The following is a 115,343-nucleotide window of genomic DNA, read 5'->3' on the forward strand; positions in this document are numbered from 1 at the left end:
GTGCGGGCCCAGGCCGTGGGTCTGGCGCAGCAGCCGTCTGCTCACCAGGGCCGCGCCCAGGAGGAGGGGCAGCTGGTCCTCCGCCGCCCCGCCGGTGCGCTCGGTGGTGATGCCGGCCGACACCAGGCCCACCACCTCGCCGTCGGCGTCCCTCACCGGCACCACCGCCTGCACCAGCCGCCCGATGGTGCCCTCGATCTCCTCCACCACCGGCTCGCCGGCCAGCGCGGGCCCGATGGTGCCGACGAACCGCTTGCCGATGCGGTCCGGTCCGGGACGGGTGTAGCGGATGCCGTCGGTGTCCATGACGACGAAGTCGACCCGCGCCCGCTCGCGCGCCGCCTCGGCACGTGGCTGGAGCACGGCCGTGGGGTCGGGGGACTCCAGCGCCTCGACGGTGCCCGGCGCGTTCGCGAAGGTCTGCGCGACGGCGAGCGAGCGGTTGCGGGCCTCCCGCGTGCTGTCCCGCTGCACCTGGAGCACCAGCGCCACGAGGGCCGCCCCGACCAGCAGCAGCACGATCACCAGATGCAGCACGAACACCTGTCCGGCGACGCTGCGCCCGCTCAGCACCGACCGCAGTCCCGCCGCCGGATGCCACCGGGAGCGGCCGTCCGCGTCCCGCCGACGCCGTACGGACGCCGCGGCACCGGGCGGCAGGGACGACCGGGGCCGGGAGCGACCCATGAGCCGGACCATGTGCCATGTCTACACTGCCGCGCCATGTGAGGCGAGGGGCGGCATCCGCCCGACGAGTGGGTCGTCACCGCTGCGGTACCGGTCCCCCCGGGTCGCGCGCGGCCGCCCCCCGGCGATCGCGCGCGACCCTCCCCCGGCGCGCGACCGTCCCCCGAAGGCCGCGCGCGTTTCTCGGCCGGGCCACCCCGGCACGCCGTGCTCCGCGCCCTCAGTCGGCCAGGGCGCGGGCCAGTTCCCTGGTGGCGCGGGCGATCTCGGTGTCCGGCTCGGCCAGCAGCCGGTTCAGGTCGCCGCGCCGGGCGCGCACCGCCTGCCGGGCGGCCCGCTCCCACACCACCGGGTTCTCCCGTCGGTTGAGCAGCTTGGGATACGCGGCGGCGGTGCTCTCCCACTGCCGGGCGTCGGCGATGGCCCTGAGCAGCTGGATGATGCCGACCCGGCAGGTGACGTGCGGCAGCTGGGCCAGCTCCCACAGGAAGGGGACCGTGGCTGCGGTCGCCTGTTCCGTGACGAAGCCGTACTGGCAGATCCGTTTCCGTAGATCCTCCAGAGCGGCGCGGGCGGTTCCGGAGTCCCCCCAGGCGATGCCGTTCAGCAGCAGGGGGATGGCCGCCGCCGAGCCGGTGGAGTCCTGCATGTCGGCCCACGGCACGCGGGACAGTGCCGTGAGGGGTGCGGTCCGTGCCACTCCGGCGGGGGGCGTGTGGCGCACAGGGCGCTCGCTGCTCGGCTGTTCCGTGGAAGCGCTGCGCATGGCGTGGGTGCCTTTCCGCGGCAGTCGTGTCGGACGGGGGGACGGGTCGACGACCGGGCCCGCACCGTCCTGCCCGCCGGAGGGGCGGGGGGCAGGACCCGCCCCCTCGGACCGGGCGTCGACGGTGTGCGGCCCCCAGCCGTGCGCCTCCGGGCCGGAGCCGGCACCGGGGGCGTGGACGGGCGGGTGGCCGTCGGGGCCGCAGACGGCGGGCGGCGGGTGCGCGGGCCCCTGGCGGGAACCGGGCCGGATGTCCCGCGCATCCGCGCACCGCGGTGCCGCGTGTGTCACGGTGTCGGCGGTGAGTTCGGTGATCACGAGGGCGACGTCGTCGTGGTCGTGATCGTGGTCGGGCAGACGGTCGCGCAGGGTGTCCCGGGTGAAGGACCGCGCCCGCGCGAGCCCCTCCCGGCCGGGTGCGAGGCGGGGCGTGACCGGGACGGACGCGGGAGGGGCCGTCTGCGGCACCGGGGGCCGCCGGCGCGGATCCGCCGTCGCCGTGTCACGGCCGTTCGTCCGTGTGACGGCGGCGGCCGTTGGCCGGAACAACGGATGCGCAGGTAACAGATGCACAGGTAACGGATGCGCAGGTGATGACACGGCATCTCCCCGATGCGACGTCAGGACGGGTCGCCAACACAGGGGTTGACGCCCCAGTTATTATCCACGCTGACAGCGCTCGCGTGCAATTGCACGAGAAATTGCGCGAGATTTTTCCCGGCGCGCGGCCGGACACCCGGCCCGTGCGCGCCGGGGGACACGGGAACAGCGAGGAGACAGCGGTGCCAGGAGTGCGGAACGGAGTGCGGGCCAGCCAGTTGGACGCCCGCTGGATCAAGAGCCGGCACAGCAACGCCGAGGGCAACTGTGTCGAGCTGGCCCCGCTGACCGACGGGGGGATCGCGGTGCGCAACTCCCGTGACCCCGAGGGTCCCGCCCTCGTCTACACGGCCGCGGAGCTGGCGGCGTTCCTGGCCGGCGCGAAGGACGGGGACTTCGACCACCTGGTCTGAACACCCGTGACGAACCGGCGCCGGCCCTTTGAACCGGCGCCGGTGAAGCGGAGCTCGACGCGCCACTTCCTTGCGGCTTTCGCACGCGGATGCGGTGAGGGGCAATCAGGTGCGATAGTGTTAATCGCCCTTGTGCCGGTTTGCTGGGAGTCAAGGATGACCGCCGCGTCGCATCGAATCTCCCGTCTGGAACCCTATCTGGACAGGCCCGAGCCCGCCCCGACCCTGCTGAAGATGCTGGTCGGCGTGCAGCTGGCGGGCTTCCGCGACGATGCCGGACTGTCCCAGGACCAAGCGGCGCGCTCCGTCGGCTTCAGCCCGGCGAAGCTGTCCCGCATCGAGTCCGGCAAGGGCCGCCGCCCGCCGGCCGAGGGCGACGTCAGGGCCCTGCTGAAGCTGTACGGCACCGACGAGTACGAGGCCTCGGTGCTGCTCAAGCTGCTCCGGCGGGCCGGAGAGCCGGGCTGGTGGCAGCGGTACGACAAGCGGCTGATGCCCGAGTGGTTCGACCGCCTGGTCGGGCTCCAGGAGGCCGCCGCCACCATCCGTACCTTCGAGATCCAGTACGTCCCCGGACTGCTGCAGACCGCCGCCTACACTCGCGCGGTGGTCGAGCGGGGACTGCCGAACGCCCCGGCCGGCGAGGTGCAGCGCCGGGTCGAACTGCGCATGCGCCGCGCCGGGCTGCTGCTGCGAGAGGCCGCGCCGCAGCTCTGGGCCGTCATCGACGAGTCGGTCCTGCTGCGCGTCCTGGGCAGTCCCGCGGTGATGCGCGAGCAGCTCGAGCACCTGGTGACGATGGCCGAGCGGACCAATGTGACGGTGCAGATCGTGCCGCTGGACGTGACGAACGCGTCGGCTCCCGCCATCCCCGTGACCTATCTGCGCTTCGGCGGACTCGACCTGCCCGACGTGGTCTATCTGGAGCACATCAGAAGCGCCAACTTCCTCGAGGACCGCGACGAGACGGAGGAGTACCGGATCGCACTGGACCGCCTCGCCGACGAGGCGCTCAAGCCGCGCGACTCGGTGGAGCTGCTCCGCAGGACGATCGAGGAGCGCTACGCCACGGCGTAGCGAAAGGCGCGAACCCGCCGGCGCTCCCGTGGAACCCGAGAGGTCCGGCGGGGGCGCCGCGGCGTCAGGGATTACAGCGGGATCCGGCCCACACCGCCGAACTCGATCCACTCGTCGGTGAGCTGGCGGGGCACGACCTCGGTGTCCGGGCGCCAGGTGGACACCTCCACCAGACCGGGCTCCAGGATCTCCAGGCCCTCGAAGTACGACTCGACGTCCTTCTGCTCGCGCACCCGGCCCCAGTTCCCGTGGGTCGTCCGGTCCATGAAGTCGGTGACGAACGTGCGGACCTCGGCGTCGTCACTGACGAGCTGGCACATCACCATGAAGCTGCCGGGCGCCAGCCGTTCGCGCACCCGGCGGGCCAGGGCGAGCGGACCGTCGGTGTCGTCGTCCGGGATGCAGTGGAAGACCGAGTTGAACAGCACGCACACCGGTTCCGAGAAGTCGATCAGCCGCCGGGTCTCCGGGTGGCCGAATATCCCGTCGGTGTCACGCATGTCGGCCTGGATGACCGCGGTGCGCCCGTCCTGCTCCAGCAGGGCACGGCCGTGCACCAGCACCATCGGGTCGTTGTCGGCGTACACCACGTGGGCGGTCGGGTCGATGCGCTGTGCGACCTGGTGGATGTTGTCCTGGGTGGGCAGGCCGGAACCGTGGTCGACGTACTGCCGTATCCCGTACTCCTGCGTGAGGGTACGGACCACCCGCTGGAGGAAGCGCCGGTTGTTCAGCGCCAGGCGGCGGGTGCTGGGCACCACCTTGTCGAGTTCCTCGGTCGCGGCGCGGTCCGCAGCGTAGTTGTCCTTGCCGCCCAAGTAGTAGTCGTACATGCGCGCTGCCGTCGGCACGGTCGCGTCGATCTCGGTGGACAACTGCTTACCGGCGTGCATCGTTCCCCCTGCGGGCCGCGCCAACTGGACTGGCTGGACAGGGAGTACATCCTAGGGACTCCCGGAGGGGCGGTGCCAGTCGGTCGGTGGAGGCCCCCGAAGGAAAGGCGTGCCGGTCGTCCGCGATGACCGCCGGTGCCCGACCGGACGCACAGGGCGAACACGGCCGCGCCGTCGACGGGACCACCGTCACCGACTGGGGCCCGCTCTCCGAACAGCCCTGTCCAGGACGTCCGCGGCCCGCGTGACGCTGGTCGCCCGGCGCGCCGCACGGCAGGGCACGGGTGCCGAAGACGCCGAGGAAGCGGGGAGCCGCTCATGAACGGCACCGGCGTCGCGCTTTGCGCCCTGCACGACGACGGACGGGATCTGGAACAGGGTCTGTCTGCCTGCCGGCCGCCACCGCGCCGAGCGCGAGGTCCGCCACGCCGCCACCGACGTCGCCCGCTGGTCCCCGGAACGCGGCACGGTTCGCCGCCCCCGGCCGCGACGCGTCCGGTTCCCCGGCCCCCGCGCCCACCCCTCGCCCGGTCCGCTCGCCCCCTGCGGGAAAAGACCTCGCAGGCTCTCGGACGCCGCCCGGAGGCGGGGCTGCTCCTCCTGCGCGACCTGTACCTGGCCGCCTCGCGGAACCCGCTCCACCGGGAGATGCCCGTCCGGGCGGCACGGGCCACCAGGGGCCGGGAGCTGCCGGGGCCGGTCCCCTCCTGTCGCCCGCAGACCCTCCGCCGGATGTACGGGGCCGACACGATGACCAAGGTGCTGTCGCCGCACCTCCTCGTCGGCGTGCGACCGGTCCGGGCGGTGGATCCCCGCCGACGTCTGCGTCAGCGCTTGTGCCCCGCTATCGTCGGTTTCGTCCCTACGGGACGTCCGTCGCCGGCGCCGCCGGCGGCCGGTCATCCGCTGCCCCGGGAGGCACGCATGGACGACTACTACGACCTCGGCGACCACCGCAGGCCCGTGACGACCTCCTCCGCCGACGCCCAACTCTGGTTCGACCGCGGACTGATGTGGACGTACGCGTTCAACCACGAGGAGGCGGTCGCCTGTTTCGAGAAGGCGGCCGGGGCCGACCCGGACTGCGCCATGGCCCACTGGGGCATCGCCTACGCCCTCGGCCCCAACTACAACAAACCCTGGGAGGCCTTCGACGGCGACGAACTCGTCGGCGCCGTCGCACGCACCCACCGGGCGGTGGAGCGGGCGCACGAGAAGGCCGCGCACGCCACCCCCGTCGAGCGGGGCCTCATCGAGGCCCTGCGCGCCCGCTACCCGCAGGCGGAGGCCGTGCAGGACTGCTCGGTGTGGAACGAGCCCTACGCGGACCGGATGCTCGCCGTGTACGGGAACGCCCCCGGCGACCCGGACGTGGCCACCCTCTGCGCCGACGCCCTGATGAACCTCACCCCCTGGCAGCTGTGGGACCTGCGGACCGGCCGTCCGGCCGACGGCGCCCGCACCCTGGAGGCCAAGGCCGTCCTCGACGCGGCGCTCGCCACCGACGCGGGCGCCCGGCACCCCGGCATCCTCCACCTGTACATCCACCTGATGGAGATGTCCCCCACGCCGGAAGCCGCCCTCACCGTCGCGGACCGGCTGCGCGGCGCCGTGCCCGACGCCGGGCACCTGAACCACATGCCCTCGCACCTGGAAGTGCTGTGCGGCGACTACCGCCGGGTCGTCTCCGACAACACCGCCGCCGTCGCCGCCGACGAGAAGTACCTCGAGCGGGCCGGCGCCATGAACTTCTACACGCTCTACCGTGCCCACAACCACCACTTCAGGATCTACGGCGCCATGTTCGCCGGTCAGTCGGAGGTCGCCCTGGACGCCGCCGCGCGGCTCGAGGCCGCCGTCCCCGAGGAACTCCTCCGGGTGCAGAGCCCGCCCATGGCCGACTGGCTCGAGGGGTTCCCGGCGATGCGCGTCCACGTCCTGATCCGCTTCGGCCGCTGGGACGACATCCTGGCGCTGCCGTTCCCCGCCGACCCGGAGCTGTACTGCGTGACCACCGCCATGCTCCACTACGCCCGGGGTGTCGCCCTCTCCGCGACCGGCGCCACCGACGGGGCCGAGGCCGAACGGGACGGCTTCCGTGCGGCCGTGCGCCGCGTCCCCGGGACCCGGATGCTGTTCAACAACACCTGCCGCGACGTCCTCGCCATCGCGTCGGCGATGCTGGACGGCGAACTCGCCTACCGCAAGGGCGAGTACGACACCGCCTTCGCCGCGCTGGAGCGGTCGGTCGAACTGGACGACAACCTGCCCTACGACGAGCCCTGGGGCTGGATGCAGCCCGCCCGGCACGCCTACGGGGCGCTGCTGCTGGAACAGGGCCGTGTCGAAGAGGCCGAAGCCGTGTACCGGGCCGACCTCGGCCTCGACGGCACGCTGCCCCGGCCCCTGCAGCATCCGGGCAACGTCTGGGCGCTGCACGGGTTCCACGAGTGCCTGCTGCGCACCGGGAGGACCGGGGAGGCGGCGATCATCGCCCAGCAGCTCAGACAGGCGACCGCGCTGGCGGACGTACCCGTCGAGTCGTCCTGCTTCTGCCGGCTGGAGACCCACCGCCCGGTGACCTCCGGCGCGGACCGCCCCTGCCACTGAACCGGCCCGGGAGGGCCGGCCCAGCGGGCCGGGGCCCGGCCTCAGCTCGCCTCGACGACGTCCTGGAACGTCCTCATGCAGGAGAAGCAGTGCCGGTCCGTCACATGCCGACGAGTCGACTCGTCCTGCTTCTCCACTCCGCAGAGCGTGGATGACTTGTCCGACGTGAGGACATGCCACACCAGCTCCCCCGAAGTGTCTGCACCGCACCACATCTCGTGCATTTCCAGCTCCCTCCGGGTAGGCATGGAGGCCGCTTCCATACCAGCACGGCCCGGGTCCGGACGGCTCGTCCGGCGAGCCAGTCGGGTGATGTGCGGGTCCGGGAGGCATACCGGCGGGCCGGATCCCGGAAGGAGGACGGGCGACCGGGCGCGGTGGGACCACCGGACTCGCGCACTCCGGCCGGGACGCGGAGGATCTCCCGCGGCACGCGGGGGCTCCCGGGGGGCGGGCGGCTGTTGGACGGCCCCGCCCCGGTCGAGCGGGCCGGCGGCCGGACCCACGCCCACGACGCGGCGCAAGGGGCTTTGCGTAACCGCTGCGGGGACGGCCTCCGCGCACCGCGGTCACCGTCGGCGCCGACTCCGACGGTGACCGCGCACGCCCGTGTACCCCCGTTCCACCTCGGCACGCCGTGCGGACGGGCACGGTCGTCCCGGGGTGTCCGAGCTTGGCACCTGGCCGCACGAACCGGCCCCGGCACGCACGACACGGCGCACAAGACCGGTGAGATTGCCGGTCCGCGCCGGCCCCCTCCTCCCCGACAGTGGCACCCCCAGTCAATCGGCGGCGCCCCCGGCCGGTGTGCGACCCCCACCCTTCAGTGACCCCCGTGCACCGGCCGGGCGGGCCGCCCGCCGCGACAGAGAGGACCACTCGTCGTGCAGCAGCACCCCCACACCAGCGGGCGCAGGACCGGCAGGCTCGCCACGCTGGCCACGGCCGTCGCCGCCGTCGTCGGTCTCACCACCCTCGGCAGCCCCGGGGCCCAGGCGGCCGACAACCCCTACGAGCGCGGTCCGGCGCCGACCGAATCGAGCATCGAGGCGTTGCGCGGCCCGTACGCGGTGTCGGACATCTCCGTCTCCTCGCTGGCCGTCACCGGCTTCGGCGGAGGCACCATCTACTACCCGACCAGCACCGCCGACGGCACCTTCGGGGCGATCGCCGTCTCGCCCGGCTTCACCGCCTACCAGTCCTCCATCGCCTGGCTGGGCCCGCGCCTGGCCTCCCAGGGCTTCGTGGTGTTCACCATCGACACCAACACCACCCTCGACCAGCCCGCCTCCCGCGGTGACCAACTGCTGGCCGCACTGGACTACCTCACCCAGCGCAGCGCGGTACGCGGCCGGATCGACAGCAGCCGGCTCGGCGTCATGGGCCACTCGATGGGCGGCGGCGGAACCCTCGAAGCCGCCAAGGACCGGCCCTCGCTCCAGGCGGCGGTCCCGCTGACGCCCTGGAACCTCGACAAGACCTGGCCCGAGGTCCGGACCCCCACCCTTCTCTTCGGCGCCGACGGTGACACCGTCGCTCCCGTCTCCAGCCACGCCGAGCCCCTCTACACCGGTCTGCCGTCCTCCCTGGACCGGGCCTACATCGAGCTGAACCGCGCCACCCACTTCACGCCCAACTCGTCGAACACGACGATCGCGAAGTACAGCATCTCCTGGCTGAAGCGGTTCATCGACAACGACATCCGCTACGAGCGGTTCCTGTGCCCGCTGCCCCGGCCGAGCCTGACCGTCGAGGAGTCCCGGGGCAACTGCCCGCACACCTCCTGAGTTCCCGCCGAACGACCACCCGGTGGCGGTCCGCGCACGGCGCGGGCCGCCACCGGCGTCTGTGTGCGCGCACCGCCGGACGCCGGACGCCCTGTGCCCCGGCACATTCGTGGACGCGCCCCCTCCACTTCACCTTACGCGTGAGTAAGGTGAAGTGGGTGACCGGACAGACGACCCCGCGGCAGGCGGTACACCGGCTGTTGGACGGGCTGAGCACCGACGGCGGCGCCCGCGTCGTGACCGGTGAACCCGGTTGCGGCCGTACGGCGTTCCTCGAGTACGCCGCCGGCTCCTTCCGCGCCGGACCGGTGTGGCACGTACGCGGCGGCCCCGGCCGTGCCGCGCCGCCGCTGAGCGGTCTGCGGACCTTGCTGCGCGCCGCCGGCCGCGCTGCGCCGGTCGCGGGGGACGGTACGGCGGGGGAGGCGTTGTTCGGCCTCCTGCGCGCGGCGGCCGGCGCGTCGCCGGTCCTGGTGTGCGTGGACGACGCGCACCTGTGGGACGCCGCGTCGCGCGCCGCGCTGGGACACGCCGCCGCGCGGGTGCGTGCGGCCGGGGTCCGGGCGGGGCTGCTCCTCACGGTTCCCGGACACCGGCCCGTCGACCGGGAGTTGGCGGCACTGCCCGTGCTGCGGCTGGGTCCGCTGGCGCCCGGGGACGCGGCCCGTGTGGTCGACGACGTGACCGGCGGCGCCGTCGACCCCGGCGTGCGCGAGGAACTGCTGACGGCGGCCGAGGGCAACCCCGCGCTGCTGCTCGCGCTGGTCCACCGGCTGTCGCCCGCCCAGCTCGCCGGGCGCCGGCCGCTGCCCCGGCCGCTGGCCGACGGGGAGGCCCTCGCCGGGGTGGCCGGCGGGTGCCTGACCGGTGTACCACCGGACCGGGCCGACCTGCTGCTGACGGTGGCGGCCGCCGTGCACGCGACGGGGGAACCGGACGCCGACGCGGACCTCGTACGGCGGGCGGCCGGGGCCGGCGCGGCACGTCCGCTGCCCGAGGTGCTGGTCCTGGCGGAGGGCCGCCTGCGGTTCCGCAGCACGCTGCTGGGGAGAGCGGTGTACGCCGGCGCGCCGCCCGAACGGCGCCGTGCCGCGCACCGCGCACTGGCCGCGTGCCTGACAGGCACGGGTACGGGCGGTGTCCTCGCGCTGCTGCACCGCTCCTGGACCACCACGGGTCCCGCTCCCGCCCTCGCCGCCGAGCTCGCGGTGGCAGCGGCCTGCGCGCCGCCGGTCCTGCGCTGCCGGGCGCTCACCCGTGCCGCCGAGCTGACGGCGGACGAGGCGGAGCGGGCGCACCGCTGCACCGCCGCCGCGGAACAGGCCCTGCTCGCCGGGCGTCCTTCCGAGGCCCTGCGCCTGCTCGACGCCGCCCGGAGCCGTCTGGCCCCCGCCTCCGTACGCGGCGGTGCGCAACTCCTGCGGGGCGCGGTGCTCCTCGCCGACGGGCCGGTGGACGACGCCTGCGAGTCCTTCCTGCTGGCCGCGGGGCTGCTCGCCGGGACCGACCGCGAGGCCGCCGACGCGGCGACCCTGGGAGCGGCGGACGCCGCCTGGGCGGCAGGCGACCCGACCTCCTGCCTCCACGCCCTCGCGGCCTCCGGGACGTACACACCGGCCGCCGGGGCCCCGGCAGGCGGCCCCGGGGCGGAGGTCCCGGCCGACGGGGACGGCGTCGTGGTCGGTGCCGGGCGGGTGGTCGCCGGCGGGGCGGTGACGGCCGGCCGGGGTGTCCTCGGCGGGGGGACGCCGGGTGCGGGACCCGCGGGCGGTGAGGGAGCCGCCGTCGGGAGTGACGCGGATGACGCCGCCCCGCCCTCCGGGCTGCTCCGGGACCACCGGGACGGGATGCGGGCCGTCCTCCTGGGGCGGTTCGACCGAGCCGCCGGCCCGTTGCGGCGGGTGGTCGAGCGGGGGCTGTCCGGCGACGGGCCCGAGCCGCTCCTGCGGTCCGCCTCCGCCGGGCTCATGCTCGGTGACCTGACTGCAGCCCGCCGGGCCGGCGCACGGGCACTCGCCGCGGCCCGTACCCTCGGCTGCGCCGCCCTCGAACCGAGGGCGCTGGAGTACCTGGCCTACGCCGAACTGCGGGCCGGCCGCCACCAGCTCGCCCGGACCCACGCCGAGGAAGGGCTGCGCACCGCGTCGCGGACCGGACAGCGGAACATGGCCGCCCACCACCACGCGGTGCTGGCGCTCGCCGCGTCCATCGAGGGGGAGCGGGAGATCGTCGCCGAGCACGTCGCCGCGGCCCTGCGCACCGCCCGCCGGCACGGACTCGCGCAGGCCGCGACGCTCGCCCAGTGGGCCGCGGCCCGCGCCGACCTCGGTGCCGGCCGTCCCCGCGAGGCCGCGGACCGGCTGGGCCCCCTGGTTCGCCCCGGCGTCCGCCGCGGCCACTTCGCGGTGTGGATGCTCGCCGTCCCCTGTTTCGTGGAGGCCACCGCGCTCGCCGGGCGTCCCGAGGACGCGGCCGCGGTCGTCGAGGACTTCGCCCTGTGGGCCGCCTGCGGAGCCGACCCGCAGGCCCCCGCCCAACTCCTGCGCTGCCGAGCCCTCCTGGCGGCCCCGGACGCGGCCGGCCCCCTGTACCTGCGCGCCCTGGAGCGCCACGAGGAGACGGCCGGGGACTTCGAGCGGGCACGCACGGAGCTGCTCTACGGCAAGTGGCTGCGGCGCAGACGACGGCTGCGCGAGGCGCGGAACCGTCTCGGTGAGGCGCTGATGGGCTTCGAGCGCTGCGGCGCGCACCTGTGGGCGCAGCAGGCCGCCGCCGAGTCGCGGGCGGGCGGTGCGGCCCCCGGCCGACCGGGGGCCGGGGAGCTGTCCCGGCTGACCCCGCAGCAGTTGCGCATCGCACGGCGCGTCGCCGAGGGCGCCACCAACCGGGAGGTGGCCCTGAGCCTGTCCGTCAGCACCCGCACCGTCGACTACCACCTGCGGAACATCTTCGCCACGCTGGGGGTACGGTCCCGGGTCGAGCTGGTCCGCCTCGTCGAACAGCCGGAAAAGACCGGTGCACGCCCCTAGGGACCGACCGGACGGTATGCCATCCTTCGGGCAGGACGAGTCCGACGGCGGCCGGCCCGCGGCCTCCCCGTACCGGCCGGGCGCCGGTACGGGGACCGCCGCCGCACGGGCACCGCCGGGAAGCCGACCCTGGGGGAGATGCGCGATGCAACACGCCGTACGGCCACGTACCCTGCTGCGTCCTGGACCCGCGCCCGCCCCACGGCCCCGGACACCGCGCGTGCGGTCGCTGATCGACGCCGACGCGCTGCGCGTGCTGCACCGGGCCGCCCGCGTCCTGCTGGACGACCTGCCCCAGCTCACCGACGGGCTGGTCGCCGCGCTGCAGGAGCAGGAGCCCGCCTACCGGGCCGCAGTGGAGGACGACGCCACCGGGACCTGGCAGGAGGCGCACCGCTCACTGCGGCACAGCATCTCCTCCCTGCTCGATCCGCGCGGCGCCCGTGACGCGGCGCGACGCTGCTCCTGGAAGATCGGCGCCACGCGCGCCGAGCAGGGGCTGCCGCTGGACGCCCTGCTGCACGCCTTCCGGCTGGGCGGCTCGCTGGTGTGGCAGGGCCTGGTCGACGAGACGTCCCGGGCGGCGCCCGAGGACGTACGGCTGCTGGTGCACGTGGCGTCCGACGTGTGGGACTTCGTCGACGAGCACTGCACACTCGTCGCGGACGCCTACCGGCAGACCGAGCGGCAGCTGGCGTGGCGGAGGGAGAACAGGGTGCGTCTGCTGGCCGCGGCCCTGCTGGACGGCACGAGCAGGATCGCCGACCTGCCCGAGGCCGCGCAGGCACTCGGCCTGCCCGAGCACGGCCGGTACGTGGTCGTCGCGGTCGCCGGCGGCCGGCCCACCGGTTGTCCCGGTGCCCAAGTGGATCTCGCTCCGGGTGTGCGCGTGCACTGGCACACGGGCGTGGACGTCGATCACGGCATCGTCCTGACCGGGGACGGTACGGAGTCCGTCGTGCCGAAGGAGCGGGCAGCCGGTGCGCGGGTGGGCGTCAGCAGCGAGGTCGACGGGCTGTCCGCCGTGGGGGAGGCGCGGCGGCTGGCGGACACCGCGTTGAGCCTGTGCCCCGAGGAGGGCGGCACGGTCCACCTGACCGAGCACCTGCCGGCGGCGCTGGTGGCGTCGAGTCCCGAACTCGGCGCCGCGCTGGCCGAGCGGCTGCTCGGCCCGCTGGCCCGTCTCGAACCCGCCGACGCGGAGGTCCTGCTGGACACCCTGGCCACCTGGCTGGCCTGCGACGGTTCGGCCCAACGGGCCGGCCGGCGCCTGTACTGCCACCGCAACACAGTCCTCAACCGCCTCCGCCGCTACGAACAGCTCACCGGCCGCTCCCTCTCCCGCCCCACCGACCTGATCGAAGTCAGCCTGGCCCTGACCGCCCGCGCCCTCCTCCGTCCCTGACCCCACCCGGCCGCGCCGACCGCCCCGCTGAGCTGCGAGCAGTCGTGCCTCCCAGTGCCTGAAGGCCCGGGGAGGTACCCCCATCGCCCGGGGGTGCCTCCCCGGGCGATGGGGGTACCTCCCGCCCGGGCGAAGCCGGGAGCGGGGGAGGGCGGGCGCGGCGGCACCTCCGCCGGAGCCGGCGAGCGGCGCCCCACCCGGTGCGGCGCCCCCGACGCCCCCGGCGCCGCCGTGACAGCCCCGCATGGGCACCCGCACAACCCCCACCCACCCCCATTGGTACGCCGCAGCGTGCGGGCGCCGAAACCTGTACCGGCCGCTCGCCGCCGTGCTGTCGTGAGGCACCCCTTCCCCCGAAGCCGTGACCGCCCCGCGCGGCGCGGCCCCGAGGAGTCGTGATGCCCGAAGCACCACCGGACGATCTGCCCGCGCTGCACGTCGAGAACGTCGACGTGACGTACGGGCGCGCGCTGTCCGCTCTCCGCTCCGTGTCCCTGACCGTGCCGCACGGCGCCGTCGTCGCCCTGCTCGGCGCCAACGGCGCGGGCAAGACGACCCTGCTGCGGGCCGTGTCCGGCACGCTGCGCCTGCACCGTGGCGCGATCACGGCCGGCCGTGTCCGCTACGGCGAGACGGTGCTCGACGGCAAGGACCCCGTCGCGGCGGTACGCGCCGGAGTCGTCCAGGTCCCCGAGGGGCGACGGGTGTTCGCCGGACTCTCGGTCGACGAGAACCTGCGCTCCGGCGGCCTCGGCCGTCGCGGGCACGCCCGGGCCCAGGAGGCCCGTGACCGGGTCTTCACGCTCTTCCCCCGCCTCGCCGAACGCACGCACCAGGCCGCCGGCCTGCTCTCCGGCGGCGAGCAGCAGATGCTCGCCATCGGCCGCGCCCTGATGGCAGCCCCGCGCCTGCTGCTCCTCGACGAGCCCTCCCTCGGTCTCGCCCCGCAGATGGTGTACCGCATCGCCGAGGTGATCCGCGAGATCAACGCCCAGGGCACCGCCGTGCTCCTCGTCGAGCAGAACGCCGGCATGGCGCTCTCCCTCGCCGACCACGCGCACGTCCTGGAGGTCGGCGAGACCCGCCTGTCCGGTCCCGCCGACGAACTCGCCCGCACCGACGCCGTACGCCGCCTCTACCTGGGCGAGTCGGCCGGGGACCAGGGGGCGGCGTGACCGACCGCACCACCACCGCACCGCCCGTGCTCGACGTACGGGACGTCACCGTGCGCTTCGCCGGACTCACCGCCCTCGACGGCGTCTCCTTCACCGTCGCCCCGGGCTCGGTGCACGCGCTCATCGGACCCAACGGCGCCGGCAAGTCGACCTGCTTCAACGTGCTGTCCGGCCTGTGCCGCCCGGCCGCCGGCTCGGTGACGCTCGGCGGCACCGAGCTGACCCGCCTCGCCCCGCACCGCATCGCCGCACTCGGCGTGGCCCGCACCTTCCAGAACATCGTCACCACCCACGGCACCGTCGCCGACAACCTGATGCTCGGCCGCCACGCCCTGTCCCGCGCCGGGTTCGCCGCGAGCGCGCTGCGCCTGCCGAGCGCCGTGCGGGAACAGCGCGAGCACCTCGGCAGAGCGCGTCGGATCGCCGAACTCACCGGCCTGGCTCATCACTTCGACAGTCCCGTCGCGTTGCTGTCGTACGGCGACCGCAAGCGCGTCGAACTCGCCCGCGCACTCTGCCTGGAGCCCCGCGTGCTGCTCCTCGACGAACCCGTGGCCGGCATGAACGCCGCCGAACGTGCCCGCACCGCCGAGGTGGTGGGCGAACTCCGCGCCGAACTCGGCCTGTCCATCGTCCTCGTCGAACACGACATGGGCCTCGTCATGCGCCTCGCCGACGACGTCACCGTGCTCGACTTCGGCAAGCCCATCGCCCACGGCACCCCCGACGAGGTCCGCCAGGACCCCGAAGTGCTGCGCGCCTACCTCGGCACCGACGCGACCGGGGAGGACGCGGCATGACGACACTCCTCGACAACGTCCTCGGCGGACTGGCGCTCGGCGCGGTCTACGCGCTGGTCGCCCTCGGCTTCGTCGTCATCTTCAAGGCCTCCGGCGTGCTCAACTTCGCCCACGGCTCCCTGCTCCTGCTCGGCGGTTACCTCACCGCCGTCCTCCACGACGACCTCGGCTTCGCAGGGGCGCTGGCCCTGGCGGTCCTCGTCACCGCCGCCCTCGCGGGCGCACTCGACCGGTTCCTGCTGCAACGCGGCGGCCAGGACGCCCACTCCGCCCACGTGCAGACCATCGTCACCATCGGCATCGACATCGTTCTGCTCACCGACCTGGCCCGGCGCATCGGCGGCGACCTGCTGTCCCTGGGGGACCCGTGGGGCGACGCGGTGACCGAGCTGGGCCCGGTGACCGTCGCCGACAGCAGGCTCGCCGCGATCGTGGTGTCGGCCGTGGTCATCGGCGGAGTGTTCGCGCTCTTCCGGTTCACCTCCTGGGGGCTGTCCCTGCGGGCGGCGGCCGAGGACCTGGAGGCCGCGGCGCTCATGGGCGTACGGCTCAGCCGGGTCCGCGCGGGCGCCTGGTGCCTGGCGGGCGCGCTCGCCGCGCTGGCCGCCGTGTTCCTCGCCGCGTTCCCCGCGCCCGGACTGGAGCGCACCACCGGGCAGATCGCCCTCAACGCCTTCCCGGCCGCGATCCTCGGCGGCCTCGCCTCCCCGGCCGGCGCCCTCGCGGGCAGCCTGATCATCGGCCTGACCGAGGCACTCGTCGTCGGCTACCAGTCCGAACTGCACGTTCTCGGTGAGGGTTTCGGCGACGTCGCCCCGTACGCCGTGATGCTGCTCGTCCTCCTCGTACGGCCCACCGGGCTGTTCGGAGCGAAGGGAACGGCCCGTGTCTGACCGACTCCCCGTCGCCCTCGCACGTCGCCGGGCCTCGCTCCTGCTGCTCGCCGTGGTGCTGTGCCTGCCGCCGTTCTACCTGGACGCCTTCTGGCTGCGCATCGGCCTGTTCTCCATGGCCGCGGCCATCGGCGCCGTCGGCCTCGCCCTGCTCAGCGGTACCGCCGGACAGCTCTCCCTCGGCCACGCCTTCTTCCTCGCCGTCGGCGCCTACGGTTACGCCTGGCTGGCCGGCGAGCCCGGACCGGGACTGCCGCCGGCCCTCGCCGCGCTCCTCGCGGTACTGCTCGCGGGAGCGGCCGGCGGCCTGTTCAGTCCCGTGGCCGCCCGGGTGAAGGGCATCTACCTGGGCATCGCCACCCTCGCGCTGGTCTTCCTCGGCCACCATGTCCTGTTGACCGCGGACTCCGTCACCGGCGGCTTCAACGGCCGCTCCGTCCCCCCGCTGACCCTCGGCGGGTTCACGTTCGCTCAGAGCGACCCCGGACCGACCGTCCTCGGCGTGCCGTTCGGCGCGGAGGAACGGCTGTGGTACCTGGGCCTGGCCCTGTTCGCGTTCACCTGGTTCACCGCCCGCGGTCTGCTGCGCTCACGCCCCGGCCGGGCGCTGGCCGCCCTGCGCGACAGCGAGACCGCGGCCTCCGTGATGGGCGTCGACGTCGCCCGGCACCGCTCGGCGGCCTTCGTGGTGTCGTCGATGTACGCGGGCCTCGCGGGGGTGCTCCTGGCGCTCGCCTTCCGCCGCGTCGTCCCGGACTACTTCTCCCTCGCGCTCTCCGTCGACTACCTCGCCATGATCGTCATCGGCGGCCTGGGTTCCGTCGCCGGAGCCACCGCCGGCGCCGTCTTCGTCACCGCGCTGCCGCTGCTGATGACCCGTTACGCCGACCAGCTCCCGCTGGTGACCGCCCCAGGCTCCGCCGAGGGCGCCATGGGCCCCACCGAGGCGGCCCGCTACCTCTACGGCGCGGCGATCGTCCTGGTCCTGCTGTACGCCCCCGACGGCCTGCACGGCCTGGCCCGCCGGGCGCGGGACCGCGTACGGCGCCGCCGGTCCCGTGCCCCCGCCCCGGACGCCGTCGTCCCTCCGCCTCCGCAACCGACCGCCGCGCGACCCAAGGAGCACACCCCGTGAACACCACGCACCGCACCCGCCGCAACCGGCGCCGCACCGCCGGGACCGCCCTCGCCGGCGCCCTCGCCCTGCTGCTCGCGGCCACCGGATGCAGCTCCAAGGCGGACGACGGCGACAAGGGCGGCGAGGCCGCCGACGGCGTCCGCACCGGACCCGGCGTCGACGCCGGCACCATCAGGCTGGGTGCCCTCACCGACCTGACCGGGCCCTACGCCACCCTCGGCAAGAGCATCGTGCAGGCCCAGCAGATGTGGGCCGACGAGACCAACGCCAAGGGCGGCATCTGCGACCGCAAAGTGGAGATCGTCGTCAAGGACCACGGCTACGACGTGCAGAAGGCGGTCACCGCCTACGCCGACATCGCCCCGGACGTCGTGGCGCTGCCCCAGGTCATCGGCTCCCCGGTGGTCGCCGCGCTGCTCGACGACATCGAGCGGGACAAGGTGCTCACCTTCCCGCAGGCCTGGGCGGCCTCCCTGCTCGGCAGGGACGCCATCCAGGTGCTCGGCACCACCTACGACGTCGACATGATCGCCGCCGTCGAGTTCCTCACCCGCGCCAAGGGTCTGAAGAAGGGCGACACCATCGGTCACGTCTACTTCGAGGGCGACTACGGCGCCAACGCGCTGGAAGGGTCCACCTGGGCGGCCGGGAAAGCCGGGCTGAAGGTGGCCGGGCAGAAGATCAAGGCCACGGACACCGACCTGTCCGCCCAGGTCTCGGCCCTGCGCAAGGAGGGCGTGAAGGCCGTCCTGATCAGTGCCGGGCCCGCGCAGACCGCCTCCCTCGTCGGCGTCGCCGCCTCCCGGGGGCTGAAGGTCCCCGTCGTCAGCAGCGCCCCCGGCTTCGCGCCCCAGCTGATGAAGACCCCCGCCGCGCCGGCCCTGGCGGCCATGCTCAACGTGGTCAGCGCGGCACCCGCGGTCAGCTCCGACCTGCCGGGCGTGAAGAGCATGGTGGAGTCGTACCGGAAGAAGTACCCGGACTCGCCGGTCGACTCCGGGGTGCTCTCCGGGTACAACGCCGCCCAGCTCATGGGCGGCGGCCTGAAGAAGGCCTGCGAGGCGGGCGGTCTCACCCGCGAGGACGTCGTCAGGGCGCACCGCGCGCAGACGAACGCCGACACCGGCCTCGGCACCCCGCAGAACTTCTCCGACGTCGACCGCCCCGCGAGCGTCGAGACGTACGTGCTCAAGCCCGACGCCGAGGCGGTCGGCGGCGTGGTGAACGCGGAGGACGCGCACGCGGCGCCGGGAGTGGAGGACTACCTGTCCGCGCGGTGACGGACGGCCGGGCACCTCGGCGGGCCCCGGGAGGGGACGCCGGGGTCAGCCGCCGGCCGCCTCCGGATCGCGGTCGGACGACGGCCAGACGTACGGCAGGTCGTCCGGCTCCCCGGGGAAGAGCTCCGTGTAGACGTCCGGTTCCTTGCGGAGCAGCGCCGAGCGGTGACTGCGGTGCACGGCGTCGTTCCCCAGCCACGGCGGCAGCTCCCCGGCCTCGGCCAGCTCCCGCTGGCCGCGCACCGGCGCTCCGGGCCGCACCCGGGCGAGGTCGGCGACGAGGGTGGCGGCGCAGCTGTCCTGATGGCCCCGGTCCCGCCAGACCCGGCAGACCTCCAGGCCGTACCGCACCAGCGCCTCCTCGTAGCCGGTCCACATGCGGACTGCGGGATGGCGGCGCCACCCGTAGCCCGGCACGATCAGACCGCGCAGCACCTGGATCGTCTCCACCCGCTGTTTGCCCAGTCGGCGCCGGTCGAGCACCAGCGCCGTCTCGCAGAAGTCGGGGTACGGCAGGAAGGTCTGCATACGGCCGTCCGAACTGTGTGGGGGCCAAGCGGCTCACCGCACCGCAGTTCCCCCTTACGCGGCGGCGCACACCTCGCACCGCCCCCGAAAGCTCAGCCCGGCGTGCCCGGCGTGCCCGGCGTGCCCGGCGTGCCCGGCGTGCCCGGCGTGCCCGAGCGGCCGGTGCGCCGGTAGCGCATGGTGCCGTCGTAACGCCCGGGGCGGGCGGTGTGGTTCACCGGCGGTTCTCCGGTGATGCGAGTGGGGGTGTCCCGTGGGGTGGTGTTGGTCCTTGTCACAGTTCCCCCGCCCGACCGGGAACTCCAACCGGCCCCCTTCCCGGCGTGCGGTGGTACCGCTTCCTGCCGGGGCCGGCCGGAACGAGGGATTGACGGCCCCGCGGGCGGGGCAGGAACGCCAGGTGTGTCATGCGCACGACTGCCTTTCCCTCACGTGGAGGTCGACCATGCACGTTCGCAGGATGACCGGCGGCCTGGCCGCGGTCGTCACGATGTCCCTCGCCCTGCTGGGCGGCCAGGCCGCGGCCGTACCGTCCGGGGAGGCCGGGCGATCGGCCGCCGCCCGGGTGCTCACCTATGACGCGAGCGGTTCCGCGGAGTTCCGGTCCGCGGTCGACCGGTCCGCGGCGATCTGGAACGAGAGCGTCGACGCCGTGGAACTGCGCCCGGTGGCGTCCGGGCGGCGCGCCAACATCCGGGTCCTGGCGGACAACGGCTGGCCGCGCGCCCTGCCGGGTTCCCTGGGCAACGGCACCGTCTACATCGGCCGCCAGGCCGTGAACCAGGGGTACAGCACGATCCGCATCTCGTCCCACGAGCTCGGTCACATCCTGGGCCTGCCCGACCGCAAGCCCGGTCCCTGCTCCAGCCTGATGTCCGGTTCCACCGCGGGCGTGGCGTGCACGAACCCGTACCCGAACGCGGCGGAGAAGGCGGAGGTCGAGGACAACTTCGCCCAGGTGGCCGCGGGGCAGCCGGTACCGGCGCCGCGAGCCGTCCCGGCCGGGGACTGACGGACCGCCCGACGCCCGCTCGGGATGCCGCCTGCCCAGCGCTCATGTGACGGATGTGACTACTGAGGCGGATGCCGCTATGGTTGAGGCACGTCACGGTGGCAGGGGAACCTGTGGCCCGACCGTGCGTTGGTGGTCCAAGGAAAGACGTCCCGCTTCCTGCGGGGAGATGCAGGTGCAAGGCCTGCCCGGCGCTCCGTCACGAGCCCCGTCCCGGAATTCCGGGACGGGGCTCGTCGCATGGCCGACGGCTCAGGGCTGGACCGGCATGGTCCAGCAGTTGGAAGCCGCCGGCCTGCCCTCGAGCCGGTCGGTCAGCCACTTCACCGCGGCACCCTGGTCGGTGAGCAGCGGCGCCAGGTGGTTGGTGAGGATCTTGTCGCCGAGGTCGGGCAGCGCGACGGCCTCGTAGGTGACGTCGGCGCCCTTGCGGTACCAGTCCAGGGCCAGTCGACGGGACTGCGCGTGCGGCACGATGTCGTCCTGGACGCCACTGGCCAGACGGACCGGGCCGGTGGGCTCCAGCCTGCCGATGCGCTGCTCGTCGAGGACGGTCCGGGCGTCCGGCTCGTCGGCGATGATGTCGGCGAGCGAACTGCCGTCCTTCGTCCACCGGGTGCTCCTGGTGAAGCCGTGGCTGAGGATCGCGTCCCCGGCGCAGCGGGTGCCGATGCTGTCGAGGGCAGCCCGGCCGGTGGTGTTGATGTGCTGGTCGACGACCTTCCTCGACGCGGGCTCCGTCTGGGCGAAGCCGTTGACCGACCAGCCCAGGGCAGCCGCCAGGGCGCTGCCGTCGATGCCCTTCATGACCGCCGTCAGGCCGGCGGGCGGCGCGCCGGTGTAGGTGCGACGAGCTTCACCTCCGGCGCGTAGGCGGAGTGCAGTTCGGCGGCGGACGCGCTCGCCCCGCCGCCCTGGCCGTAGCCGTACATGCCCACGCGCGAGTCGGCGGTGACCGACGCGCCCGGCACGGACCGGGCCGCGCGGGCCGCGTCCAGCATGGCGTGCCCCTGGTCGAGCCGGTCGACGTAGGTGTGCAGCCGGTCGGTCGTCCCGAGCCCGACGTGGTCGGTCACCACGACGGCGGCGCCGGTGGCGAGGAGCCGGTAGACGGCCAGGTTGTCGTATCCGACGGACAACGTCTCCCCGGTCAGGGTCAGCGGGTGCTGCAGGGTGAGCGAGGGCGCGCACCGGTCGCCCTGCCCCATGGTTCCCGAACCGACGACCACCAGTGGGCGGGGTCCGTCGCCCCTCCAGCCGGCGGACGGCTCGATGTAGGCGCCGGTGAGGGCGACCCGCTGCCCGCCCGAGTCGGTGGAGGTGTACATCAGGCGGGTCGCCGTGCCGGGCAGGGGGCGGCCGCCCAGGCCCGGCAGGCTCAGTCCGAGGCGCAGCGGCTCGTGGCGGACCAGTACGCCGTCGCCCGCGGGCAGCTCGGCGGGCGGGGTGTAGGAGGCGGGGACCGGTGACGCCCCGTGTCACCACGGGGTCGCTCGCGGCGCCGGGGGCGCGGACACGCAGACGCAGACGGTCGTGGCGACCAAGGCGGTCAGCACGCTGCTGGTACGGCTCACGGCTCGCTCCTCGCCCTGCTCCAGGAAGACGAACCGGAAACCAGCAGCGCTCACTTACCATCGGTAACGCGCGAGCGGGTCACGGCACGGCAACTTTTGTGGGAGCGGACTTCCGGTCGTGCGTGGGAGCGGGACCCGCCGGCCGTCCGGCGGGGCCCGCTCCCGGTCGTGGCCGCTCAGGCCGTGTGCAGCGTCAGCCCGTAGCGGTTGAGGATCTCGTTGACCGGCTGGAACCAGGTCTCGCCCCCGCCGGAGCAGTTGCCCCAGCCGCCGGAGGTGACGCCCTGCGCCTGGTCGCCGCTGATGAACGAGCCGCCCGAGTCGCCGGGTTCGGCGCAGACGCTGGTCTTCGTCATCTGGTGGACCGCGCCCTGGCTGTAGTTGACCGTCTCGTTCTTGGCCAGCACGTTGCCGCAGTGCCAGCGGGTCGTGGAGCCGGAGCGGCAGATCGAGGCGCCGACCGGCGCCTCCGCCGAGCCGCGCACCAGCTGGTCCGGCACGGTGCCCCAGCCGAGTACCACCGGCACCGTCCACCAGCCGCTGCCCACGTTCACCCAGGCGTAGTCGTTGCCCGGGAACGAGGAGCCCTGGAAGTTGCCGATGTACGAGCCGTCCCAGCCCCTGACCTGGCCGCCGACGCCGCCGCAGTGCCCGGCGGTGACGAAGCCGCCGTGCACCGAGAAGCCTATGGAGCAGCGGACGTTGCCGGTGTAGTAAGGGTCACCGCCCACCGTTCCGGCGGCGAAGGTCTCCGCCGGCGCCCGCACGGTCCGCACGGTGACCGGGCCGGCCTCGCGGGCCTCGTCCACGAAAGAACGGATATCGTTGTCGGAACGTTTGCCGGCGACGACGTTCACGACGACCGTGTTGGCGGCCGGGTCGACGGCCCAGCTGCTGACGCCCGAGGGCGCGTCGAGGCGGTCGATGCGGGACTTGGCGGCGTCGAGCTGCCGTGCGCTGTGCTCGACGGTGCGCACGGCCGCGCCGGACGCGCGCAGGGACCGTACCGTCGAGGCGTCGGCGTCCGAGGTGACGGCCACGGTCAGCTTCTCGCTCCCGGCGTCGAACCAGGCGCCGCCGTAGGCGGATCCGGCGGTCTCGCGGGCCTCGGGCGCGAGGTCGGTGGCCTTCCGCTCCGCGGCCAGCCGGTTCTCCGCCTCGGCGCGGGTCAGTCCGAAGTCCCGCTGCATCGCCTCCAGCAGGCCGGTGGAGGCGGGCGCGGAGCCGGCGGCGCGGGCGGTGGGGGAGTCGGGGGCGTGCTGCGCCGCGGCCGGCAGGGTGCCGGCCGCGGTCCAGCTGCCGATCACGAGCAGGGCGGCCACGCCGGCGCGTGTGAGTCCGGTGCGTCTCATGGGAGGTGTCCTTCGTCGTTCCAGCAAGGTGGGGGTGGAACAACCGCAGTGTGAGAGCGCTCTCAGTCCGAGTCGACCAGAGCTTAGCGAGCCGACTGATGTCAGGTCTATGCCAATGCAGGAACCAATTTTCGTGTGCCTCGGGCGTCCTGGCCGGATCCGGCCGTCCCGAGGCGCGGGGCCTCCCGGAGGGCCCTTTGGGAGGTCCTGCGCAGGGACCTCACTCCGCCGGGGGCGGAGGGGTCAGAGCCGTTCGCCCGCCACCTCGGTGTCGTCCGGCTCCGGTCCGGCACCGCTCGCCCGGGCCCGGTGGATCCGCAGCCGGTCGAGGCGCGAGATGACGGGGGTGGCGCTCATCCCGTGCAGCACGACGGACGCGAGCACCGTGAAGGTCACCACCGCCCACAACTGCTCGGCCGGGACACCGAAACCGGCGAAGCCGAGCGCGTGGGCCAGGTAGAACAGCGAGCCGATGCCGCGGATCCCGAAGAAGGCGGTCACCACACGTTCGCGGGGGCCGGCGGACGTACCGAACTGGGCGGCCCACGCGGTCAGCGGCCGGACCGCCAACAGCAGCAGCAGACCCACGACCGCTCCCTGCCAGGTCAGCGACGCCAGTCCGCCCTGGGCGACGAACGCACCGAGCAGGAACAGCAGCGCGGAGGTCAGCAGCCGCTCCACCTGCTCCACGAAGTCGTGCAGCACCATGTGGTAGCCATGGGCGTGCTCCGCCCGGCGGATCCGGCAGGCGGTGACGAACACGGCCAGGAAGCCGTAGCCGTGCAGCAGTTCCGTCACCCCGTAGGCGAGGAACGTGGCGCCGAGGGCGACGAACCCCTCCCGGTGCTCGGACAGCCGCATCGCCCGCCGGCTCGCCCGGAAGAACAGCCATCCGAGCAGCGCGCCGACGACGAGCCCCGCGGACAGGCCCACCGCGCACTTGTACAGCACGTCGACCAGCACCCAGTGGGCGATCCCACCGCCGGTGGGACGTCCGCCCGCGGCGGCGAGCGCGACGGCCGCCATGACGAAGGGGAAGGCGAGACCGTCGTTCAGCCCGGCCTCACTGGTCAGCGTGAAGCGCACCTCGTCCTCGTCGTGCTCGGAGGCGGTGGGCGCGCCCACCTGGACCTCCGAGGCGAGCACCGGATCGGTCGGCGCCAGCACGGCCGCCAGCAGCAGCGCGGCGGCCGGCGGCCAGTCGAGCAGGCCCCAGGCCAGGAGGCCCACGGCTGCGATGGTCAACGGCATGGTGACGCCCAGCTGCCGCCAGGTGCCCTGCCAGCGCCGACGGCCGAACGGCCGGTTCAGGGCGAGGCCGGCGCCCATGAGGGAGAGGATCACACAGATCTCGGTGACGTGCTCCACCCACGTCCGGTCCGACACCGGGTCGATGCCGGGCATGGGCAGGGGCGACAGTTGGAGGGCGATCCCGCAGACGAGGAACACCAGAGGCAGCGACAGCGGCCTGCGGGCCACCAGCTGGGGCAGTACGGCCGCGCCGAGGGCGCCGGCTCCGAGCAGGGTGAAGAGATAATCAGGTGAGCTCACCGGTCACAGGTGCCCGGAGTCGGCCGGGGGCACGCCGCCGCCCCGGCCGAAACATCACCCCGATGGCGGGAGCCCGCCCGGACGGACGGGCGCGGTCCTCGCCGCCCGCCGGGAAGCGCGCTCCGGCGTGAGGGGCGGGCCGGCGGAAAGCGCCGCGGCCGACGCGCACCAAGTCCTCCGCCTCGCGACGCGGAGGACTTGACGGAGCGGAGGCGTCCGGCGCTACTGGAAGACGTGCCGGGCGCACATGCGTGGGGGCCCGCCCGGCGCCGACCCGGTGCACCCACCCCCCGCCGGACGCATGCCGAAGGGGTGACCGGTGCGGTCTCGATGGGCGGCGGCAGTCGTACGGCCGGCCTCGGCGCTGCTCCTGACCTTGTGCCTCCGGCGCCGACAGCGGTCCGGCCCGCCCCGGTGCTCCCCGTGGCACAGCGGCACCAGCCGGCGGAGGACCGGCACGACGAGCCGGCCAGGGCGGTGCCAAAGGCCGCCGGAACGCGCGGGACCACCGCGGTGCCAAAGGCCGCCGGAACGCGCGAGGCCGTCGGCGGGCCCTTCCCCGGTGAGCGCGGCGCCTCGCTCCACCGGCCGGTCGCCCGCCTGTCGAGGGCCTCGGGCACGACCGGCGTCGTCCACCCGGCGGCCGGCACCGCGTCGACGGTCACCGCGCGGCGACGCCCCGCTTCCCGGCCGTATCCGGCGGAACCACCGCCGGACCGGAGTCCGGCCGCCGGCGCCGCCGGTCTGCGGACATTCCGCTGCTGCGCGACCGCGGTACCACCCGAGGCCTGCGCCGTGCGGCCGGGCGGCGCCCGCTGCGCGCTCCCCGATCCTGCCCACGGTGACGAGCAGGCCTTCTCGTGTCCCGCCGGAGACCGTGACGACACAGGAGGCACACATGCAGGGAAAACACGTTCTCGTGGTGCGGCCCGGCGAACTCGGGCCGAGCGAGCACAAGACGTGGAGACAGCTGCGCGCGGAGTCCGGCGCGCCGGAGAACCCGTTCCTCGATCCGGCGTTCACCACCGCCGTCGGACGGGTCAGGCCCGGCGCCAGGGTGGCCGTCCTGCAGGACGACGGGGCCCCGGTCGGCTTCCTCCCGTACGAGAGGGGACCGATGGGCCAGGGCCGGGCCATCGGCCTCGGGGTGTCGGACAGCCAGGGCGCCGTCCTGCGCCCGGGCCTTGGGCTCGACCCGCGCGGCCTGCTCGCGGCCTGCGCGCTCTCCTCGTGGGAGTTCGACAGCCTGGAGGCCGGCCAGCACCTCTTCACGCCGTACGCCGCCGAGGAGCTGGCGAGCCCGGTCGTCGACCTCGACCGGGGGTACGAGCACTACGCCGACGGGCTGCGCGCCCGTTCCCCCGGCTTCCTCAAGCAGACCCTGGCCAAGGAGCGCAGGCTCGCCCGGCAGGTCGGCGAGGTGCGGTTCGTGTACGACGCCCACGACCCGGAGGCGTTACGGGCGCTGATGCGCTGGAAATCCGCCCAGTACCGGCGGACGGGCCGCCGGGACCGGTTCGCCCAGCCGTGGATCGCCCGACTGGTGGACCTGCTGGCGCACGGCGACGATCCCGAGTGCCGCGGAGTGTTCTCCGTGCTGTACGCGGGTGGCCGCCCCGTGGCCGCCCACTTCGGTCTGCGCTCGGCCACGGTGCTGTCCTGGTGGTTCCCTGCGTACGACCGCGACCACGGCCGGTACTCGCCCGGACTGGTGCTGCACCTGCGGATGCTCCGGGCGGCCGCCGCCGACGGCATCCGCATGGTCGACCTGGGCAGCGGCCCCGCCCGCTACAAGGACTCCCTCAAGACCCGCGAACTGACGGTCTACGAGGGCGCCGTGGTGCGTCCGGGGCCGGGCGGGACCGTGTACCGGCTGGGCCGGGAGCCGGCCAGGGCCGCCCGCCGCTTCGTGCGCGGCCACCCCCGGCTGGCCGAGGCGGCCCGGCGCGCCCTGACGGGGGCGGGCCGGCTGCGCGAACGCTGACCGCGTCCGGCGTACGCCGACGTCCGTACGCGCGGTCGCTCCCGCCGTCGGATGTCCGCGCCGCCCGGGGCCCGGCACCGTGCGAGACGCAGCCGGCCCGCACGCCGGCCCACCTCGTCGTCCACGTCCTCGCCTCCGCGGGCCGGCCCGCTCGCGCTCGGCTTCACCGCGAACACCAGCGGGTCCGCGGCCGCGGTGGAGGCGTCCGCCCGGGCCGTGAGGCTCTTCGCGGACCGGGCTCCGCAGCCCCTCGCGCTCCCGACCGCTCCTCAGCGGTCCCGTCCTGTCCCTGGGCACGCCCCGGGGAACGGCGAGGCACCGCTGGGTCTGGACCGGGTTCCGGCTCGCCCCGGCCACGGCCTTCGCGCTGCGGCCGGGCGTGAACGCGGCGGCCGTGGCCGCCGGGCATCCGCTGCCCGACGGCGGCGACGTCCCGATGGGACAGGTCGTCCCCCTGACCGCCTATGTCCTCATGCCGGTGATCCCGCTCCTCGACCCGTGGGGCCCTGCCTGCCGCGACCGCCCGGAGGCCGGGGCCGGCCGAACCGGCACGCCTGCGATCACGGGCGCGTCACAGGGTGCGCTCCAGCCGGTCCGTCATCAGCCGCACGAAGCGCGCCGGGTCCTTCGGCCGGCCGCCCTCCGCCAGCACGGCCAAGGAGTACAGGAGTTCGGCGGTGTCGGTGAGGTCCGAGCGGTCCTCGCGCTCCCCGTACGCCTCGTTCAGGCCCTTCACCAGTGCGTGATCCGGGTTGAGTTCGAGGATGCGCTTGGCACGCGGCACCTCCTGGCCCATGGCCCGGTACATGTTCTCCAGCGCCGGCGTGAGATCGTCCGCGTCGGCGACGAGGCAGGCCGGGGACACCGTCAGACGCGTCGACAGCCGCACCTCCTTGACGTCCTCGTCCAGCCGCTCCCGCATCCAGCCGAGCAGACCCGCGTATTCTTCTGCCTGCTGCTCCCGCTCGCCCTCGCTCCTGTCGTCCTCCCGCGCGCCGAGGTCCACCTCGCCCTTGGCGATCGACCGCAGCCGCTTGCCCTCGTACTCGCCCACGGCGTCGACCCAGACCTCGTCGACGGGGTCGGTGAGCAGCAGCACCTCGATGCCACGCTCCCGGAACGCCTCCATGTGCGGGGAGCTGTCGATGCTCTCCCGGGACTCGCCGGTGATGAACCAGATGTCGTCCTGCCCGTCCGGCATCCGCTCCACGTACTGCTTGAGCGTGGTCGTGCCGTCGTCCTCGTGCGTGGTCTCGAACGAGGCCACCGCGAGGAGGGCGTCACGGTTGTCGGAGTCGGTGACCAGGCCCTCCTTCAGCACCGCGCCGAACTCCCGCCAGAACGTGGCGTACCGCTCGGCGTCACCGGTCATCATGCTCTTGACCGTCGCCAGCACCTTCTTCGTGAGCCGGCGCTGCATCATCCGGATGTGCCGGTCCTGCTGGAGGATCTCGCGGGACACGTTCAGCGAGAGGTCCTGGGCGTCGACCACGCCCTTGACGAACCGCAGGTACGGCGGCAGCAGCGCCTCGCAGTCGTCCATGATGAAGACGCGCTTCACGTACAGCTGCAGCCCGTGCCTGAAGTTCTGGGTGAACAGGTCGTGCGGGGCGTGCGACGGGACGAACAGCAGGGCCTGGTACTCGAAGGTGCCCTCGGCCTGCAGCTGGATGGTCTCCAGCGGTTCGCGCCAGTCGTGGCCGATGTGCTTGTACAGCTCGTGGTACTCCTCCTCGGACACCTCCTCGCGCGAACGCGCCCACAGCGCCTTCATCGAGTTCAGCGTCTCGGGCCCGGCCGTCCCGCCGTCCTCGTCCGTCTTCCCGACGAGCCGGATCGGCCAGGTGATGAAGTCCGAGTAGCGCTTGACGATCTCCTTGATCTTCCACACCGAGGTGTAGTCGTGCAGCTGGTTGTCGGGGTCGGCCGGCTTGAGGTGCAGGGTGACCGAGGTGCCCTGCGGCGCGTCGTCGACCCGCTCCAGGGTGTACGTGCCCTCGCCGCGCGACGTCCACCGGGTGCCCTGCTCCTCCCCTGCGCGCCGGGTGAGCAGGGTGACCTCGTCCGCGACCATGAAGCCCGAGTAGAAGCCGACGCCGAACTGGCCGATCAGCCCCTCCGTCCCGGCCCCGTCCTGCGCCTCCCGCAGCTCCCGCAGGAACTGGGCGGTGCCCGAGTTGGCGATCGTGCCGATGAGCTGCCCGACCTCGTCGTACGACATGCCGATGCCGTTGTCCCGCACGATGAGGGTGCGGGCGTCCTTGTCGGTCTCGAGCTCGATGTGCAGGTCGGAGACGTCGGCGTCGAGCGAGTCGTCCCGCAGCTTGGCCAGACGCAGCTTGTCGAGCGCGTCGGAGGCGTTGGAGACGAGTTCACGGAGGAAGACGTCCTTGTTCGAGTAGACCGAGTGGATCATCAGCTGGAGCAGCTGACGGGCCTCTACCTGGAACTCAAACGTTTCGGTCGGCATGATGCGCGATTACCTCACTGGTCCACGGATCTCCGGATACTGGTGCGATCACTTTAGTAAAAGACGCGTCAGCCGGTCGCGTCGACCGCCGAGTCCAGGAGCGGGCCCAGTTCACGGGAGACCGTGGTCAGGGGGCGGACGTCCCGCTCGGCGCGGGCCATGAGGATCGCCCCCTCCAGTGAGCTGATCATCAGGGTGGCGAGGGGCCGGGCGCGTTCGGCGGGGACGCCCATGTCCGACAGGGCCAGGGCCACCGCGCCGGTCCACCCGGCGAAGGCGGCCGACACGGCCTCGCGGATCGATGCGGTGGACTCGGCGCAGTCCACCGTGGCGGCGGCGACAGGGCAGCCGCCCCCGAAGCCGGCGCTCGTGTACTCGTCGGTCCACTGCCGGACCATCTGCGAGAACAGCCCGCCGGGCGTCGGCTCGGACAGCGCGGTGAGGAACCGGGCGACGCGCCCGGCCGCGTACCGGCCCGCCCATCCCACCGCCTCGTTGACGAGCTGCTCCTTGCCGCCCGGGAAGTGGTGCTGGAGCGATCCGCGCGGCGCCCGCGCGTGCGCGGCCACCTCGCGCATCCCCGTCGAGGCGACCCCGTCGCGCCGGATGAGCTGGGCCGCGCTGAAGACCATCCGCTCCCGCGGTCCCCGTCCGGCCACCGCCATTGCGACCTCCCGCCGCGTCGCGATTCTCCCGCGTCCACCCTATGACCGCCGTCATGGCGGCGGCTACTGTGACAGCGGTCATAGGGCGAGGCGCCGCCCCGGCGCGGCCCGGGAACGGCGGTGCGTCATGCGCGTGGGTTTCATCGGACTCGGAGTCATGGGCCGGCCCATGGCGCTCAACCTCGTCCGTGCCGGAACACCCCTCGTCGTCTGGAACCGCACCCGCGGCCGGTGCGACCCCCTGCGCGAGGTCGGGGCCGAGGTGTCCGGGAGCGCCGGCGAGGTCTTCGAGAAGGCCGGCACCGTGATCCTGATGCTGGCCGACGAGGCGGCCCTCGACACGGTACTGGGGCGCGGCACCCCGGACTTCGCCGCCCGCGTCGCCGGACGCACCGTCGTCCACATGGGCACGACCTCGCCGGAGTACTCGGCCGCCCTGGAGGACGCCGTCCGCGCGGCGGGCGGCTCCTACGCCGAGGCCCCTGTCTCCGGCTCCCGGGTCCCGGCGGAACAGGGGAGGCTGGTCGCGATGCTGGCGGGCGACGCCTCCACCGCGGCGGCCGTGCGGCCCCTGCTCGCCCCGATGTGCCGCGAGACGTTCGACTGCGGTGCGGTGCCGGGGGCACTGCTGATGAAGCTCTCGGTGAACCTGTTCCTGATCACCCAGGTCACCGGACTGACCGAGGCGTTCCACTTCGCCGACCGGCACGGGCTCGACCGCCGCCGCTTCCTCGACGTCCTGGACGCGGGTCCGATGGCCAGTGCCGTCTCCCGGATGAAGGCGCCCAAGCTGCTCGCCCGTGACTTCGCGGTCCAGGCGGCCGCTGCGGACGTGCTGAAGAACAACCGCCTGATCGCACAGGCCGCCCGCAGGGCGGGCCTGGCCTCCCCGCTCCTCGACGTCTGCCACGCCCTCTTCGAGGAGACCGTGGCCGGCGGACACGGGGACGAGGACATGGTGGCCGTGCTGCGCGCGCTGGAGGCGAGGACCGGTGCCGCGCCCCCGGGCGCTCCGGCGGACGACGACCGCCCCTGAGGCTCGCCGACGGTTTTCCCGCCCGACGTGCGAGCATGGGCGGATGAGCATCCACCGCAGGAACAACATCCGTGTGACCGGGCGCGCCTCCGGCCGCACGGTGGTCTTGGTGCACGGGTTCGGCTGCGACCAGAACATGTGGCGCCTCGTCGAGCCCGCACTGGCCCAGGACTTCCGGGTGGTGCTCTTCGACTACGTGGGCGCGGGCCGCTCCGACCTGTCGGCCTGGCAGGAGGAGCGCTACTCCTCCCTCGACGGCTACGCCCGTGACGTGGTGGAGGTCTGCGAGGAGCTCGACCTCCAGGACGCGGTCGTGGTCGGCCACTCCGTGAGCGCGATGACCGCAGTGCTGGCCGGGGCCGCGGCCCCGGACCGGATCGGCTCCCTGGTCATGGTGTGTCCGTCGCCGTGCTACATCGACGAGGACGGTTACCGCGGCGGCTTCAGCGCGGAGGACATCGACGAGCTCCTGGAGTCGCTGGAGTCCAACTACCTGGGCTGGTCGGCGGTCATGGCTCCGGTGATCATGGGCAACCCGGACCGGCCCGAGCTGGGCGAGGAGCTCACCAACAGCTTCTGCGCCACCGACCCGGACATCGCCCGGGTCTTCGCGCGCACGACGTTCCTGTCCGACAGCCGCAAGGACCTCGCGGGCGTGACCGTGCCCACGCTGATCCTGGAGTGCGAGCAGGACGTCATCGCGCCCCCGGAGGTCGGCGCGTACGTCCACGCCGCGATCCCCGGCAGCGAACTGGTCACTCTGAACGCCACCGGTCACTGCCCCCAGCTGAGCGCCCCGGAGGCCACTGCCGAGGCGATCCGCGCGTTCGTGTCGGCCCTCGGCCGATGAGCCGGGGGGCAGGTGGTCCCGAGGAGCCGGGCACAGGCGTGCCCGGCTCCCGTGCGGCGTTCAGCGCGCTGCTGGAGGACTCGGCCGAGGAACTGTACGAGTCGGCGCCGTGCGGCTACCTGTCCACCCTGATGGACGGCACCATCGCCAAGATCAACGCGACCCTGCTGGGCTGGCTCGGCCTGTCCCGCGACGAGGTGGTGGGACGGATGCGCTTCAGCGACCTGCTCACCGTCGGAGGCAGGCTCTACCACGAGACGCACTTCGCCCCCCTGCTGCGCATGCAGGGGCACCTCGGAGGCATCGCCCTGGAGATGAGGGGAGCGTCCGGTTCCCGGCTGCCGGTGCTGATCACCTCGACCGTCAAGAAGAGCGACGACGGCGAGCCGCTGCTGATCCGGACCACCGTCTTCGACGCCACGGACCGGCGCGCCTACGAGAAGGAACTGCTGCGCGCCCGCCGCGCGGCCGAGGAGGCCCGCAGGCAGGCCGAGGCCGACCGCGAGGCACTGCGCGAGGCGCTGGCCGTGCTCCAGCGCAGTCTGCTGCCCGCGGCCCTGCCCGACATACCCGGTGTGGAGGCCGCCTGCCACTACCACACGGCCTCCCCGATGGAGGTGGGCGGCGACTTCTACGACCTGTTCGCGCTCGACGGCGACCGGTCGGCGTTCTTCCTCGGCGACGTGTGCGGCAAGGGGCCGCAGGCCGCCGCGCTGACCTCGCTGATCCGCTACACCCTGCGCGCCGCCGCGCTCCACGACTCCGACCCCGTCGCCAACCTGCGCGTACTCGACACGGTCCTGCGGGACCGGTACACCGGTGACGATCCGCGGTACTGCACCGTGGTGTCCGGTGTCCTGGAACGCACGGGGGACGCGGTGGAGGTCCGCCTGGCCTCCGGCGGTCATCCCCCCGCGCTGGTCCTGCGCGCGGACGGCCGGGTGGAGTACCTCTCGACCCGGGGCGGCATGCTCGTCGGAGCCCTTCCCGGGGCGGAGTTCGTCCCGGTCGGCACCACCCTGCACCCGGGCGACACGCTGCTGCTGTACACCGACGGCCTCACCGAGGCGCGTATCGGCCCCGACCGCGAGCTGTACGGTTACGAGGCCCTGGAGTCCTTCGCCGCCGGCCTCGCCCCCTCGGGTCCCCACCGCGTGGTCCATGCCCTGACGGACCTGCTGAAAGGTTTCGGCGAAGGTCTGGACGACGACACCGCCCTGCTCGCCATCGGCCCGTCCGCCCGTACCGACACCGGATCCAGAACCTCGGAATGACACTTCTGACGATCACCACGTCTCCCACGCCCACCGCTCTCGTCCTCGAGGTCGCCGGCGACCTCGACCACACCAACGCGCAGCAACTGCGCCGCGCCGCACGGGAGGCCGCCCTGCCGGCCGGGCGGCTTCTGGCGGTGGACCTGGGGAAGCTGTCGTTCTGCGACTCGAGCGGCATCACCGCGTTGCTCGCCGTCCGCAACCACGTCGTCTCGGTCGGCGCCAGGGTCGTCCTCGTGGCCGTGCCGGTCAACACGCGGCGCCTGCTGAACATGACCGGCCTTGATCAAGTGTTCGACATGCGCGACGCCGCCTAGCCGGGCCGGGGGCTCCCCGCTCCCACGGGAATCCGGCCGCTCGTTCGAGCGCGGGGGCCGCGAGCCGATTGTGCTCCTCGCATCCGGGGCACCCGGGACGTGCCGAATTCGCCGCCGGTGACCTCAGGAGTTGTGCGGCGACGGCACGGAACGAGGGCAAGGGGACCAGCGGTGACGGTGCGCATCGGAGCAGAGGAAGAGTTTCACGTCCTGGACGTGGAGAGCGGCCGGCTCGTGCCACGCGCCGACGAGCTGCTCGGCAGGCTCGGCGGGCCCGGGGCCGGGTTCGGCAGTGAGCTGCAGCGGTCGGCCGTGGAGAGCAACAGTCAGGTACACGACACGCTGGACGCCCTCTTCACGGACCTGTCCGACAGCCGGCGCCGACTGGACGCGGCGGCCTCCTCCTCGGGCCTGGCCGTCGTGGCCGCGGGCACCGTTCCGCTGGCCGACCCCGCCTTCCACGGCGTCACCGCGGACCCCCGCTACCGGCGCATGGCCGACGACTACCGCCGGGTCGCCGACGAGCAGCTCATCTGCAGCGCCCAGGTCCACGTCGACGTGCCGGACCGGGACACCGCGGTGCGCGTCATGTGCCGGGTGTCGCCCTGGCTGCCGCCACTGCTGGCCCTGTCGGCCAGTTCACCGTTCTGGTTGGGTTCCGACACCGGATACGCCAGCTGGCGCACCATGCTGTGGCAGCGGTGGCCGACCGCGGGCCCCGCGGGGTGCTACGGGAGCGCCGCCGACTACGACGCCGCGATGGCGGAGCTCATCGGCTCGGGTGTCATCAGCGACCCGGGGATGCTCTACCACGACGTACGGCCGTCGGCCCACCAGCGCACGCTGGAGCTGAGGGTCTGCGACGCCTGCCCGCGTGCCGAGACCGTGGTGCTGGTCGCCGGACTGTTCCGCGCGCTGGTGCGCGACGCCTGCGACCGCCTGGAGCGCGGGACGGACCACGGGTGCGACGGACACCACGAGTGGCTGCGCGCCGCCACCTGGCGCGCCGCGCGCTCGGGACTGGAGGGCCGGCTCGTCGATCCGGAGACCCGCCGTGCCACTCCGGCGCCCATGGTGTTGCGCGGGATGCTGCACCGGCTGCGTCCGGCGCTGGAGGCGTCCGGCGACTTCGCCACCGTGCGCACGCTGCTCGAGGAGGCCCTCGCGGCGGGCGGCGCGGCGCACCGGCTGCGGCGGGCGGCCCAGGACGAGGACCTGCTCGCCGGCGTCGACATGCTGGTCGCCGAGACCCGCGGCGACCGTCCCGTGCCCAGCGCCTTTGTCCGCCGTCACCGGCGCCCGGACGCCCCGCGCGGCACCGGCCAGGCCCCGGGCCGCGTCCACTCGGCGACGACACCGGGCACACCCGGCTGATCCGGACGGACCGCCGGTCCCTCGGCCACCCCCGTACGCGTCCACGATCCCTGACCGAGGAGAGTGTCACACCACCATGTCCAGCAGTACGCACGTTCCTTCACACCCGTCCCAGGACCGGCACCCGAGGGAAAGGAGGGACCACTGATGTGCGGCCTCTGCGGGGAGATCCGGTTCGACGGCGGGCGGCCGGACATCGCGGCGCTGGAACGCATGACCGACCGCCTGGCGCCGCGCGGTCCCGACGGACGCGGCCTGTGGTCCCAGGGTCCCGTGGCCCTCGGACACCGTCGATTGAAGATCATCGACCTGTCGGACAGCGGCGCCCAGCCCATGGCCGACCCGCGCGCCGGTCTCGCCGGAGTCTTCAACGGTTGCGTGTACAACTACCGCGAGCTGCGGGACGAACTGCACGCGCTCGGCCACCGCTTCTTCTCGCAGTCCGACACCGAGGTGGTGCTCAAGGCCTACCAGGAGTGGGGCACCGACTGCGTGGAGCGCTTCCACGGCATGTTCGCCTTCGTGATCGTCGAGCAGGACACCGGGCGCGTCGTCCTGGCCCGTGACCGGCTGGGCGTCAAGCCGCTCTACCTGTCCGGCACGACCGAACGCCTGAGGTTCGCCTCCTCCCTGCCCGCGCTGCTCGCGGCCGGTGGCGTCGACACCTCGCTGGACCCCGTCGCACTGCACCAGTACCTCAGCTGGCACGCCACCGTCGCCGCGCCCCACACCGTCCTCAAGGGCGTGCGCAAGCTGCCCCCGGCCACGGTGCGCGTCGTCGAGCCCGACGGCACCCACCGCGATCACCGCTACTGGCACCCCGTCCACACCCGCCGCCCCGAGTACGCCGGCCTCGGCGCCGACGACTGGACCGACGCCGTACTGGGCGCCCTGCGCACCGCCGTACGCCGTCGCATGGTCGCCGACGTGCCGGTCGGAGTGCTGCTCTCGGGCGGTCTGGACTCCAGCCTGATCGTGGCCCTGCTGGCCGGCGAGGGCCAGCGGGACCTCGCGACCTTCAGCGTCGGCTTCGAGTCCGAGGGTGACGAGGAGGGCGACGAGTTCCACTACTCCGACCTCGTGGCCCGGCACTTCGACACCCGCCACCACCAGCTGATGGTTCCCTCCGACCGGGTCGCCGGCGCCCTGGACGGGGCGGTCCGCGCCATGAGCGAGCCCATGATGAGCCACGACGTGGTGGCCTTCCACCTGCTGTCCGAGCAGGTGGCCAAGGAGGTCAGGGTCGTGCAGAGCGGCCAGGGCGCCGACGAGGTGTTCGCCGGGTACGACTGGTACGCGCGGATGGCGGACGTGCCGCGCCCGCGCGCCGCCGAGGCGTACATCGACACCTACTTCGACCGCTCGCACGCCGATCTCGCGGCCATGGTCCACCCCGACCTGCTGCCCGGCCGCGACATCTCCGCCGAGTTCGTGCGCGCGCACATGGCGACCGAGGGCGCCGAGACGGCGCTCGACGCCGATCTCCGCCTCGACACGCTCGTGATGATGGTCGACGACCCGGTCAAGCGGGTCGACAACATGACGATGGACTGGGGCCTGGAGGCCAGGGTGCCGTTCCTCGACCACGAACTGGTCGAGCTGGCCGCGGCCTGCCCGCCCGAGCTGAAGCTCGCGGACGGCGGCAAGGGCGTCCTGAAGGCCGCCGGCCGCAAGGTCCTGCCGCGCCAGGTCGTCGACCGGCCCAAGGGCTACTTCCCCGTCCCGGCGATCAAGCACATGGCCGGGCCGGTCCTCCAGCGGGTCCGCGAGACCCTCACCGCTCCCGAGGCCAGGGCCCGCGGCGTCTTCCGCGAGGAGTACGTCGCCGAGCTGCTCGCCGCACCCAACGCGCACCGGACCAGGCGAGGGGCCAACACGCTGTGGCAGATCGCGCTGCTGGAGACATGGCTGCAGACGCACGGGATCCGATGACGCCCATGGAGACGCGCACCGACGCCACCACGCGGGCGCTTCCCGCACCCGAGCCCGCCCCGCTCGCCGACACCTCGACGCCGTACGACGCACCGCCCCCGGCCGTCCACGGCTGCTGGTACCCCTCGGTCGACCCAGGCGGCCGGCACGTCGCCTTCGTCTGCGACCGGGCCGGGGTACCGCAGCTGTGGACCGCCCCCGTGGACGGCGAGCAGGCGCACCGGCTCGACACCGACCCGAATCCGGTCACGGAGGTGTCCTGGTCCCCGGACGGGCGCTGGATCGCCTACACCGTGGCGCCGGACGGCGGTGAGCTCACCAGCGTCCTGTGCGTACGCCCCGACGGCACCGGGCGGCGCCTGCTGGCCGGCGGCGAACCGGGCACCTCCGCACGCCTGGGCTGCTGGCAGCACGACGGCTCGGCGGTCGCGGTGACCGTCACCGATTCCGCCCCGCCGGGGCGGCCCTTCGCCGCCCACCCCGGGGCGGACGGCGCCCCCCGCCCCGCCCGGGCGGGGCGCGACGGCCGTGCCGTGCTGCTGGAACCCGGCCCACCACGGCCCGGGCCCACCACCTGGGCCGGCGACGGCGACCGGACGAAGGCCGCCGAGGAACCGGAACCGAGGGCGCTCTCCGCCTATCTCGTCGACCCCGAGGGCGTGAGCGCCCCCGTGCTGCTGGCGAGCGAACGTGGCGCGGCCAACCAGCGCGTGTGCGACCTCAGCCGGGACGGCAGGTTCGCCCTGGTGTACCGGGGCCCCCGCGGACGCCGCGAGGCCCTCGTGGTCCGCACCGGCGACCGCGTGGTGACCTGCGCGCTGCCGGTCGCCGACGGCGACCCGTGGATCGGCGGCTTCTCACCGGACGCCGGAACCGTGTGGCTGCGCAGCGACGGCGACCGCGAACACGCGGCCCTCGTCGCCGCTCACCTCGATCCGCAGGGACATCTGATCGGCACCGCGGTGGCCGCCCAGCGCCCCGACTGCGGCCTGGAGCTGCTCGCCCTGGGCCGCGACGGGCGCAGCGCGGTGCTGGCGTGGAACGTGCGCGGAGTCAGCGAACTGGAGGTGACCGAGCTGACCGCCGCCCGGTCGCCCGACCTCCCGTCGTCCCGGTCCGCCTCCGCCGGTGCCGCACGGGCCGTCGGCCTGCCCCACGAGGTGGTCACGCGCATCGCGCCCACCGCCGATCCCGACGCCCCCGTCGTCGCGCTGTCCGGTTCCCGGCGCCATCCCGGAGTGTGGTGGCTGCCGCACGGACTGCCCCTGCGCACCCCGTGGTCCTCGCGCGACGAGGACGCGTTCCCCGAAGGCCGCACGCCGGTGCGCCCGGTGCCCATGAGCCCCGTGGCCCGCGACGGCCTCGTGCTGGGCGGCTGGTACTACCGTGCCCCGGGCCGCTCGCCCGGCGAACCGGCGCCGTGCGTCCTGCACCTGCACGGCGGGCCGGAGGAGCAGGAACGCCCGGTGCTCGAACCGCTCTACCTCGAACTGCTCGGCAGGGGACTGGACGTCTTCGCGCCCGACGTCCGCGGCTCCTCCGGCCACGGCCGCTCCTTCGTCGACGCCGACCTGGGCGCGGGGCGCTTCGACGCGATCAACGACGTCGCGGACTGCGCGGCGCACGTGATGGTGCGGGGCCTCGCGGACCCCCGGCGGATGGCCGTGATGGGCCGGTCGTACGGCGGCTATCTGGTGATGGCGTCCCTGGTGTGGCACCCGGACCTGTTCCGCACCGGCGTGGCGGTCTGCGGGATGTCGGACCTCACCACCTTCTTCGCCGGGACCGAGCCCTGGATCGCGCAGTCCGCCGCCCACAAGTACGGACACCCGGAGCACGACCGGGAACTGCTGCGCGCGCTGTCGCCGATGAACCGGATCGACGCCCTGCGGGTCCCGGTCCTCGCCGTGCACGGCGAGCACGACACCAACGTGCCCCCGGGGGAGTCCGAGCAGTTCGTCCGGGCCGCCAGGGAGCGCGGACTGGAAGCGGAACGCCTCCTGCTGCGCCATGAGGGACACGACTTCCGCCGTGCCGACAACCGGCGCCTGTTCCGCCGGACCGCCGCCGACTGGCTGGAAGGGCACCTGGCCGACTGAGATGCCGGAGGCACCTGTCACACTTCGGTGGCGTGCGGGGGAGCGATGCGGGTAGTCGCGCGATGTGATCGGTGAGTGAAGGCGGACCGGATGGAACCAGTTCCAGTCGACGAGGGGGACACGGTGCCCGGGGCGCCACGGCTGCAGGCTTCGTACGCCCTGGACGGGGACGGCGCCTGGATAGCCCAGGCGCGCCACCTCGCCGCCGCGTTCCTGACCCGGGCACGGGCGGAGGACGGCCTGCCGGTGTCGGCCCGCGCGGTGGAGATCACCCAGCTCGTGGTCAGCGAGCTGGTCACCAACGCCCGCAAGTACGCTCCGGGCCCCGTCGGTCTCGACCTGCGGGTGGCCGGCGACGTCGTCGAGGTGGCCGTCCGGGACGGCAACCCCGCGCCGCCGGTGGCCCGGAACGCGGACCCCGGCCGGGTGGGCCAGCACGGACTGGAGATCGTGATGGCCGTCGTCCAGGCCCTGGACGTACGGCAGGAGCCCGCCGGCAAGAGCATCACGGCCCGCATCTCGCTGCTCGCCTGAGCCCCGCCGGGCCCGCGGCCCGCTCGCCGTTCCCGGCCGGCAGCGACTGTCGCGACCGGAGGACCTCGCCGTGCACCGTGCGCCCCGGCGTCCGGCGGACCGCGCGACGGGAGCGGTCCGCGTCCGCCCGCGTGCGCGGTGGTCGTCCGGCGCGGGCGCGGGCAGACGCTGCTGCCGTCAGGCGCCTCGCGGACGGGCCGTACCCGGACGGGCGCGGACGCGCCGGTACGCCGCTGCCCGGCCCGCTGTCCCGGGGAGGCGGCGCAGCCGGAACAATGGGGCCGCCGGTGCGGTTCTCACTGACGAACGCCGCAGGACACCTGGGAGAAGGGCGAGACGAAGATGACGACGAACGAGGAGAGGGCGCTGCTCGCGGGCGGCTGCTTCTGGGGCATGCAGGAGCTGATCCGCACGTTCCCGGGCGTGCTGACCACCCGGGTGGGCTACAGCGGCGGTGACGTGCCGAACGCGACCTACCGCGACCACGGCACCCACGCCGAGTCGATCGAGATCACCTACGACCCCGCCGTCACCGACTACCGCGCGATCCTGGAGTACTTCTTCCAGATCCACGACCCGAGCACGAGGAACCGGCAGGGCAACGACATCGGGACCAGCTACCGCTCCGCCATCTTCTACGTCGACGACGAGCAGAAGCGCATCGCCGAGGAGACGATCGCCGATGTGAACGCCTCGGGACTGTGGCCGGGCCCCGTGGTGACCGAGGTCGTGCCGGCCGGCCCGTTCTGGGAGGCCGAGCCGGAGCACCAGGACTACCTCCAGCGCTACCCGGACGGCTACACCTGCCACTTCCCGCGGCCCGGCTGGCGCCTGCCGAAGCGCGCGGAGGCCTGACCGAAGGCCCGTCCCGACCCGCCGGGCCGGGGCGGGCGCGCCCGGTCAGCCGAACTGGCCGGGCCGGTAACCGCCGGCGGGCTGCCGGTTGATGACGTTGACGCGGTTGTAGGCGTTGATCAGCGAGATCAGCGAGATCAGCGCGACGAGCTGGTCCTCGTCATAGTGCTTGGCCGCGTTGGCCCAGACCTCTTCGCTGACGCCACCGGCCGTGTCGGCGAGCCGGGTGCCCTCCTCCGCCAGCTCCAGCGCGGCCCGCTCCGCCTCGGTGAAGACGGTGGCCTCCCGCCAGGCGGCGACCAGATGGAGCCGGACCGACGTCTCCCCGGCCGCGGCGGCGTCCTTGGTGTGCATGTCGGTGCAGAAGCCGCAGCCGTTGATCTGACTGGCGCGGATCTTCACCAGTTCCTGGGTGGCGTGCGGCAGCCCGGAGTCCGTCACCGCCCTGCCCGCCGAGTTGATGTGCTTCAGCACCTTGGCCGCGAGGGGGTTGGCGAAGAAGTCGATGCGCGCTTCCATGATGATCTCCTGGTCGGTTCTTGCGGTTACGCAGAACTGACGGACGGGCTCCGCTTCGTGTGACCGGAACGGGGGTGTGACCTACGTCTCTCTGTTGGGCGGCACCGCGCAGCGTACCGTTCCCGGGGCACCGGACGACCGATAACCTGGCCGGATGGACGGGGAGCGGAGCGTCGGTGAGTGAGCGTCGGGAACGCGACTGGACGGACATGACGCCCGGGGACTTCGATCTCGACGCCCCGTTGTGCCTCAACGTGGGGACCGGCCCCGTCGTGGTCCCCGCCGAGCCGGACGAGTGCGGCACGGCCCCGCTGTTCGGGGAGGAGACCCCGGCGCGGGGCCCCGGACCGCGCCGTACCCCGCGCCGGACCGCCCCCGCCGAGCAGGGGCAGCTGTTCTGAATCCGGCGTGGGGAGCCGTCACGCTCAGGGGGACCGCGTGACCTCGGACAGGACGGTGTCCGTGCCCGAGGCGGGCCAGCCCGGTCGTCGACGACGTGGCGGTGCCGTCGCTCGCCGCCGAGCGGGACCACCTGCGGGCGCCGCATCGTGGTGCCGGGCTTCACCGGCACCCGGAATCCGCGGCGGCCGGGGCCTGGGCGGCGGGCGGGGCGACGAGCGCCGCCGTGGCGGCGAACGCCGCATCCGGGGCTCTGCGTCTCGGACGGTCCGCGTGCTCCGTCTCATGCGTCGGCCTTCCGCTGGTGCGGTGGGGATGCGGGCGAGCCCGCGTGTGCGTGGGCCGGGGCGGCCGGACGGCTGTCGGCGGGGGTCCGGCGGTCGGTCCGGACCAGGTCGTGGCGGGGTACGTGCCACCCGCCGGCCGCGCGGGACCGGTGAGCCGAGGTCCGGTCGGCCGAGGTGTGCCGTCCCGTCGCCGTACAGTGGAGGGACGGCCGGATTCCGACGGAACCGGTCGGCGGGCACCCGTACCGCCTCCCCGCCCGAGAAGCCGGTCAGGACATGCGTCACCACCCCTCCCCGTTCCACGGCCCGCAGGAACCGCTCTTCGGCCTCGACGCGTTGCCGGTGGAGCCGGCGGCCGAGCCGACGCCGTCCGCTCCCGCCTTCCGGGACTCCGCGCAGGCGCGGCGGCTTCTCGCGATCCGGGAGATCCACGCCGAACCGGCCGCCGCCGCCTCGCCCCGCGGGCGGCAGATCCTCGCCAGGTTCCCCGGCGCCCGGCTGATCGAGACGGACTCCCACTGGCGCGTCCCCGAGCTGCACGGCAACGAGGGCAGCGCCGACCGCTGGATGCGGATCAAGCGCGAGATCCTCGTACTGGGCGTGAAGAAGACGCTCACCACACGCCCCAACGGCCGCTCCGCCGACTGGATCGCCCCCGGCCCGTCCAACGGCTGCGCCCTGTCCTGCGTGTACTGCTACGTGCCCCGCCGCAAGGGCTTCGCCAACCCGATCACCCTCTTCACCAACATCGACCGGATCATCGCCCACCTCGGCCGCCACGTCGCCGCCCAGGGCCCCAAGACGGAGCCCAACCAGTGCGACCCCGGGGCCTGGGTGTACGACATCGGGGAGAACGGCGACTGCTCCGTCGACGCCCTCGTCTGTGACAACACCGCCGACCTGGTGCGCGCCTTCCGCGGCTGGCCCACCGCGAAGGCGTCCTTCGCGACCAAGTTCGTCAACCCCGACCTGCTGGGGCTCGACCCGCGCGGCCGCACCCGCATCCGGTTCTCGGTGATGCCGGCCGACGACTCCCGCCTGCTGGACCTGCGCACCAGCCCGGTCGACCGGCGGATCGCCGCCGCCGCGGACTTCCTCGACGCCGGGTACGAGGTGCACTTCAACCTCTCGCCCGTCGTCGTCCGCCCCGGCTGGCAGGACGCCTGGGCCGAGCTGCTGCGGCACATGGACGACGTACTGCCGCAGCGGGTGAAGCGGCAGGCCCGCGCCGAGGTCATCATGCTCACCCACAACGCGGACCTGCACGAGGTCAACCTCCGCTGGCATCCGCGTGGCGAGGACGTGCTGTGGCAGCCCTCCGCGCAGGAGGCCAAACGCTCCCAGAACGGCGCCCTCAACCTCCGCTACCGCGCCGACATCAAGCGCCGGGCCCTCGTGGACCTGCGTGAACTGGTCGCCCGGCACGCACCCTGGCTCGATATCCGCTACGCCTTCTGACGGGACGCGTGAATGCGTTCCGGCTTCCTCACAGGTCACCCCTCGGTAACGGTGACTTAGGTTAGGCTAACCTTGCCTTGTGATTCCTGCTGAAGAGGCGGCCCCGGGCCCGCGCGGCCATCGACTGTCGGCCACCGATGTGACCGTGGCGTACGACGGCACCGACGTCGTGCACGACGCGGCGCTGACCCTGCGACCCGGCGAAGTGACCGCCCTGGTGGGTCCGAACGGCAGCGGCAAGTCGACCCTGCTGCGCACCGTCGCCCGGCTGCAACGGCCGCGGAGCGCCACACTCACGCTCGACGCCGGAACGGACGCACTGGCCCTCGGCCCCCGGGAGTTCTCCCGCCGCGTCGCCCTGCTGCTCCAGGGACGTCCCACCCCCAGCGGCCTCAGCGTGCGGGACGTCGTCGAGTTCGGCCGCTACCCGCACCGCGGCCGGTGGGGCGGCACGGACCCCGGTGGCCGCGCCGCCGTGGACCGCGCCCTCGCCCTCACCGGCGTCGCCGGACTCGCCGAGCGCGGGGCCGAACACCTCTCCGGAGGGCAGCTCCAGCGCGTGTGGCTGGCCGGCTGTCTCGCCCAGGAGACCGGCGTCCTCCTCCTCGACGAACCGACCACCTACCTCGACCTGCGCTACCAGGTCGAACTCCTCGACCTGATGCGCGACCTGGCCGACGAGCACGGCATCGCCGTCGGCGTCGTCCTGCACGACCTCGACCAGGCGGCGGCCGTCGCCGACCGGATCGTGCTCCTCGCGGCCGGACGCGTCGTCGCCGAGGGCCTGCCCGAGGACGTCCTCACCCCGCAGCGGCTGACCGAGGTCTACGGCATCCGGATCGAGGTCGACACCGACCCCCTCACCGGCCGGCTGCGCACCCGCGCCATCGGCCGTCACCACACCCGAAGCGAAAGGCTCGGCACCACCTCATGAGACGACTCCCGCTCACCGCCCCCCTGGCCGCCGCCGCTCTGCTGCTGGCGGCCTGCGGCACCACCGAACCCGCCGCCGACGCCGGCGCCGAGCAGTCCGCGCAGGCCATCACCCTCACCGACGCCACCGGCGCGAAGGTGGAGCTGGACGGCCCCGCCGAGAAGGTCGTCGGCACCGAGTGGAACGTCGTCGAGCACCTGGTCTCCCTCGGTGTCGACCCGGTGGGCGTCGCCGACGTCAAGGGCTACAACACCTGGGACGCCGCCGTCCCGCTCAAGAACGAGCCCAAGGACATCGGCACCCGCGGCGAGCCCAGCATGGACACCATCGCCTCGCTCAAGCCCGACCTCATCGTCGCCACCACCGACCTGCAGCCGGACGCCGTCAGACAGCTGCGCAAGGTCGCCCCGGTCCTGGAGGTGAAGCCCGCCGACGCCGCCGACCCGATCGGGCAGATGCTGAGGAACGTCGACCTCATCGCCGAGGCCACCGGCACCACCGAGCGCGCGGCCACGCTGAGGAAGGACTTCGAGGCCGAGCTCGCCGAGGGGCACAGGACCCTCGCCGCCGCCGGTCTGGACGGCGCGGAGATCGCCTTCGCCGACGGCTACGTCACCTCCAACCAGGTCTCCGTGCGCCCCTACACCTCCGGTTCGCTGATCGGCGCCGTCAACGAGCGGCTCGGACTGGAGAACGCCTGGAAGCAGAAGGGCGACGAGGCCTACGGCCTGGCCGCCACCGACGTCGAGGGACTGACCGGCCTGGGCGAGGTCCGGTTCGCCTACATCGGCAACGACGGCGACGCCGCCAGCGACCCCTTCGGCAAGGAGCTTGCCGACAACGCCGTGTGGAAGTCGCTGCCCTTCGTGAAGTCCGGTGACGTCCACCGGCTGGACGACGGCATCTGGATGTTCGGCGGCACCGGCTCGATGGAGGCGTACGCCGACGCCCTCGTCGCCTCGCTGACGAAGTAGCGCGATGGCCGTCACCGCCACCACTCCCACCGTCCGTCCGGCGACGGTGTCGTCCCGGGCGGGCGCGGCCGCGGTGACGACCGCGCTGGTGCTCCTGGTCGCCGCCCTCGCCGTCGTCGACATCGCCCAGGGCACCGCCGCGGTCGGCCCGGCCGAGGTCCTCAAGGCCCTCACCGGCCGGGCCGACCCGGCCGACGCGTCCGTCGTCATCGCCTCACGGCTGCCCCGCATGACCGCCGGGCTCCTCGTGGGCGCGGCCCTCGGCACGGCCGGCGTCGCCCTGCAGGCCGTCAGCCGCAACGTCCTGGCCTCCCCGGACACCCTCGCCGTCAACGCGGGCTCCTACTTCGCCCTCGGCATCACCGCCGTCACCGGCGTGTCCCTGCCGCTGCTCGCCTCCTCGGGCATCGCCTTCGCCGGCGGGCTCGCGGCGGCGGCCGTCGTCCTCGGACTGTCGGGGCTCGGCACCGGCACCGTACGGCTGGTGCTCGCCGGCACCGCGCTCGCCCTCGGGCTCACCGCCGTCACCGAGGGGCTGCTCCTGCTGTTCCCGCAGCAGACCGAGGGCCTCTACCGGTGGAACCAGGGCAGCATCGGCCAGAACGGCTTCGACGGTGTCCTCCAGACGCTGCCCGTCGCCGTCCTCGCACTCGTCGGGCTGCTGCTCATCGCCCGCCGGATCGACGCCCTCGCCCTCGGCGACGACGCGGCCCGCGGACTCGGCGTCCCGGTGCGGTCCACCCGCGTCACGGCCGTCGTCCTGGCGACCCTGCTCTCCGCGGCGGCCGTCACCCTGGCCGGCCCGATCGGCTTCGTCGGCCTGTGCGCCCCGGCCCTCGCCCGCCCGCTCGCCCGCCGGGCCCGTGGGCTGCGGCGGCTGCGGGCGGGCGTGCCGGTCGCGGGCCTCGTCGGCGCCGCGCTGGTGCTCGGGGCGGACGTGCTGCTGCGCGCGTTCGCCGGCGCGGACACCGCCGTCGCGGTCCCCACCGGCGTGGTCACCAGCCTCGTCGGCGCGACGTTCCTGGTGGTGATGGCGGCCCGGCTCCGCGACACCGCCGGCGCCGCCGCACCGGACAAGCTGCGCATCCGCAGCCGCGCCGTCCTCCTCACCACGCTCACCGTGCTGTCGGTCGTCCTGGTCGGCGTCACCGTCGCCGCCGTCCTGCTGGGGGACAGCAAGCTGCTGCTGGGCGACGTGGTCAACTGGGCACAGGGCAGAGCGGGCAGGACCGTCTCCTTCGTGCTGGACACCCGTGTGCCCCGGGTGTTCGCCGCGCTCCTGGCCGGAGCGGCGCTCGCGCTGGCCGGCACCCTGGTGCAGGCCGTCACCCGCAACCCGCTCGCGGAGCCCGCCGTCCTCGGGGTCTCCGGCGGCGGCGCGCTCGGTGCGGTGATCCTCGTGACCACGGTCCCCGCCGCCGGGGGCTGGGGCGTCGCCGGGGCGGCCTTCGCCGGATCCGCGGTCACCGCGGTCGTCGTGTTCGGCCTCGCCGCACGCGGTGGCTACCAGCAGAACCGGCTGGTGCTCGTCGGCATCGGCGCCGCGACCGCGACGACGGCCCTGATCAGCCTGCTGATCGTGCTCACCGACCCGTTCAACGCGACCAAGGCGCTCACCTGGCTGTCGGGCTCCACCTACGGCCGGACCCTGCCCGACGTCCTCCCTCTCGCCGTCGTCCTCGCGGCCGGTGTCGCGGCGGCCGGAGCACGGCACCGGGAACTCGACCTGGTCTCCCTCGACGAGGACACCCCCCGGCTCCTCGGACTCGACCTGGCGCGCGGGAGACTGGGCCTCCTCGTCCTGAGCGTGCTGCTCAGCGCCACCGCCGTCGCCGCCGCGGGCACCGTCGGCTTCGTCGGCCTGGTCGCCCCGCACGCGGCGCGCGCCCTCGTCGGACGGCGGCACAGCCGCGTCCTGCCGGTCGCGCTGCTCCTCGGTGCCGTCCTGGTGTGCACGGCCGACCTGGTGGGCCGCACCGCGATCGCCCCCGCCCAACTGGGCGCCGGCCTGATGACGGCCGTGATCGGAACGCCGTACTTCCTGTACGTGCTGGTGCGCAGCCGCCGGTAGTCCGCGCGGGCCGGCGGCGCACCGCCGCCGGCCCGTCGGGCGGCCGGCGGCGGTGGGACCGGGCCTGGTGGAACGGTGGACTCAGCCAAAGGCCCTGACGGCCTGGTAGTACGTCCACGCGGTGCTGTTGCAGGCGGTCTTCGTGGCGCCGCCGTAGCCGTTGCAGACACGCTTGAGGTCCTCGTAGAAGGCGCTGTCGAGCCGTGTCTTGTTGGCGCTGAACGTGCCCGCGGCCTTGTAGTTGCGGTAGCCGAAGTCGTGGCGGGCGCAGGCGGTCGAGAACGGGAAGCCGAAGGGGTTGTCCGGGGAGGAGGAGCAGTAGTCGGTGGACCAGTCGAACTGGTAGGCCGACCAGGCGGATCGGTTGGCACGGGCCGCGGTCCAAAGGCTGTAGCTCGACGAGCTGGTCTGCGTCCAGCTCGCGAGGACCTGGGGCTTGTCTGCGGGTACGGCGTCGGCGGCGGTGGCGGTGCCGAGGACACCGGCCAGGGCCAGGGTCGGGGCGGCGAGTGCGGTGGCGAGCCTTCGGTGCATCCCACACCTCCATGAGACTGCGACCCGGCCATCGGGCCGCAGGTTCATGCCAAAACATTGCCGGAGGTGTCTGTCCTCCCCTCCACGCGCCGCCCAAGGAATCATGAACTCCCGGATGCGGGACCCCGGCCCATGGCCGTGGATTCAAGGGACGAAATCCTTTTCAACGGCGGCGCACCTCGTGCTCGGCGTCGTCGTGTGCCGCTGGTGTTCCCCACGAGTGTCGGGGGAAGCGGCCCGGCCGCACCGCCGTGCGGGCGGTGCGGCCGAGCGGGACGGGATCGGTCAGTCCGTGACGTCCGTGACCGTCCAGCGCTGGTTGGAACCGGAGTTGGGCTGCCACGTCGTGACCGCGGCACCCTCGTGCGTGGCCTGTCCGCCGACCTCCAGGAGGCGGCCGGTGGCAGCGTTCACCAGGGTCCAGGTGCCGTCACCCGTGGTCGACATGATCCATTCGGCGGCCGGGTCCCGCTCACCGGTGTGCGGTTCGGCCACCGGGACGTCGTCGCGCACGGCCAGCCGCTCACCGTCCACCGGGCTGGTGAACTCGTAGCGCTTACGCACGCCGTCGTCGGGGCGCACCGCGCTCAGCCGCCACTGCTGGGACGCGGAGCCGTCGCCGGTGCCGATGACGAGCTTCGTGCCGTCGTCCGCCACGGTGACCGCCTTGCCGCTCTGCACGCCGGTGAGGGTGTAGGTGTGACCCTTGCGCAGCAGCGGGGCGTCCTTCGCGACGCCGGAGACGCCCTGGACGACGAAGGACGTCACCGACCGGGCGGGCACGGTGAAGGTGGCCGCGCGGTCGGTGACCTTGACGGCCCGGTGCCGCTCCAGCTTTCCGTCGGCGCTGGTCACCACGGGGGTGACGGTCGCGTTGCGGCTGACAGTGCGGAACTTGGACAAATCGACGGTGACGTTGCGGGCCTCGGCGGTGCTGTTGACGTGGACGAGCGAGGCGCCCCTGCCGTTCTTCGTCACCGCCGCCGCGCTGGAGGTGTCGTCCACCTTGATCAGCCGGTCGCCCGGCCTGATGAAGTGGGTGAAGTTGCGGGCGGTGTCGAACTTGGTGTTCGTGCGGATGGGGCAGGTCTCGAGGGTGTCCTCGGAGGTGCAGCTGAAGGGGAGCTGGATCTCGCCCCAGTTGCCGCCCCTGGCGGACTCGCCGCCGGGCTTCATGTTGTCGTAGTCCTCGACGGGCTGCCAGAACACCCAGGCGCGCGGCTCCAGTTCACGCAGGTCGTCGACGATGCGCTGGGCGAGGCCGAGACCGGGACGCATGTCCGTGAAGCTCTGTCCGTCGCCCCAGTCGCCCTCGACCTCGCTCATCCACAGCCGCTTGTCCTCGGCCTTGGCGATGTCGCGCACGGTGGTGCGCTGGCCGGTTCCGTAGGTGTGGACGTTCATCTGGCCGACGAGGTCACGCGTCCCGGGTGAGTAGGCGTTCCAGTTCTGTGCGAAGACCGACGGGTTGGTCTCGTCCATGGCGGATATCTCCGCCTTGGTCCTCGCCTTCCTCAGCGCCGGGGCGAGCGCGTGGAGCACCTTCTCCTGGAGCGCGGGGCCGATGTGGGCGCCCTCCTGACGTCCGCCGACGGGTTCGCCGTCCGTGCCGAGGCGGGTGCTCCAGTAGGTGGTGTTCGGCTCGTTGAAGGGGTCGACGGTGTCGACCTCGATGCCGTGCGCCTTCTCCAGCCGCTGGGTGGCGCCCGCCAGGTAGGCGGCGAAGTCGTCGACCGACTCGGTCTTCAGCTGGTCGGCGGTGGCGTCGAACCCACCGGACACGTAGCCGCTGACCGTCATGAACCAGGGCGGGGAGTTGCTGAAGGTCTCCCAGTGGGTGATGTCCTTCTTGATGCGGTCCACCCACCAGCGCTGGGTGGCGTCGGCGTTCTCGTTCCAGTCGGCGGGGTCCTCGGCGTCCCACCAGCCGGTGTCCTCCCGGGTGGTGCCGGCGGGCGCCCTCCACCAGCCCTCGACCGCGCCGCCGGCCCGCAGGTAGTCCCGCACGTCGGGCGCGTTGCCGCCGCCGATGTTGTACCGGGCGATGTTCAGGGCGAGCCCGTCGTCGCCGAACAGCAGCCGCGCGAGCTCCTCGCGGACCTCCGGCGGGTAGTCGCCGGTGGCGTTGGCGAACCAGACGAGGCTGGTGCCCCAGCCCTCGAACTCCTCCTGCTGATAGGAGGGGTCGGGCCGGACGGTGACGGAGGGGAGGTCCGCGGCCTGGGCGGCGGACGTCGGCCCGGGGATCAGGGCGGCCCCGGTGGCCAGGGCTACGGTGAGCCCGGCGGCCGTGAGGAGCCGTCTGTTGCGGTTGCGGCGTGCCATCGGTGTGCTCCCAACAGTGAGGTGTGGTCGCGCTCGGGTGGCCCCCCGCCGCGCCGGCGGCCGACGGGAGGGGGCGGCCCCCGGAACAGGTGCGTGCCGTTCCGGGGGCCGTGGGTGTCAGGCGGCGGGCTGCCGCAGTACGGCGACCGCGCGGGGCCCGAGTGCGAGGGTGCCGTCGGCGCCGGTGGTGCCGACGAGCACCTCCCCGTCGAGGCCGTGCACCGGGACGGTGCCGTCGGTCCGGTTCACCAGGAACAGGAACCGGTTCTCGGCGTCCCGGCGTACGACCGGCTCGATGGATCCCCGTACTCCGGCCGGGAGTTCGCTCTCCACACCGGCCGGCCCCAGCAGCCGCGGCAGCAGTGAGGTGAGCCCCTCGGCACCGAGCCGGGTGGAGACGTACGCGGCGGAACCCCTGCCCGTCGGACGCCGGGTGACGGCGGGCCTGCCCGCCTGCTCGCCGGTGCGGTAGCGGGCCAGGACCTCGGTCCCGGCCCCGGTCACGGTGATCCGGTCGGTCCACAGGACGCCGGTCGTGCCGTCGTCGAGCTCCACGCTGTCACCGGCGAGCAGCGGCCCGAACTCCTCGATGCGGATGCCGAGCAGGTCCCGCAGGGCGCCCGGATAGCCGCCGAGCCAGACGTGGTCGTGCTCGTCGACGACACCGGAGAAGTACGTGGTGATCAGATGGCCGCCCTGCTCGGCGTACCGGGTGAGGGTCTTCGCCAGGTCGGCGGTGACCAGGTGCAGCACGGGGGCGATCAGCACCTGGTGGCGGTGCAGGTCGGCCCGGGTGGTGACGAGGTCGGCGCGGATGCCGAGGGCGAGGAGCGCCGAGTACCAGTCGAGCGCCTCCTGCCGGTAGTCGAGCAGGGAGGTGGGATGGGAGTCCTGTTCGCTCGCCCACCACGACTCCCAGTCGTAGAGGATGCCGACCCGGGCGGGCTCCCGCTCGGTCCCGGCGACCGGCGCGAGGGCCTTGAGGGTGGCGCCGAGCGCGGTCACCGCGCGGAACAGTTCGCTGTCCGCGCCGGCGTGCGGGACCATCGCCGAGTGGTACTTCTCGGCGCCCGCCGCCGACTGCCGCCACTGGAAGAAGCACACGGCGTCGGCACCGTGGGCGACGTGCAGCAGCGAGTCGCGGGCCAGGTCGCCCGGGCGCTTGGCCACGTTGACGGGCTGCCAGTTGACGGCGCTGGTGGAGTGCTCCATCAGGAACCAGGGCCGCCCGCCGGAGATGCCGCTGGTGAGGTTGGCGGAGAAGGACAGCTCGTCGCGGTCCTGCGGGCCGGGGTGGACATAGTGGTCGTTGGAGACGAAGTCGATCTCGCCGGCCCAGTCGGGGTAGTTCATCCCCTTGGTGCCGCCCATCACCATGAAGTTGGTGGTGACGGGGACGTCCGGCGTGAGCTCCCGCAGGATCTCCCGCTCGGCGCGCAGATGCTCCTTCAGCGCGTCCGAGGAGAACCGCTTGAAGTCCAGCTGCTGGGTGGGGTTGGGGTGGGAGGCGGCCAGCCGCGGCGGCAGGATCTGCTCCCAGTCGGTGTACCGCTGCGACCAGAACGCCGTGCCCCAGGCGGTGTTGAGCGCCTCCACCGTGGAGTAGCGGGCGCGCAGCCAGACCCGGAAGGCGCGGGCCGCGTCGTCGGAGTAGTCGTAGACGTTGTGGCAGCCCAGCTCGTTGTTGACGTGCCAGGCGACGAGCGCGGGGTGACCGGCGTAGCGGGTCGCCAGCTCCCGGACCAGACGCAGCGCGTACCGGCGGAAAACGGGCGAGGTGGGCCGCCAGTGCTGGCGTGCACCCGGCCACAGCGTCTCACCGGTGGCGGTGACCGGCAGGATCTCCGGGTGGGCCGTGGTGAGCCAGGGCGGCGGGGAGGCGGTGGCGGTGGCGAGGTCGACGCCGACGCCGCCCTCGTGCAGCAGGTCCATCACTTCGTCCAGCCAGGCGAAGTCCCAGGTGTCCTCGGCCGGTTGCAGACGGGCCCAGGAGAAGATCCCCACGGACACGAGGTTCACGCCGGCCTCCCGCATCAGCCGGACGTCCTCCTCCCACACGGTGCGGGGCCACTGCTCGGGGTTGTAGTCGGCGCCGTAGACGAGGCGAGGGGCGGGGTCACCGTCCGCACCGCCCGTGCGGGACAGGAGGGTGGAGATCATGGCGGTCCTTCCGAGGTGTGGTGCACGGGGGCGGCGCGGAGTCCGCCCGCGCCGCCCTGCGTCTGGTGCCGTCCTACTTCTCGACGGTGAAGCCCTGCTCCTCGGCGTACTTCACCGAGGCGTCCTGCCAGGCCTTCAGACCGTCCGCGAGCGTGGTGTCCGAGACGTAGGCCTTGCCGACCGTGTCGTTGAAGACCGAGTTGGCGTACTGCTGGAACGGCAGGTACGACCAGTCGCTGGCGACGTTCGCGGCGGACTCGGCGAAGATCTTGTTCGCCTCCTGGCCGCCGAGGTAGTCGAACTTGGTGCTCCGGAAGTCGGCGGACTGCAGTTCCGCCTTGGTGGCCGGGAAGGCGCCCTGCTCCACGCGGGTCCGGACGCCGTCACCGGAGTTCGCGTACTCCACGAAGGCGTAGGCGAGTTCCTTGTTCTTGCCGAGCGAGGGCAGGGTCAGCGAGCTGCCGCCGTTCTCCGCGCTGGCCTTGTCGCCCTCGGTCCAGGCCGGCATCGGGGCCGCGCGCCAGTCGCCGGCCGCGTTCGGCACGCCGCTGACGAAGTTGGCGGGCATCCAGGCACCGGTGGTCAGGGTGGCGATGGTGCCGTCGCCCAGGCCCTTGTACCACTCGTCGGTCCAGCTGTTGACCGGGGCGAGGAGCTTCTCGTCGATGAGCTTCTGCCAGGTGTCCGTGTACTTCTTGGTCTTCGCGTCACCGAAGTCGACCTTCACTTCGGTGCCGTCGACCTTGTACGGACGCGCGCCGGCCTGCCACAGCATGCTGGTGGTGAAGCCGGCGTCGCCGGCGTCGTTGGCGATGTAGACCTTGGGGTCGGCCCTGTGCAGCTTGCGCGCGGCGTCGACGTACTCGTCCCAGGTGGTCGGGACGGCGATCTCGTGCTTGTCGAAGACCCTCTTGTTGTAGAACATCGCCATCGGGCCGGAGTCCATCGGCAGGCCGTGGACCGCCTTGTCCTCGCTCACGGCGTTCCACGGACCGGGCGTGTACTTGGAGGCCAGCTTGTCGGCGCCGAAGAGGGACAGGTCGGTGAGGCCCTTGCCGAGGGCGTACTGGTTCACCGCGAAGTACTCGATCTGCGCGACGTCCGGGACGCCCTTCTCGGCCGATATCGCGTTCGACAGCGCGGTGTAGTGCTTGTCGCCCGACCGCTCGCTGACGAGGTTGATCTTTACCTTCGGGTACTTCTTCTCGAAGTCGGCGGCGACCGTCTTCAACGTGGGCTCCCAGGACCACACCGTCACCGTGCCGCCCTTCTTCAGGGCCGCCTGGATGTCGGAGGCGGAGACCGCCTCGTCGGTGGAGCCGTCGTCGGAGCCGCCGCAGGCGGTGGCGCCCAGGGCCACGGCGGACAGAAGGGCGATGCCGCGCAGCAGGCGGCCGGTGTTTCTGCGCATGAGGGTGCTTCCACTTCTTCGTGGGCGGGACGGGGCGAGGGTGGGGATGCGGATCGAGAGGGCTGTGGGCCGCGCGGTCACTCCTTGACGCTGCCCGCGGCGAGACCCGACTGCCAGTACTTCTGGAGCAGCAGGAACGCGGCGATGAGCGGCAGGATGGTGAGCAGCGAACCGGTGATCACCAGGTTGAAGATGACCTCGCCGCCGACGGTCTCGGCCTGGGAGTTCCACGCGCTCAGACCGAGCGTCAGCGGGTACCAGTCCGGGTCCTTGAGCATGATCAGCGGCAGGAAGTAGTTGTTCCAGGTGGCGACCGTGGTGAACAGCAGCACGGTCACGATGCCGGGGGCGAGCAGCGGGAGGGCGACGGTGAAGAAGGTGCGCGCCTCGCCGGCCCCGTCGATGCGGGCGGCCTCGAGGAGTTCGGTGGGGATGGCCTCGGTGGCGAACACCCACATCAGGTACAGGCCGAACGGCGAGACCAGCGAGGGGATGATCACCGCCCAGGGGGTGTCGGTCAGGCCCATCTTGCTGAACATCAGGAAGGTGGGCACCGCGAGGGCCGTGCCGGGCACCGCCACCGCGCCGATGACCGTGGCGAAGACGCCGCGCTTGCCGGGGAAGTCGAACTTCGCCAGCGCGTAACCGCCGAGGACCGCGAGGAGGGTGGCCCCGCCGGCGCCCAGCACCACGTACAGCAGGGTGTTCAGCAGCCAGCGCGTGAACACGCCGTCGTGGTAGGTGAACGTGTCGCGGATGTTGTCCCACAGCGCGAAGTCGTCGGCGAACCACATCCCGGACGAGTCGGCCAGACCCGCCTGGGTCTTGGTGGCGTTGACGACCAGCCAGATCAGCGGCACGACGGTGTAGACGACGACCAGGGAGGTCAGCACGGTCAGCAGCACGCTGCGCCCGGGCTTGTCGGCGGAGCGCCTGCGCGTTCCGCGCAGCCGTGGTGCGCCGCGGCCGGGGACCTTGGCGGGTGCGGCCGGGGAGGCGGTGGTGAGAGGGCTGCTCATCGGGTCACGCTCCCTTGCGCATGCCGCGCAGCTGCACGACGTAGGCGATCACCATCGTGATCAGGCCCATGATGATGGCCACCGTCGCGGAGTAGTTGTGCTGCTGGCCGTTGAAGGACAGCGAGTACGTGTAGAAGTTCGGCGTGTAGTCGGTGGTGAGGGCGTTGCGGGCGAGCGGACGCAGGATGTTCGGCTCGTTGAACAGCTGGAAGCTGCCGATGATGGAGAAGATCGTCGCGATGACCAGGGCGCCCCGGATCGCGGGCAGCTTGATCGCGGTGATCACACGGATCTGTCCGGCGCCGTCGATCTCCGCCGCCTCGTACAGGGAGTTCGGGATGACGCGCAGCGCCGAGTAGAAGATCAGCATGTTGTAGCCGACGAACTCCCAGGTGACGATGTTGCCGATGGAGGCCAGCACCAGGTCGGGGGAGAGCGGGTCGGGCAGCGAGACGTCGAACGCCCCATTGATGTCGCCGACCAGGCCGTACTTCGTGCCGTACATGAAGCCCCACATGAGGGTGGCGACCACGGCGGGCACCGCGTACGGCAGGAAGATCGTGATGCGGAAGAAGCTCTTGCCGTAGAGCCGGCCGCTGTCCAGGGCCAGCGCCACCAGCAGCGCGATGCCGAGCATGATCGGCACCTGGACGCACAGGAAGAGCGAGACCCGGCCGAGGGCCGCCCAGAACCGGTCGTCCCGGAGCGCCTGCTCGTAGTTGTCGAGGCCGACGAAGGCGGTCCCGCCGATGAGCTGGTCGCGGAAGAGGCTCAAGTAGATCGAGTACACGATCGGCGCCAGGAAGACCAGGGCGAACACGGCCACGAAGGGACCGATGAAGCCCCACCCCGTCCAGGAGCGGCGGTCCCGTCTCGCCGGGGGAGGCGCCGGCCTCGGCTCGGCGTCCACCGGCGGTTGCAGCGTCGTCATGTCGTTCCTCGCTCGTCACCGTTCCGGACCGGCGGCCGCCCGGCGCGTGAGCCGGACGGCATGCCCCCTGTACATGATGTTTGCGTAAACATCAGCCACCGCGAAGCGCCGCCGGGCTGTTATGTTTACGTAAACATCGGATGGCGGCATGTTTACACTGCCCTCCTGAGGACGGTCAAGGGTCCCCTGGGGAAACCCTGACGCAGGCAGCGACAGGAAGGCGGCTGACGGCGAGTGGACACGGCCGAGAGAACGCCGGCGAACGCGCCCGGCCCCGCTGCCGGGGCCGCGGCCGACAACGCGCGGCGTACCCGGGGCGGCGCCCGGACCACGGCCTCCATGGCCGACGTGGCTCGCCTGGCGGGGGTCTCGTCCCAGACCGTCTCCCGCGTCTCCAACGGTTACGCGGGGGTGACCGAGGAGACCCGCCGTCAGGTGCTGGCCGCGATGAAGGAACTCGGCTACCGGCCCAACAGCGCGGCCCGCGCCCTCAAGCGCGGCGAGTTCCGCACCATCGGCGTCATCACCTTCACCCTGTCCACCACCGGCAACGTCCGCACCCTCGAGGCGATCGCCACCTCCGCCGCGCACGAGGGCTACGCCGTGACCCTGCTGCCGGTCGCCCTGCCCACCCAGGACGAGGTGCGCGGGGCGTTCTCCCGGCTGGAGGAACTGGCCGTCGACGCCGTCATCGTCATCATGGAGGTCCACCTGCTGGACGCGGCGATGGTCCGGCTCCCCCCGCACGTCCAGGTCGTGGTCGTCGACTCGGACGCCGGCGACCACTACACGGTCGTCGACACCGACCAGGCCGGGGGCAGCCGAGCCGCCGTGCGGCACCTGCTCGACCTCGGCCACCGCACGGTGTGGCACCTGGGCGGCCCCGAGGACTCGTTCGCCGCGCAGCGCCGTACGGACGCCTGGCGCGCCGCCCTCACCGAGGCCGGACGGGTGCCGCCGCCCCTCGTCCGGGGCGACTGGTCGGCGGACTCGGGCTACCGGGCCGGCCTCGAACTCGCGGTCCGCGGCGAGTGCACGGCCGTCTTCGCCGCCAACGACCAGATGGCGCTGGGTCTGTTGCGCGCCCTGCACGAACACGGCCGGCGCGTCCCCGAGGACGTCAGCGTCATCGGCTTCGACGACATCCCCGAGGCGTCCTCCTTCCTCCCCCCGCTGACCACCGTCCACCAGGACTTCGCCGAGGTGGGGCGGCTCTGCGTGCAGGCGGTGCTGAGCAAGGTGCGCCAGGGCGGCCCGGAACGGGGCACCACGCTCGTCCCGACCCGGCTGGTGCCGCGGGCCAGCACGGCACCGCCGCAGGGGTCCGCCTGACGAGCGGACCCCTGCCCCTCGCACACCAGTCGCCGTGCGGGACTCGTCGCCCGTCAGGCCCCCTTGGTCCACTCCTGGGACGGACTCCGCCGTGCCGACCGGCACGCCCACCGGCCCTTTGCGCCTCGGCACCGGCAGTGCCCACCCGGCGCGGGCCCACGACCGGTTGCTCGACGGCCAGGACAGCCACCCGGCCGACGAGACCGCCGAGAGGAACGGCCGTCCGAGGCGCGGGACGCCGCCCGGCGGAACCGTCGCTTCACGCACCGGGCGGCCGCCCGGCTCGTGGAGCAGGGCGTCGGCCAGCTCCCCGGCATCGGCACGGGCATCCCCACCGAGCCGGACCCGCACCGGATGGTGCAGGACGTCCTCCCGCCGCGAAGGTCGTCCACACCGACAACGGCCCGGTCGTGCCGTGGCGCCTTGAGGTCCCGCCGACCGGCGGGACCTCAAGGCGCCACGGACTGCACGCGCACCGATGTGCGCGGCCCCGGTGGCATCCGTCCGGCACGCCCGCGGCGTGCTCGGCAACGGTCCCGGACGGACCCGGCGCCCTCTTCCGGGGAGGGCGTCCACGCGGGTGTGGCCAGGGTCTCCTGACCGTTCGGTGATCGCCGAAGGGCGCAGAGGCTAGCGTCCTCACATGAACGTTTCCTCGGGCCCCGGCCCGCGACAGGCACCCCCGGGCGGCGACGAGGCGACCGGAGGCACGGCGTGACGCCGTTGGAGATGCTCGGCGTCTTCGCGGCGGGCGTCGGCGCCGGCGCCATGAACGCGGTCGTCGGCTCGGGGACGCTGGTCACCTTTCCCGTGCTGCTCGCCACCGGGCTGCCCCCCGTCACCGCCACGGTCTCCAACGCGCTCGGACTGATCTCCGGCTCCGTCAGCGGCGCCATCGGCTACCGCAGGGAACTCGCCGGCCAGGGCCGGCGCGTCCGCAGGCTCGGAGCCGGCGCCGCGCTGGGCGGGCTCTGCGGTGCGACGCTCCTGCTGGCCCTGCCCGCCGAGGCGTTCGAGACCATCGTGCCGACCCTGGTGGGGCTCGCCCTCCTCCTCGTCGCGTTCCAGCCCCTGATCGGCAGGAAGGTGCGCAGCCGCCGTGCGAAGGGACACTCCTCCCACCGTGACGGCGGATGGCCGCTGTCCGCCGGCCTGACCCTGGCCAGTGTCTACGGCGGCTACTTCGCCGCCGCCCAGGGCATCATCTACATCTCCCTGATGGGCCTGCTCATCGACGAGCCGCTGCAGCGCCTCAACGCCGTCAAGAACGTGCTCGCCGCGATCGTCAACACGGTCGCCGCGGCCTTCTTCCTCTTCGTCGCCGACTTCGACTGGACGGCCGTCGCGCTCATCGCGGCCGGATCCGCCCTGGGCGGCCAGCTCGGAGCGAGGACCGGCCGCAGACTCAGCCCCGCGGTGCTGCGCGCCCTCATCGTCACGATCGGCACCGCCGCCCTCGTCCAGCTGCTCCGCTGATCACCGCCGGCTCCCGGAACACGCCCTCGGGGCAGGATCGAATCGACGTAGCCGCCGTCGACGCGCAGCGCCCCGCCCGTCGTCGCGGAGGCATGCTCCGAGCTGAGGTGGACGACCGTGCGGGCGATCTCCTCCGGCTCGATCAGCCGTTGCGGCAGCGACTGCGGCCGGTGCTCGCGCATGAAGGCGCGCCGTGCCTCGTCCCACGGGAGGTCGCGGCCGACCAGTTCGCGGACGAAGTCCTCCACACCGCCGGTGCGGGCGGGCCCGGCGATGACCGAGCTCACCGTGACGCCCGCGCCCGCCGCCTGTTCGGCGAACCCCCGGCCCACTGCGAGCGGCGCCGTCTTGGCCATTCCGTAGTGGACCACCGCGGCGGGTGTGACGATCGCCGAGTCGCCGGCGAGGTGCTGGACGCGTCCCCGGCCGTGCCCGGTCATGCCCGGCAGGAAGAGCCGGATCAGCCGCACCGCGGCCAGGACGTTCACCTCGAAGCAGCGCCGCCACCCGTCGTCGGTGATCTCCCGCGTAACCGAAGACACCGAGGTCGTCGACGAGGACGTCCACCCGCGACGGGGCCTCGGCGACCTGCCCGGCGCCCGCCTCGGCGGTCACGTCCGCCGCGACCGGCACCACGTCGGTGCCGGGCACCTCCCGCTGGAGGGCGGCACTGTCCCGCACGCGCTCGGTGGAGCGTCCGTCGACCGCGACCCGGGCACCCGGCCGGTGACGATCGCCGCACCGGTGCCCTGGGGGAGCCGGTGACCAGTGCCGTACGGCCCTTGGGATCGATCTGCGCGTCGTGCATCCCCTTCGCCTGGGTACCAGTGCCTGCATGCGATGCCCGGACACGGGCGGAAGGCGGCCGGCCGCTCACGCGCTCCGCCCGGTCCTGCTCCTTCCTCGGAGCCGGGGCCGAACCACTGCATATCGCCCGGTGGGCATACGCTTTTCGTAACGCACTCGTAAGGAGGCGGGAGACGACGTGACGGTCGAACACACGGACGCGCCTGACAACCGGACGGGGGCCGGGACCGGCGGGAACGGCGACGACCTGCTCGACGGGCTGGCGGTGGACGACCGGCGCCCGGAGCGGCCCGTGCTGCTCGACGCCGACGGCACCCCGATCGAGACCTGGCGGGAGAACCACCCCTACGACCGCAGGATCGGGCGGGCGGAGTACGAGAGGACCAAGCGCATCCTGCAGATCGAGCTGCTGAAGATGCAGCGGTGGATCAAGGACACCGGCCAGCGCGTCGTGGTGCTCTGCGAGGGGCGGGACGCGGCCGGCAAGGGCGGCACCATCCAGCGGTTCATCGAACGCCTGAACCCCCGTGGCGCCCGCGTGGTCGCCCTGGAGAAGCCGACCGAACGGGAGGCGGGACAGTGGTACTTCCAGCGTTATGTGGCCCACCTGCCGGCCCGTGGTGAGATCGTCTTCTTCGACCGCTCCTGGTACAACCGCGCGGGCGTCGAGCGGGTCATGGGGTTCTGCACGGACGACGAGTACCGCCAGTTCCTCGAGCAGGCGCCCCTGTTCGAGCGGCTGCTCACCGACGACGGCATCATGCTGGTGAAGTTCTGGTTCTCCGTGTCCCGGGCCGAGCAGCGGACCCGGTTCGCGATCCGCCAGGTCGATCCGGTGCGCCGCTGGAAGCTGTCGCCGATGGACCTCGCCTCGCTCGACCGCTGGGACGACTACACCGAGGCCAAGATCGAGATGTTCCGGGCGACGGACACGCCCCACGCGCCGTGGACGGTCGTGAAGAACAACGACAAGCGCCGGGGCCGGCTGGAAGCCATGCGCAGCCTCCTCGACCGCTGCGACTACCCGGCGAAGGACCACGGGGCCCTGGGCAGGCCGGACCCGCTGATCGTGGGTGCGGCGGACACCCTGCTGGAGGCCGGTGAGGAACCCACGGTCCTCTCACCGACCCCCCTCGCGGGGCCCGGGGACGGCCCGGGCGTCCACCCGGGTGCGTGACCCGCTCATCCCAGCGGCAGCGTCACCTCGCCCGCACCCCGTGCCTGAGCCCCGCCGGCCACGCGCACCGTGAACGGGCGGTCGGTCCCGGACGCGGTGACCCGCAGGACGTCGCCGTCCCGCCGGGCCCGGAACGTCGCCGCCGCGAGCCCCGCCGCGTCCGGCACGGTGACCTCGGCCGTGTAGCCGGCCGCGGCCGAGGGGTGCACGAGCAGGACCGGGGCGTCCAGCCAGTCGCCGTCGGGCCGGGAGTCGTCGCCGGCCAGCGGCAGCACGGCGCCCTCACGGACGTAGAGCGGAAGGCTGTCGTAGCCGTGCCGTTCGGTGCGCCAGCACGGGCCGGTGACCCGCTCGCCGCTCAGCAGGTGCGTCCAGGCGCCCTCGGGCAGGTAGACCTCCACCTCGCCGTCCTCGCTGAACACCGGCGCGACCAGCAGGTCGGGGCCGAGCATGTACTGGCGGTCGAGGGGGCGGCACGCCGGGTCGTGCGGGAACTCCAGCACCATGGGCCGCATCATCGGGACGCCCGTGCGGTGGGCCTCGACGGCGGCGCCGTACAGGTACGGCATCAGACGGTGCTTGAGCAGGGTGAACCGCCGGGCGACGTCGACCGCCTCGTCGCCGAACTCCCACGGCACCCGGTACGACGTGGAGCCGTGCAGCCGGCTGTGCGAGGAGAGCAGGCCGAAGGCGAGCCAGCGCTTGAACACCTCGGGGGCGGGTGTGCCCTCGAAGCCGCCGATGTCGTGGCTCCAGAAACCGAACCCGCTCAGCGACAGGGACAGCCCGCCGCGCAGCGACTCGGCCATCGCCTCGAAGGACGACCAGCAGTCACCGCCCCAGTGCACCGGGTACTGCTGGCCGCCGGCGGTCGCGGAGCGGGCGAAGAGCACCGCCTCGCCCTGCCCGCGCTCCTTTTCCAGGAGTTCGAACACGGTCCGGTTGTACAGGTGCGTGTAGTAGTTGTGCATCCGCTCGGGGTCGGAGCCGTCGTGCCAGACGACATCGGTGGGGATGCGCTCGCCGAAGTCCGTCTTGAAGCTGTCCACCCCCTGGTCGAGCAGCGGCTTGAGCTTCGACTGGAACCAGGCGCGGGCGTCGGGGCTGGTGAAGTCGACCAGTCCCATGCCGGCCTGCCACAGGTCCCACTGCCACACGTCGCCGTTCGGGCGGCGCACCAGGTGTCCGAGGGCCGCGGCCTCGTCGAAGAGCGGGGACTTCTGGGCGATGTACGGGTTGATCCAGGCGCTGATCCGCAGGCCCTTCTCCTTGAGCCGGGCCAGCATGCCCTCCGGGTCGGGGAAGACGTCCGGGTCCCACTGGAAGTCGCACCACTGGTACTCGCGCATCCAGAAGCAGTCGAAGTGGAACACCGACAGCGGTATGCCGCGCTCGGCCATGCCGTCGACGAACGACGTCACCGTCGCCTCGTCGTACGAGGTGGTGAAGGAGGTGCTGAGCCACAGGCCGAACGACCAGGCCGGGGGCAGGGCCGGGCGTCCGGTGAGGGCCGTGTAGCGGCCGAGGACGTCCTTCGGGGTGGGACCGGCGACGACGTAGTACTCCAGCGCCTGGTCCTCGACGCTGAACTGGACCTGCCCGACGGACTCGGAGCCGATCTCGAAGGAGACGGCGCCGGGGTGGTTGACGAAGACGCCGTAGCCGCGGGAGGAGAGGTAGAACGGGACGTTCTTGTAGGCCTGCTCGCTGCTGGTGCCGCCGTCGGCCTGCCAGACGTCGACGGTCTGGCCGTTCTTGACGAACGGGGTGAAGCGCTCGCCCAGGCCGTAGACCTGCTCGCCGACGCCGAGCGACAGCCGGCTCAGCACGTGGTGGGCACCCTCGCCGGTGGTGGCGAAGGCGGTGCTCTTGGCGCCGGCGCGGGTCAGTTCGCGTCCGTCCGCGTCGTGGAAGGTGAGCGCGAAGGGACCGCTCCCGTCCAGGCGCAGGGACAGGGGACCGCTGGTCAGTTCGGTGACGGTGCCGTCCTGGCGTACCGCCCCCGCTCCGTCCGCGTTCCCGGTGAGGGCGAAGTCGGGGCCCGGCCGGTACTTGCCCGCGTGATGGGTGACCCGTACGCCGATCACGCCCTCCGCGGGGGAGAAGCACTCGACCGTGATCAGCGGCGCGTTCAGGGTGTCGCCCCTGCGTGTCACTTTCTTCACGGCGGCGTAGCCGGTGAAGCGCTTCGATTCGGGGCGCACATCGCGCACTTCGGTGGCGTACGAGATCTGGACACCATCACGGATGCGCCAGAAGCCGTCGGTGAATTTCATGGTCTTCCTCGGAGGGGGTGGGCGGTAGAGGCCCGGAAGTAAGCCTCTGACCAGGAACTATGACAGGAGACGCAGAACCTGTCACGCCCTGGCGCAAGCAGATCTTATCGCTGGGGGTCTAGCGCGACCGGCTTCCGCTGACGTATTAGTAATCAGGCAAAACAAATTACACCCGGTGCAGCGCCAGGCAACACCCTGGCGAGAGCCGCCATCAGTCGAAGCGCTTCACCAGCCTCCCGAAAGAGCCACCGGCTCAGCACACGCTGAGCCGGTCCCACGCAAGGGCACCCACCGTGACAGCACATCCTCCGGTTGCCGCACACCGCGCGCGCGGGCGTTCGCGCGGAGCCGTCACGTCGTTGGCCGCCGTCTCCGTCCTCATCGCCGGAGCGGCGCTGACCGGCTGCGCACAGCAGCGCGACAGCGACGTCTACACCGTGATGAACTCCTCGACCGACGAGACCTACCACCGCTGGGACGCCGAGGCGATGGCCCGCTGCGGTGAGCAGCTGGGCGTGCGCGTCGAGCAGCAGAGCGTCCCCGCCTCGCAGGTGATGACGAAGGCCCTGCGCATGGCCTCGTCGAAGTCGCTGCCGGACATCGTGCAGTTCGACGCCTCCGAGATGCCGACCTTCGCCGACGCCGGCGGGCTCGTCGACCTGCGCACCCTGGGCCTCACCACCGACGACGTCCCGAAGGGCATCGTCGACTTCGGCTCCTACAAGGGCACGTACTACGGAGCGGCCCGCTCCGTGAACACCCTCGCCCTCTTCTACAACAAGGACATCCTGGACGAGGCGGGTGTCTCGGTGCCCACCACCTGGGACGAGCTGCGGCAGGCGGCGAAGAAGCTCACCGAGGGCAACCGGTACGGTGTGGCGCTCAGCGCGGGCGGCGCCGAGGACGGCGTCTTCCAGTTCATGCCCTTCATGTGGTCCAACGGCGGTGACGAGACGGATCTCGACAGCCCTCAGGTCGTCGAGGCGCTCGACTACTGGAAGGCGCTGCTCCAGGACGGGTCGCTGTCCAGATCCACGGTCAACTGGACGCAGGCCGACGTGAACGACCAGTTCATGGCCGGGAACGCCGCGATGATGATCAACGGCCCGTGGCAGGTCGAGACCCTCAACACCAAGAAGTCGCTGCACTGGGAGATCGCGCAGATCCCCGTTCCCGAGGCGGGCGCCGACTCGGTGGGACCGCTCGGCGGCGCCGTGCTCACCGTACCCAACACCGGCGACACCGAGCGCGAGAAGACGGCCGGCCGGATCGTCGCCTGTCTGGCGAGCGAGAAGGAACAGCTCACCTACGCCCTGAACAGCTGGATGGTCCCGGCCAACGAGAAGGCCGCCGCGAAGTGGCGCGAGGAGGTGCCCGAGCTGGACGCGCTGGCCGACCAGGTCGCCGCCGCCCGGTCCCGCACCGCCAAGCTCGGCGCCGGCTGGTCCGGCGTGTCGCTCGCCCTGCAGAGCGCCTTCCAGTCCGCCCTGACCGGCCAGTCCAGCGAGACCGCCCTGCAGCGCGCCCAGCAGCGTGCCACGAGCGGGAACTGAGGTACGCGTCCATGACCACGTCCACCGTCACCGCCCCGGTGCCCGCGAAGACCTCCGGGAAGGGCACCGCGCCGGACCCGGCCCGGCAGCGCCTGCGCCGCAGACTCGCCCAGTGGGGCTTCGTCGCCCCCGCCGTCGTCTTCATGCTGCTGTTCTTCGGCTACCCGCTCGTCCGCAACGTCGTGATGAGCTTCCAGCACTACACGCCGAAGACGTTCTTCACCGGCGAGGCCCCCTTCAACGGCGCCGACAACTGGGCGTCCGTCTTCCAGGACGTCCTGTTCGGCAAGGCCCTGTGGCACACCCTCGTCTTCACCGCCGGCTCCCTGCTCGGCCAGTTCTGCATCGGCCTCGCCCTCGCCGTCTTCTTCAACCGCAGGTTCCCCCTCGGGGGCGTCCTGCGGTCGCTGATCCTGCTGCCCTGGCTGGTGCCCATGGTGGTGTCCGGCATCGTGTGGCGCCGCATCCTCGACCAGGACACCGGCGTGCTCAACACGTTCCTGGACACCCTGGGCCTGGGCGGCCAGACCCCGTGGCTGACCAGCCCCGACATGGCGCTGCTCTCGGTGATCCTGGTCAACATCTGGATCGGCATCCCGTTCAACATGGTCATCCTCTACGGCGGCCTCCAGGAGATCCCCAAGGAGCTGTACGAGGCGGCCTCCCTGGACGGCGCCTCGGGCTGGCGTACCTTCCGCTCCGTCACCCTGCCGATGCTCAAGCCGGTGGTCACGGTCGTCCTGGTGCTCGGCTTCATGTCGACGGTCAAGATCCTCGATCTGATCCTCGCCCTCACCGACGGCGGACCCGCCGACGCCACCCAGACCCTGGGCACGCTCACCTACCAGAACTCCTTCGTGGAGCTGGACTTCGGCGCCGGTGCGGTCGTCGGCAACGTGCTCATCCTCATCTCCGCGGTGTTCGCGGTGTTCTACCTGCGGGCCAACCGCACCGAGGGGAAGTGACCGACATGGCCGCTCACACTCCCGCCGCGTCCCGGCGCCGCTGGGGCTCCACCGTCGCCGGTGTGCTCGTCCTGGGCGTGATGCTGTTCCCGCTGTACTGGATGCTCAACACGGCGCTCCAGCCCGAGTCGGGCCTGCTCCAGGTCGACCCGGTGCCCGGGAGCCTGGACCTCTCCGGATTCTCCAAGGCCCTCAGCGACCAGGGCGGACACCTGCTCACCTCGCTGCTGGTCTCGTTCGGCGCCGTCGCCATCTGCCTGGCGATCTCCGCCCCGGCGGCCTACGGGCTGGCCCGGTTCGGCCTGCGCGGTTCGCGCACGATCGTGTTCGGCACCCTGATCACCCAGATGGTGCCGGGCATCGTCATCGCCAACGCCCTCTACAGCTCGTACGTCGACCTGGGCCTGGTGAACTCCTACTTCGGCCTGATGCTCGCGGACGCCTCGCTCGGCATCCCGTTCTCCATCGTCCTGATGCGCTCCTTCATGGTGTCCATCCCGGGCGAGGTCATCGAGGCCGCCGAGATCGACGGCGCCGGTCCGGTGCGGGTCTTCCTGCGGGTGGTGCTCCCGATGAGCCGCAACTCGCTGATCACCTCCGGCCTGTTCGCGTTCCTGTTCTCGTGGAGCGACTTCATGTTCGCGCTCACCCTGAACACCACCGACGACGTCAAGCCGATCACGCTGGGCATCTACCAGTACATCGGCGCCCACGTCGGCGACTGGGGCGCCGTGATGGCCGCGTCCGTGCTCTCCGCAGTCCCGGCCGCGATCCTGCTCGTCCTCGCCCAGAAGTACATCGCCGCCGGCATCACCGGGGGCTCCGTCAAGTGATCACCACCGCACACACCGGGATGGACCGACACGCATGAGCGACTTCCCCCGTTTCCCGGCCGGCTTCGTCTTCGGCGCCGCGACCGCCTCGTACCAGATCGAGGGCGCGGCGTACGAGGACGGCCGCGGCCCGTCGATCTGGGACACCTACAGCCACACCCCCGGCCTGGTCGCGAACGGCGACACCGGTGACGTCGCCTGCGACCACTACCACCGCTACCCCGAGGACGTGGCGTTGCTGCGCGGCCTCGGCGTCGGCTCGTACCGGTTCTCCGTCGCCTGGCCGCGCGTCGTGCCCGACGGCACCGGCCCGGTGAACCCCAAGGGCCTGGACTTCTACTCCCGCCTGGTCGACGAACTCCTCGCCGCGGGCATCGAGCCCGCCGCCACCCTCTACCACTGGGACCTCCCGCAGGCGCTGGAGGACCGGGGCGGCTGGCGAGTGCGGGAGACCGCCGAGCGGTTCGCCGAGTACGCGGCCGTCGTCGCCGAGCACCTGGGCGACCGGGTGCCCCGCTGGATCACCCTCAACGAGCCGTGGTGCAGTGCCTTCCTCGGCTACTCCGTGGGCCGCCACGCGCCGGGCGCCCGCGAGGGCCGGGGCGCCCTGGCCGCCGCCCACCACCTCCTGGTCGGCCACGGACTCGCCGTCCGGGCGCTCCGGTCCGCCGGGGTCCGCGAGGTCGGGATCACCCTCAACCTCGACCACCACCTGCCCGCCACCGCCTCCGCCGCCGACCGGGAAGCCGTCGTGCGCGCCGACACCCTGCACAACCTGGTGTGGACGGAGCCGATCCTCGCCGGGCGCTACCCGGACACCGAGGAGGACACCTGGGGCGAGCTGATCACCGGACAGGACTTCCGCCGCGACGGCGACCTGGAGCTGATCAACCAGCCGCTGGACTTCCTCGGCATCAACTACTACCGCCCGATCGTGGTCGCCGACGCCCCGTACCGCGAGGGCGACCCCGCCCTGCGCGTGGCGACCGACAACCGCTACGCCGAGGCGGCGATGCCCGGCGTCCGGCACACCGCGATGGGCTGGCCGGTGGCCCCGGACACCTTCACCGATCTCCTGGTGGACCTGAAGGAGCAGTACGGGGACGCCCTGCCGCCGGTGCACATCACCGAGAACGGCTCCGCCGAGGACGACGAGGTGGGCGCCGACGGCGCCGTGCACGACACCGGCCGGGTGGCGTACCTGCGCGACCACCTCGCCGCGCTGCGGGCCGCGATCGACGCGGGCGTGGACGTGCGCGGTTACTACGTGTGGTCCCTGCTCGACAACTTCGAGTGGGCCTTCGGTTACGACAAGCGCTTCGGCATCGTCCGGGTCGACTACGACACGCAGCAGCGCATCCCGAAGGACAGCTACCACTGGTACCGGCGCATGATCGCCGCCCAGCGGCCCTGACGGACCGGGTTCCAGGCGGCGCCCGCACGGTCGTCGAAGGCGCCGCCGACGACCGGTTCCGGCTCCGCCGTGAGCGGCCGGACGACGGGGGAGCCGGTGAGCGCGGGTCCGTCCGCGTCCTCCGTCCCGGCGGTGGCGACGGGCTTGCGCAGCAGGAGCAGGGCCGCGTCGTCGTGCAGCCTGCCGCCCACGTGGTCCAGCAGTTCCTGGTGCAGCGCGGCGAGCGTGCGGGCCGGGTCGTCGCACAGATGCCGGGCCAGGCCCTCGGCCAGCGGGTAGAACTCACGGTCGGTGTCGCGGGCCTCCGTGACCCCGTCGGTGTAGAGCAGCAACTGGTCCCCCTCGTCGAGGGACACCGCCTGGAGGCCGGGGGACTCGCCCGTCAGGGCACGCAGCCCCAGGGGCGGCGCCGGGCGGACGGGGTCCACCGGCGCCACCTCGGCGCCGCGGACCAGCAGCGGGGGAGCATGTCCGCAGTTGACCACCTCCAGCCGCCCCGGCTCCGGGTGGCCGACGACCACGGCGGTGACGAAGTCGTCGTGGCCGAGGTTACGGGCCAGGCTCCGTTCGATCCGGGAGACGACGTCCAGCAGATCCGGTTCGTCGTAGGCGGCCTCCCGGAAGACACCGAGCACGAGAGCGGCAGTCCCCACGGCGGGCAGCCCCTTGCCGCGCACGTCGCCGACGATCACCCGGACCCCGTACGGAGTGGGGATGAGCGCGTAGAGGTCCCCGCCGATCCGGGCCTCCGCCGCCGCGGCGCTGTAGTGGACCGCGGTCTGGAACGGGCCGACGGTCTCCGGGACGGGCGTGAGCAGGGCGTGCTGCGCGGTCTCCGCGACGGAGCGGACGGCGGCGAGCACCCGCTCCCGGCGGGCGCGCAAGGCGCTGGCGAGCGTGCCGGCCAGGGCGACGGCCACCAGTGCGGCAAGCACGACGGCCAGCTCCGGGGCCGCCATCCCGTGCCGGACGCCGATGCCCGCGCCGAGGGGAACCGCGAGAAGCCCGACCCCGAGGACGCCGGCCGGCCGGCTGGTGGCCGCCGCCAGCGCCGGCCCGGCGGCGAGCAACGGCAGCCACACCTCGCCCGTCCCGCCGACGAGGTCGACGAGCACGACGACGCAGACGATCAGTACGGAGAGGGCGGGCGTGCCGCCGGCCCAGTGCGCGACGGTCCGTGCCCGGGACGACCGTGTGCGACGGGCTGCCTGCTTGTACTGCCGTATCGGCCAGTGGTCGCGTCCATGCTGACGGGCGTGACTCATGTGTCGTCCGCAGTCCTCACCTTTGCGCGACGTGCGCGCGTCCGTAATGTCTGACTTAATTAGGAAAGGTGATGGTTGTGGACGTCACAAGGGGATGCTTTTCAGATAGTGAACGACAGCCCCCGGGTCACCCGCCCGGCGGTCGGCAGGAGGCGCTCGCGGACCTCGTCGAGCCGGTGCAACCGGTCCTTCGGCATGGAGACGCCGAGTGAGCCCAGGGTGTCCCCGCTGTAGACCGGCACCGCGATGCAGACGGTGCCCAGGGAGTACTCCTCCAGGTCGGTGACGGCCGGGGCCAGGGCGCTGTTCTCCAGCCGGCGGGCCAGCTCCTCGGCCGTGGTGATCGTCCGCGGGGTGAGGTCGTTCAGCGGATGCCGGGAGAGGTACTCCTTGCGTGCCTCGTCGTCGAGCTCCCGGAGCACCGACTTGCCCAGCGCGGTGGCGTGCCCGGCGTCCTCGAACCCCACCCACAGCTCGGCCCGCGGGGTGCGGGGACCGTCGACGATCTCGGCGACGCGGATCTCGCCGTCCTCGTAGAAGGTGAGGTAGGCGGCGGTGGACAGCTCGTCCCGCAGCGCGGCGAGCGCCGGCCGGACCCGGCTGAGCAGCGTCTGGCCGTGGCCCGCCGTGTGCAGGGTCTGGAACCGGTCGCCCAGGACGAATCCGCCGTCGTCCAGTTTGCGCAGGTATCCGTCGTGCACCAGCGTGCGCAGCAGGTGGTAGGCCGTGGCCAGGGGCAGTGCCGCCTCACGTGCCAGCTGTTTCGCCGGCGCGCCGTTCGGATGGGCGCTCACCGCCTCCAGCAGCCGGAAGGCCCGTTGCACGGAGGTGATGAGCGTCGGGCTCGCACCCATGGGACCAGCCTGCGCCGGACGCTCGCCGCAGGCAAGTGAGGCCCCGTTCCACGCGGGCGGAACGGGGCCTTCGGCGAAGGCGGCGGCCGGGGGCCGGCGGCACGGGCGCCCCGGCCTCGGTCACGTACTTCGTGCCGTCGTCGTACTCGGTGATGGTGAACGGGGCCAGGAGCTGCGCCTGCTGGGCCGGCTGGAGGAGGGCGGCCGGGGAACGGCTCTGCTGCGTCAGGCGGTCACCGTGCTGCGCGGCTCCGCCCATCAGCTGGAACTCGCCCGCGCCCTGCTCGCGCTCGCCGAACGTCTGGGCGGGGGAGCGGAGTCGGAGGCCCTGGCCCGGGAGGCCGCCACGCTGGCCACCGCGTGCGGTGCGCCGTGGCCGGTGGAGCGCGCCGCCGCCGGCGGATCGTCGCTCCTTGCCGTCCCCGCTCCGGAGGCCGTCCTCACCCGCACCGAACGCCGGGTCGCCGCCTTCGTGTGCAGGGGTCTGACGAACCAGGAGATCGCCGAGGCCATGGGAGTCAGTTCCCGGGCGGTGGAGAAACACCTCACCCATTCCTGTCGGAAACTTGGCATTGCCGGCCGACGGGAACTGATCACCCTGATTTCCGGAACGTAAAAGGTATTCGAACCGGGGCGGGTCCTTCCCGGGCGCCCGGGTGCGGTGAGCGGAATTCAATCACCGTGACCGGGTTTTTCCGTGTGCCGGGTCCGCGGTGTGGCGAGGTCTCCGTCCGGAGGCCGCCCGCCCGGGGCGGGCCTGGCCGCCCCGTCGAGCCGGTGCCGTTGACCCGGCGTGCCGAATGCACTCCTCTGCGTGCTCCTGCCAGGGGTTTTGTCGCGGTCCTGGCGGCCTGCCCGCTCGCGGTCGCCATGGGCACACCGAACCCCCGGCACCGGACCCTTTCGGTACGGGACCGTACCTACCGAAGGGTCGACCACAGTATTGGCGGGCCGACCCCACTCCACATTGACCTGCGGATATCCATCTCCGTAATCTCCGCATCATTCACTCACCGGCACGGCGTTTCGGAGAGATCAGGCACTTCCGTGTCCTCTCCGGAGAACGTCCGTGTTCATGGTTCCCTCGCAGCACGACGCAGAAGGGTCTGAGTCCCTTGACGCTCTCCCCCCACGACCTCGTCATGGATCGTCCGCACACCGCCGACGGGCCCGGGGCGCTGGACGCCGCGGCCGCCGGCGTCTACGGATCCCACACCTCGGTGGCCTGTCTGGACCCCGCCCTGACCATCCAGCAGGTCAACCAGGAGTTCGACCGCCGGTTCGGCAATCCCGCGGAGGACCTCTGCGGCCGGCCCTTCTGCGACCTGGTGCACCCCAGCGTCCGTCAGCCCCTGATGCGGCAGTTCTCGCGCATGCTGGAGGGCAGGGGACACCGGTTCGCCACCGAGGTCATCACCGTGGACGAGGACACCGCGCACACGCTTCCGATGACCGCGATGGCAGTGCGCGGCGGCCACATCCCGGACGTCGCCGCGATTCTGGTGATGCTGCCCGCGGCGGACGGCAAGAGCACGGACTCCGGGGTCGTGGCGCCCCGGAAGAAGCTTCTCAGCGAGGTGGACGCCCGCATCCTCGAAGGCATAGCCGCCGGTGTCTCCACCGTGCCGCTCGCCGCCCGCCTCTACCTCAGCCGCCAGGGAGTCGAGTACCACGTCTCCGGTCTGCTCCGAAAGCTCAAGGTGCCCAACCGGGCCGCCCTGGTGTCCCGGGCCTACTCCATGGGCGTGCTCAAGGTCGGCACCTGGCCGCCGAAGGTCGTCGAGGACTTCATCACGTGACTCCGGCACCCGGCGGCCGGCGCGCGCTCCGTCGGGGCGGAGACCGGCGCCCCCTCCCTCCCCGACGGGTGGCACAGTGGGCCCCGTGACCGAACTGAACGGCTCGCCCGCCGACCCGGAGGCGCTGCGGACCCTGGCCCTGACCAACTACGGCCACTTCACCACCATGGTGGTCGAGGACGGCCGGGTCCGCGGAGCGGAACTGCACCTCGACCGTCTGGCCCGCGACTGCCGCGTCCTCTTCGACGCGCCGCTCGACCTCGGACGGGTGCGGGCCTGGGCGCGCCGGGTGGTGCCGGTGACGGGCCGGTGCACCGTGCGGATCACCGTCTTCGATCCGGCCCTCCACCTCGGTGACATCGCCCGGGACGCGGACCCGCAGGTGCTGGTGACGGCCAGGCCCGCGCCCGCCGCCGGGGCGGAGCCACTGCGAGTGCGGTCCGCCGTTCACCTCCGGGACCTGCCGGAGGTGAAGGGCGTCGGACTGTTCGGCGTGCTGCGGCTGCGGCGCGAGGCGCGGAGGGCAGGTTTCGACGACGTCCTGTTCACGGACGGTGACTCGACGGTGCTGGAGGGCAGCACCTGGAACGTCGGCGTCGTCCGCGAGGGGCGGGTGGTCTGGCCGGCCGGCCCGGCCCTGGCGGGCACCGCCCGTGAACTCCTGCGCCGCGGCGGGGCCGGGACGGCCGTCCGCGTCACCTTGCCGGAACTGGCCGGATGCGAGGCCGTGTTCGCGACCAACGCCGCCGTCGGGGTGGTCCCCGTCACCAGGGTGGACGACCTCGTGTTCCCCGCCGATCACCCGATGGTGACCGGTCTCGTCGAACACTACGCGTCGCTCCCGGCCGAGAGGCTGTAGCCCGCGCGCCCCGGCCCGGGGCGCGCGGCGAACCGTTGGCAGGAGTACATCAAAAGGGAACGCTCGGAACCGCTCCGACTTCCTTCCCCCACCGACGAAGCCGAACGCAGGCGGAGCGCGCTCCGCCTGCCCGGACGCCGCGTCCTGAGCGTGGGGACGGCCGTCTCCTCGGTGATCGCCGGCTCACTGCTCACCGCGGGGGCGGCCGCCCCGCCGCGGTTCCGGACACCGTCCCCCGACCCTCACCGGCACCTCGGGCCGCGGCGGGCAGGTGTACGTCCACAACTCCGGCACCCGGCTGTCGACCGGCGGACAGGGCTGGGCCGACGCGAGCGGCACGTGCCGCCCCTGGCCCGCGGGCGGCGACCCGCCCACCCCCGCGCCCCGACGCCTCGACCACGGACCCGGCGGCAGGCCGGTCCACGACCATCCGCGCCCCGGGTTCTCCGGCCGGGCCCCGGATGACGTCATGCGCTCCACCAACAGCGAGGGAGCCGGCGTCACCGGCTTCCGGAAGCCGGACGCCTCCTCCGTCCTCGGCTGTCGCAGGAGGCTCGACGCCCCCGACGACCAGGTGCGCGGCCCGATCTCCCGCACCCTGTGCGCCGGATCCGACCGCTCCACGCTCCTGGCCTGCCCCGGCCGGCCCGACTCCGGTTCCGGCGGCTTCCACCAGGACTCCGTCACCCACCACTACGCCCGCGCCGTCCACGCGCAGATGGCCGACGGCAAGGCGTGCGCCTTCGCCTCCGGCGACGTGGGCCACCACGAGTCGCTCGTCCACGACGGCACCCCGAGCGAGGCTTCCTCACCCTCGGCCCCTTCAACTGACCGGGCCGGTGGCGGCGCGCGGACGGGCGCGCCGCCACCGTGCCGCCGGGGAACGGCGGTCAGCGCGGCGGTACGGGCCGCGCGGCCAGGACGGCGATGTCGTCGTCGCTGTCGGCCCCCAGCCCGATCAGCAGTTCGTCGCAGAGCACGTCGAGGGGCTCCCGGGCCAGCGCGGCGGCATGCCGGCGCAGCCGCTCCATGGCGTCGTCCAGGTGCTCTCCCCGGCGCTCGATCAGTCCGTCGGTGTACAGCAGCACCGTCGAGTGCGCCGGGACCGCGTCCCGGGCCCGCGGACGGACCGTCCGGGGCTCCACCCCGAGCAGCAGCCCCGAGCCGCCCTCCAGATAACGGGTGCGGCCGTCCGCGTCGATGAGCAGCGGCGGCGGATGCCCGGCGGAGGAGTGCACCAGCTCCCAGGAGCCTTCCTCACGGCCCTTGAGCAGCGCGTAGACACAGGTGGCGGTGGACTCGCGGTACAGGCTGTGGTTCGCCATGTCCAGGTGGCGCAGGACGGCTTCGGGCGGCCCCTGACGGTCCACGGCGATGCCCCGCAGCATGCTGCGCAGCTGGCTCATGGCGATGGCCGCGTCCAGGTTGTGCCCGCTGACGTCGCCGATGACCAGCGCCGTGTCCCCGCCGGGCAGGACGAAGCAGTCGTACCAGTCACCGCCGACCTGTGCGGTGGCCGAGGAGGCCGCGTACCGGGCGGCCAGCCGCAGATGCGCGACCTCCGGCAGCCTGGGCAGCAGCGACCGCTGGAGACGTTCGGCGATGGTGCGCGTCTCCTGGTGGAGACGGAGGTTGTCCACCCCCAGGGCGAGACTGCGTACCAGGTCGTGGACCAGCGGCAGATCCTTCTCCGTGAACGGCGTGTCCCGCCCGCGGCGGGCCAGCGTGAGGGCGCCGATGATCTGCCGGCGGGCCCGCAGCGGGGCGACGACCGCGCTGTTCGCGCCCATGGTCCGGAACAGCCCCAGGTAGTGGGCGTCCAGGGGGCTCGCGACCTGGCTGGGCGACGGCGGCCGGGTGAGCAGCAGCGGGCCCGCACCGCGCAGCGCACGGGCCAGGGGACCGCGGGCGGCGTCGGACACCGGCGGAAGCCGGCCCCCGTACTCCTCGGGCCAGGGGTCACGGGGGGAGCGGTGGGTGAGGGACACCCGCTCCACCTGGTCGTTCTCCGTGAACAGATCGACCGCGCACCAGTCCGCCAGCCGGTGGGTGAGGATCCGGTCCACCCGCTCCAGCCCCTCGGCCAGATACGGCGCGTTGCTCAGCGCGGCCGCCGTGTCGGCCAGCAGCGACAGCCGCTCCAGCGCGGACCGGTCCGCCTCCCGGCCGGGATCCCCGGCCGCCGCGGACGGCCGCTCCGGTTCCCGCTGCGCCATGGACCGGGCACGGCCGGGCGGTCGCGCGGCGGAATCGGGAACCGCCGCCCGCGGAGCGAGCTGGGCGACGAACACGGTGCGGCCGTCGGCCGTCTCCTGCGGCTGGATGAACAGCCGTACGGGGATCAGCCGGCCGTCGCGGTGCAGCGCGGGCAGCGGCACCGAGCGGCCCAGGATCCGGGGCTGCCCGCTGAGCAGCAAGGAGGTGAACGCCGCGATGTGCCGTCTGCGCAGGTGCTCCGGGACGAGCGTGGTGAGCGGCTGCCCGACGAGGTCCTCCGGGTGCCAGCCGAACAGGTCCGCCGCCGGCCCGTTCGCCGCGATGATCCGGTTCCGCTCGTCGGCGGCGATCGTCGGGGTCCTGCTCGCCTGCACCTGTCCGGCGTCCCACGCCACCAGGTCCGAGGGGCTGGTGCCCGGCTCTCCGGGCACCACCGTCCACGCCGTGGGGTGCGCCCCGGCCAGCTGTCCGACGATCTGGTCGAACAACCACTGGTGGAAGAGGCGCTGTCGCGGCAGCGCCGGAAGCGTCAGCAGACGCCCCTCCCGGGCACCCTCCTCGGCCAGGTCCAGCACCGCGCGCAGGGTCTGCACCGACGGCTCGGCGTCCGACGGCACGGACACGGGCAGCGAGTGGATCGCCTGCCCGGAAGGCTCCCGCCGCAGCGCTGCCGCCATGGACGCGGTGATCAGTTGGCTCGTGTCCAGCGCGACGGCCAGGTCCTCCGGGGGGACACCCAGATCATGGTCGGCGCCGACGGCCAGGGCCACCTCGCGCAACAGGGTGTGCCGGTGCTGCTGAGCCGCCGCGTGGAGCGCCCTCGGCACGTCGAGCAGGGTCACCGTCGCTCCCGGGCCGCAGGACGCCGCGGCGGGCTCCCAGTCGTCCGGGAAGCGGGGCGGTCCCCCGGGCCGCAGCTCGAACCACACCGTCTTGCCCCCGGCGCCGGCCTCGACGCCCCGCCGGGACGACAGTCCGGCGACCAGCGGCAGCCCCTGTCCCGTGCCGGCGTAGGGCGGGCACCCGTGCGGCACGAGCCCGCGGTCCGGCCGACGGTCGCCGACCCGCACACGGACCACGCCGTCCTCGACGCGGACCGTCACCTCCGCCTCGGTGCGGGCGTGCAGGACGACGTTGGTCACCAGTTCGCTGACCAGCAGTTGGGCCGTGTCCACCAGGTCCGGCGCGGCGGCACCGTCGAGGGAGGCCCGCACGAACCGCCGGGCCTCCGCCACGCTCCTGGGCACCGGCGGGAACCGACGCGACGGTGTCCCGCGGGCCTTGAGGTCGCCCATGCCCTCAGTCTGCCCCACCGGCCCCGGACGTTCCCGGCCGACACGGCGGAACCCCGCCGGACCTCCTCCCGGGCGGCTCCCGGTTGATCACCGCGACCGGCGGGCCCCGTAAGGTGCCCCTATGTCTGCCACGTTGAACGCGGGGAGAACCCGCGCCGCGCTGCGTACCTCGGCGCGTGTCTCCGGTGAGCTGCTGCTGGTCCTGGTGGCGGCGGCGGTGGTGCTGTGGGTGCTGGGCCGGATGTGGCCGGTGGTCTGGCCGTTGATCATCGGTCTCCTCCTCACCACGCTCACCTGGCCCCCGGCCCGTTTCCTGTGCCGGCGCGGGCTGGCCCCCGCACTCGCCGCGTCCCTGGTGACCGTGCTGTTCCTGCTGGTGGCCGCGGGCACCGTGGCACTGATCGCGGTGCCCGTGGCGTCGGAGGCCGGCGAGCTGGCCGACGGTGTCGTCGAGGGTGTCCAGAGGCTGCGCGAATGGGCCGCCGGGCCGCCGCTGAACATCGACGACGCGCAGATCGCCGGTGCCTTCGACACCGCTACCGCTCGCATCCAGGACAGCGCCGGCGCCATCGCCACCACCGCCGTCACCGGCGTGAGCACCGTCTTCAGCGGTGTGGTCACGGCCGTGCTGGCGCTCTTCCTGATGTTCTTCTTCCTCAAGGACGGCCCGCGCTTCCTGCCGTGGCTCGGACGGCAGCTCCCCGGCCGGCTGGCCACCGACGTCCCGGCCGTGGCCGCGCGGTGCTGGGACGTCCTCGGCTCCTTCGTACGGTCGCAGGCGCTCGTCGGCCTGCTCGACGCCGTGTTCATCGGGCTGGGGCTGTGGCTCCTGGGCGTCCCCCTGGTGCTGCCGCTGGCGGTGCTGACCTTCGTGTCCGCGTTCGTGCCCATCGTGGGCGCCCTGTTCGCCGGCTTCGTCGCGGTGCTGATCGCGCTGGTGTCCAACGGGCTGACGGACGCGCTGCTCGTGCTGGCCGTCATCGTCGTGGTGCAGCAGCTCGAGGGCAACGTGTTCCAGCCCATGATCCAGAGCCGCGGTCTCGGACTGCACGCGGCCGTCGTCCTGCTGGCGGTGACGCTCGGTGGCTCTCTCTCCGGCATCGTCGGCAGCCTGCTCGCCGTACCGGTGGCCGCGCTGATCGCGGTCGTCTGGAACTATCTGCGCGAGCAGCTCTCCGACCCGCCGCTCGAACCGCGGGCCGACGGCCCGTCCGCCTGACCGGCACGCCCGCACACCGCATCGACAGGAGGCCTCACGTGACGTACGACCTCGCCGCACTGCGCGCCCGCATCCCCGCGCTGGCCGCCGGCACCGCGCACTTCGACGGCCCCGGCGGCACCCAGACGCCGCTGCCCGTCATCGAGGCGATCACCGCCGCGCTGTCCCGGCCGCTCTCGATCCGCGGCGACGGCCTGCCCGGCGAGCGCAACGCCGAGACCGTCGTCGTCGAGGCCCGGCGCGCCATGGCCGACCTGCTGGGCGCCGACCCGGCGGGCGTCGTCTTCGGCCGCAGCGCCACCCAGCTCACCTACGACTTCTCCCGCACCCTCGCCGCGACCTGGTCACCGGGCGACGAGGTGGTCGTCACCCGGCTGGACCACGACGCCAACATCCGCCCCTGGGCGCAGGCGGCCGAGCGGGCCGGCTGCACCGTCCGCCGGGCGGACTTCGACCCGGCCACCGGCGAGCTGACCGCCGACGACGTCCGCGACCGGCTCTCCGGGCGCACCCGGCTGGTCGCGGTCACCGCGGCCTCCAACCTGATCGGCACGATGCCCCCGATCGCCGAGATCGCACGGATCACGCACGAGGCGGGCGCCCTGTTGTACGTCGACGGCGTGCACTACGCCGCGCACGCCCCGGTCGACGTCGAGGCGCTCGGCGCGGACTTCTTCGTCTGCTCCCCGTACAAGTTCCTCGGCCCCCACCACGGCGTCCTGGCCGCCCGCCCCGAACTCCTGGAGACACTGCGCCCGGACAAACTCCTGCCCTCCACGGACGCGGTGCCCGAGCGCTTCGAACTCGGCACGCTCCCCTACGAGTTCCTCGCGGGCACCCGTGCGGCGGTCGACTTCCTGGCCGGGCTGGCCGCCGAGCCGGGCGGCAGCCGCCGTGAACGGCTCGCCGCGGCGTTCGAGGGGATCGAGGAACACGAGGGCGTCCTGCGCGACCGGCTGGAGAAAGGGCTGGCGGACCTGGAACAGGTGACCGTCCACTCCCGGGCGGCCCGGCGTACTCCGACCCTGCTGCTCACCCTCGACGGCCACCGCACCGAGGACGCCTACCGCTTCCTCGCCGAACGCGGCGTCCACGCGCCCTCCGGGAACTTCTACGCGTTGGAGGCCTCCCGCCGCCTCGGCCTCGGAGACACCGGCGGCCTCCGCCTCGGGCTGGCCCCGTACACCAGCGCCGAGGACGTCGACCGGCTGCTGTCGGGCCTGTCCGCCTTCCTGGGACGGAGGGCGGACGCGCGTGGATGAGGACGGCGGTCTCACCTACGGCCCCCGCGGCGCCACCGCCCCGCAGGCCCCGGTATGGCCCGCCTCCCCGCCCGGCTTCCGCCGGTTCGAGGCGACCGTGACGGTCGGACGGGGGGAGGACTTCTGGAACGCCGCCAGGGAGGCGGTGCTGCGGTGGGAGGTCAAACGGCGCAGCGGCTTCGCCGTCGCCCCGGCCGACGGGGGCGGCGTCGGCGCGCGCGAGCGCGGGCGGTACACCGTCACGGCGGGACTCGGCCGGTGCGTCGTCCGGGAACCGGTCGAGGTCGTCGCCGTGGTGGAGACCGGCGACCGGTGCGGTTTCGCCTACGGCACCCGCGAGGGTCACCCGGTCAGCGGGGAGGAGGCCTTCGTCGTGCACCGGGACGACGAGGGCCGGGTCCTGCTGACCCTGCGCTCCCTGACCCGGGCGGCGCCGAGGGGCCCCTGGCGCCCGATCTTCCCCGTCCTCCTGCTGGCCCAGCTCCACGTCCGCGGGCGCTACCTCCGCGCCCTGCGGGACGCGGAGGTCAGGAGTACAGGGCCGCGATCTCGTCCGCGTAGGCCTCCTGGGCCACCCGCCGCTTGACCTTGAGGGACGGCGTCAGGAGCCCGTTCTCCTCGGTGAACTCGCCCTCGATCAGGGTGAAGGCGCGGATGGACTCCGCGCGGGAGACGGCCTCGTTGGCGTAGTCGACGGCCTTCTGCACGTCGGCGCGCATCCGCGGGTCGCGCACGACCTCGGACATCGGGGTGTCGGCGGGCATCCTGCGCACCGCCAGCCAGTGGGCGACCGTCTCGGGATCGAGGGTGATCAGCGCGGCCACGAAGGGGCGGTTGTCGCCGACGACGAGGCACTGGCCGACGGGCGGGCGGCTGCGCAGCCGGTCCTCCAGAACGGCCGGGGAGACGTTCTTGCCGCCGGAGGTGACGAGGATGTCCTTCTTGCGGCCGGTGATGGTCAGATAGCCGTCCTCGTCCAGGGAGCCGAGGTCACCGGTGGTGAACCAGCCGTCGTCGAGCACCTCGTCGGTGGCGGCCGGGTCGTTCCAGTAGGAGCCGAAGACGATGCCGCCCCTGACGCGCACCTCGCCGTCGGTGGCGATCCGGACCGCGGTGCCGGGGACCGGGAGTCCGACCGTGCCGGGGCGGGGACCGAGCGGCGGGACGAGGGTGGCGGCGGCGGTGGTCTCGGTCAGGCCGTAGCCCTCGTAGACCATGATCCCGGCCGCGTAGAAGAAGAGGTTGAGGTCGCGCTCCAGCGGGGAGCCGCCGCTGATGGCGTACCGGGCCCGGCCGCCCAGCTCCTTGCGGACCCGGCGGTAGACCAGCAGGTCGTACAGGGCCCAGGCGGCGTACAGGCCGGGGCCGGGGCCCCTGCCGCGCCCCAGGAACCTGTCGAGGTGGGCCTCGCCGAAGCGGACGGCGACGCGGTGGGCGCGTTCGAAGGAGGCGCCCCGCCCGATCCTCTCGGCGGTGGCCCGGCCGGTGTCATGGATCTTCTCGAAGAGGTAGGGGACGCCGACCAGGAACGTCGGGCGGAACGACTTGAGCGCGGGCCGGAGTTCGTCGGGCCTGATGCTCGGGAAGTGGCCGATCTCGATGCGGGCGAGCAGGCAGGCGATCTGGATGGTGCGGCCGAGGACGTGGGCGAGCGGGAGGAAGAGCAGGGTCGAGGCGACCTGGCCCGTGACCTCCTTGAAGACGGGGTGCAGCAGTTCGACCGTGTTGGCGGCCTCGGCGTACAGGTTGGCGTGGGTCAGGACGCAGCCCTTGGGGCGTCCGGTGGTGCCGGAGGTGTAGCAGACGGTCGCCACGGTGTCGGGGGTCAGGGCGGTACGGCGCTCGGTGACTTCCTGGTCGGGGAGGTCCCGGCCGAGTGCGGTGAGCTCGGCGAGGGCGTCCGCGTCCAGTTCCCACACGCGCGGGGGCCCGGGGTGGGCGGCGGTGCCGGTGGCGACGGTGGCCGTGTTCTGCGCGGTCTCCGTGACGACGTACCGGGCGCCGGAGTCACGGACGATCCACCCCGCCTGCTCCGCGGAGGAGGTGGGGTAGACCGGCACGGTCCGGCCGCCGGCCGACCAGACGGCGAAGTCCAGGACCGTCCACTCGTAGCGCGTGCGGGACATCACGGCGACCCGGTCGCCCGGTTCCAGCCCGGCGGCGATCAGTCCCTTGGCCACGGCGGTGACCTCGTCGGCGAAGGCCGCCGCCGTCACCGGGCGCCAGGCGCCGTGCTCCGCACGCCGCAGCACCACCGCGTCGGGGGCCTTGGCCGCGTTGGTGAACGGGATGTCGGCCGTACTGCCGGTGGTCCGGCGCGGGGCCAGGGCCGCCGCGCGGACCTCGCGCACGACGCCGTGTTCGTCCCTGACGGTCTCGACCCCGGTCCTGTGCGTCGGACCCGTGCGTCGTTTCGCCCGTTTCAGATCCTTGCGTACGCCCATGACGGCTCCCGGTCGCGGCTGGTGCTGCCGTGCTTACTTACTCAGGAGTCAACTTACCCGTGCGTAAGAACGAGTCAATGGGCCGGGGTCACTCCAGACGGTCCGCCGCGCGGATCGCTCCTGCCAGTTCCCGGATGTCCTCGTCCTCCGTCCGGTCCGCCAGGTCGTCGGCGTGATCGGAGAGCTCACCGAGGCCCGGGGCGCCGGGCAGCGCGCTGTGGCGGTGGTCGGAGGAGCGCAGGGCGTCGGCGAAGTAGGCCGCGGCCGCGGTGACCGCCAGACCGCGGCGCGCGCTCCACACGGAGTCGACGAGGTCGTCGGTCTCCAGGTCGCCCGTCTCCTCGTGCGGGGTGCGGCTGTCGGGGTCGAGCCAGCGCACGGTCGCCGTGGCGAGGTGCCCGTCGGAGCGGGTGCGGGTGCGCACGGCGTACAGGGCGGTCACGGTGTGACCGGGCCCGACCTCTCCGCCGTCCACCCGGTCGTCACGGAAGTCCTCGTCGGGGACCCGACGGTTGTCGTAGCCGACGAGCCGGAACTCGGCGACCGTCTCCGGGTCGAAGGCGACCTGCGCCTTGGCATCACGGGCCGTCAGCCCGATGTTGCGGGGCAGTTGCTCGCAGAACACCTCGCGGGCCTCCTCCTCGCCGGACACGTACACCGTGTGCCCGTCGCCCTCGTCGGCGAGCCGCTCCATGAGCTCGTCGCCGTAGTCGCTGCCCACGCCGACGCCGAACAGGGTGATGCCGTGCTCGCGACGGGAGTCCGCGACGCGTTCGAGGATCGCGTCGGCGTCGGTCTCCCCGGTGTTCGCGAGGGCGTCGGAGACGAGTACGACCCGGTTGGTGGCACCCTCGCGCAGCCCCTCGACGGCGGTCTCGTACCCGGTCTCCACACCGGCGCCGAGGTTGGTCGAATCGGTCGGCTCCAGGCTGTCGACGGCGTCGTGGACCTCGTCCCGGCTGCCGCCCAGCCGGGTCATCGGCAGGACGGTCTCGGCCTCGTCGCTGAAGGTGACCACGGCCACCGAATCGTCGTCGCGCAGCCGGTCCGTCATCGTCGCGAGGGACTCCCGGGCGAGGTCGAGGCGGCCCGGTTCCGCCATCGACCCCGAGATGTCGACGACGAACGTGAGGGCGGCCGGCGGACGTTCACCGTCCGGCTCGGCGGTCCGGGTGGCCAGGCCCACCCGGACCAGCGACCAGTCCTCCTCGTCGGTGCGGGCGCCGTCCACGGTGACCGTGAAACCGTCGCCGCCGGGGCGCTCGTAGTCCTGCCGGAAGCTGTTGACGAACTCCTCGGGACGGACGGTCGACGGATCGGGCAGCCGGCCCTCCGCGAGGGCGCGGCGGGCATAGCCGTACGAGGCGGTGTCGACGTCCAGCGCGAAGGTCGACAGGTGGTCGGGATCGGGGGCGACCTGGCGGGAGTCCTGCCCGCCCTCGCCCCGTTCACCGTCGTACCGCCCTCCCGGGCCCCGGTCGGGGGCGGGCAGCGGCGCCGAGCCGTCGCCCCCGCGGCCGTAGGACGCGTCGCTCGCCCTGGATCCGCTGTCGTCCCCCGCGCCGCAGCCGCCGACCAGCAGGCAGCTCGCCGCCGTGAGCGCGAGCAGCGCGCCGGTCGGCTGTCGTGTCCCGTGCCGCTTCATCGTCCGTGCCCCCTCGGTTGGTTGACGCCGACTCCAGTGACTGTGACGGCGCGGCGGGCCGGAACGTGCGGCACGGAGCGTTGCAGGTGAGTCTCGAAAAGGGCACGGACCGGCCCCGCCGGGACCGGTGGGTGATCTCCCGTTGACCTGCGTCCCCGTCCCCGCCGCCGAGACCACGCCGGGCCGGGATCCTTCCCCGACGGAGTCGGGCGCGGCGCTGGGACCCGCGCTCGAGGAACCCGGCAGGCGGGCCGAGGCACATCTGCCCGAGGGCGGGTCCTGAGGGGGAGCCGACGGGCTGCTGAGGCCGCCGGCGCGTCGGACTACTCCTCGAACAGCGCCCTCTGTTCGCCTTCCCCGGCCTTCCGCAGCCGCCGGACGCGCGCCCCCACCGCCGCCGTCGTGGCCGCCGCGGTCACCGCGAAGGCCACCGGGATCATCCAGTTCCGGTTGACCGCGTGGCCGAGGGCGTGGTCCAGGGAGAGCCGGCCGGGACCCGTGACGGCGAGTCCGGCGGCCGTCAGGCCCAGGGATGCGGCGTACTCGAAGCCGCCCTCCTGGTTGAAGAAGCCGTTGGGCGTGTGCACGGCGGACGCGCCGGCCATCGCGCCGGCCGCCGCGGCGCCCGCCGCCGGGGTGGCGAGACCGAGTGCGAGGAGCACACCCCCACCGGCCTCGGCGAGGCCCGCCGCCGTGGCGCTCGCCCTGCCGGGCGCGTAGCCGATGGACTCCATGAACTGGCCGGTGCCCTCGAGGCCGCCGCCGCCGAACCAGCCGAACAGCTTCTGCGCGCCGTGCGCCGCGAGCACCCCGCCCGTTCCCAGCCGGAGCAGCAGCAGGCCCAGATCACGTCGGTCGTAACAGGTCACGTCGTCTCCCGGAGCAGGGGCTTGGCCCGACCACCGTCGCACCCCCACCACCGGCCCGGCGCGCCACCGGTCGCCGTTCGGGTGACGCGGGTGGCGGGGCCGGGCGGCCGGTACGACGCCGGCAGTCACGACGCTCCAGGGCGTCCGTCCCGACGACCCTGCCGTCGCGCTCCACCGACACCTGTGAGGGGCGCGGGGCCATGGGGTGACAAGAGGAGGCGTTTCCCCCGTGCCCCTCGCACCGCCGTCGGGCCGCAGGTGAGTGGCTCGGCTCACATGGCGTGCCGGGTCCGCCACCGACACGATGGTCTTCGTCACCGGCAGGCTGAAGGGATCGAGCATGTTCCGCAAGGTGCTGGTCGCCAACCGCGGCGAGATCGCGATCCGGGCGTTCCGCGCGGGCTACGAACTGGGTGCCCGAACCGTCGCCGTCTTCCCGCACGAGGACCGCAACTCGCTGCACCGGCTGAAGGCGGACGAGGCGTACGAGATCGGCGAGCCGGGACATCCGGTGCGGGCCTACCTCTCCGTCGAGGAGATCGTCCGCGCCGCCCGCCGCGCGGACGCCGACGCCGTCTACCCGGGCTACGGATTCCTGTCCGAGAACCCCGAACTGGCCGGTGCCTGCGAAGAGGCCGGCATCACCTTCGTCGGACCCGGTGCCCGGATCCTGGAACTGACCGGGAACAAGGCCCGTGCCGTGGCCGCCGCCCGCGAGGCCGGTGTACCCGTGCTCGGCTCCTCGGCGCCCTCCACCGACGTCGACGAACTCGTCCGCGTCGCCGGCGACATCGGCTTCCCCGTGTTCGTCAAGGCGGTCGCGGGCGGCGGCGGGCGCGGCATGCGCCGCGTCGAGGAGCCCGCCCGGCTGGGGGAGGCCGTCGAGGCGGCCTCCCGGGAGGCCGCCTCCGCGTTCGGCGACCCCACGGTGTTCCTGGAGAAGGCCGTCGTCGAACCCCGCCACATCGAGGTGCAGATCCTCGCCGACGGACAGGGCGACGTCATCCACCTGTTCGAGCGGGACTGCTCGGTGCAGCGTCGCCACCAGAAGGTGATCGAACTCGCGCCCGCGCCGAATCTCGACCCGGAGCTGCGCGACCGCATCTGCGCCGACGCCGTGAACTTCGCCCGGCGGATCGGCTACCGCAACGCCGGTACGGTGGAGTTCCTCCTGGACCGGGACGGCAACCACGTCTTCATCGAGATGAACCCGCGCATCCAGGTCGAGCACACGGTGACCGAGGAGGTCACCGACGTCGACCTCGTGCAGGCGCAGCTGCGCATCGCGGCCGGCGAGACGCTCGCCGACCTCGGTCTCTCGCAGGAGACCGTCGCCCTGCGGGGGGCCGCGCTGCAGTGCCGCATCACCACCGAGGACCCCGCCAACGGTTTCCGTCCGGACACCGGCCGGATCAGCGCCTACCGCTCGCCCGGCGGCTCCGGCATCCGCCTGGACGGCGGGACCACCCACGCCGGTACGGAGATCAGCGCCCACTTCGACTCGATGCTGGTGAAACTCACCTGCCGGGGCCGGGACTTCGGTGCCGCGGTGGGCAGGGCCCGGCGAGCGGTGGCCGAGTTCCGCATCCGCGGCGTCGCCACCAACATCCCCTTCCTGCAGGCGGTCCTGGACGATCCGGACTTCCAGGCCGGACGCGTCACGACGTCGTTCATCGAGCGGCGTCCCGAACTGCTCACCGCCCGCCACTCCGCCGACCGCGGCACCAAGCTGCTCACCTACCTCGCCGACGTCACGGTCAACAAGCCGCACGGCGAGCGGCCCCGGCTGACCGACCCGCTGACGAAGCTGCCGCCGCTGCCGGCCGGCGAACCGCCGGCCGGCTCGCGGCAGAGGCTCGCCGGACTCGGCCCCGAGGGCTTCGCCCGCGAGCTGCGCGACTCGCCGACCATCGGCGTCACCGACACCACCTTCCGCGACGCCCACCAGTCGCTGCTCGCCACGCGGGTGCGCACCAAGGACCTGCTCGCCGTCGCCCCCGTGGTGGCGCGCACCCTGCCCGAGCTGCTCTCGCTGGAGTGCTGGGGCGGTGCCACGTACGACGTCGCCCTGCGCTTCCTCGCCGAGGACCCGTGGGAGCGCCTGGCCGCCCTGCGGGAGGCCGTGCCCAACATCTGCCTCCAGATGCTGCTGCGCGGCCGCAACACCGTGGGCTACACCCCGTACCCGACCGAGGTGACCGACGCCTTCGTCCAGGAGGCGGCGGCCACCGGCATCGACATCTTCCGCATCTTCGACGCGCTGAACGACGTCTCCCAGATGCGGCCCGCCATCGACGCCGTACGGGAGACCGGCACGGCCGTCGCCGAGGTGGCCCTGTGCTACACCGCCGACCTGTCCGACCCGTCCGAGCGGCTCTACACCCTGGACTACTACCTGCGGCTGGCCGAGCGGATCGTCGAGGCGGGTGCACACGTCCTGGCCGTCAAGGACATGGCCGGACTGCTGCGGGCGCCCGCCGCGGCGACGCTGGTGTCGGCGCTGCGCCGGGAGTTCGACCTGCCGGTCCACCTGCACACCCACGACACCGCCGGCGGCCAGCTCGCCACCTACCTCGCCGCGGTCCAGGCCGGCGCGGACGCGGTCGACGGAGCCGTGGCCTCGATGGCGGGCACCACCTCCCAGCCCTCCCTGTCGGCGATCGTCGCCGCGACGGACCACTCCGAGCGCCCCACCGGACTGGACCTGACGGCCGTCGGCGACCTGGAACCCTACTGGGAGAGCGTCCGCAAGGTCTACGCGCCCTTCGAGGCCGGTCCGGCCTCGCCGACCGGCCGTGTCTACCACCACGAGATCCCCGGCGGGCAGCTGTCCAACCTGCGCACCCAGGCGATCGCGCTGGGCCTCGGCGACCGTTTCGAGGACATCGAGGCGATGTACGCCGCCGCCGACCGGATGCTCGGCCGCCTGGTGAAGGTCACCCCCTCGTCGAAGGCGGTGGGCGACCTGGCACTGCACCTGGTGGGCGCGGGCGTCTCTCCGGAGGACTTCGAGGAGGAGCCGGACCGGTTCGACATCCCGGACTCCGTGATCGGCTTCCTGCGCGGCGAGCTGGGCACCCCGCCCGGCGGCTGGCCCGAGCCGTTCCGCAGCAAGGCCCTGCGCGGCCGCGCCGAGCCCAAGCCGGTCCGGGAGCTGACCGCCGATGACCGCGAGGGCCTGGCGAAGAACCGCCGGTCGGCCCTCAACCGTCTTCTCTTCCCCGGCCCCGCCCGGGAGTTCGAGACGCACCGCCGGTCCTTCGGCGACACCGGCGTCCTGGACAGCAGGAACTTCTTCTACGGGCTGCGCCCCGGCACGGAGTACAGCGTCGACATCGATCCCGGTGTACGGCTGCTCATCGAACTGCAGGCGGTGGGCGACGCCGACGAGCGGGGCATGCGCACCGTGATGGCCACCCTGAACGGCCAGCTGCGGCCGATCCAGGTCCGTGACCGGGCGGCGGCCTCCGAGGTCCCGGTCACCGAGAAGGCCGACCGGGCCGACTCCGGTCACGTCGCGGCCCCCTTCGCCGGTGTGGTGACCCTCGTGGTCGCCGAAGGCGACGAGGTGGCGGCCGGCGCCACGGTGGCCACCATCGAGGCGATGAAGATGGAGGCCGCGATCACCGCCCCGAGGTCCGGCACCGTCACCAGGCTGGCCGTCAACCGCGTTCAGCAGGTGGAGGGCGGCGACCTCATCGTGGAGCTCGGCTGAGTTCGCGCAGGCCGGTGGCGCCGGACCCGGACCGTCAGGTCGGCGGCGCGGCGGATGGAGTCCGGTTCCATGCCGGGGACACAGGGATCGCGTGGCTCCGCGAACGGGCTGTGGGCCGCCTTCGCACTGGCCGCATGCGCGGGAGTGTTCGCCTGGCTGCTCGGATGGCTGGCGGTCGGTGTGTCGGAGCCGGACGAGCGCTGTGCCCGCGGAACGGTGGGGCCCGGGGGCGACTTCCGGGTGGAGCGGAGCAGCTTTCCGCCGGGGGTGAGCTGTGTGTTCGCCGACGGCTCCACGGTCTCCGCGGGCGACTTCTTCGGCTGGCTGCTGTGGGTGTGCGTCGTGGCCGACAACACCCACCAGGTCGCCCAGCGGATCGCCCCCGAGTCCCGGATCGTCCCGTCGACAACGACCCGATGGTCCTGGCCCACGCCCGTGCCCTGTTCCACTCCACCCCCCAGGGGGCGACCGCGTACGTGGACGCCGACATCCTGGCCCCGGACCGCGTCCTGGAGGCCGCCGCCGAGTCGCATCCCCGCGTGTCCGTCTACCGCATCCCGCCCTCCCCGTAACCGCACACCGGTTCCGCAGCCCACCCATGACATCGGTGAACGCCGCCTGCCGGAAGGACTTTGAACTCATCGATGACAAAGTATGGACGGATTGAACAGAAGTCTCCTAGCGTGTCGGCGCAACCGTTGGCGCTTCGCCCATTCGGCACCGGAGTCATCCGGCCCTCCGGTCGACTCAGCAGGAGGAAGCATGGACGCACGGCTGTACCGGCGCGCCCGAAGATCCCTGACAGGACTGCTCGTCGGCGCGTTCGTCGCGGGCGGGCTCTGGGGAGCCCCCCTGGCATCGGCCCGGCCGGGCTCCGCACCGCGGGCCGACGTGCCGCCGCAGGAGCCCGGAGTCACCCTGCGCGTCTTCGACGTCCAGGTCCCGCTCGAGAAGATCTGCACCCTCAAACCCGGACAGACCCCCAACGTCGACCGGCTGATGCCGACCGTCGACTGGAGCACGACCGGCGACTTCGGCGGGTTCGGCGACAACTTCGTCACCCAGGTCACCGGCAACATCCACGTGCCGGCCGACGGTTCGTACACCTTCCGGCTGACCAGCGACGACGGCTCACGGCTGCTGGTCGACGACCGCCTGGTCATCGACCACGACGGGCTGCACGGCGCCGAGCCCAAGGACGGCTCCGTCCAGCTCATCGAGGGCATGCACACATTGCGCATCGACCACTTCGAGCGCGGCGGCGACCAGGTGCTCAACCTCGCCTGGCGGCCGCCGGGCGCAGGCGACTTCGAGACCGTGCCGAACGCGGCGCTGAGCACCGACGCCGGCGTGGTCCGGGTCACCGCCCCGGGCCGCAAGGAGTGCGAGGGCGTCAGGGACTCGCCGGGCGACGGCCTCCCGCTCAACTCGGTGCGCCCCGACCACACCCTCACCGACCTGCGTCCCGAGGGGTTCGAACCACAGGTCACCGGCATGGACTGGCTGCCCGACGGCCGTCTGGTGGTGAGCACCTGGGGCGGCACCGACAACACGGCCGGCGAGGTCTACGTCATGGAGGAGGTCACCGGCACCACGGGCCCGGACAAGGTGAAGGCCACGAAGATCGCCGAGGGCCTCAAGGAGCCGATGGGGCTCAAGGTCGTCGACGGCACCGTCTTCGTCTCCCAGAAGCACGAACTGACGGAGCTGGGCGACAGCGACGGCGACGGTTTCATGGACGAGTCCAAGACGATCGCCACCTGGCCCTACGGCGGCAACTTCCACGAGTTCGCCTTCGGACTGCTGTACCGCAAGGGCTACTTCTACCTGAACCTGTCCGTGGCCATCAACTACGGCGGCGCCACCACCGATCCGCAGCCCGCACCCGGCCGCGGCACGACCATCATGGTCAACAAGAAGACGGGAAAGGTCAGTTACCTCGCCGGTGGTCTGCGCACCCCGAATGGCATCGGCTGGGGCCCCGGCGGTGACATCTTCGCCACCGACAACCAGGGCGGCTGGCTGCCTTCGTCGAAGCTGGTCCACATCGAGCAGGACCGCTTCTTCAACCACTACACCAACCCCGCCGGGCCCTTCGACTCCGAGCCGGTGACCCAGCCGGTGCTCTGGCTCCCGCAGAACGAGATCGCCAACTCGCCCAGCACGCCGCTCCACCTGACCAAGGGCAGGTTCAAGGGGCAGATGCTCTTCGGTGACGTCACCTACGGCGGTCTCCAGCGTGCCCACCTGGAGAAGGTCAAGGGCCAGTACCAGGGCGCCGTCTTCCGCTTCACCCAGGGCCTCGAAGCCGGCGTCAACCGGATCACCATGGGCCCCGACGGCGCCATCTACGCGGGCGGTCTGGGAGCGGACGGCAACTGGGGCCAGGAGGGCAAGCTCAGGTACGGCCTCCAGAAGCTGACACCGAACGGCGGCAACACCTTCGACATCCAGGCCATGCGGGTGAAGAAGGGCGGCTTCGAGCTGGAGTACACCCAGCCGCTGTCGCAGGAGACCGCTGAGAACCTCGTCGGCCACTACGAGGCCGAGCAGTGGCGCTACACCCCGACGCGCGACTACGGCGGACCCAGGATCGCCGAGGAGACCCTGGAGGTGACCTCGGCGAAGCTGTCGCGCGACCGCAGGAAGGTGACCCTGGCCGTCGAGGGACTCAAGCCGGGCCGCGTCGTGCACCTGCGCTCCCCGCGCCCGTTCAGCTCGGCGTCGGGCGAGACCCTGTGGAGCACCGAAGCCTGGTACACCCTCAACGCCCTGCCGGGCGGGCAGCCCGAACAGGGCCCGCTGTACGAGGCCGAGGAGGCTGCCCTCACCGGCGCGGCCGGCATCGGCACCGACCACCGGGGCTACTCCGGCAGCGGTTTCGTCGACCGGTACGACACCCGGGGCACCACCACGACCTTCGACGTCGAGGTGGACCGGAGCGGGACGTACGACCTGGGGCTGCGCTACTCCAACGGCCCGAACCCCTTCCGGGGCACCAAGTCCCTCTCCCTGTACGTCAACGGCCGGAAGGTGAAGCGGACCGAGTTCCGCAGCACCGGCGACTGGGACACCTGGTCGACGCAGACCGAGTCCCTGGGACTGCGCGCCGGGCACAACAGCGTCGCCTACCGGTACGACGAGGGCGACACCGGCCACGTCAACCTCGACCTCCTCAGCGTCGACCGGCACGGCAGGCCGGTCGGTCTGTTCGACGGCGACGGCCTCGACCGGTGGCAGCACACCGACGGGCGTCCGGTCCAGTGGCCCGTCACCGACGGTGCGACGGAGGTCTGCTGCGGGGACATCCGCACCAAGAACAGCTACGACGACTTCAAGCTGCACGTGGAGTACTGGCTGCCCCGACTGCCCCCGGACGTGACGGGCCAGGACCGGGCCAACAGCGGCGTCTACCTCCAGGACCGCTATGAGATCCAGGTCCTGGACTCCTACGGCGACACCACACCCGACACCGACGAAGCGGGAGCGATCTATCTGAAGAAGGCCCCGGACGTGAACGCCGCCAGAGCGCCCGAGACCTGGCAGTCGTACGACATCGTCTTCCACGCGGCGCGCTACGACGCCGAAGGGAACAAGACGTCGGACGCGCGGGTCACCGTGGTGTGGAACGGCAAGAAGATCCACGACAACGTGACCGTCGACGGCCCGACGGGCGGCGGGATCGCCGAGGGTCCCGCGGCCGGAGCCGTCCGGCTGCAGGACCACGGCAACAAGGTCCGCTACCGCAACATCCGTATCGAGCCGCTGGGTTAGCGCTCGACGGCCGGGTCCGGTGTCCTGCCGTCCGCTCCGGACGGCAGGACACCGGACGGCTCGTCCGCCGAGGAGCGACCGGCGCGGGTCCCGATCACGCCGAAGGCGGTCAGGGCCGCCGCACCGCACACCAGGCAGGCCGCGCACTCCTCGCGGATCGTGCCGCCGTTCACGGGGCGTGCGGCGGCCGGGGAGCGACCCGCCCGGTCCGCCCGGACGGCGAAGCCGGAGGGCGAGTGCCGGCGCCCGGTGGCACGCTGGGGTCAGAGGGAATCAGCGAAAGGACATCGCGGTGATCACCACTGACTTCGCCCCCGGCTCGCCCTGCATGCTCGACCTCGGCACCCCCGACGTCCGGACCGCCGCCGCTTTCTACGGTGCGGTCCTCGGCTGGGACTACGAGCCCATGGGCGACGGGGAGGACGTGGAAGGCGGGATGTTCCGCAAGGACGGCAAGATGGTCGCCGGGCTCGGCAAGCTGACCGAGGAGGGCGCCCGTCCGGCCTGGATGATCTACTACACCGTCGCCGACGCGGACGCCACGACCCAGGCGGTCGAGCGGGCCGGCGGCACCGTGCGGGTGCCGCCGACGGACGTCGAGCAGTGGGGCCGGATGGCACAGTACAGCGACCCGCTGGGCGGCCGGTTCGCCGTCTGGCAGCCGGGGGAGAGCAGGGGCATCGACCTGGTGGACCAGCCGGGCTCACTCTCCTGGACCGAGCTGTACACCAGTGACACGGCGGCCGCGAAGGAGTTCTACGGCGGTGTCCTCGGCTGGCGGTTCAGTGACACGGAGATGCCGGGCGGCGAGGGCACGTACACCCTGATCACCCCGGCCGGACTGCCCGAGGAGCGGATGCACGGCGGCCTCATGGAGATCGGCGGGGAAGACCTCGCGCTGGCGGGCGGGCACCCCTACTGGCACCCGGTCTTCGCGGTCACCGACTGCGACGCGGCGGTGGCCGAGGTCACCAGGAACGGCGGAAGCGTGCAGATGGGGCCGGCGGACGCGGAGGGCGTCGGCCGCATGGCCGTCTGTCTCGACCCGTACAACGCGGACTTCGTGCTGCTCACCCCGGCCGGGAGCTGAAGGCCGGGAGGGATCTCGCCGTCACCGGGCCGGCCGCTGCGCGCACACCTCGCTCCCGATCCTCATGCGTGGATCGGCCAGACCGCACACGAGCATCGTGGCCGCCGCCCGGACGTCGCCGGAACACGGAGGGACGACCCGAACCCGCTGGTCGCGAACCTGCTGGCCACCGTCGGCCAGGAGACGCCCGGGACGGGTGCGGTTCCCGCAGGGCGTCCAGGACTTCCTGGTCGGTGACCTGGGGGAAGCCTCGTACCACTCGCCGACGGACCGCAGCCGCTGCGGCCGGTACAGGCGGAGCACGTCGTCGGCCTCGTCCCGCAGTGCCGCAGCGTCGCGGCGCTGCCGTGACCGCACACCGGCACGGCCGGCGTCAGCCACAGGGGCCACCGCGCCGAAGGTGCCGCAGCCCCGCGCGGGCGGTGGCCCCCGTGACCGGCCCGTCGTCCACGACCACTCGGCCGCCCCCTGGCGGTCGGAGGAACCGGCCGCCGCGTACGCGGCGGCCTCCACCCGGCAGACGGCCCCGACCGGCGCCGATTCGGTCTCCGTCGTCAGCCGGGGCGTGATCCGCGGTTCGGCGTACATGGCCAGGGCCTCCCACGCGCGGGTGACGGCGCTCGCCGCCGCGACGACGAGGAGCGCCGGAAGCACCCTGCGGACGGTCCACGACCGTCCCCGCACCGAGGAGCGGGCCCGTCGCCCGGGCCGCAGCCGTCGGCAGCACCGCCGCGGACACGCCCGTGACCAGCTGACAGGCGAGCAGCAGGATCACGGACGACGGTCGGTCCGCCACGTCATGGCGGTGATCCGGCGCAGCACGGAGGGGAGCCGGGAGCACAGGGGCGGAAACCGACCTGGGCGAACGGATTGACGGAGCAGTGGCCGGAGCACGTGATCTCGGTGGGCGGAGCACGTGATCTCGGTGGGCGGTGGGCGGTGGGGCGGTGGGCGGTGGGGCGGACTGGTGGGTCAACGGCACTTCTCCCTGCCTGGTCGATGGCGTGGAGACGACGCACGGAACTCGACGAGACAGGGAGCGGTAACGGCAACAGCCGTTCCGTGCGAAGGGCACGGGCCCGGGTGGCCGAGAACCCCGCGCGGCCCGTTCAGAGGCGCGGAGCCCCGGTCACCGACATCACCAGGGAGTACAGGGAGGTGGTGGCGGTGATGAACAGGCGGTTGTTCCTCGGACCGCCGAAGGCGATGTTGGAGACGGGCTCGGGTACGCGCAGCCTCCCGATGAGAGTGCCGTCGGGGGCGTAGCAGTGCACGCCGTCGTCGAGGGCGGCGGCCCACAGACGGCCCTCGTCGTCGAAGCGGATGTTGTCGAAGTGGACACCGCCCCGGCCCTCGGCGAAGACCTCGCCGTCGGACAGGGTGCCGTCCTCGCGGATGCCGTACACGTGGATCCGGGCGGCCCGCGAGTCGGAGACGTACAGCCGGCTCTCGTCGGGAGACAGGACGACCCCGTTGGGCCCCTCGAACCCGCTCGCGGCGAGGTGGACGTCCCCCGACAGCGGATCGATCCGGTACACGTTGCACGCGCCGATCTCCGACTCGGCGCGATGCCCCTCGTAGTCGCTGGTGATGCCGAAGTCCGGGTCGGAGAACCAGATCGTGCCGTCGGAGCGTACGACGGAGTCGTTCGGGCTGTTGAGCCGCTTGCCGTCGTACCGGTCGGCGAGGACGGTCACGGCGCCGTCCGGTTCGGTGCGGGTCACACGGCGGTTGCCCTGCTCGCAGGTGACCAGGCGGCCCTGCCGGTCGACGGTGTTGCCGTTGCTGTGACCGGCCGGGGTGCGGAAGACGCCGACCGTGCCGGTGGCCTCGTCCCAGCGCAGGATGCGGTCGTTCGGGATGTCGCTCCAGATCAGCTGGCGCCAGGCGGGCACGTACAGCGGGCCCTCGGCCCAGCGGCAGCCGTCGTACAGGACCTCGAGCCTGCTGTCGCCGTTCGCGCAGCGTCCGGTACGGAAGCGGTCGTCCAGGATTTCGTACAAGCCGTTGTTCGGCATGGCATCCTCTCGCCGGGAGTGATCGGAACTGGATTATCGACCGTCAGCCGGTCACTTCGTTCCGGTGGGCCGCGGCAGGACCGTACGCCCTCCTCGGTGGCTCGACGGGCCCCCTCCGTGCCGGTGGCAGCCCTGCCCACGGCGGCGTCGCCACGGGCATCACGGTCCCGGCACACGGCCCAGCGGCCACATCAGCCCCCCGGACGACCGGCCCCGCGAGAAGGGGACGAGCAACGCGGTCGTCACGACGGGGACGAGCAGGCCGACGGCGTACGCGGTGGAGAGGGCAGGACCGTGCGCGGCGCCACCAGCCCGCCCAGCCCATCCCGCAGGCGAGCCGCAGGACGCGCCCGGCGGCAACCACGTCCGGCCCGCCCCGGCCCGCGCATGACGCCCGAGGTAATCGACCCGCTCCTTCCTCCTCCGGCAGGATCGAGCACATCCGCGAAGACCCCGAGCCGGGACCCGGCCGCAGCCGTGAGGAGAGCGTCATGCCCACCCGTTCCGCCGCCACCGCCCCTTCCGAGGCCGAGGCCACCCGGGCCGTCGTGCAGGAGTTTCTCGCCGCCCGGTCGGCCGGGGACGTCGAACGGCTCGGCGCGCTCTTCGCCGACGAGGTCGACTGGCTGCTCGCGGACAACCCCGCCGTCCCGTGGATCCGCCCGCGCTCCACCGCCGCCGAATGCGCGGCCCAGCTCACGGAGCTGTTGGAGCACACGGTGCCCGAGGACGCGCGCGCCTCCGTCGACACCTTCCTCGTCGACGGGAAGGACGCGGTCCTGACGGGGCATGTGTCGGGGACGGTACGGGCGACGGGGCGGTCCTTCCAGGGGCCGTTCGCCCTGCGCCTCACCGTGGAGGGCGGCCGGATCACCCGGCACCACCTCTACGAGAACAGCCTGTCCATCGCCGAGGCCTGCGCCACATCCTGACGGCCGGGCGCAGGCCGACGCCGACTCAGCCGAGGAGTTCTGCGACCATGGCGGCGAACTCGTCCGGGGCGGCGAGGCGGACGCCGAGCTGTTCGGCCTTGGCGCGCTTGGAACCGGCGCCCTCGCCCGCGACCACGAGGGTGGTCCTCTTGGAGACGCTGGAGGACGAGCGTCCGCCGGCCCGCTCGATGAGTTCGTTCATCTCGTTGCGGGAGAGCTTCTCCAGGCTTCCGGTCATCGCGCCGGTGACCACCACTGTCATCCCGTCCAGCGGGCCTCCCGCCGTCGGCACGGCGACCTCGCCGTCGTCGTCGGAAGTGGCATCGGCGGCCGGCGGCGGAGTGGCGCCGGGCTCGGTCATGTTGACGCCGGCGGCCGCGAGTTTGTCGATGAGCGGGGCCAGTTCGGCCAGCTCCGCCACGATCGACGGGGCCTTCTCCGCCCCGATGCCGTCGACCCGCTGCATGGCGTCGGCGTCGGCCGCGCGGATGTGGTCCATGGTGGCGAAGTACCGGGCGATACGCCGCGACATGGACCGTCCGGTGCCCCGGACGCCCAGTGCGCACAGCACCCGGGACAGCGGCTGGTCCTTGGCCCTGGCGATCGCGGCCAGCAGATTGTCGGTGCTGGTCTCCCCCATCCGCTCCAGGGCCAGCAGTTGGTCGCGCCCGAGCGTGAACAGGTCGGCGAGGTCGGCGACCAGGCCCGCGTCGACGAGCTGGACGACCCGGGTGGCGCCCAGACCCTCGATGTCGAGCTGGTCGCGGCCCGCGGCGTAGGCGAGGGACGCGACCAGGTGGCAGTCGCGGCCCCGGACGCACCGCCAGCGTTCCTCGCCGGTGTCGATGTCCGAACCGCAGCGCGGACACTGCGCCGGGAAGACGATCGGCTGCTCCTCGCCCGTGCGCAGGTGAGCGACCGGGGCCTCGATCCGGGGGATGACGTCGCCCGCCCGGTGGACCATGACGTGGTCGCCCAGGCGCAGGTCGCGGCGGGTGATGTCGGCCGGGTTGTGCAAGGTGGCGTAGGTGATGGTGGAGCCGTCGATCACGACCGGTTCGAGGACGCCGCGCGGCGCGATGACGCCGGTGCGGCCGACGTTCCACTCCACCTCCAGCAGCCGGGTGATCTTCTCCACCGCCGGCAGCTTGTAGGCGATCGCCCAGCGCGGCGCGCGGGAGCCCGATCCGGCGGCCTCCCGGTCGGCGGCGAGGTCGGCCTTGACGACGATTCCGTCGATGCCGAACGGCAGCTCGGCGCGGAGCGCGGCGATCTCCTTCACCCGGGCCAGGACCTCGCCTGGGGTCTCGGCGACGATGTCCGGGACCGGGGTGCGGGCGCTGGTGCGCACACCGAGGTCCGCGGCCAGGGCCATCAGGTCGCTGTGCGCCATCCCGTTCATCCGTTCCGCCAGGGCGGAGTCGGTGTCGGGCAGTGGCAGCAGTCCGTAGCCGAAGAACGTCATCGGCACGGTGTAGACGCGTTCCTTGGCCCGCAGGGTGCCCGCGGCCGCGTTGCGCGGGTTGGCGAACGGCTGTCCGCCGTGACCGGTGCGCACCTCGTTGGCATGCTCGAACTGGGCCGACGTCATGAGGACCTCACCGCGCACCTCCACGGCGACCGGCTCGTCGAGCTTCTCGGGCAGCCCCTCGATGGTGCCGATGGCGTGCGAGACGTCCTCCCCGGCCGTCCCGTCCCCGCGGGTGATCAACTGGCGCAGCCGGCCGCCGCTGTAGCGGGCGGCGACCGCCAGTCCGTCCAGCTTCGGGCCCACACTGAAGCGTGTCGCGTCACGGCCGGTCCGGCGCGCCAGCGAGGCGGTCCAGGCGGTGAACTCCTCCGCCGAGAACACGTTGTCGAGGCTCAGCATCGGCACTGTGTGCGGCACGTCGCCGCCCACCGCCCCGCCGGCGACCTTACCGGTGGGGGAGCCGGGCAGGATCCCGTCCGGGTTCTCCGCCTCCCAGTCGGCGATGCCCCGTACCAGCCGGTCGTACGCGTCGTCGTCCAGCGGCGAGGTGCCTCCCGCGTAATAGGCGGCCGCCGCGTGCACGGCGTCCTCGACCGCCTGGGCGTAGGCGGCGGCATCGACGATCACTGCTGCAGGTGTGGTCATGCGCCGCATCCTGCCGCCCACCACTGACATTCGATCAAAAGCAGCCGGAATTTGCCTAAATGTTTTAGGTAAACGCATACTCGAATCAGCTGACGGGAAGGACGGCTATGGCACGTGTACGACTGACCCCGGAACGCCTCACCCGGGCGGGGGCGGAACTGGCCGACGAGGTCGGCTTCGACCGGGTGACGGTCTCGGAACTCGCCCGGCGTTTCGACGTCAAGGTGGCGAGCCTGTACTCCCACCTGAGGAACTCCCAGGACCTCAGGACGAGGATCGCGCTCCTCGCCCTGGAGGAGCTCGCCGACCGGGCCGCCGACGCCCTGGCCGGACGGGCGGGCAAGGACGCCCTGACCGCCCTGGCGAACGTGTACCGGGACTACGCCCGGGAGCATCCGGGCCGCTACGCCGCGGCCCAGTTCCGGCTCGGCCCGGAGGCGGCGGCCGGCAGCGCGGGGGTGCGGCACGCGCAGATGACCCGGGCCCTCCTGCGCGGCTACGACCTGACTGAGCCGGACCAGACCCACGCCGTCCGGCTGCTGGGCAGCGTCTTCCACGGCTACGTCAGCCTCGAGATGGGCGGCGGATTCAGCCACAGCGCCCCCGACACACAGGAAACGTGGTCACGCGTCCTGGACGCCCTGGACGCCCTCCTGCGCAACTGGCCGGCCACTCCCTGACGGCGGAACCCTGCCGCGCCCCGGGGCTCCCGGACCGCCCCTGCGGCGCCCCGGTCAGCAGTTCGTCCACCCGCCTCACACGGACGGAACACCACCATGCCCTCCTGGATCACCACGCCCGTCACCGCCGACCTCGTGCGCGGCGCGCTCGACCTGGAACCCACCCCGCAGGGGGTCCTGCCGCACCGCCTGCCCGCGTGGGCCCGCGCCCGGAACGCCGACACACAGCTCGCCGTGGCCGAGTCCCAGCCCTCCGGCGTACGCCTGGTCTTCCGCACCCGCGCGACCGCCGTCGAGCTGGACGCACTACCCACCAAGCGGATCCACATCGGTGCCCCGCCCCGCCCGGACGGCCGGTACGACCTGCTCATCGACGGACATCCGGCCGGTCGGGCAACCGCGACCGGCGGCAACACCCTGACCATCGACATGAACACCGGAACCGTCGAGCCCGGCACCGGTCCCGCCGCCACCCTCCGCTTCACCGGCCTGCCCGAGCGCGACAAGACCGTCGAGATCTGGCTGCCGCACGACGAGACCACCGAACTCCTCGCCCTGCGTACCGACGCACCGGTGGAGCCCGCGTCCGCCTCCGGCCGCAGAACCTGGCTGCACCACGGCAGCTCCATCAGCCACGGCTCCGGCGCCGAGAGTCCCACCACCACCTGGCCCGCGCTCGCCGCGGCACGCGGCGGTGTGGAACTGGTCAACCTGGGACTGGGCGGCAGCGCCCTGCTCGACCCGTTCGTCGCGCGCACCATGCGCGACACGCCCGCCGACCTGATCAGCGTCAAGATCGGCATCAACCTCGTCAACGCCGACCTGATGCGGCTGCGCGCCTTCACCCCCGCCGTCCACGGCTTCCTCGACACCATCCGCGAGGGGCATCCCACAGCACCACTGCTGGTCGTCTCGCCGATTCTGTGCCCCATCCACGAGGACACACCCGGCCCCACCGCCTACGACTTCAGCCGCCTCGGCGAGGGGCGGCTCCTGTTCACCGCCGTCGGCGATCCCGCGGAACGGGCCGAAGGCAAGTTGACGCTCGGCGTCGTCCGCGACGAACTCGAGCGCGTCGTGACGCAACGCGCGGCGGACGACCCGAACCTGCACCACCTCGACGGCCGTGACCTCTACGGCGAGGCGGACCACGCCGAACTGCCGCTGCCCGACCGGCTCCACCCCGACGCGGCCGCCCACCGCCGCATGGGCGAACGCTTCGCCGCCCACGCCTTCGCGGCCGAAGACGGACCGTTCGCGGAGGACGGGGGCCGAGTCACTCGAAGAATCTGAGGCTCCAGCCGGTGTCCGTGTTCGGGCCGGGGTGCCGGCGCGGCCGTAGGCGGTGTCGCCCCGCCGACGGAAGGCCCCCGTGTGCCAGCAGCGGTTCTCCCGTGTGCAGCGCGTGCGCTTCGGCACCGCGTGGGGCATCGGTGGAAACCCCGGCCCCGCGGGCGGGCCTGTGGCGATGTCCCGTGGAGCAGGACGAAGCCGTGGGGCCCGGGGCCTGCCGTACGACGACGCCAACTCCGGCCGACTGCACGGAAGTGCAGGCGCCGCCGCCCCGGAGCACGCCCTGGCCGGCGGCGCGCAGGCCCGTCCGGTCTGCCCGGGCGGGCTCGGCGGACGTCAGGGCCGGCGCGGCGGCGAGGCAGTCCCTTCGTCCCGTTGGGAAGCCGGCCCGTCGCGTCCCGTCACCTCCACGCCGAGCTCTGCATCGATGGAACGCGTTCCCGCAGGAGGGTGACCGGCGACGGGCATGTCAAGGGGATCGTGGGGGCCGGTTGCCGCCGCGTGGACCGTCATCGCAGGAGCCGCCATGACGCCGTGACGATCCGCGAACTGACGCGACATCAACTGCGCGTGAAGTCTGGACAGTTGACGGGCAGCGTGTTGTCATTCCGCTGCACACCGGGTTTCCAACGTTGGAATGACGGGACGGCCGAGCCGACGGCCACCCTTGTTTCGTCCTGGCCACATGCCCTCTGCGCGAGGAAGGGTCCGATGACAAGACAACTCACCCGCTCGAGATCCAGATCGTGGGCGCTGCTGACCGTGGCCGCCCTGGCCCTGTCCACGGGCGTCCTGGCACCTGCCGCGTCGGCCGCCGTGCCGATCGCCGGAGTGTCCGCCGGCTCGACCGCCGCCGACGCCGGCGTCGTGGTGCACGGCCTGAAGGGCGAGTACTTCAGCATGTCGGCACCGGGCGCCCGGGACTTCGCCGAACTCGGCGGCACCCTGCTGGAGCCTCAGATCAACTTCTCCGGACTGACCGGTACCTTCGAGGAGCTGACCGGGCGGACGGAGCACACGACCGCCCGCTGGACCGGGCGGATCGAGGCGCCGGAGACCGGTGATTACACCTTCTACGCCACGGGCGACAACGGCTTCCGGCTCCTCATCGACGGCGAACCCGTCATCGACCACTGGGTGGGCGACTGGGACAAGGAACAGACCAGCGCGGCGGTCAGGTTCACCGCCGGCGAGAAGCACGACTTCCGCCTGGAGATGTTCCAGGACGTCGGCGGCGCCAACATGTTCCTGCGCTGGTCCACGCCGACGATGGCCAAGCGGATCGTGCCGACCACGGCGTTCACCCCGCCCGCCGGCTTCGAGGTCTTCCCGGTGGAGCCGACCGTCGCCGAGGACGGGCGGCAGCTGCGCGTCCGGTTCGAGGACCCGGTGGGCGGCGTCGCCGAGGTGGCCGGCCACCTCAGGATCGAAGCCGACACGACCGCCATGCCGGTCAAGTCGGTGGCGGCCGCCCCCGGTGACCCCGATTCCCTCCTGATCACACTCTCCGAGCCGATCCAGAAGGACCAGCAGGTCCGCTTCACCTACGACGGTGAGGGCGGTCTCACGGCCGGCGGCGAGACCGTGCCACGGATCGTCCGCTACGCCACGAACACGTCCACCCGCCGCATCACCACCCCGTGGGGCGACAAGGTCGACAGGAACGACCCGCTGCCGGAGTACCCCCGCCCGCAGCAGGTCCGCTCCCGGTGGAAGAACCTCAACGGGCCCTGGCAGTTCAGCGGTGCGGACGCCGGCGAGCAGCCGGTCTTCGGCAAGGACCTGGACGAGGAGATCATCGTGCCGTTCCCGGTCGAGTCGCAGCTCTCCGGGCTCGAGCGGCACGAGGACCACATGTTCTACCGCAAGCTCGTGGACGTGCCCAGGAGCTGGAAGGTCGGCAAGAGCGGCAGGGCCGACCGGCTGAAACTCAACTTCGGCGCCGTGGACTACCAGGCCACCGTCTGGGTCAACGGCAGGAAGGTCGCCGAACACACCGGTGGTTACAACGCCTTCAGCGCCGACATCACCGACGCGCTCAAGGGCCGGGGCAAGCAGGAGATCGTGGTCGCGGTCACCGACACCGGCGGCGCCAACCAGCCGATGGGCAAGCAGTCCACCAACCCCGGAGGCATCTTCTACACCCAGTCGTCCGGCATCTGGCAGACCGTCTGGATGGAGCCCGTCGCCGACACCGCCATTGACGACGTCGTCACCACGCCCGACATCGACAACAGCACCCTGGCGGTGACCGTCGAGTCCGAGAACGCCTCGAAGGGCGCCCGGGTCGAGGCCGTCGCCCGCGACGCCCGCGGACGGGTCGTCGGCAGGGTCAGCGGACCGGCCAACAGCAAGCTCGACCTGCGCGTGGCCGAGCAGCACCTGTGGACCCCGGACGACCCCTACCTGTACGACCTCGACATCAGGCTGAGGGACGGCCGCTCCACTGACAAGGTCGGCAGCTACTTCGGCATGCGCGAGATCGGGATCGAGGAGGTCGGCGGCTACCGGAAGCTGGTCCTCAACGGAAAGCCGGTCTTCTCCCTCGCCACCCTCGACCAGGGTTTCTGGCCCGACGGCCTCTACACCGCGCCCAGTGACGACGCCCTGGCGTTCGACCTCCGGGCGCACAAGGAGCTCGGCTTCAACGCCGTGCGCAAGCACATCAAGGTGGAGTCCCCGCGCTGGTTCTACCACGCGGACCGGCTCGGCCTGCTGGTCTGGCAGGACTTCGTCTCGGGGAACATCACCGACGAGACCGGGCAGAAGGCCTTCGTCGACCAGGGCCGGGAAATGATGCGCCAGCACCACAACTCGCCGTCCGTCATCGGCTGGATCGTCTTCAACGAGGGCTGGGGCGAGTGGAACCGTGAGGAGAGCGGCCGTATCGCCGAGTCGGTGAAGGCCGCCGACCCGTCCCGTGTCGTCAACGCCCACAGCGGTGTCAACTGCTGCAACTCCAAGGGTGACTCGGGCAAGGGCGACATCATCGACCACCACGACTACAACAACGACGACGCGCCCTTCCCGGACCACCGGGTGGCCATGGACGGCGAGCACGGCGGCTTCACGCTGCGCACCCCGGGCCACATGTGGCCGGGCGCGCCGACCGTGATCTACAGCGGTGTCGCCGACAAGGAGGCACTGACCCGCAAGTACGTCGAGAACACCGAGAAGTTCTACCTGGACCAGGCCGGTGCCGAACTCTCCGGCTCGGTGTACACGCAGATCACCGACCTGGAGAACGAACTCAACGGCCTCTACACCTATGACCGCCGGGAGATCAAGGTCGACCCGGTCCGGGTGCGCGGGATCAACCGCGAGGTGATCGCGGCCGGTGCCGCGGCCGGGGACCGGGAGCAGCTCGAGGGCGGAGGTTCCTGGGCCCTGGACGAGGGCGGCGGCACCACTGCGAAGGACGGCGGTCCGGGCGACAGGCCGCTGAGGCTGACCGAGGGCACCACCTGGACCGACGGAGTCAGGGGCAGCGCGCTGAAGTTCGACGGGCAGGGACAGCACGCCCGGACCGACGGCCCGGTGCTCGACACCGCCGGCAGCTACGCGGTGTCCGCGTGGGTCGCCCTGGACTCGCTGCCCGGCAACTACGCCACCGCCGTCAGCCAGGACGCGCTGCGCCGGACGAGCCCCTTCTACCTCCAGTACGGCCAGGGCGCCTTCGCCTTCAGCACCCCCGACGGACAGCGCGCCCGTCTGGAGACCACGCCCGAGACCGGCCGCTGGTACCACCTGGTCGGCGTGCGTGACGACGCGACCGGAGAGATCACGCTCTACGTGGACGGCAAGCGGGCGGCGACCGTCAAGGGCGGCCCGAACCATGTCGCCTCCGGCCCCTTCACGGTGGGCCGCGCGCAGTGGAACGGTCGGCACACCGACTTCTGGGACGGAGCGGTGGACGAGGTCCACGCCTACGACAGGGTCCTCACCGCGGAGGAGGTGAGCGCGCTGCACGGGGCGGAGAAGCCGTAACCTCCATGACGGCGGAAGGTGCGGACGCCGTCGGCGTCCGCACCTTCCGCCGTGGGACGGGGCACCGCGCGGGGCTCACCTCCACGTCGTCGAACGTGGTCGCGGTGCCGAGGACCCGCGCCCCTTTCGCGCCGCTGGGGCAGGTGGAGCCGGTGACCGAGACCCTGCGCCTCCTCATGTCCGGCGCACCCGGCCGCAGGTTCGCGGCGAGGTCGCGGACACCGCCCGCGAGGCGCCGGGACCGGGCGCGCCCGGTACGTCAGACGTCCGTCGCCTTCCCGGCCGCAGGCCGCCCCAACGTGCTCTCCCGCTCGACGAGTCGGTAATCCGCCCGGATCCGGCGCGGCTCCGGCGCCCGGTCGTCGAGGCGGGCGAGCACCGACTCCACCGCGAGCCGGCCGATCGCGGCCTTGTCCGGCGAAACGGACGTGAGGGTGACCGCGCCGAAGCGTCCCTCGATCACATCGTCGAAGCCGACGACCGCGATGTCCTCCGGCACCCGCAGCCCCCGTTCGTGCAGTACCCGCATCGCCCCGATCGCCATCGGGTCGTTGTAGGCGAACACCGCGTCGGGCCGCCGTCCGCTGTCCAGGATGTGGTTCATGGCCAGCGCCCCGTCGGCGTGCCCCCAGCCGTCGGTGGCGGCGACGAGTTTCTCGTCGGCCGGCAGCCCGGCCGCGGTGAGTTCCTCCCGCCAGCCGCGCACGCGCAGCTGCGCGGGCTCGCTGCGCCCGCGCCGTGCTCCGATGAACGCCACCTCCCGGCGCCCCAGGGCGATCAGATGCCGCACCGCCGCACGGGCCGCGGCCACGTTGTCGATGGCGATGTGATCGTACGGCAGGTCGTAGTCCCGCTCGCCGAGCAGCACCAGCGGCACGTCATGGGCACGGTCGCGCAGGTCCTCGGTCTCCAGCTCGATGGGACTGAGGATGAGTCCGTCGATGACCCGGGCCCGGAAGCCCTGGCTCACCAGCAGTTCCTGCTCGCGCATGCCCCCGGTGTGGTCGAGCAGCACGATGTAGTCGTGCTCGGACGCCGCGTCGATGACGGAGGCGGCCAGTTCGGCGAAGTAAGGGTTCCCGAGCTCTGGCAGGGCGAGCGCGATGATGCCCGTACGGCCCTTCCGCAGGTGCCTGGCGGCGAGGTTGGGCCGGTAGCCGAGCGTGTCGAGGGACCGCTGGACACGCTCGCGCATGGCCGGGGTGACGTGCTGGTAGTTGTTCACCACGTTGGAGACGGTCTTGATGGAGACCCCCGCGTGCGCGGCGACGTCCTTGAGGCTGACCCGCACGACAATCCCTTCGTGAGCGGCCCGCCCCGGTTGGCCGGTGCGGACGCGTGCCGCCGCCATGAGCCGTGCGCCGAGCCGCCGGGCTCAAGTTTTGCAACGTTATACATGACGCTCCGTGACACTGACAAGGCGTGACCGGGGGGCGTGCCGGGAACGGCCCACGGGCCTTGCCGACCGGACTGCTCCCGGGGCCGATGTCGTGGAACGCATGGTGACGGTCCTTCAGCCCCTGTGGTCCTTCGCGGCCGTCGCCTCCTGCCTCCGTCATATCGGGGCGGCGACGAGCCGACCGGGTCATGGGCATGCCGTGCTCCTCGTCGTCCGAAAGGGGCCGCGGTCGCTCGAAAGGGGCCGCGCTACCGGTCCAGGATGACCAGCCGGCTGGACGGCGGTCCGACACGGCCTGCGACCACCCTGACGGCCCCGCTCCGCGGCGGCGTCCGTCCCGGGAGGAGGACCCGGGACCCGTTGTCAGAGCCCTCCTCTACAGTTCCCGTCACTTGATCACTGCGGGTGCGGGAGGCACGCATGGGGTGGGTGTCGGCAGGCGGCTACGAGGTCGCCCTCGACGACGGCAAGGTGGTGTGCCGCAACGCGGTCGGACGGCGGCTGAAGTCCGTGCCGCCCAAGATCGCCGACGATCCGGCGGTGGTGGGGCTGCGCCAGCTCACCGAGTGGCTGGAGCGGCACGAACGGCAGTGCCTGGCCGATGTGGAGCGGTGGATGGTGCGCTCGCTGCCGGTGCCGTTCGCGGTCCTGGCGCGGGTGTGGCCGGACCCCGCCTGGCAGGCCGCCCTCCGCGACGTGGTGGTCACCGGCGCGGACGGTGCGGTGGCCGGGTTCCTGCGGGACGCCGACCCCGAGCGCGGCCTCGGCCTGGTCGACCTCGACGGCGACACCGTCCGGCTCACCCCCGTCCTGGTCCGCCTGCCGCACCCCGTGCTCCTCGAGGACCTGGAGGAGCTGAGGGAGTTCGCCGTCGAACTCGGCGTCGACCAGCGCGCCCGGCAGCTGTTCCGCGAGGTCTGGCACCGGCCCGCGGCACTCGACGCCGAGGCCTCCTCCGTCGAGGAGTACGCGGGCGGCGTTTTCAAGGAGCTGAGGTTCCTGCACGGCCGCGCGACCCAGCTGGGCTACCGCGTGCGCGGCGGCCACGCCGTGTGCTCCGTGGTGGAGGACGGCCGTGCCGTCGAGGCCCGGGTGTGGGTCGGCGACTACGACGGCTACGAGGAGACGGAGACCGGCCCCCTGGTCTTCACCGACCCGTCCGGCCGGGCACTGAAACTGGGCCGGGTCGGGCCGGTGGCCTGGTCGGAGGGCATGCGCATGGCGGCCGCGCTCCACGCCGGACGCGACATCGAGGACGAGGAGCGTGCGGCGTGACGACGTACGACGGATTCACGTACGACGAGACCACCTCCGCCGCGCTGCTCGACGCCGGCGCCGTGCTGCCACCGGGCACCACGGACGGTGAGGACGCCGACGTCCTCACCGTCCGCACCTACACGCACACCGCGCTGGACGGGCGGAAGGTCGTGCGGCTGGTGCCGGGCACGCTGGGCGAGGCGGAGGACCTCGCCCTGGACTTCCTCGGACTGGTCCGCGAGCCGGAGACCCGCGAGGTCGGGCAGGTGCGCCGGGAGACTCTCGGCTTCCCCGCGTGGGCGCTGGTCAACGACCCGGTGAACGGACACCACGCGCTGGCGCTGGTCAAGGACGTCGAGCGGCTCGCCCGGCAGGCCAAGTCCCGCCCCGGCGCCGCGAAGGAGGGCTTCGAGGCGCTCGGCGAGCGGCTCGGCCGAGCCGTGCCGCACTTCCTGCCCACCTTCTACGAGCAGGCCGCCCGCGTCTTCCACCAGCACGAGAACACCACCTACGCGGCGGCGTTCTTCGGCAGGGCCCGCGAGGCGGAGCGGGTGCACGCGCTGACCGTGGACGAGGAACGGCAGCGGGCCGTGTTCCTGGAGTTCGCCTTCGCCGGGGCCCTGACGGTCAAGGCGCTCAAGGAGCACGTGAAGGCGCTCGCGGTGCGGCTCACCCCGGCCGACGCCTGGGCGCAGTTCCGGCAGCTGACGGTGGAACGCTGCGCGGCCGGCATGCCGCCGTACGCCTCGCTGCCGCAGGACGCCCGCGCCCTGATCAAGGCCGCCGGCCTGGACCGGGTCACCGAGGAGTGCGCCCTGGTCGCGGACCTCCTCGCGTCGCCCGCGGCGGTCCGGGCCCCCGCGTCCTTCTGGAACGCCTACCGGGCGACCCTCGTCCTCCTCGCCGGACGGCAGCCCGCCGTACGCGGCCGGCTGCTGGAGATCATGCCGGCCGGTCCCGGCCGCTCCACCGAGGACGACGAGTCCTGGCTGGCGCTGCTCGCCGAGACCGGCGCCGACCGGCTGCTCACGGGCGAGGACGAGGCGGCGGCCGCGGTCGACGCGGCGGACTGGCTCACCCGCTGGGCCCTGCACCGCAAGCACGGAGGCACCGTCAGCGACCGCTCGCCCGCCACCCTCGCACTCGTGGAGCGCATGACCGCGCGCCTGCGCGACCAGGGCCGCTCCGTCGACCTCTTCACCGGCCGCTGGCACACCGGCGCCGACCTCGACCTGCTGGACCTGTGCGTGGCACAGGAGGTGCCGCTGGCCCTGCCCGAGGCCGGCGCGGACGTCCATCTCGACCTCGGCCGGTGGCTGAGGGACACCCGGTCCGGGCGGCGCGACCTGACGGCCGTCGCGGCGGACCGGCACGGCCGCCGCATGCTCCGCGACGCAGTCGGCAACCACCGCCGCCGGCACACCGGCCGAGGGACGCTGGAGGGAATCGCCGGCCACCCCGTGCTCGCCGACGTGCTCCGCGAATGGCTCGACGCCGCTGCCGGCGAGCTGCGCCGCGCGGCCGGCCTGGCGGCAGCCCGCGCGGCGCTCGAGCGGCTGAACCCGTTCCGTGCGATCGCCGCACAGATCAGCCCGCAGGCCGTCGCCCGGGCCGCCGCGTTCGACATGGCACCGCTGCTCGGCAACACCCTGCGCGCCGGCATCCCGGACGAACTGGGCTGGCCCGCCCTCGACGAGGCGCTGCGCCGGCTCGACGCCGGGACCCGGCGCGACGGCGAGGACAACCTCGCCGTCCACGAGGCCTGGCCGGCCCTGATCCTCTCCCGCCGGCACAAGGCGATCGTCGTGGGACCGCAGGACGTCCTGCTGGAGCACGACCTGCGGCTGCCGGTCGAACTCGACCGCCGGCAGCGTCCGTCGTTCCGCTACACGGACGGCGAACTGCTGGTGATGTGGCGGCGCGACGGCAAGCAGTACGGCTACTGGTCGGCCCGTCCCACCGAGGTGTTCCCGCTCGGCGGCGAACAGCTCCCGCACTGGTACGGCAACGGTGACGCCGGCGAGACCTCGATCCCGCTGCCGGACGGCGGACGGGCCACCGGCGGACGCGCCCTGCACGCCGGCGACACGGTCCTGCCGGCCGCGCGCCGCATCCTCGGGGACGGCACCTCGTACTGGCGTCAGGGACGGCAGGGGGCGCGGCAGGTGTGGCTCGAGTACGACCCGGCCACCGGCACGCACGGGCGTGCCTCGCTGCCCGCCTTCCTGCGCTCCGGCATCCGTGACGGTGCCACCCTCCTCCAGCAGCACTGCGCCGTGCTGCCCCTGCAACCCGGCCTGGAGCGAAGCCCGTTCGGCACGGACGGCACGGTCCTCGGCCGCTGGGTGCGCATCGAGGGCGACGGCGACGAGGCCCGCACCACCGTCGGCACGCCGGACGGCCGGACCGCCACCCTGAGGACTGCGCACGGACGGATACCGGGCGTCGCGATCGGCGCGCTGCGGCTGCCCGGCGGCGTCGAGCCCGTCGTCGTCGCCCACCGTGGTCAGGTCACCCTGTACACGACCGACGACACGACCGACGTACGGGAACTGGGCCGGCTGAGACCGCTGGAGCGCGGCGGCGAGTTCGCCGCCGGCACGCGACTCGTGCCGCCGGTCGACTTCTGGCACGCGCTGCGGCCGCGCGACGAGGACGCCTCGGCGCTCCTGCGGGCGCTGAGCGACGAACAGGCCGGGGAACTGCTGCGCGCCGGGACATGGGCGCTGGCCGAGCGGCAGGAGGAGATCGCGGCGGCGGGGGAGCCGACCGGCTCTCCGCAGGCCGGCGGGGGGCGGAATCCCGCGGGGGCCACCACCGGCAAGCCCGCCGTCCCCACCGCCGACACGGTGGTGCGGGAGGCCGTGTCCCGTTCCCTGCCCGCCCTCACCGAGCCGCACCTGCTCACCGCTGTCGCCGCCCTCGTGCACGCGGTGCTGCGCCTGGCGGCGTCCGTCGCCGCCTTCGTGACACCTCCGGTGGAGCGGCCCAAGGCCGAACGCAAGCACATCGAGGGCATGTTCGCCGGCTACAGCCCCGAGGACGGTGACGAGCAGACCCTGCGGGAGGCGACCTCCGGTCTCGCCGAGCTGCACGGCTGGTGGGGCGGCGCGCGGAGCTGGAGCACGCTGCGTCAGATCCGCGCCGTGAACCACGTCCTGTCCGGCAAGCCCGCCGACGGCAGGCCCCTGTCCGCGTCGGCCCGGTCCGCCGGGACCGCCGACGGATGGCGCAGCGACGAGTTCACCGTCCCCGGTATCGGCGCGGTGTGGCCCTGCGTGCTCGACGCGCTGCGCCCGCTCGCCTACCGCGCCGCCTCGCCCACCCTGACGGAGCCGCACCGCCGGGCGCTGCTCCTGCTGTTCGATGCGATCGCGGAGGGCCCGCTGGCCGCGCCCGGGGGTGCGCTGCGCGAGGTGGTGCTGAGCGAGCCGCACGACAAGCAGGAGCGCGTCGGCCAGGTGCTGCGCCGGGAGGGCCGCACCGTCGTCGTCATCGGCAGCCGGAACGTCGACCGCCGCACCGGGCGGATCAGCTGGCTCGCCCTGGACCACGACCCGGCCGGCGTCTTCGGCGCCGTCGCGCACTTCACGCTGGAGCGGGAGACCGCGCACCCGCCGGTGTTCCCGGCCGCGGCGCTGGCCGCCGTGACCGGCCTGATCCGGGACAAGGGCGCCGCGCCCTGGCGGCCGGAAGCGCCCGCCGCCCTCTCCGCCGCGACCCGGGACGGGCTGGGCCCGGTGCAGGCGGCCCTGCTGCTCGCCGGGAAGCCGTCCCGGCTCACCGACGAGGTGATCGCCGCCACCGGTCTGAAGCCGCGCCGGAAGCAGCTCGGCGACGCGCTGCTGGGCTCGCTGGGGCCCGGCGACCGGCTGGCGCTCGTCGGCGCGCTGCTCCCCGAGGACCCCGCCGACCTGTGGACCGCCGGACCGGACACGGACGCGGCTGGCCGCGTGTGGGCCGAGCGCCTCGACGGAGTCGTGCGCCTGCCCGAGGACCTCGCCGGAGAGCTCTCCCTGGCGGGGCTGGCCACCGACTCCGCCGAGGAAGTGCTCAACCCGCGCCGTACCCCCTGGATCAGCCGCACCACCGTGCAGCGGTCCGACAGGGACGGCGACCTCGTACCGGACGACCCCTGCGCACTGCTCGGCCGCTACCACCTGACGCGCGCCGTGGCCGCCCTGGCCGGGCTCGCCTACTCCCTGCCGTACGGGCACCCCCTGCGTGCCGTCCTGCCCGAGGGGCTCGCCGCGCTGCGCCGCCGCGTCGCGGACCCCGGACTGCTGCTCGACCTCGACCTGGAGTGGACCGGGAAGGGCACGTCGACCGCCGCCGAACTGCGCAAGGCGTACGGACTGCCCGCCACCGGCGGCGCCGACGCGCACGGACTGACACACGTCGGCGAGGCGCTGGTGCTGCGCCACTGGCACGGGGGCCGGGAGGCCGTCCTGGTCCGCGCGAGCGCCCTCACCTCGGTGGACGACCCCCTGTTCGGACTGATCGAGGGGCTCGTCGGGCCCGGACGGCACGACGGCGTGCAGGCGCTGCGGACGATCACGGGTGACGAACTCGCCCGCGCCCTCGCGGCCGGAACGGATCCCGCGGGGCCCACCGGCTACGCCCAGGACCCGACCCTGAGCGTGCCCGGCCTGGTCGCCGAGGTCGCCGAGGCCCACGGACTGGGCGGGGACGCGGCGGCGCTCTACCTGCAACTGCTGGCCCTGCCCGACCCGACGGACCGCAACCGCGCCCGCTGGACGGGCTGGAAGCCCGCCCGCGCGAGGAAGGCCCGCGCCGAACTGGCCGCCACCGGCCTGGCCGTCGAGGCGAAGCGGGCCCGCGCCGGACGCACCCTCTTCCTGCCGTGCGGCTGGCTCGACCTGAAGTCCCCCGCCCTGCCGGTGGAGATATGGAAACAGGGCCTCTACCCGGTCCACGATCGCTCCCACGCGGTGCCGCTGATCCCGGTGCCCGAGCTGTTCACGCGTGCCTGGGACCGCGTCCGCGCCGGCGACGCGCCCGCCTACGAGGAACTCACCACCCGCGCCACCCGCAAGGGCCGCCGCCGATGACCACCGTCCACCCGCACCCGGAAGAACCCGCGCCGATGACCACCACCCCGTCCCCCTCCCCGGCCCGCCAGATCGTCCCGCCCGAGGACCGGCACGCCACCGAACTCGCCTTCCTCGCCGCGTACGACGACGGGCCGCGCCCGCCCGCCTGGCGGCTCAGCCCGCGTGCGGTCGTCACGTTCGTCATGGGCAGCGGGGGCCGGGCCCTGAAGCTCCCCGACGGTGCCGGGGCACCCGACGGAGTCCCGCGGCGTCTGGTGGTGGAGGACAAGTTCGTCGGAGACCGGGCACTGGTCGAGCGGTGCGTGGTGACCCTCGCCGGCGAGCGCGGTCTGCTGCTCGTCGGCGAACCCGGCACCGCCAAGTCGATGCTGTCGGAGCTGCTGTCCGCCGCCGTGTGCGGCACCAGCGGCCTGGTGGTACAGGGCACGGCAGGCACCACCGAGGACCAGCTCAAGTACGGCTGGAACTACGCGCTGCTGCTGGCCCAGGGCCCCACCCGGCAGGCGCTCGTGCCGTCCCCCGTCCTGACCGCCATGTCCCGGGGCGCGATCGCCCGCGTCGAGGAGGTCACCCGATGCCTGCCCGAAGTGCAGGACTCGCTGGTCTCGTTGCTCTCCGAGCGGCGCATCGCCGTACCCGAACTGGCCGGCACCGACGACGCGCTGGCGCACGCGGCACCCGGATTCAACCTCATCGCCACCGCCAACCTCCGCGACAAGGGCGTCTCCGAGATGTCCGCGGCCCTCAAGCGCCGCTTCAACTTCGAGACGGTCGGCCCCATCGGGGACCTCGACGCCGAGACCGCGCTGGTGCGTGGCCAGGCACGGGCGTCCGTGGAGCGCGCCGGGGCGCCGTTCCAGGTCGACGACGCCGTGCTGGAGGCCCTGGTCACCGTCTTCCGGGACCTGCGCGAGGGCCGGTCGGCAGAGGGCTGGGAGGTGGAACGGCCGTCGACGGTGATGAGCACCGCCGAGGCCGTCTCCGTCGCCGGTGCGCTCGCCCTCGCGGCGGCCTACTTCCCGGGCGACCGCGACGTCCTCGGACTGCTGCCCGGCCATCTGCTCGGTGTGGTCCGCAAGGACGACCCCGCCGACGCCGCCCGGCTGCGCGGCTACTGGGACGGTCCCGTCCGGCGCCGCGCCGAGCAGGGATCCGCAACCTGGCGCACCCTGTGGGACCTGCGTACGGTCCTGGAGGGCTGACGGCCGTGACCCTCTCCCGCAGGGCGGCCCCGCCTGTCCCGCCCGTCCCGCCCGACGAGGCGCTCGCCGCCCTCACCGGTCCGTCCGCGCCCTACCTCGTCGGGGTACGGCACCACGCTCCCTCCCTGGCAGCCGCCGTGCCCGCGCTGCTGGACGAGGCGGAGCCGGAGGTGCTGCTCGTCGAACTGCCCGCGGAGATGCAGCAGTGGCTGCCCTGGCTGGGGCACGAGGAGACGCGGGCACCGGTGGCGCTCGCCGCCGCCCCCGGCGAGGGCGGCGACGGGGGGCCGGCGTTCTACCCGTTCGCCGACTTCTCGCCCGAACTGGCCGCCGTGCGCTGGGCGGCCCGGCACGGCGTACCGGTGGTCGCCTGCGACCTGCCGCTCGCCGACCGGGCGTGGACCGACGGACGCCGGGCCGCGGGGGCGGGGGCCGGCGGTTCCGGCCTCGCCACCGCGCTGCGGTCCCGGCTGACGGGCCGCCCCGGCGAGGACCTCTGGGACCGGCTCGTCGAGGCGACCGCCCCCGGCTCCCCGCCCGAGGCCCTGCGTCGGGCCGCCCTGCTCACCGGGTGGGCCCTGCGCGAGGACGCGGTCGCCTCGGGCGGCGTGCCGGAGCTGGACCTGCGGCGCGAGCGCTGGATGCGGGCCCGGCTGGCCGAGGCCACCGCACGGGGCGAGCGGGCCGCCGTGGTGGTCGGCGCCTTCCACGCCCCGGCGCTGCTGCGGCGGGACACGGGGGAGGCGGACACGACGGCCACGGACGACGCGCGACGGCCCGTGTGGAGCACCTCGCTGATTCCGTACACCTACGCCCTCCTCGACGAGCGGTCCGGCTACCCGGCGGGCATCCGGGACCCGGAGTGGCAGGACATGGTCCTGCGTGCGGCGGGCGACCCGGGCGCGCTGGAGGAGGCGCTGACCCGGGCGGCCGTGCGCGTCTGCGCCGAACTCCGGAGCCTGGGCCACCCCTCGGGGCCGGCCGACGCCCGGGAGATCAGCCGGCTCGCCTCCGACCTCGCCCGGCTGCGGGGCCTGCCCGCGGCGGGCCGCGGCGAACTGGTCGAAGCCGTCCAGACGGTGCTTACGCAGGGCGAGCCGTACGGGCGCGGCCGGGCCGTGGCACGGGCGATGGAACGCGTGCTCGTCGGCACGCGCACCGGGCGTCCCGCCCCGCGGGCGCCGCGCAGCGGACTCGTCCCCGCGGTCGAGGCCGAACTGGCCCGGCTCGGCCTGCCCGGACCCGGGGCGGGCGGCCCCGCACGGGACCTGCGCCTGGACCCGCTGAGGTCCGACCTCGACCGGCGCCGTGAACTGCTGCTGCGCCGCCTGACGGTGTGCGGCGTGCCCTACGGGGAGGCCAAGGAGGTCGTCGGCGCGGGCGGCGCCGAGGCCCTCACCTCCCGCTGGGAGGTGCGCTGGACCCCCGCCACGGCGGCCGTGCTGACCGCGGCCGGAGTGCGCGGAGTCACCCCCGCGCAGGCCGCCGAGGGAGTCCTGCGCGAACGGCGGCGTCAGGAGCGCGACGAGGGCGGGCCGACCGCCGCACAGGCCCTCGAAGGACTCGGACGGGCGGCGGAGTGCGGCCTGACCGGGCTCACGGACGAACGGCTCGGCGACGTCGCCGACGTCCTGCCCCAGGCCGGTGCCCTGCCGGAACTCCTCGCCGGGCTGGCGCTGCTCGACCGGCTGCGGGCCGGCCACGTCCCGGGGCTCCCCGCCGAGCCGGACCGCGAGCCCCGGGCGGCCGCCGCCGCGGAGCTGTTCACGGCGGCGGCGGTGCGGCAGGTCGACGGACTGACCGGGTCCGAGGACCCCGCCGACGCCCGCGCCCTGCTCGAACTCTCCCACCGGGCCGACCTGCTGGGCGGCATCCGGCTCGCCGACGCCCTGGACCGCCTGTCCGCCGGCGGCTCCCCGCTGATGCGCGGCGCCGCCGGAGCCGTACGTGTCCTGCTCGGACACGAGGAAGCGCGGGTCTTCGGCGACCGCGTGGCCTCCTGGGTCGACGGGGCCACCGACTCCGACTCCCGCGCCGCCCTCACCGCCCGGCTCGGTGGACTGCTGACCGCCGCCGGCCCCCTGCTGGAGACAGCGGCACCCGCGCTGGAGCCCCTGCTCACCCGGGTGACCGAACTGTCCGACCGGGCGTTCCTCGACCGGCTCCCCGCACTGCGCGGCGGCTTCGACACCCTGAGCCCCGCGGCCCGCGACCGCCTCCTCACGGCGGTCGAGGAACGCCTCGGGGCCGCGCACGTCGCCGACACGGACGACGTAGCCCCGGCCACGCTCGCCACCTGGACCGGAGCGGACTTCGCGGCCCGCGGAACCCTGCGGTCGCTGGGTCTGCTGCCCCCACGGGGCGGCGGTCCGCCGCAGGGCGCGCCGGAGCGCCCGGGGAGCGGTGCTCCGGCGGCAGCCGAGGAGCACGTCCTCGCCCCCGCCGACCGCTGGCGCCTCCTCCTCGGCCGCCGCGCCGACCGGCTGCCGCCGTCCGCCACGCCGCTCGCCACCGCGCTGGACGAGCTGTACGGCAGCGGACGCGGCGAAGGCAGCCGGGGAGACCTCGCGGCCCGGGGGACCGGCGGTGGACGTCAGGCGCCGTACCCCGGGGTGCGGGAGTGGTCCGAGGAACTGGCCGCGCTGTTCGGCCCCGGCATCCGGGAGGAAGTGCTGGCGGCCGCCGCCGCGTCGGGACGCAGGGACGTCCTCGCCGAGCTGGACGCGGACAGCGTGCGGCCCTCGGTGGACCTGCTGCGCACCGTCCTGCGGCACGCGGGCGGACTGCCCGAGGCCCGGCTGGCCGCGCTGCGCCCGCTGGTACGGCGGCTGGTCGACGCGCTGGCCCGGCGGCTGGCCACCCGCCTGCGCCCCGCCCTGCACGGCACAGCCCTGCCCCGCCCCAGCAGACGGCCCGGCGGCGGCCTGGACCTGCCCCGCACCCTGCGGGCCAACCTGGCGACCGCACGCCGCGCCCCGGACGGCACGGTCCGGGTGACCCCCGAGCACCCGGTGTTCCGTACCCGGGGGCGCCGGGCCGCCGACTGGCGGCTGATCCTGGTCACGGACGTGTCGGGGTCCATGGAGGCGTCCACGGTGTGGGCCGCGCTGACCGCCTCCGTCCTGGCGGGGGTGCCGACCCTCTCCACCCACTTCCTGGCGTTCTCCACGGAGGTCGTCGACCTCACCGGGCACGTGGACGACCCGCTGTCGCTGCTGCTGGAGGTCAGCGTGGGCGGCGGCACCCACATCGCCGCGGGACTGCGGCACGCGCGCGAGCTCGTCACCGTGCCGTCGCGCACCCTCGTCGTGGTCGTCAGCGACTTCGAGGAGGGCTATCCGCTGGGCGGTCTGCTCGCCGAGGTCCGCGCACTGGTGTCGGCCGGCTGCCACGTCCTGGGCTGCGCGAGCCTCGACGACACGGGCAGGCCCCGCTACTCCACGGGAGTCGCCGGCCGGCTCGTCGCGGCCGGCATGCCCGTCGCCGCCCTCAGCCCGCTCGAACTCGCCCGCTGGGTAGGGGAGAAGATCGCATGAGCCCGGACCTGCCTCCGGTCGTCCCGTCCGTCACCGCCGAACTCGTCGCGGCGCTCTCGCCCCGGCTGCGCAAGCGGCTGGACGCGGGCGTGACCAAGCTCCTGGCGCGCCCGGCCGTCCGGGAGGGCGACACCGTGCGGATCGCCGTCGACGACGGGACCGACGTCCTCCTGCGGGCTCCCGGCGGGACGGTGACCTGCGCGGACGCGATCCACTGCGGATGCCTGCTGGCCCCCGACTGCCTGCACCGCGCGGCAGCGGCCTCGGCCGCGCCGGTCGCCGAGGAGGCCCCGGCCCCCGCCGAGGTCACGGAGGCGGGGGGGACCGGGACGGCACCCACGGAGCCCGACGCCGCCACTACGGGACAACGCGCCGCGGCCCGAGTGGTGTTCGACGCGGCCGCGGCCGTCCTGGAGGCCGGCACGGACGGCGCCGGCGCCGTACTCCAGGCGGAGCTCCTGCACGCCGCGCACACCGCCCGTCTCGCCGGCCTGCCGCGGGCCTCGGCCGCGGCGGTCTCCGTGGTGACCGGGGTGCGCGCGGCCCGCTCCGCCGACCCCGGGCACCGCCTCACCGACCTGGTCGGCGCGCTGGCCGATGTCCTGGGCGTCGCCCACCGTCTCCCGCGCACCACCGGTCCGGACCTGACCGAACTGCGCGGCACGGTCCGGCAGACGTACCGCCCGGACGGCTCCCTGCGGCTGTACGGGCTCTTCTCCGAGCCCG

General features: G+C 73.2%; 81 protein-coding genes and 6 pseudogenes (2 of these 87 running past the window's edge). 55 read left to right on the plus strand and 32 right to left on the minus strand.

What is annotated here, in order from left to right:
• Window positions 1-699 carry the 5' portion of a SpoIIE family protein phosphatase gene (locus KYY02_RS04965; protein WP_371236179.1) on the minus strand. Its footprint begins 2,001 nt before the window's first position, so the window shows 699 of its 2,700 coding nt (coding positions 1-699); its start codon is at window positions 697-699; the stop codon falls past the left edge of the window.
• 208 nt (window positions 700-907) lie between these two features.
• Window positions 908-1,453: a hypothetical protein gene (locus tag KYY02_RS04970; RefSeq protein WP_371236285.1), complete on the minus strand. Its 546-nt coding sequence runs from the start codon at window positions 1,451-1,453 to the stop codon at window positions 908-910.
• Between the two features lie 782 nt (window positions 1,454-2,235).
• Here KYY02_RS04970 and KYY02_RS04975 point away from each other — a divergent pair.
• A complete protein-coding gene (locus KYY02_RS04975) occupies window positions 2,236-2,466 on the plus strand; it encodes a DUF397 domain-containing protein (protein WP_371236180.1) in 231 nt (76 codons plus the stop codon).
• Between the two features lie 156 nt (window positions 2,467-2,622).
• A complete protein-coding gene (locus KYY02_RS04980; protein WP_371236181.1) occupies window positions 2,623-3,543 on the plus strand; it encodes a helix-turn-helix domain-containing protein in 921 nt (306 codons plus the stop codon).
• Window positions 3,544-3,614: 71 nt separating this feature from the next.
• Here the strand turns inward: KYY02_RS04980 and KYY02_RS04985 are convergent, their stop codons facing one another.
• A complete protein-coding gene (locus KYY02_RS04985) occupies window positions 3,615-4,436 on the minus strand; it encodes an SAM-dependent methyltransferase (RefSeq protein WP_371236182.1) in 822 nt (273 codons plus the stop codon).
• A gap of 924 nt (window positions 4,437-5,360) precedes the next feature.
• On the opposite strand from KYY02_RS04985, the gene KYY02_RS04990 reads away from it, so the two are divergent.
• Window positions 5,361-7,046, plus strand: a complete 1,686-nt coding sequence (locus tag KYY02_RS04990; RefSeq protein ID WP_371236183.1) for a tetratricopeptide repeat protein — start codon at window positions 5,361-5,363, stop codon at window positions 7,044-7,046.
• A 41-nt stretch (window positions 7,047-7,087) separates the two neighbouring features.
• On the opposite strand, the gene KYY02_RS04995 is transcribed toward KYY02_RS04990, so the two are convergent.
• Entirely contained in the window at window positions 7,088-7,294 is a 207-nt protein-coding gene (locus KYY02_RS04995; RefSeq protein WP_371236184.1) for a hypothetical protein, read from the minus strand.
• Between the two features lie 636 nt (window positions 7,295-7,930).
• On the opposite strand from KYY02_RS04995, the gene bdeA reads away from it, so the two are divergent.
• The 8 genes from bdeA (at window position 7,931) to KYY02_RS05035 (ending at window position 18,553) form a co-directional block, all read left to right on the plus strand.
• Window positions 7,931-8,833, plus strand: a complete 903-nt coding sequence (bdeA, locus tag KYY02_RS05000; protein WP_371236185.1) for a bis(hydroxyethyl) terephthalate hydrolase — start codon at window positions 7,931-7,933, stop codon at window positions 8,831-8,833.
• A gap of 158 nt (window positions 8,834-8,991) precedes the next feature.
• Window positions 8,992-11,862, plus strand: coding sequence for a LuxR C-terminal-related transcriptional regulator (locus KYY02_RS05005; protein WP_371236186.1), 2,871 nt, complete (start codon window positions 8,992-8,994; stop codon window positions 11,860-11,862).
• 145 nt (window positions 11,863-12,007) lie between these two features.
• Window positions 12,008-13,267, plus strand: a complete 1,260-nt coding sequence (locus tag KYY02_RS05010) for an RsbRD N-terminal domain-containing protein (protein WP_371236187.1) — start codon at window positions 12,008-12,010, stop codon at window positions 13,265-13,267.
• Between the two features lie 398 nt (window positions 13,268-13,665).
• A complete protein-coding gene (locus tag KYY02_RS05015; RefSeq protein ID WP_371236188.1) occupies window positions 13,666-14,442 on the plus strand; it encodes an ABC transporter ATP-binding protein in 777 nt (258 codons plus the stop codon).
• Window positions 14,439-15,242: an ABC transporter ATP-binding protein gene (locus KYY02_RS05020; RefSeq protein WP_371236189.1), complete on the plus strand. Its 804-nt coding sequence runs from the start codon at window positions 14,439-14,441 to the stop codon at window positions 15,240-15,242. The genes KYY02_RS05015 and KYY02_RS05020 overlap by 4 nt, the downstream gene beginning before the upstream one ends.
• Window positions 15,239-16,135, plus strand: a complete 897-nt coding sequence (locus tag KYY02_RS05025; protein ID WP_371236190.1) for a branched-chain amino acid ABC transporter permease — start codon at window positions 15,239-15,241, stop codon at window positions 16,133-16,135. The genes KYY02_RS05020 and KYY02_RS05025 overlap by 4 nt, the downstream gene beginning before the upstream one ends.
• Window positions 16,128-17,270, plus strand: coding sequence for a branched-chain amino acid ABC transporter permease (locus tag KYY02_RS05030; RefSeq protein ID WP_371236191.1), 1,143 nt, complete (start codon window positions 16,128-16,130; stop codon window positions 17,268-17,270). Before KYY02_RS05025 ends, KYY02_RS05030 begins: the two co-directional genes overlap by 8 nt.
• Complete coding sequence (locus KYY02_RS05035) at window positions 17,267-18,553, plus strand: ABC transporter substrate-binding protein (protein ID WP_371236192.1); 1,287 nt, start codon at window positions 17,267-17,269, stop codon at window positions 18,551-18,553. Before KYY02_RS05030 ends, KYY02_RS05035 begins: the two co-directional genes overlap by 4 nt.
• 45 nt (window positions 18,554-18,598) lie before the next feature.
• On the opposite strand, the gene KYY02_RS05040 is transcribed toward KYY02_RS05035, so the two are convergent.
• Window positions 18,599-19,081, minus strand: a complete 483-nt coding sequence (locus KYY02_RS05040) for an MSMEG_6728 family protein (protein ID WP_371236193.1) — start codon at window positions 19,079-19,081, stop codon at window positions 18,599-18,601.
• 92 nt (window positions 19,082-19,173) lie between these two features.
• Window positions 19,174-19,359, minus strand: a complete 186-nt coding sequence (locus tag KYY02_RS05045) for a hypothetical protein (protein WP_371236194.1) — start codon at window positions 19,357-19,359, stop codon at window positions 19,174-19,176.
• 167 nt (window positions 19,360-19,526) lie between these two features.
• On the opposite strand from KYY02_RS05045, the gene KYY02_RS05050 reads away from it, so the two are divergent.
• A complete protein-coding gene (locus KYY02_RS05050; RefSeq protein ID WP_371236195.1) occupies window positions 19,527-20,093 on the plus strand; it encodes a snapalysin family zinc-dependent metalloprotease in 567 nt (188 codons plus the stop codon).
• A gap of 252 nt (window positions 20,094-20,345) precedes the next feature.
• Here KYY02_RS05050 and KYY02_RS05055 read toward each other — a convergent pair.
• The 3 genes and pseudogenes from KYY02_RS05055 to KYY02_RS05065 all read right to left on the minus strand — a co-directional run bounded on the left by KYY02_RS05055 (window position 20,346) and on the right by KYY02_RS05065 (window position 24,570).
• Window positions 20,346-21,667 (minus strand): annotated as a pseudogene (locus KYY02_RS05055) (lipase family protein).
• 176 nt (window positions 21,668-21,843) lie between these two features.
• A complete protein-coding gene (locus KYY02_RS05060; RefSeq protein ID WP_371236196.1) occupies window positions 21,844-23,019 on the minus strand; it encodes a S1 family peptidase in 1,176 nt (391 codons plus the stop codon).
• Window positions 23,020-23,262: 243 nt separating this feature from the next.
• A complete protein-coding gene (locus KYY02_RS05065) occupies window positions 23,263-24,570 on the minus strand; it encodes a cation:proton antiporter (RefSeq protein WP_371236197.1) in 1,308 nt (435 codons plus the stop codon).
• A gap of 898 nt (window positions 24,571-25,468) precedes the next feature.
• Here KYY02_RS05065 and KYY02_RS05070 point away from each other — a divergent pair.
• The gene (locus KYY02_RS05070) at window positions 25,469-26,554 is read left to right on the plus strand and encodes a GNAT family N-acetyltransferase (protein WP_371236198.1); all 1,086 of its coding nucleotides are present in this window, start codon (window positions 25,469-25,471) and stop codon (window positions 26,552-26,554) included.
• Between the two features lie 571 nt (window positions 26,555-27,125).
• On the opposite strand, the gene htpG is transcribed toward KYY02_RS05070, so the two are convergent.
• A complete protein-coding gene (gene htpG / locus KYY02_RS05075; RefSeq protein ID WP_371236199.1) occupies window positions 27,126-29,024 on the minus strand; it encodes a molecular chaperone HtpG in 1,899 nt (632 codons plus the stop codon).
• 68 nt (window positions 29,025-29,092) lie between these two features.
• On the minus strand, window positions 29,093-29,689 hold the full coding sequence (locus KYY02_RS05080; protein WP_371236200.1) for a TetR/AcrR family transcriptional regulator: 597 nt from the start codon (window positions 29,687-29,689) through the stop codon (window positions 29,093-29,095).
• Window positions 29,690-29,816: 127 nt separating this feature from the next.
• Here KYY02_RS05080 and KYY02_RS05085 point away from each other — a divergent pair, with 127 nt between their 5' ends.
• The 9 genes from KYY02_RS05085 to msrA all read left to right on the plus strand — a co-directional run bounded on the left by KYY02_RS05085 (window position 29,817) and on the right by msrA (window position 39,960).
• Window positions 29,817-30,725 (plus strand): NAD(P)-dependent oxidoreductase, encoded by a 909-nt coding sequence (locus KYY02_RS05085; RefSeq protein WP_371236201.1) that lies wholly within the window; start codon window positions 29,817-29,819, stop codon window positions 30,723-30,725.
• A gap of 43 nt (window positions 30,726-30,768) precedes the next feature.
• A complete protein-coding gene (locus KYY02_RS05090; protein WP_371236202.1) occupies window positions 30,769-31,575 on the plus strand; it encodes an alpha/beta fold hydrolase in 807 nt (268 codons plus the stop codon).
• On the plus strand, window positions 31,572-32,849 hold the full coding sequence (locus KYY02_RS05095; protein ID WP_371236203.1) for a PP2C family protein-serine/threonine phosphatase: 1,278 nt from the start codon (window positions 31,572-31,574) through the stop codon (window positions 32,847-32,849). Before KYY02_RS05090 ends, KYY02_RS05095 begins: the two co-directional genes overlap by 4 nt.
• Entirely contained in the window at window positions 32,846-33,166 is a 321-nt protein-coding gene (locus KYY02_RS05100; protein WP_371236204.1) for an STAS domain-containing protein, read from the plus strand. Before KYY02_RS05095 ends, KYY02_RS05100 begins: the two co-directional genes overlap by 4 nt.
• 171 nt (window positions 33,167-33,337) lie before the next feature.
• Complete coding sequence (locus KYY02_RS05105; protein ID WP_371236205.1) at window positions 33,338-34,540, plus strand: carboxylate-amine ligase; 1,203 nt, start codon at window positions 33,338-33,340, stop codon at window positions 34,538-34,540.
• Window positions 34,541-34,687: 147 nt separating this feature from the next.
• A complete protein-coding gene (locus KYY02_RS05110) occupies window positions 34,688-36,472 on the plus strand; it encodes an N-acetylglutaminylglutamine amidotransferase (protein WP_371236206.1) in 1,785 nt (594 codons plus the stop codon).
• A gap of 5 nt (window positions 36,473-36,477) precedes the next feature.
• Window positions 36,478-38,571 (plus strand): S9 family peptidase, encoded by a 2,094-nt coding sequence (locus KYY02_RS05115; protein ID WP_371236207.1) that lies wholly within the window; start codon window positions 36,478-36,480, stop codon window positions 38,569-38,571.
• A gap of 90 nt (window positions 38,572-38,661) precedes the next feature.
• Complete coding sequence (locus tag KYY02_RS05120) at window positions 38,662-39,105, plus strand: ATP-binding protein (protein ID WP_371236208.1); 444 nt, start codon at window positions 38,662-38,664, stop codon at window positions 39,103-39,105.
• Between the two features lie 342 nt (window positions 39,106-39,447).
• Window positions 39,448-39,960 carry a peptide-methionine (S)-S-oxide reductase MsrA gene (gene msrA / locus KYY02_RS05125; protein ID WP_371236209.1) on the plus strand — a complete coding sequence of 171 codons (513 nt, stop codon included), beginning with the start codon at window positions 39,448-39,450 and terminating at the stop codon, window positions 39,958-39,960.
• 45 nt (window positions 39,961-40,005) lie between these two features.
• Here the strand turns inward: msrA and KYY02_RS05130 are convergent, their stop codons facing one another.
• Window positions 40,006-40,479 carry a carboxymuconolactone decarboxylase family protein gene (locus KYY02_RS05130; RefSeq protein WP_371236210.1) on the minus strand — a complete coding sequence of 158 codons (474 nt, stop codon included), beginning with the start codon at window positions 40,477-40,479 and terminating at the stop codon, window positions 40,006-40,008.
• 176 nt (window positions 40,480-40,655) lie between these two features.
• On the opposite strand from KYY02_RS05130, the gene KYY02_RS05135 reads away from it, so the two are divergent.
• The 5 genes from KYY02_RS05135 (at window position 40,656) to KYY02_RS05155 (ending at window position 46,602) form a co-directional block, all read left to right on the plus strand.
• The gene (locus KYY02_RS05135) at window positions 40,656-40,880 is read left to right on the plus strand and encodes a hypothetical protein (RefSeq protein WP_371236211.1); all 225 of its coding nucleotides are present in this window, start codon (window positions 40,656-40,658) and stop codon (window positions 40,878-40,880) included.
• Window positions 40,881-41,441: 561 nt separating this feature from the next.
• Window positions 41,442-42,623 carry a spore photoproduct lyase family protein gene (locus tag KYY02_RS05140; protein ID WP_371236212.1) on the plus strand — a complete coding sequence of 394 codons (1,182 nt, stop codon included), beginning with the start codon at window positions 41,442-41,444 and terminating at the stop codon, window positions 42,621-42,623.
• 79 nt (window positions 42,624-42,702) lie between these two features.
• A complete protein-coding gene (locus KYY02_RS05145) occupies window positions 42,703-43,557 on the plus strand; it encodes an ABC transporter ATP-binding protein (RefSeq protein ID WP_371236213.1) in 855 nt (284 codons plus the stop codon).
• On the plus strand, window positions 43,554-44,531 hold the full coding sequence (locus KYY02_RS05150) for an ABC transporter substrate-binding protein (protein WP_371236214.1): 978 nt from the start codon (window positions 43,554-43,556) through the stop codon (window positions 44,529-44,531). Before KYY02_RS05145 ends, KYY02_RS05150 begins: the two co-directional genes overlap by 4 nt.
• A 4-nt stretch (window positions 44,532-44,535) precedes the next feature.
• Complete coding sequence (locus KYY02_RS05155) at window positions 44,536-46,602, plus strand: iron ABC transporter permease (protein ID WP_371236215.1); 2,067 nt, start codon at window positions 44,536-44,538, stop codon at window positions 46,600-46,602.
• Window positions 46,603-46,683: 81 nt separating this feature from the next.
• Here the strand turns inward: KYY02_RS05155 and KYY02_RS05160 are convergent, their stop codons facing one another.
• From KYY02_RS05160 to KYY02_RS05185, 6 genes are all read right to left on the minus strand, one after another.
• Entirely contained in the window at window positions 46,684-47,136 is a 453-nt protein-coding gene (locus tag KYY02_RS05160; RefSeq protein WP_371236216.1) for a phospholipase, read from the minus strand.
• Between the two features lie 285 nt (window positions 47,137-47,421).
• Window positions 47,422-49,461 carry an RICIN domain-containing protein gene (locus tag KYY02_RS05165; protein ID WP_371236217.1) on the minus strand — a complete coding sequence of 680 codons (2,040 nt, stop codon included), beginning with the start codon at window positions 49,459-49,461 and terminating at the stop codon, window positions 47,422-47,424.
• A 117-nt stretch (window positions 49,462-49,578) separates the two neighbouring features.
• Complete coding sequence (locus tag KYY02_RS05170) at window positions 49,579-51,621, minus strand: beta-galactosidase (RefSeq protein WP_371236218.1); 2,043 nt, start codon at window positions 51,619-51,621, stop codon at window positions 49,579-49,581.
• Between the two features lie 73 nt (window positions 51,622-51,694).
• Entirely contained in the window at window positions 51,695-53,032 is a 1,338-nt protein-coding gene (locus KYY02_RS05175; protein ID WP_371236219.1) for an ABC transporter substrate-binding protein, read from the minus strand.
• Between the two features lie 77 nt (window positions 53,033-53,109).
• Window positions 53,110-54,051: a carbohydrate ABC transporter permease gene (locus tag KYY02_RS05180; RefSeq protein ID WP_371236220.1), complete on the minus strand. Its 942-nt coding sequence runs from the start codon at window positions 54,049-54,051 to the stop codon at window positions 53,110-53,112.
• Between the two features lie 4 nt (window positions 54,052-54,055).
• Window positions 54,056-54,982, minus strand: a complete 927-nt coding sequence (locus tag KYY02_RS05185) for a carbohydrate ABC transporter permease (RefSeq protein ID WP_371236221.1) — start codon at window positions 54,980-54,982, stop codon at window positions 54,056-54,058.
• Window positions 54,983-55,321: 339 nt separating this feature from the next.
• Between KYY02_RS05185 and KYY02_RS05190 the strand changes: the two genes are divergently transcribed.
• The 3 genes from KYY02_RS05190 to KYY02_RS05200 all read left to right on the plus strand — a co-directional run bounded on the left by KYY02_RS05190 (window position 55,322) and on the right by KYY02_RS05200 (window position 57,790).
• Window positions 55,322-56,314 (plus strand): LacI family DNA-binding transcriptional regulator, encoded by a 993-nt coding sequence (locus tag KYY02_RS05190; RefSeq protein WP_371236222.1) that lies wholly within the window; start codon window positions 55,322-55,324, stop codon window positions 56,312-56,314.
• Between the two features lie 63 nt (window positions 56,315-56,377).
• Window positions 56,378-56,914: an SAM-dependent methyltransferase gene (locus KYY02_RS05195; RefSeq protein ID WP_371236223.1), complete on the plus strand. Its 537-nt coding sequence runs from the start codon at window positions 56,378-56,380 to the stop codon at window positions 56,912-56,914.
• A gap of 114 nt (window positions 56,915-57,028) precedes the next feature.
• Window positions 57,029-57,790: a sulfite exporter TauE/SafE family protein gene (locus KYY02_RS05200; protein WP_371236224.1), complete on the plus strand. Its 762-nt coding sequence runs from the start codon at window positions 57,029-57,031 to the stop codon at window positions 57,788-57,790.
• A 29-nt stretch (window positions 57,791-57,819) separates the two neighbouring features.
• On the opposite strand, the pseudogene KYY02_RS05205 reads toward KYY02_RS05200, so the two are convergent.
• A pseudogene (locus KYY02_RS05205) lies at window positions 57,820-58,598 on the minus strand (SDR family NAD(P)-dependent oxidoreductase); the annotation flags it as partial.
• A 177-nt stretch (window positions 58,599-58,775) separates the two neighbouring features.
• Here KYY02_RS05205 and ppk2 point away from each other — a divergent pair.
• The gene (gene ppk2 / locus KYY02_RS05210) at window positions 58,776-59,774 is read left to right on the plus strand and encodes a polyphosphate kinase 2 (RefSeq protein ID WP_371236225.1); all 999 of its coding nucleotides are present in this window, start codon (window positions 58,776-58,778) and stop codon (window positions 59,772-59,774) included.
• Window positions 59,775-59,779: 5 nt separating this feature from the next.
• Here ppk2 and yicI read toward each other — a convergent pair whose 3' ends face one another.
• Complete coding sequence (gene yicI / locus KYY02_RS05215) at window positions 59,780-62,050, minus strand: alpha-xylosidase (RefSeq protein WP_371236226.1); 2,271 nt, start codon at window positions 62,048-62,050, stop codon at window positions 59,780-59,782.
• A gap of 293 nt (window positions 62,051-62,343) precedes the next feature.
• On the opposite strand from yicI, the gene KYY02_RS05220 reads away from it, so the two are divergent.
• Genes KYY02_RS05220 through KYY02_RS05235 form a run of 4 tightly spaced genes read left to right on the plus strand, consistent with a single transcriptional unit; the run spans window position 62,344 to window position 66,815 of the window.
• Window positions 62,344-63,603 carry an ABC transporter substrate-binding protein gene (locus tag KYY02_RS05220; protein ID WP_371236227.1) on the plus strand — a complete coding sequence of 420 codons (1,260 nt, stop codon included), beginning with the start codon at window positions 62,344-62,346 and terminating at the stop codon, window positions 63,601-63,603.
• A gap of 11 nt (window positions 63,604-63,614) precedes the next feature.
• Entirely contained in the window at window positions 63,615-64,568 is a 954-nt protein-coding gene (locus tag KYY02_RS05225; RefSeq protein WP_371236228.1) for a carbohydrate ABC transporter permease, read from the plus strand.
• A 5-nt stretch (window positions 64,569-64,573) separates the two neighbouring features.
• Window positions 64,574-65,401 carry a carbohydrate ABC transporter permease gene (locus tag KYY02_RS05230; protein ID WP_371236229.1) on the plus strand — a complete coding sequence of 276 codons (828 nt, stop codon included), beginning with the start codon at window positions 64,574-64,576 and terminating at the stop codon, window positions 65,399-65,401.
• A 34-nt stretch (window positions 65,402-65,435) separates the two neighbouring features.
• The gene (locus KYY02_RS05235) at window positions 65,436-66,815 is read left to right on the plus strand and encodes a GH1 family beta-glucosidase (protein WP_371236230.1); all 1,380 of its coding nucleotides are present in this window, start codon (window positions 65,436-65,438) and stop codon (window positions 66,813-66,815) included.
• On the opposite strand, the gene KYY02_RS05240 is transcribed toward KYY02_RS05235, so the two are convergent.
• Window positions 66,773-68,080 carry a PP2C family protein-serine/threonine phosphatase gene (locus KYY02_RS05240; protein ID WP_371236231.1) on the minus strand — a complete coding sequence of 436 codons (1,308 nt, stop codon included), beginning with the start codon at window positions 68,078-68,080 and terminating at the stop codon, window positions 66,773-66,775. The genes KYY02_RS05235 and KYY02_RS05240 overlap by 43 nt on opposite strands.
• Window positions 68,081-68,181: 101 nt before the next feature.
• The gene (locus KYY02_RS05245; RefSeq protein WP_371236232.1) at window positions 68,182-68,934 is read right to left on the minus strand and encodes an IclR family transcriptional regulator; all 753 of its coding nucleotides are present in this window, start codon (window positions 68,932-68,934) and stop codon (window positions 68,182-68,184) included.
• Here KYY02_RS05245 and KYY02_RS05250 point away from each other — a divergent pair.
• From KYY02_RS05250 to KYY02_RS05265, 4 genes and pseudogenes are all read left to right on the plus strand, one after another.
• Entirely contained in the window at window positions 68,933-69,550 is a 618-nt protein-coding gene (locus KYY02_RS05250) for a helix-turn-helix transcriptional regulator (protein ID WP_371236233.1), read from the plus strand. The two genes, KYY02_RS05245 and KYY02_RS05250, sit on opposite strands and share 2 nt — an antisense overlap.
• 526 nt (window positions 69,551-70,076) lie before the next feature.
• Window positions 70,077-70,733, plus strand: coding sequence for a PAS domain-containing protein (locus KYY02_RS05255; protein ID WP_371236234.1), 657 nt, complete (start codon window positions 70,077-70,079; stop codon window positions 70,731-70,733).
• Between the two features lie 85 nt (window positions 70,734-70,818).
• Window positions 70,819-71,592, plus strand: a complete 774-nt coding sequence (locus tag KYY02_RS05260) for an aminotransferase class IV (protein WP_371236235.1) — start codon at window positions 70,819-70,821, stop codon at window positions 71,590-71,592.
• A gap of 469 nt (window positions 71,593-72,061) precedes the next feature.
• Window positions 72,062-72,337 (plus strand): annotated as a pseudogene (locus KYY02_RS05265) (beta-1,3-glucanase family protein); the annotation flags it as partial.
• A gap of 145 nt (window positions 72,338-72,482) precedes the next feature.
• Here KYY02_RS05265 and KYY02_RS05270 read toward each other — a convergent pair.
• The gene (locus KYY02_RS05270; RefSeq protein ID WP_371236236.1) at window positions 72,483-75,104 is read right to left on the minus strand and encodes a SpoIIE family protein phosphatase; all 2,622 of its coding nucleotides are present in this window, start codon (window positions 75,102-75,104) and stop codon (window positions 72,483-72,485) included.
• A 121-nt stretch (window positions 75,105-75,225) separates the two neighbouring features.
• On the opposite strand from KYY02_RS05270, the gene KYY02_RS05275 reads away from it, so the two are divergent.
• The 3 genes from KYY02_RS05275 to KYY02_RS05285 are packed head-to-tail and all read left to right on the plus strand — an operon-like array spanning window position 75,226 to window position 78,171.
• Window positions 75,226-76,323 (plus strand): AI-2E family transporter, encoded by a 1,098-nt coding sequence (locus tag KYY02_RS05275; protein ID WP_371236237.1) that lies wholly within the window; start codon window positions 75,226-75,228, stop codon window positions 76,321-76,323.
• Between the two features lie 38 nt (window positions 76,324-76,361).
• The gene (locus tag KYY02_RS05280) at window positions 76,362-77,585 is read left to right on the plus strand and encodes a cysteine desulfurase-like protein (protein ID WP_371236238.1); all 1,224 of its coding nucleotides are present in this window, start codon (window positions 76,362-76,364) and stop codon (window positions 77,583-77,585) included.
• Window positions 77,578-78,171, plus strand: a complete 594-nt coding sequence (locus tag KYY02_RS05285; protein ID WP_371236239.1) for a DUF1990 family protein — start codon at window positions 77,578-77,580, stop codon at window positions 78,169-78,171. Before KYY02_RS05280 ends, KYY02_RS05285 begins: the two co-directional genes overlap by 8 nt.
• Here KYY02_RS05285 and KYY02_RS05290 read toward each other — a convergent pair.
• From KYY02_RS05290 to KYY02_RS05300, 3 genes are all read right to left on the minus strand, one after another.
• Window positions 78,113-80,029: an AMP-dependent synthetase/ligase gene (locus tag KYY02_RS05290; protein WP_371236240.1), complete on the minus strand. Its 1,917-nt coding sequence runs from the start codon at window positions 80,027-80,029 to the stop codon at window positions 78,113-78,115. The genes KYY02_RS05285 and KYY02_RS05290 overlap by 59 nt on opposite strands.
• A gap of 88 nt (window positions 80,030-80,117) precedes the next feature.
• Complete coding sequence (locus KYY02_RS05295; protein ID WP_371236241.1) at window positions 80,118-81,674, minus strand: vWA domain-containing protein; 1,557 nt, start codon at window positions 81,672-81,674, stop codon at window positions 80,118-80,120.
• A 323-nt stretch (window positions 81,675-81,997) separates the two neighbouring features.
• Window positions 81,998-82,543 (minus strand): DoxX family protein, encoded by a 546-nt coding sequence (locus KYY02_RS05300; RefSeq protein ID WP_371236242.1) that lies wholly within the window; start codon window positions 82,541-82,543, stop codon window positions 81,998-82,000.
• A 340-nt stretch (window positions 82,544-82,883) separates the two neighbouring features.
• Here KYY02_RS05300 and KYY02_RS05305 point away from each other — a divergent pair, with 340 nt between their 5' ends.
• The 3 genes and pseudogenes from KYY02_RS05305 to KYY02_RS05315 all read left to right on the plus strand — a co-directional run bounded on the left by KYY02_RS05305 (window position 82,884) and on the right by KYY02_RS05315 (window position 90,032).
• Window positions 82,884-86,258, plus strand: a complete 3,375-nt coding sequence (locus KYY02_RS05305; RefSeq protein WP_371236243.1) for a pyruvate carboxylase — start codon at window positions 82,884-82,886, stop codon at window positions 86,256-86,258.
• A 345-nt stretch (window positions 86,259-86,603) separates the two neighbouring features.
• A pseudogene (locus tag KYY02_RS05310) lies at window positions 86,604-86,788 on the plus strand (SAM-dependent methyltransferase); the annotation flags it as partial.
• A 232-nt stretch (window positions 86,789-87,020) separates the two neighbouring features.
• Window positions 87,021-90,032, plus strand: a complete 3,012-nt coding sequence (locus KYY02_RS05315) for a 3-keto-alpha-glucoside-1,2-lyase-like domain-containing protein (protein ID WP_371236244.1) — start codon at window positions 87,021-87,023, stop codon at window positions 90,030-90,032.
• On the opposite strand, the gene KYY02_RS05320 is transcribed toward KYY02_RS05315, so the two are convergent.
• Complete coding sequence (locus KYY02_RS05320) at window positions 90,029-90,205, minus strand: hypothetical protein (protein ID WP_371236245.1); 177 nt, start codon at window positions 90,203-90,205, stop codon at window positions 90,029-90,031. The genes KYY02_RS05315 and KYY02_RS05320 overlap by 4 nt on opposite strands.
• A gap of 119 nt (window positions 90,206-90,324) precedes the next feature.
• Between KYY02_RS05320 and KYY02_RS05325 the strand changes: the two genes are divergently transcribed.
• Complete coding sequence (locus KYY02_RS05325; protein ID WP_371236246.1) at window positions 90,325-91,122, plus strand: VOC family protein; 798 nt, start codon at window positions 90,325-90,327, stop codon at window positions 91,120-91,122.
• 456 nt (window positions 91,123-91,578) lie between these two features.
• On the opposite strand, the pseudogene KYY02_RS05330 reads toward KYY02_RS05325, so the two are convergent.
• Both KYY02_RS05330 and KYY02_RS05335 read right to left on the minus strand, forming a co-directional pair.
• Window positions 91,579-92,021 (minus strand): annotated as a pseudogene (locus KYY02_RS05330) (ABC transporter ATP-binding protein); the annotation flags it as partial.
• A gap of 210 nt (window positions 92,022-92,231) precedes the next feature.
• A complete protein-coding gene (locus KYY02_RS05335; protein ID WP_371236247.1) occupies window positions 92,232-93,140 on the minus strand; it encodes an SMP-30/gluconolactonase/LRE family protein in 909 nt (302 codons plus the stop codon).
• A gap of 491 nt (window positions 93,141-93,631) precedes the next feature.
• On the opposite strand from KYY02_RS05335, the gene KYY02_RS05340 reads away from it, so the two are divergent.
• On the plus strand, window positions 93,632-94,072 hold the full coding sequence (locus KYY02_RS05340) for a nuclear transport factor 2 family protein (protein ID WP_371236248.1): 441 nt from the start codon (window positions 93,632-93,634) through the stop codon (window positions 94,070-94,072).
• Window positions 94,073-94,097: 25 nt separating this feature from the next.
• On the opposite strand, the gene ligA is transcribed toward KYY02_RS05340, so the two are convergent.
• A complete protein-coding gene (ligA, locus tag KYY02_RS05345) occupies window positions 94,098-96,188 on the minus strand; it encodes an NAD-dependent DNA ligase LigA (protein ID WP_371236249.1) in 2,091 nt (696 codons plus the stop codon).
• A gap of 107 nt (window positions 96,189-96,295) precedes the next feature.
• Between ligA and KYY02_RS05350 the strand changes: the two genes are divergently transcribed.
• The gene (locus KYY02_RS05350; protein WP_371236250.1) at window positions 96,296-96,868 is read left to right on the plus strand and encodes a TetR/AcrR family transcriptional regulator; all 573 of its coding nucleotides are present in this window, start codon (window positions 96,296-96,298) and stop codon (window positions 96,866-96,868) included.
• A gap of 96 nt (window positions 96,869-96,964) precedes the next feature.
• Window positions 96,965-98,161, plus strand: coding sequence for a GDSL-type esterase/lipase family protein (locus tag KYY02_RS05355; RefSeq protein WP_371236251.1), 1,197 nt, complete (start codon window positions 96,965-96,967; stop codon window positions 98,159-98,161).
• Here KYY02_RS05355 and KYY02_RS05360 read toward each other — a convergent pair.
• A pseudogene (locus KYY02_RS05360) lies at window positions 98,145-98,376 on the minus strand (hydrolase); the annotation flags it as partial. The gene KYY02_RS05355 and the pseudogene KYY02_RS05360 overlap by 17 nt on opposite strands.
• A 496-nt stretch (window positions 98,377-98,872) precedes the next feature.
• On the opposite strand from KYY02_RS05360, the gene KYY02_RS05365 reads away from it, so the two are divergent.
• Window positions 98,873-102,148, plus strand: coding sequence for a LamG-like jellyroll fold domain-containing protein (locus KYY02_RS05365; RefSeq protein ID WP_371236252.1), 3,276 nt, complete (start codon window positions 98,873-98,875; stop codon window positions 102,146-102,148).
• 259 nt (window positions 102,149-102,407) lie between these two features.
• On the opposite strand, the gene KYY02_RS05370 is transcribed toward KYY02_RS05365, so the two are convergent.
• Window positions 102,408-103,439 (minus strand): LacI family DNA-binding transcriptional regulator, encoded by a 1,032-nt coding sequence (locus KYY02_RS05370; RefSeq protein WP_371236253.1) that lies wholly within the window; start codon window positions 103,437-103,439, stop codon window positions 102,408-102,410.
• A 528-nt stretch (window positions 103,440-103,967) separates the two neighbouring features.
• Here KYY02_RS05370 and KYY02_RS05375 point away from each other — a divergent pair.
• The 5 genes in view from KYY02_RS05375 to KYY02_RS05395 are tightly spaced (at most 35 nt apart) and all read left to right on the plus strand, a layout consistent with a single transcriptional unit that may run on beyond the window.
• Window positions 103,968-104,822, plus strand: coding sequence for a DUF4132 domain-containing protein (locus KYY02_RS05375; protein ID WP_371236254.1), 855 nt, complete (start codon window positions 103,968-103,970; stop codon window positions 104,820-104,822).
• Window positions 104,819-109,876, plus strand: coding sequence for a hypothetical protein (locus tag KYY02_RS05380; protein ID WP_371236255.1), 5,058 nt, complete (start codon window positions 104,819-104,821; stop codon window positions 109,874-109,876). The genes KYY02_RS05375 and KYY02_RS05380 overlap by 4 nt, the downstream gene beginning before the upstream one ends.
• A gap of 35 nt (window positions 109,877-109,911) precedes the next feature.
• Window positions 109,912-111,081 (plus strand): ATP-binding protein, encoded by a 1,170-nt coding sequence (locus tag KYY02_RS05385; RefSeq protein ID WP_371236256.1) that lies wholly within the window; start codon window positions 109,912-109,914, stop codon window positions 111,079-111,081.
• Window positions 111,082-111,086: 5 nt separating this feature from the next.
• Window positions 111,087-114,617 carry a vWA domain-containing protein gene (locus KYY02_RS05390; RefSeq protein ID WP_371236257.1) on the plus strand — a complete coding sequence of 1,177 codons (3,531 nt, stop codon included), beginning with the start codon at window positions 111,087-111,089 and terminating at the stop codon, window positions 114,615-114,617.
• Window positions 114,614-115,343 carry the beginning of a hypothetical protein gene (locus tag KYY02_RS05395; protein WP_371236258.1) on the plus strand. The gene runs 1,025 nt beyond the window's last position, so the window shows 730 of its 1,755 coding nt (coding positions 1-730); it begins with the start codon at window positions 114,614-114,616; its stop codon lies beyond the right edge, outside the window. The genes KYY02_RS05390 and KYY02_RS05395 overlap by 4 nt, the downstream gene beginning before the upstream one ends.

The organism is Streptomyces pimonensis, assembly GCF_041380215.1.
Lineage (GTDB): Bacteria > Actinomycetota > Actinomycetes > Streptomycetales > Streptomycetaceae > Streptomyces > Streptomyces pimonensis.

What these genes read in the sequence shown, in the direction of transcription:
- KYY02_RS04970 (WP_371236285.1), bottom strand. Translation starts at nt 1,453, where the DNA reads ATGCGCAGCGCTTCCACGGAACAGCCGAGCAGCGAGCGCCCTGTGCGC.
- KYY02_RS04980 (WP_371236181.1), top strand. Translation starts at nt 2,623, where the DNA reads ATGACCGCCGCGTCGCATCGAATCTCCCGTCTGGAACCCTATCTGGAC.
- KYY02_RS04985 (WP_371236182.1), bottom strand. Translation starts at nt 4,436, where the DNA reads ATGCACGCCGGTAAGCAGTTGTCCACCGAGATCGACGCGACCGTGCCG.
- KYY02_RS04990 (WP_371236183.1), top strand. Translation starts at nt 5,361, where the DNA reads ATGGACGACTACTACGACCTCGGCGACCACCGCAGGCCCGTGACGACC.
- KYY02_RS04995 (WP_371236184.1), bottom strand. Translation starts at nt 7,294, where the DNA reads ATGCCTACCCGGAGGGAGCTGGAAATGCACGAGATGTGGTGCGGTGCA.
- KYY02_RS05010 (WP_371236187.1), top strand. Translation starts at nt 12,008, where the DNA reads ATGCAACACGCCGTACGGCCACGTACCCTGCTGCGTCCTGGACCCGCG.
- KYY02_RS05015 (WP_371236188.1), top strand. Translation starts at nt 13,666, where the DNA reads ATGCCCGAAGCACCACCGGACGATCTGCCCGCGCTGCACGTCGAGAAC.
- KYY02_RS05025 (WP_371236190.1), top strand. Translation starts at nt 15,239, where the DNA reads ATGACGACACTCCTCGACAACGTCCTCGGCGGACTGGCGCTCGGCGCG.
- KYY02_RS05040 (WP_371236193.1), bottom strand. Translation starts at nt 19,081, where the DNA reads ATGCAGACCTTCCTGCCGTACCCCGACTTCTGCGAGACGGCGCTGGTG.
- KYY02_RS05050 (WP_371236195.1), top strand. Translation starts at nt 19,527, where the DNA reads ATGCACGTTCGCAGGATGACCGGCGGCCTGGCCGCGGTCGTCACGATG.
- KYY02_RS05060 (WP_371236196.1), bottom strand. Translation starts at nt 23,019, where the DNA reads ATGAGACGCACCGGACTCACACGCGCCGGCGTGGCCGCCCTGCTCGTG.
- KYY02_RS05070 (WP_371236198.1), top strand. Translation starts at nt 25,469, where the DNA reads ATGCAGGGAAAACACGTTCTCGTGGTGCGGCCCGGCGAACTCGGGCCG.
- htpG (WP_371236199.1), bottom strand. Translation starts at nt 29,024, where the DNA reads ATGCCGACCGAAACGTTTGAGTTCCAGGTAGAGGCCCGTCAGCTGCTC.
- KYY02_RS05080 (WP_371236200.1), bottom strand. Translation starts at nt 29,689, where the DNA reads ATGGCGGTGGCCGGACGGGGACCGCGGGAGCGGATGGTCTTCAGCGCG.
- KYY02_RS05085 (WP_371236201.1), top strand. Translation starts at nt 29,817, where the DNA reads ATGCGCGTGGGTTTCATCGGACTCGGAGTCATGGGCCGGCCCATGGCG.
- KYY02_RS05090 (WP_371236202.1), top strand. Translation starts at nt 30,769, where the DNA reads ATGAGCATCCACCGCAGGAACAACATCCGTGTGACCGGGCGCGCCTCC.
- KYY02_RS05095 (WP_371236203.1), top strand. Translation starts at nt 31,572, where the DNA reads ATGAGCCGGGGGGCAGGTGGTCCCGAGGAGCCGGGCACAGGCGTGCCC.
- KYY02_RS05100 (WP_371236204.1), top strand. Translation starts at nt 32,846, where the DNA reads ATGACACTTCTGACGATCACCACGTCTCCCACGCCCACCGCTCTCGTC.
- KYY02_RS05110 (WP_371236206.1), top strand. Translation starts at nt 34,688, where the DNA reads ATGTGCGGCCTCTGCGGGGAGATCCGGTTCGACGGCGGGCGGCCGGAC.
- KYY02_RS05115 (WP_371236207.1), top strand. Translation starts at nt 36,478, where the DNA reads ATGGAGACGCGCACCGACGCCACCACGCGGGCGCTTCCCGCACCCGAG.
- KYY02_RS05120 (WP_371236208.1), top strand. Translation starts at nt 38,662, where the DNA reads ATGGAACCAGTTCCAGTCGACGAGGGGGACACGGTGCCCGGGGCGCCA.
- msrA (WP_371236209.1), top strand. Translation starts at nt 39,448, where the DNA reads ATGACGACGAACGAGGAGAGGGCGCTGCTCGCGGGCGGCTGCTTCTGG.
- KYY02_RS05130 (WP_371236210.1), bottom strand. Translation starts at nt 40,479, where the DNA reads ATGGAAGCGCGCATCGACTTCTTCGCCAACCCCCTCGCGGCCAAGGTG.
- KYY02_RS05140 (WP_371236212.1), top strand. Translation starts at nt 41,442, where the DNA reads ATGCGTCACCACCCCTCCCCGTTCCACGGCCCGCAGGAACCGCTCTTC.
- KYY02_RS05150 (WP_371236214.1), top strand. Translation starts at nt 43,554, where the DNA reads ATGAGACGACTCCCGCTCACCGCCCCCCTGGCCGCCGCCGCTCTGCTG.
- KYY02_RS05155 (WP_371236215.1), top strand. Translation starts at nt 44,536, where the DNA reads ATGGCCGTCACCGCCACCACTCCCACCGTCCGTCCGGCGACGGTGTCG.
- KYY02_RS05160 (WP_371236216.1), bottom strand. Translation starts at nt 47,136, where the DNA reads ATGCACCGAAGGCTCGCCACCGCACTCGCCGCCCCGACCCTGGCCCTG.
- KYY02_RS05165 (WP_371236217.1), bottom strand. Translation starts at nt 49,461, where the DNA reads ATGGCACGCCGCAACCGCAACAGACGGCTCCTCACGGCCGCCGGGCTC.
- KYY02_RS05170 (WP_371236218.1), bottom strand. Translation starts at nt 51,621, where the DNA reads ATGATCTCCACCCTCCTGTCCCGCACGGGCGGTGCGGACGGTGACCCC.
- KYY02_RS05175 (WP_371236219.1), bottom strand. Translation starts at nt 53,032, where the DNA reads ATGCGCAGAAACACCGGCCGCCTGCTGCGCGGCATCGCCCTTCTGTCC.
- KYY02_RS05180 (WP_371236220.1), bottom strand. Translation starts at nt 54,051, where the DNA reads ATGAGCAGCCCTCTCACCACCGCCTCCCCGGCCGCACCCGCCAAGGTC.
- KYY02_RS05185 (WP_371236221.1), bottom strand. Translation starts at nt 54,982, where the DNA reads ATGACGACGCTGCAACCGCCGGTGGACGCCGAGCCGAGGCCGGCGCCT.
- KYY02_RS05190 (WP_371236222.1), top strand. Translation starts at nt 55,322, where the DNA reads ATGGCCGACGTGGCTCGCCTGGCGGGGGTCTCGTCCCAGACCGTCTCC.
- yicI (WP_371236226.1), bottom strand. Translation starts at nt 62,050, where the DNA reads ATGAAATTCACCGACGGCTTCTGGCGCATCCGTGATGGTGTCCAGATC.
- KYY02_RS05225 (WP_371236228.1), top strand. Translation starts at nt 63,615, where the DNA reads ATGACCACGTCCACCGTCACCGCCCCGGTGCCCGCGAAGACCTCCGGG.
- KYY02_RS05230 (WP_371236229.1), top strand. Translation starts at nt 64,574, where the DNA reads ATGGCCGCTCACACTCCCGCCGCGTCCCGGCGCCGCTGGGGCTCCACC.
- KYY02_RS05235 (WP_371236230.1), top strand. Translation starts at nt 65,436, where the DNA reads ATGAGCGACTTCCCCCGTTTCCCGGCCGGCTTCGTCTTCGGCGCCGCG.
- KYY02_RS05240 (WP_371236231.1), bottom strand. Translation starts at nt 68,080, where the DNA reads ATGAGTCACGCCCGTCAGCATGGACGCGACCACTGGCCGATACGGCAG.
- KYY02_RS05250 (WP_371236233.1), top strand. Translation starts at nt 68,933, where the DNA reads ATGGGACCAGCCTGCGCCGGACGCTCGCCGCAGGCAAGTGAGGCCCCG.
- KYY02_RS05245 (WP_371236232.1), bottom strand. Translation starts at nt 68,934, where the DNA reads ATGGGTGCGAGCCCGACGCTCATCACCTCCGTGCAACGGGCCTTCCGG.
- KYY02_RS05255 (WP_371236234.1), top strand. Translation starts at nt 70,077, where the DNA reads ATGGATCGTCCGCACACCGCCGACGGGCCCGGGGCGCTGGACGCCGCG.
- KYY02_RS05270 (WP_371236236.1), bottom strand. Translation starts at nt 75,104, where the DNA reads ATGGGCGACCTCAAGGCCCGCGGGACACCGTCGCGTCGGTTCCCGCCG.
- KYY02_RS05275 (WP_371236237.1), top strand. Translation starts at nt 75,226, where the DNA reads ATGTCTGCCACGTTGAACGCGGGGAGAACCCGCGCCGCGCTGCGTACC.
- KYY02_RS05290 (WP_371236240.1), bottom strand. Translation starts at nt 80,029, where the DNA reads ATGGGCGTACGCAAGGATCTGAAACGGGCGAAACGACGCACGGGTCCG.
- KYY02_RS05295 (WP_371236241.1), bottom strand. Translation starts at nt 81,674, where the DNA reads ATGAAGCGGCACGGGACACGACAGCCGACCGGCGCGCTGCTCGCGCTC.
- KYY02_RS05305 (WP_371236243.1), top strand. Translation starts at nt 82,884, where the DNA reads ATGTTCCGCAAGGTGCTGGTCGCCAACCGCGGCGAGATCGCGATCCGG.
- KYY02_RS05315 (WP_371236244.1), top strand. Translation starts at nt 87,021, where the DNA reads ATGGACGCACGGCTGTACCGGCGCGCCCGAAGATCCCTGACAGGACTG.
- KYY02_RS05335 (WP_371236247.1), bottom strand. Translation starts at nt 93,140, where the DNA reads ATGCCGAACAACGGCTTGTACGAAATCCTGGACGACCGCTTCCGTACC.
- KYY02_RS05340 (WP_371236248.1), top strand. Translation starts at nt 93,632, where the DNA reads ATGCCCACCCGTTCCGCCGCCACCGCCCCTTCCGAGGCCGAGGCCACC.
- ligA (WP_371236249.1), bottom strand. Translation starts at nt 96,188, where the DNA reads ATGACCACACCTGCAGCAGTGATCGTCGATGCCGCCGCCTACGCCCAG.
- KYY02_RS05350 (WP_371236250.1), top strand. Translation starts at nt 96,296, where the DNA reads ATGGCACGTGTACGACTGACCCCGGAACGCCTCACCCGGGCGGGGGCG.
- KYY02_RS05355 (WP_371236251.1), top strand. Translation starts at nt 96,965, where the DNA reads ATGCCCTCCTGGATCACCACGCCCGTCACCGCCGACCTCGTGCGCGGC.
- KYY02_RS05365 (WP_371236252.1), top strand. Translation starts at nt 98,873, where the DNA reads ATGACAAGACAACTCACCCGCTCGAGATCCAGATCGTGGGCGCTGCTG.
- KYY02_RS05375 (WP_371236254.1), top strand. Translation starts at nt 103,968, where the DNA reads ATGGGGTGGGTGTCGGCAGGCGGCTACGAGGTCGCCCTCGACGACGGC.
- KYY02_RS05385 (WP_371236256.1), top strand. Translation starts at nt 109,912, where the DNA reads ATGACCACCACCCCGTCCCCCTCCCCGGCCCGCCAGATCGTCCCGCCC.